103 protein-coding genes, 1 other RNA gene and 3 pseudogenes (2 of these 107 running past the window's edge) are annotated in these 115,343 nt (G+C 54.9%); 65 read left to right on the top strand and 42 right to left on the bottom strand.

Translation table 11 applies throughout. The annotated features are described in order from the left end of the window. Positions 1–8, top strand: partial view of a DNA endonuclease SmrA gene (smrA, locus tag SERS4_RS0119710; protein WP_017893753.1) — the end only. It extends 565 nt beyond the left edge of the window; 8 of the gene's 573 nt are visible here — the last part of the coding sequence; its start codon lies beyond the left edge, outside the window; the stop codon is at positions 6–8. A gap of 50 nt (positions 9–58) precedes the next feature. On the opposite strand, the gene SERS4_RS0119705 is transcribed toward smrA, so the two are convergent. Then, on the bottom strand, positions 59–472 hold the full coding sequence (locus tag SERS4_RS0119705; RefSeq protein WP_012146412.1) for a DoxX family protein: 414 nt from the start codon (positions 470–472) through the stop codon (positions 59–61). A 117-nt stretch (positions 473–589) separates the two neighbouring features. Here SERS4_RS0119705 and SERS4_RS0119700 point away from each other — a divergent pair, with 117 nt between their 5' ends. Next, a complete protein-coding gene (locus tag SERS4_RS0119700) occupies positions 590–868 on the top strand; it encodes a GNAT family N-acetyltransferase (RefSeq protein WP_012146411.1) in 279 nt (92 codons plus the stop codon). Positions 869–947: 79 nt separating this feature from the next. Here the strand turns inward: SERS4_RS0119700 and SERS4_RS0119695 are convergent, their stop codons facing one another. Further along, positions 948–1,682 (bottom strand): bifunctional 2-polyprenyl-6-hydroxyphenol methylase/3-demethylubiquinol 3-O-methyltransferase UbiG, encoded by a 735-nt coding sequence (locus SERS4_RS0119695; RefSeq protein ID WP_017893752.1) that lies wholly within the window; start codon positions 1,680–1,682, stop codon positions 948–950. A 162-nt stretch (positions 1,683–1,844) separates the two neighbouring features. Between SERS4_RS0119695 and SERS4_RS0119690 the strand changes: the two genes are divergently transcribed. Then, positions 1,845–2,297: a GNAT family N-acetyltransferase gene (locus tag SERS4_RS0119690; RefSeq protein WP_017893751.1), complete on the top strand. Its 453-nt coding sequence runs from the start codon at positions 1,845–1,847 to the stop codon at positions 2,295–2,297. A 39-nt stretch (positions 2,298–2,336) separates the two neighbouring features. Here SERS4_RS0119690 and SERS4_RS0119685 read toward each other — a convergent pair whose 3' ends face one another. From SERS4_RS0119685 to SERS4_RS0119655, 7 genes are all read right to left on the bottom strand, one after another. After that, complete coding sequence (locus SERS4_RS0119685) at positions 2,337–3,617, bottom strand: DUF3300 domain-containing protein (RefSeq protein ID WP_017893750.1); 1,281 nt, start codon at positions 3,615–3,617, stop codon at positions 2,337–2,339. Positions 3,618–3,784: 167 nt separating this feature from the next. Continuing rightward, entirely contained in the window at positions 3,785–4,537 is a 753-nt protein-coding gene (locus SERS4_RS0119680; RefSeq protein WP_012146407.1) for a MipA/OmpV family protein, read from the bottom strand. 51 nt (positions 4,538–4,588) lie between these two features. After that, on the bottom strand, positions 4,589–7,690 hold the full coding sequence (locus SERS4_RS0119675) for an efflux RND transporter permease subunit (protein WP_017893749.1): 3,102 nt from the start codon (positions 7,688–7,690) through the stop codon (positions 4,589–4,591). 13 nt (positions 7,691–7,703) lie between these two features. Continuing rightward, positions 7,704–8,882 carry an efflux RND transporter periplasmic adaptor subunit gene (locus tag SERS4_RS0119670; protein ID WP_371257927.1) on the bottom strand — a complete coding sequence of 393 codons (1,179 nt, stop codon included), beginning with the start codon at positions 8,880–8,882 and terminating at the stop codon, positions 7,704–7,706. 232 nt (positions 8,883–9,114) lie between these two features. After that, on the bottom strand, positions 9,115–9,795 hold the full coding sequence (locus SERS4_RS0119665) for a helix-turn-helix domain-containing protein (protein WP_012146404.1): 681 nt from the start codon (positions 9,793–9,795) through the stop codon (positions 9,115–9,117). Positions 9,796–9,955: 160 nt separating this feature from the next. After that, a complete protein-coding gene (locus tag SERS4_RS0119660; RefSeq protein WP_026142502.1) occupies positions 9,956–10,336 on the bottom strand; it encodes a Spy/CpxP family protein refolding chaperone in 381 nt (126 codons plus the stop codon). 201 nt (positions 10,337–10,537) lie between these two features. Then, positions 10,538–11,473 (bottom strand): LysR family transcriptional regulator, encoded by a 936-nt coding sequence (locus SERS4_RS0119655; protein WP_026142501.1) that lies wholly within the window; start codon positions 11,471–11,473, stop codon positions 10,538–10,540. Between the two features lie 137 nt (positions 11,474–11,610). Here SERS4_RS0119655 and SERS4_RS0119650 point away from each other — a divergent pair, with 137 nt between their 5' ends. From SERS4_RS0119650 to SERS4_RS0119640, 3 genes are read left to right on the top strand one after another with little or no spacing between them, the layout of a single operon-like run. After that, positions 11,611–12,264, top strand: coding sequence for a DUF3313 domain-containing protein (locus SERS4_RS0119650; RefSeq protein ID WP_017893746.1), 654 nt, complete (start codon positions 11,611–11,613; stop codon positions 12,262–12,264). Between the two features lie 39 nt (positions 12,265–12,303). Next, positions 12,304–12,651: a DUF3302 domain-containing protein gene (locus SERS4_RS0119645; protein ID WP_012146400.1), complete on the top strand. Its 348-nt coding sequence runs from the start codon at positions 12,304–12,306 to the stop codon at positions 12,649–12,651. Between the two features lie 9 nt (positions 12,652–12,660). After that, the gene (locus SERS4_RS0119640; protein ID WP_017893745.1) at positions 12,661–13,797 is read left to right on the top strand and encodes an HlyD family secretion protein; all 1,137 of its coding nucleotides are present in this window, start codon (positions 12,661–12,663) and stop codon (positions 13,795–13,797) included. A gap of 150 nt (positions 13,798–13,947) precedes the next feature. On the opposite strand, the gene SERS4_RS0119635 is transcribed toward SERS4_RS0119640, so the two are convergent. The 9 genes from SERS4_RS0119635 to SERS4_RS27090 all read right to left on the bottom strand — a co-directional run bounded on the left by SERS4_RS0119635 (position 13,948) and on the right by SERS4_RS27090 (position 22,900). After that, positions 13,948–14,571 (bottom strand): helix-turn-helix transcriptional regulator, encoded by a 624-nt coding sequence (locus SERS4_RS0119635; RefSeq protein ID WP_017893744.1) that lies wholly within the window; start codon positions 14,569–14,571, stop codon positions 13,948–13,950. 127 nt (positions 14,572–14,698) lie between these two features. Next, entirely contained in the window at positions 14,699–15,028 is a 330-nt protein-coding gene (locus tag SERS4_RS0119630; RefSeq protein ID WP_017893743.1) for an addiction module antidote protein, read from the bottom strand. Between the two features lie 104 nt (positions 15,029–15,132). Further along, positions 15,133–15,666 carry a fimbrial protein gene (locus SERS4_RS0119625; protein ID WP_017893742.1) on the bottom strand — a complete coding sequence of 178 codons (534 nt, stop codon included), beginning with the start codon at positions 15,664–15,666 and terminating at the stop codon, positions 15,133–15,135. Positions 15,667–15,721: 55 nt separating this feature from the next. Further along, positions 15,722–16,741 (bottom strand): fimbrial protein, encoded by a 1,020-nt coding sequence (locus tag SERS4_RS0119620; protein ID WP_172641818.1) that lies wholly within the window; start codon positions 16,739–16,741, stop codon positions 15,722–15,724. 17 nt (positions 16,742–16,758) lie between these two features. Next, the gene (locus tag SERS4_RS25845; protein WP_071593058.1) at positions 16,759–19,401 is read right to left on the bottom strand and encodes a fimbria/pilus outer membrane usher protein; all 2,643 of its coding nucleotides are present in this window, start codon (positions 19,399–19,401) and stop codon (positions 16,759–16,761) included. 115 nt (positions 19,402–19,516) lie between these two features. Next, a complete protein-coding gene (locus tag SERS4_RS0119610) occupies positions 19,517–20,215 on the bottom strand; it encodes a molecular chaperone (RefSeq protein WP_017893739.1) in 699 nt (232 codons plus the stop codon). Positions 20,216–20,392: 177 nt separating this feature from the next. Further along, on the bottom strand, positions 20,393–20,914 hold the full coding sequence (locus SERS4_RS0119605; protein WP_026142497.1) for a fimbrial protein: 522 nt from the start codon (positions 20,912–20,914) through the stop codon (positions 20,393–20,395). 426 nt (positions 20,915–21,340) lie between these two features. Next, the gene (locus tag SERS4_RS0119600) at positions 21,341–21,934 is read right to left on the bottom strand and encodes a tyrosine-type DNA invertase (RefSeq protein ID WP_026142496.1); all 594 of its coding nucleotides are present in this window, start codon (positions 21,932–21,934) and stop codon (positions 21,341–21,343) included. Positions 21,935–22,513: 579 nt separating this feature from the next. Next, positions 22,514–22,900, bottom strand: a complete 387-nt coding sequence (locus SERS4_RS27090; protein ID WP_156816660.1) for a hypothetical protein — start codon at positions 22,898–22,900, stop codon at positions 22,514–22,516. A gap of 963 nt (positions 22,901–23,863) precedes the next feature. On the opposite strand from SERS4_RS27090, the gene SERS4_RS25975 reads away from it, so the two are divergent. Beyond that, positions 23,864–24,529 (top strand): winged helix-turn-helix transcriptional regulator, encoded by a 666-nt coding sequence (locus SERS4_RS25975; protein ID WP_017893735.1) that lies wholly within the window; start codon positions 23,864–23,866, stop codon positions 24,527–24,529. Positions 24,530–25,064: 535 nt separating this feature from the next. Here the strand turns inward: SERS4_RS25975 and SERS4_RS0119590 are convergent. The 4 genes and pseudogenes from SERS4_RS0119590 to smpB all read right to left on the bottom strand — a co-directional run. After that, positions 25,065–25,587, bottom strand: a pseudogene (locus SERS4_RS0119590) (primase-like DNA-binding domain-containing protein); the annotation flags it as partial. A gap of 1 nt (position 25,588) precedes the next feature. After that, a pseudogene (locus SERS4_RS0119585) lies at positions 25,589–25,774 on the bottom strand (integrase arm-type DNA-binding domain-containing protein); the annotation flags it as partial. A 192-nt stretch (positions 25,775–25,966) separates the two neighbouring features. Further along, positions 25,967–26,347: a transfer-messenger RNA gene (gene ssrA / locus SERS4_RS26555) on the bottom strand. Between the two features lie 49 nt (positions 26,348–26,396). Then, complete coding sequence (gene smpB / locus SERS4_RS0119580) at positions 26,397–26,879, bottom strand: SsrA-binding protein SmpB (RefSeq protein WP_012146396.1); 483 nt, start codon at positions 26,877–26,879, stop codon at positions 26,397–26,399. A 161-nt stretch (positions 26,880–27,040) separates the two neighbouring features. Between smpB and SERS4_RS0119575 the strand changes: the two genes are divergently transcribed. Beyond that, the gene (locus SERS4_RS0119575; RefSeq protein ID WP_012146395.1) at positions 27,041–27,475 is read left to right on the top strand and encodes a type II toxin-antitoxin system RatA family toxin; all 435 of its coding nucleotides are present in this window, start codon (positions 27,041–27,043) and stop codon (positions 27,473–27,475) included. After that, the gene (locus SERS4_RS0119570; RefSeq protein WP_017893733.1) at positions 27,468–27,752 is read left to right on the top strand and encodes an RnfH family protein; all 285 of its coding nucleotides are present in this window, start codon (positions 27,468–27,470) and stop codon (positions 27,750–27,752) included. The genes SERS4_RS0119575 and SERS4_RS0119570 overlap by 8 nt, the downstream gene beginning before the upstream one ends. 114 nt (positions 27,753–27,866) lie before the next feature. Here the strand turns inward: SERS4_RS0119570 and bamE are convergent, their stop codons facing one another. The 3 genes from bamE to nadK form a co-directional block, all read right to left on the bottom strand. After that, on the bottom strand, positions 27,867–28,205 hold the full coding sequence (gene bamE, locus SERS4_RS0119565; protein WP_012146393.1) for an outer membrane protein assembly factor BamE: 339 nt from the start codon (positions 28,203–28,205) through the stop codon (positions 27,867–27,869). A 113-nt stretch (positions 28,206–28,318) separates the two neighbouring features. Then, the gene (gene recN / locus SERS4_RS0119560; protein ID WP_017893732.1) at positions 28,319–29,980 is read right to left on the bottom strand and encodes a DNA repair protein RecN; all 1,662 of its coding nucleotides are present in this window, start codon (positions 29,978–29,980) and stop codon (positions 28,319–28,321) included. A gap of 86 nt (positions 29,981–30,066) precedes the next feature. Next, a complete protein-coding gene (gene nadK / locus SERS4_RS0119555; protein WP_012146391.1) occupies positions 30,067–30,945 on the bottom strand; it encodes an NAD(+) kinase in 879 nt (292 codons plus the stop codon). A 124-nt stretch (positions 30,946–31,069) separates the two neighbouring features. Between nadK and grpE the strand changes: the two genes are divergently transcribed. Next, complete coding sequence (gene grpE, locus SERS4_RS0119550) at positions 31,070–31,642, top strand: nucleotide exchange factor GrpE (RefSeq protein WP_017893731.1); 573 nt, start codon at positions 31,070–31,072, stop codon at positions 31,640–31,642. Between the two features lie 50 nt (positions 31,643–31,692). On the opposite strand, the gene ung is transcribed toward grpE, so the two are convergent. Further along, complete coding sequence (gene ung, locus SERS4_RS0119545) at positions 31,693–32,376, bottom strand: uracil-DNA glycosylase (protein WP_012146389.1); 684 nt, start codon at positions 32,374–32,376, stop codon at positions 31,693–31,695. Positions 32,377–32,720: 344 nt separating this feature from the next. Between ung and grcA the strand changes: the two genes are divergently transcribed. The 3 genes from grcA (at position 32,721) to SERS4_RS0119530 (ending at position 35,001) form a co-directional block, all read left to right on the top strand. Beyond that, entirely contained in the window at positions 32,721–33,104 is a 384-nt protein-coding gene (gene grcA, locus SERS4_RS0119540) for an autonomous glycyl radical cofactor GrcA (RefSeq protein ID WP_012146388.1), read from the top strand. Between the two features lie 186 nt (positions 33,105–33,290). Then, positions 33,291–34,253 (top strand): DUF2974 domain-containing protein, encoded by a 963-nt coding sequence (locus SERS4_RS0119535; protein ID WP_017893730.1) that lies wholly within the window; start codon positions 33,291–33,293, stop codon positions 34,251–34,253. Further along, positions 34,246–35,001, top strand: coding sequence for an ankyrin repeat domain-containing protein (locus tag SERS4_RS0119530; protein ID WP_017893729.1), 756 nt, complete (start codon positions 34,246–34,248; stop codon positions 34,999–35,001). Before SERS4_RS0119535 ends, SERS4_RS0119530 begins: the two co-directional genes overlap by 8 nt. A gap of 60 nt (positions 35,002–35,061) precedes the next feature. Here the strand turns inward: SERS4_RS0119530 and srmB are convergent, their stop codons facing one another. Next, on the bottom strand, positions 35,062–36,387 hold the full coding sequence (srmB, locus tag SERS4_RS0119525) for an ATP-dependent RNA helicase SrmB (RefSeq protein ID WP_012146385.1): 1,326 nt from the start codon (positions 36,385–36,387) through the stop codon (positions 35,062–35,064). Positions 36,388–36,486: 99 nt separating this feature from the next. Between srmB and SERS4_RS0119520 the strand changes: the two genes are divergently transcribed. After that, a complete protein-coding gene (locus tag SERS4_RS0119520; RefSeq protein WP_017893728.1) occupies positions 36,487–37,269 on the top strand; it encodes a tRNA1(Val) (adenine(37)-N6)-methyltransferase in 783 nt (260 codons plus the stop codon). A 40-nt stretch (positions 37,270–37,309) separates the two neighbouring features. Here the strand turns inward: SERS4_RS0119520 and nadB are convergent, their stop codons facing one another. Next, on the bottom strand, positions 37,310–38,911 hold the full coding sequence (nadB, locus tag SERS4_RS0119515; RefSeq protein WP_017893727.1) for an L-aspartate oxidase: 1,602 nt from the start codon (positions 38,909–38,911) through the stop codon (positions 37,310–37,312). A gap of 212 nt (positions 38,912–39,123) precedes the next feature. Between nadB and rpoE the strand changes: the two genes are divergently transcribed. Genes rpoE through rseC form a run of 4 tightly spaced genes read left to right on the top strand, consistent with a single transcriptional unit; the run spans position 39,124 to position 41,815 of the window. After that, complete coding sequence (rpoE, locus tag SERS4_RS0119510) at positions 39,124–39,699, top strand: RNA polymerase sigma factor RpoE (protein ID WP_012146382.1); 576 nt, start codon at positions 39,124–39,126, stop codon at positions 39,697–39,699. Between the two features lie 30 nt (positions 39,700–39,729). After that, positions 39,730–40,383, top strand: coding sequence for an anti-sigma-E factor RseA (gene rseA, locus SERS4_RS0119505; RefSeq protein WP_012146381.1), 654 nt, complete (start codon positions 39,730–39,732; stop codon positions 40,381–40,383). Continuing rightward, a complete protein-coding gene (gene rseB / locus SERS4_RS0119500; protein WP_017893725.1) occupies positions 40,383–41,342 on the top strand; it encodes a sigma-E factor regulatory protein RseB in 960 nt (319 codons plus the stop codon). Before rseA ends, rseB begins: the two co-directional genes overlap by 1 nt. Beyond that, the gene (gene rseC, locus SERS4_RS0119495; RefSeq protein ID WP_017893724.1) at positions 41,339–41,815 is read left to right on the top strand and encodes a SoxR-reducing system protein RseC; all 477 of its coding nucleotides are present in this window, start codon (positions 41,339–41,341) and stop codon (positions 41,813–41,815) included. Before rseB ends, rseC begins: the two co-directional genes overlap by 4 nt. Here rseC and SERS4_RS0119490 read toward each other — a convergent pair. Beyond that, on the bottom strand, positions 41,812–42,651 hold the full coding sequence (locus SERS4_RS0119490) for a hypothetical protein (protein WP_017893723.1): 840 nt from the start codon (positions 42,649–42,651) through the stop codon (positions 41,812–41,814). The genes rseC and SERS4_RS0119490 overlap by 4 nt on opposite strands. Before the next feature lie 542 nt (positions 42,652–43,193). Between SERS4_RS0119490 and lepA the strand changes: the two genes are divergently transcribed. The 7 genes from lepA (at position 43,194) to acpS (ending at position 49,697) form a co-directional block, all read left to right on the top strand. Next, complete coding sequence (lepA, locus tag SERS4_RS0119485) at positions 43,194–44,990, top strand: translation elongation factor 4 (protein ID WP_012146377.1); 1,797 nt, start codon at positions 43,194–43,196, stop codon at positions 44,988–44,990. A gap of 36 nt (positions 44,991–45,026) precedes the next feature. After that, complete coding sequence (gene lepB, locus SERS4_RS0119480) at positions 45,027–46,004, top strand: signal peptidase I (RefSeq protein WP_017893722.1); 978 nt, start codon at positions 45,027–45,029, stop codon at positions 46,002–46,004. 182 nt (positions 46,005–46,186) lie between these two features. Beyond that, positions 46,187–46,867, top strand: coding sequence for a ribonuclease III (rnc, locus tag SERS4_RS0119475; protein ID WP_012146375.1), 681 nt, complete (start codon positions 46,187–46,189; stop codon positions 46,865–46,867). Next, the gene (gene era, locus SERS4_RS0119470; RefSeq protein ID WP_012146374.1) at positions 46,864–47,772 is read left to right on the top strand and encodes a GTPase Era; all 909 of its coding nucleotides are present in this window, start codon (positions 46,864–46,866) and stop codon (positions 47,770–47,772) included. Before rnc ends, era begins: the two co-directional genes overlap by 4 nt. A gap of 8 nt (positions 47,773–47,780) precedes the next feature. Next, positions 47,781–48,512: a DNA repair protein RecO gene (recO, locus tag SERS4_RS0119465; RefSeq protein WP_017893720.1), complete on the top strand. Its 732-nt coding sequence runs from the start codon at positions 47,781–47,783 to the stop codon at positions 48,510–48,512. Between the two features lie 73 nt (positions 48,513–48,585). Further along, positions 48,586–49,317 carry a pyridoxine 5'-phosphate synthase gene (gene pdxJ / locus SERS4_RS0119460; RefSeq protein ID WP_017893719.1) on the top strand — a complete coding sequence of 244 codons (732 nt, stop codon included), beginning with the start codon at positions 48,586–48,588 and terminating at the stop codon, positions 49,315–49,317. Continuing rightward, positions 49,317–49,697 (top strand): holo-ACP synthase, encoded by a 381-nt coding sequence (acpS, locus tag SERS4_RS0119455; RefSeq protein ID WP_017893718.1) that lies wholly within the window; start codon positions 49,317–49,319, stop codon positions 49,695–49,697. The genes pdxJ and acpS overlap by 1 nt, the downstream gene beginning before the upstream one ends. A gap of 215 nt (positions 49,698–49,912) precedes the next feature. Here the strand turns inward: acpS and SERS4_RS0119450 are convergent, their stop codons facing one another. The 3 genes from SERS4_RS0119450 to SERS4_RS0119440 all read right to left on the bottom strand — a co-directional run bounded on the left by SERS4_RS0119450 (position 49,913) and on the right by SERS4_RS0119440 (position 52,801). Continuing rightward, positions 49,913–50,173: a YfhL family 4Fe-4S dicluster ferredoxin gene (locus SERS4_RS0119450; RefSeq protein ID WP_012146370.1), complete on the bottom strand. Its 261-nt coding sequence runs from the start codon at positions 50,171–50,173 to the stop codon at positions 49,913–49,915. Positions 50,174–50,281: 108 nt separating this feature from the next. Next, positions 50,282–51,265, bottom strand: a complete 984-nt coding sequence (locus SERS4_RS27360; RefSeq protein WP_253275394.1) for a phosphoethanolamine transferase — start codon at positions 51,263–51,265, stop codon at positions 50,282–50,284. A gap of 687 nt (positions 51,266–51,952) precedes the next feature. Further along, positions 51,953–52,801, bottom strand: coding sequence for a MurR/RpiR family transcriptional regulator (locus SERS4_RS0119440; RefSeq protein ID WP_012146368.1), 849 nt, complete (start codon positions 52,799–52,801; stop codon positions 51,953–51,955). Positions 52,802–52,975: 174 nt separating this feature from the next. Here SERS4_RS0119440 and murQ point away from each other — a divergent pair, with 174 nt between their 5' ends. The 3 genes from murQ to yfhb are packed head-to-tail and all read left to right on the top strand — an operon-like array spanning position 52,976 to position 55,916. Continuing rightward, entirely contained in the window at positions 52,976–53,869 is an 894-nt protein-coding gene (gene murQ / locus SERS4_RS0119435; protein ID WP_017893715.1) for an N-acetylmuramic acid 6-phosphate etherase, read from the top strand. A gap of 19 nt (positions 53,870–53,888) precedes the next feature. Beyond that, positions 53,889–55,256, top strand: coding sequence for a PTS transporter subunit EIIC (locus tag SERS4_RS0119430; RefSeq protein ID WP_017893714.1), 1,368 nt, complete (start codon positions 53,889–53,891; stop codon positions 55,254–55,256). 3 nt (positions 55,257–55,259) lie between these two features. Next, complete coding sequence (yfhb, locus tag SERS4_RS0119425; protein WP_012146365.1) at positions 55,260–55,916, top strand: phosphatidylglycerophosphatase C; 657 nt, start codon at positions 55,260–55,262, stop codon at positions 55,914–55,916. A gap of 187 nt (positions 55,917–56,103) precedes the next feature. Here yfhb and yiaY read toward each other — a convergent pair whose 3' ends face one another. Continuing rightward, positions 56,104–57,255, bottom strand: a complete 1,152-nt coding sequence (gene yiaY, locus SERS4_RS0119420; protein WP_017893713.1) for an L-threonine dehydrogenase — start codon at positions 57,253–57,255, stop codon at positions 56,104–56,106. A 147-nt stretch (positions 57,256–57,402) separates the two neighbouring features. Further along, the gene (locus SERS4_RS0119415; RefSeq protein ID WP_017893712.1) at positions 57,403–58,455 is read right to left on the bottom strand and encodes a DUF2157 domain-containing protein; all 1,053 of its coding nucleotides are present in this window, start codon (positions 58,453–58,455) and stop codon (positions 57,403–57,405) included. Positions 58,456–58,638: 183 nt separating this feature from the next. Here SERS4_RS0119415 and tadA point away from each other — a divergent pair, with 183 nt between their 5' ends. Further along, the gene (gene tadA, locus SERS4_RS0119410) at positions 58,639–59,151 is read left to right on the top strand and encodes a tRNA adenosine(34) deaminase TadA (RefSeq protein ID WP_012146362.1); all 513 of its coding nucleotides are present in this window, start codon (positions 58,639–58,641) and stop codon (positions 59,149–59,151) included. On the opposite strand, the gene mltF is transcribed toward tadA, so the two are convergent. Continuing rightward, positions 59,152–60,612 (bottom strand): membrane-bound lytic murein transglycosylase MltF, encoded by a 1,461-nt coding sequence (gene mltF, locus SERS4_RS0119405; RefSeq protein ID WP_026142494.1) that lies wholly within the window; start codon positions 60,610–60,612, stop codon positions 59,152–59,154. Positions 60,613–60,891: 279 nt separating this feature from the next. On the opposite strand from mltF, the gene purL reads away from it, so the two are divergent. From purL to SERS4_RS0119325, 15 genes are all read left to right on the top strand, one after another. Continuing rightward, complete coding sequence (gene purL / locus SERS4_RS0119400; protein WP_017893710.1) at positions 60,892–64,782, top strand: phosphoribosylformylglycinamidine synthase; 3,891 nt, start codon at positions 60,892–60,894, stop codon at positions 64,780–64,782. A gap of 799 nt (positions 64,783–65,581) precedes the next feature. Beyond that, positions 65,582–67,018, top strand: coding sequence for a HAMP domain-containing sensor histidine kinase (locus tag SERS4_RS0119390; RefSeq protein ID WP_017893709.1), 1,437 nt, complete (start codon positions 65,582–65,584; stop codon positions 67,016–67,018). Positions 67,019–67,020: 2 nt separating this feature from the next. Continuing rightward, positions 67,021–67,893, top strand: a complete 873-nt coding sequence (qseG, locus tag SERS4_RS25835) for a two-component system QseEF-associated lipoprotein QseG (RefSeq protein ID WP_012146358.1) — start codon at positions 67,021–67,023, stop codon at positions 67,891–67,893. Further along, a complete protein-coding gene (glrR, locus tag SERS4_RS0119380) occupies positions 67,890–69,227 on the top strand; it encodes a two-component system response regulator GlrR (protein ID WP_012146357.1) in 1,338 nt (445 codons plus the stop codon). The genes qseG and glrR overlap by 4 nt, the downstream gene beginning before the upstream one ends. Positions 69,228–69,356: 129 nt before the next feature. After that, entirely contained in the window at positions 69,357–70,979 is a 1,623-nt protein-coding gene (locus tag SERS4_RS0119375) for an NAD+ synthase (RefSeq protein WP_012146356.1), read from the top strand. Positions 70,980–70,989: 10 nt separating this feature from the next. Beyond that, a complete protein-coding gene (gene glnB, locus SERS4_RS0119370; RefSeq protein ID WP_004847623.1) occupies positions 70,990–71,328 on the top strand; it encodes a nitrogen regulatory protein P-II in 339 nt (112 codons plus the stop codon). 221 nt (positions 71,329–71,549) lie between these two features. Further along, positions 71,550–72,473 (top strand): LysR substrate-binding domain-containing protein, encoded by a 924-nt coding sequence (locus SERS4_RS0119365; protein WP_012146355.1) that lies wholly within the window; start codon positions 71,550–71,552, stop codon positions 72,471–72,473. A gap of 115 nt (positions 72,474–72,588) precedes the next feature. Beyond that, the gene (locus SERS4_RS0119360; RefSeq protein ID WP_012146354.1) at positions 72,589–74,052 is read left to right on the top strand and encodes a gamma-aminobutyraldehyde dehydrogenase; all 1,464 of its coding nucleotides are present in this window, start codon (positions 72,589–72,591) and stop codon (positions 74,050–74,052) included. 275 nt (positions 74,053–74,327) lie between these two features. Next, the gene (ydcS, locus tag SERS4_RS0119355) at positions 74,328–75,482 is read left to right on the top strand and encodes a putative ABC transporter substrate-binding protein YdcS (protein ID WP_017893707.1); all 1,155 of its coding nucleotides are present in this window, start codon (positions 74,328–74,330) and stop codon (positions 75,480–75,482) included. Positions 75,483–75,536: 54 nt separating this feature from the next. Beyond that, complete coding sequence (locus tag SERS4_RS0119350; protein WP_012146352.1) at positions 75,537–76,565, top strand: ABC transporter ATP-binding protein; 1,029 nt, start codon at positions 75,537–75,539, stop codon at positions 76,563–76,565. A 7-nt stretch (positions 76,566–76,572) separates the two neighbouring features. Beyond that, a complete protein-coding gene (locus SERS4_RS0119345; protein ID WP_369804750.1) occupies positions 76,573–77,511 on the top strand; it encodes an ABC transporter permease in 939 nt (312 codons plus the stop codon). Next, a complete protein-coding gene (locus tag SERS4_RS0119340; protein WP_012146350.1) occupies positions 77,501–78,307 on the top strand; it encodes an ABC transporter permease in 807 nt (268 codons plus the stop codon). The genes SERS4_RS0119345 and SERS4_RS0119340 overlap by 11 nt, the downstream gene beginning before the upstream one ends. 51 nt (positions 78,308–78,358) lie before the next feature. Beyond that, positions 78,359–79,783 (top strand): aminobutyraldehyde dehydrogenase, encoded by a 1,425-nt coding sequence (gene patD, locus SERS4_RS0119335; RefSeq protein ID WP_017893706.1) that lies wholly within the window; start codon positions 78,359–78,361, stop codon positions 79,781–79,783. A gap of 222 nt (positions 79,784–80,005) precedes the next feature. After that, a complete protein-coding gene (locus tag SERS4_RS0119330) occupies positions 80,006–81,916 on the top strand; it encodes an FAD/NAD(P)-binding protein (protein ID WP_017893705.1) in 1,911 nt (636 codons plus the stop codon). Next, the gene (locus SERS4_RS0119325; RefSeq protein WP_017893704.1) at positions 81,913–83,100 is read left to right on the top strand and encodes a cytochrome c; all 1,188 of its coding nucleotides are present in this window, start codon (positions 81,913–81,915) and stop codon (positions 83,098–83,100) included. The genes SERS4_RS0119330 and SERS4_RS0119325 overlap by 4 nt, the downstream gene beginning before the upstream one ends. A 36-nt stretch (positions 83,101–83,136) precedes the next feature. Here the strand turns inward: SERS4_RS0119325 and hmpA are convergent, their stop codons facing one another. Next, on the bottom strand, positions 83,137–84,327 hold the full coding sequence (hmpA, locus tag SERS4_RS0119320; RefSeq protein ID WP_017893703.1) for an NO-inducible flavohemoprotein: 1,191 nt from the start codon (positions 84,325–84,327) through the stop codon (positions 83,137–83,139). Between the two features lie 372 nt (positions 84,328–84,699). On the opposite strand from hmpA, the gene glyA reads away from it, so the two are divergent. The 5 genes and pseudogenes from glyA to SERS4_RS0119295 all read left to right on the top strand — a co-directional run bounded on the left by glyA (position 84,700) and on the right by SERS4_RS0119295 (position 89,972). Next, a complete protein-coding gene (gene glyA, locus SERS4_RS0119315; protein WP_012146345.1) occupies positions 84,700–85,953 on the top strand; it encodes a serine hydroxymethyltransferase in 1,254 nt (417 codons plus the stop codon). Positions 85,954–86,233: 280 nt separating this feature from the next. Further along, a pseudogene (locus SERS4_RS25830) lies at positions 86,234–87,417 on the top strand (NupC/NupG family nucleoside CNT transporter). Between the two features lie 75 nt (positions 87,418–87,492). Next, the gene (locus SERS4_RS0119305; protein WP_017893701.1) at positions 87,493–88,236 is read left to right on the top strand and encodes a glutamine amidotransferase; all 744 of its coding nucleotides are present in this window, start codon (positions 87,493–87,495) and stop codon (positions 88,234–88,236) included. Position 88,237: 1 nt separating this feature from the next. Next, positions 88,238–88,666, top strand: a complete 429-nt coding sequence (gene cdd, locus SERS4_RS0119300; protein ID WP_017893700.1) for a cytidine deaminase — start codon at positions 88,238–88,240, stop codon at positions 88,664–88,666. A gap of 154 nt (positions 88,667–88,820) precedes the next feature. After that, on the top strand, positions 88,821–89,972 hold the full coding sequence (locus tag SERS4_RS0119295) for a 3-phenylpropionate MFS transporter (RefSeq protein WP_017893699.1): 1,152 nt from the start codon (positions 88,821–88,823) through the stop codon (positions 89,970–89,972). Here SERS4_RS0119295 and csiE read toward each other — a convergent pair. Next, positions 89,969–91,234: a stationary phase inducible protein CsiE gene (csiE, locus tag SERS4_RS0119290; RefSeq protein WP_017893698.1), complete on the bottom strand. Its 1,266-nt coding sequence runs from the start codon at positions 91,232–91,234 to the stop codon at positions 89,969–89,971. The genes SERS4_RS0119295 and csiE overlap by 4 nt on opposite strands. A gap of 177 nt (positions 91,235–91,411) precedes the next feature. On the opposite strand from csiE, the gene SERS4_RS0119285 reads away from it, so the two are divergent. Further along, positions 91,412–92,047 (top strand): DUF1007 family protein, encoded by a 636-nt coding sequence (locus tag SERS4_RS0119285; RefSeq protein WP_232020733.1) that lies wholly within the window; start codon positions 91,412–91,414, stop codon positions 92,045–92,047. Further along, positions 92,038–93,060 (top strand): nickel/cobalt transporter, encoded by a 1,023-nt coding sequence (locus SERS4_RS0119280; RefSeq protein ID WP_017893696.1) that lies wholly within the window; start codon positions 92,038–92,040, stop codon positions 93,058–93,060. The genes SERS4_RS0119285 and SERS4_RS0119280 overlap by 10 nt, the downstream gene beginning before the upstream one ends. A 64-nt stretch (positions 93,061–93,124) precedes the next feature. Here SERS4_RS0119280 and suhB read toward each other — a convergent pair whose 3' ends face one another. After that, on the bottom strand, positions 93,125–93,928 hold the full coding sequence (suhB, locus tag SERS4_RS0119275) for an inositol-1-monophosphatase (protein ID WP_012146337.1): 804 nt from the start codon (positions 93,926–93,928) through the stop codon (positions 93,125–93,127). A gap of 119 nt (positions 93,929–94,047) precedes the next feature. On the opposite strand from suhB, the gene trmJ reads away from it, so the two are divergent. The 11 genes from trmJ (at position 94,048) to sseB (ending at position 103,124) form a co-directional block, all read left to right on the top strand. Further along, positions 94,048–94,782, top strand: coding sequence for a tRNA (cytosine(32)/uridine(32)-2'-O)-methyltransferase TrmJ (gene trmJ, locus SERS4_RS0119270; protein ID WP_012146336.1), 735 nt, complete (start codon positions 94,048–94,050; stop codon positions 94,780–94,782). A 194-nt stretch (positions 94,783–94,976) separates the two neighbouring features. Then, positions 94,977–95,471, top strand: coding sequence for a Fe-S cluster assembly transcriptional regulator IscR (gene iscR, locus SERS4_RS0119265; RefSeq protein WP_012146335.1), 495 nt, complete (start codon positions 94,977–94,979; stop codon positions 95,469–95,471). Between the two features lie 54 nt (positions 95,472–95,525). After that, positions 95,526–96,740: an IscS subfamily cysteine desulfurase gene (locus tag SERS4_RS0119260; RefSeq protein ID WP_012146334.1), complete on the top strand. Its 1,215-nt coding sequence runs from the start codon at positions 95,526–95,528 to the stop codon at positions 96,738–96,740. 24 nt (positions 96,741–96,764) lie between these two features. Continuing rightward, positions 96,765–97,151, top strand: coding sequence for a Fe-S cluster assembly scaffold IscU (iscU, locus tag SERS4_RS0119255; protein ID WP_012146333.1), 387 nt, complete (start codon positions 96,765–96,767; stop codon positions 97,149–97,151). Positions 97,152–97,206: 55 nt separating this feature from the next. Then, positions 97,207–97,530, top strand: a complete 324-nt coding sequence (iscA, locus tag SERS4_RS0119250) for an iron-sulfur cluster assembly protein IscA (protein ID WP_012146332.1) — start codon at positions 97,207–97,209, stop codon at positions 97,528–97,530. Positions 97,531–97,593: 63 nt separating this feature from the next. Next, positions 97,594–98,115: a co-chaperone HscB gene (gene hscB / locus SERS4_RS0119245; RefSeq protein ID WP_012146331.1), complete on the top strand. Its 522-nt coding sequence runs from the start codon at positions 97,594–97,596 to the stop codon at positions 98,113–98,115. A gap of 27 nt (positions 98,116–98,142) precedes the next feature. Continuing rightward, on the top strand, positions 98,143–99,993 hold the full coding sequence (hscA, locus tag SERS4_RS0119240) for a Fe-S protein assembly chaperone HscA (protein WP_012146330.1): 1,851 nt from the start codon (positions 98,143–98,145) through the stop codon (positions 99,991–99,993). A 2-nt stretch (positions 99,994–99,995) separates the two neighbouring features. Further along, complete coding sequence (gene fdx, locus SERS4_RS0119235; RefSeq protein WP_017893695.1) at positions 99,996–100,331, top strand: ISC system 2Fe-2S type ferredoxin; 336 nt, start codon at positions 99,996–99,998, stop codon at positions 100,329–100,331. 13 nt (positions 100,332–100,344) lie between these two features. Next, entirely contained in the window at positions 100,345–100,545 is a 201-nt protein-coding gene (gene iscX, locus SERS4_RS0119230; protein WP_012146329.1) for a Fe-S cluster assembly protein IscX, read from the top strand. Positions 100,546–100,783: 238 nt separating this feature from the next. Continuing rightward, positions 100,784–102,079 (top strand): aminopeptidase PepB, encoded by a 1,296-nt coding sequence (gene pepB / locus SERS4_RS0119225; RefSeq protein WP_017893694.1) that lies wholly within the window; start codon positions 100,784–100,786, stop codon positions 102,077–102,079. A 214-nt stretch (positions 102,080–102,293) separates the two neighbouring features. Next, positions 102,294–103,124, top strand: coding sequence for an enhanced serine sensitivity protein SseB (sseB, locus tag SERS4_RS0119220; RefSeq protein ID WP_017893693.1), 831 nt, complete (start codon positions 102,294–102,296; stop codon positions 103,122–103,124). Positions 103,125–103,266: 142 nt separating this feature from the next. Here sseB and SERS4_RS27465 read toward each other — a convergent pair whose 3' ends face one another. From SERS4_RS27465 to SERS4_RS0119205, 4 genes are all read right to left on the bottom strand, one after another. Then, positions 103,267–103,350, bottom strand: coding sequence for a Hok/Gef family protein (locus tag SERS4_RS27465; RefSeq protein WP_156816689.1), 84 nt, complete (start codon positions 103,348–103,350; stop codon positions 103,267–103,269). 477 nt (positions 103,351–103,827) lie between these two features. Then, on the bottom strand, positions 103,828–105,006 hold the full coding sequence (locus tag SERS4_RS0119215; protein ID WP_017893692.1) for a MalY/PatB family protein: 1,179 nt from the start codon (positions 105,004–105,006) through the stop codon (positions 103,828–103,830). A gap of 1 nt (position 105,007) precedes the next feature. After that, complete coding sequence (gene nhaC, locus SERS4_RS0119210) at positions 105,008–106,447, bottom strand: Na+/H+ antiporter NhaC (RefSeq protein WP_017893691.1); 1,440 nt, start codon at positions 106,445–106,447, stop codon at positions 105,008–105,010. Positions 106,448–106,570: 123 nt separating this feature from the next. After that, positions 106,571–107,608 (bottom strand): LacI family DNA-binding transcriptional regulator, encoded by a 1,038-nt coding sequence (locus SERS4_RS0119205; protein ID WP_017893690.1) that lies wholly within the window; start codon positions 107,606–107,608, stop codon positions 106,571–106,573. Between the two features lie 151 nt (positions 107,609–107,759). On the opposite strand from SERS4_RS0119205, the gene SERS4_RS0119200 reads away from it, so the two are divergent. The 3 genes from SERS4_RS0119200 to ndk all read left to right on the top strand — a co-directional run. Beyond that, positions 107,760–112,751 (top strand): alpha-2-macroglobulin, encoded by a 4,992-nt coding sequence (locus tag SERS4_RS0119200; protein WP_017893689.1) that lies wholly within the window; start codon positions 107,760–107,762, stop codon positions 112,749–112,751. A 61-nt stretch (positions 112,752–112,812) separates the two neighbouring features. After that, complete coding sequence (pbpC, locus tag SERS4_RS0119195; RefSeq protein ID WP_017893688.1) at positions 112,813–115,137, top strand: peptidoglycan glycosyltransferase PbpC; 2,325 nt, start codon at positions 112,813–112,815, stop codon at positions 115,135–115,137. A 181-nt stretch (positions 115,138–115,318) separates the two neighbouring features. Next, positions 115,319–115,343, top strand: the beginning of a protein-coding gene (gene ndk / locus SERS4_RS0119190) for a nucleoside-diphosphate kinase (RefSeq protein WP_012146321.1). The gene runs 401 nt beyond the window's last position; the window shows 25 of its 426 coding nt (coding positions 1–25); the start codon lies at positions 115,319–115,321; its stop codon lies beyond the right edge, outside the window.

The following is a 115,343-nucleotide window of genomic DNA, read 5'->3' as shown; positions in this document are numbered from 1 at the left end:
GCCGTTAGGGGATTGTGGAACAGCAGCAGCCGGCAGCGTTGCCGCCGGCTGGAATAGGCTATTTATTAAAGAATTTATGGTCCAGCGAATAACGCCCGGCACCGGTGACCGCCAGCAACAGCAGCCCGCCGATAATGCTGATATTTTTAAAGAAGTTTATTTCGTTGCCCATCATTTCCATGCCGGTCATTTTCCAGAACGGGTGACCGATAAAAGCGGTGCCCAGGACATAGACGGCAAAAATAACCGCAATAGGCCGGGTAAATAATCCGAGAATAAGCGCGATGCCAAAAAAGAACTCAACCACCACGGCGATAATCGCCGCCAAATAGGGCATTGGCGTGCCATAACCTTCCATTGCGCTAACGGTTGCACCAAAACCGATCAATTTCATCCAACCAAAAATGATAAACAGGATCATCAATAAGATTCGGGATAGCAGAATAACGCCGTCTTTTGAGCCTTCACCCATTTTGAACTCCTCAGCCACTGTCAAAATTATGTTGTGTTACTGATTAAATAGTAGACTAATATCAGGTTTGTTCTAGCGTTCACCCACAGTTATGCACTTTTAAAATGGGATAAATTTATGGATCTTGAAATTCTGGCAGACGAGAAACGTTTTTATATAAACGATCGGCAGGGAAAAATGATCGCCGAGATATCCTTTGTGCCGAGCGGAGACAAATTAACCATTATCGATCACACCTGGGTGGATGAGGTATTGAAAGGTCAGGGCGTCGGTAAAAAACTGGTGGCGCTGGTGGTGGCGAAAATGCGGGCGGAAAACCGTAAAATTATTCCGCTGTGCCCGTTCGCCAAACATGAGTTTGACACCACGCCGGAATATCAGGATATCCGTGCCTGAAGGCTGAGTCATAGGTGACTTTGGGGGAGGCAGCCTCCCCAATATTGGATATGTTAAGGATTTACTGTGGCAGGAATAACTACGCGGGTTTATGGGCGGCCAGAATAAAAATCATCGGGCGTTCTTTCTCTTCGTCCAGCGCGGGGTTTTCTGCGATTTGCTGTGCCGAAGGGCCCCATTCATTGAGATAACTCACGACGAAACCTTGCTGCACCAGCAGATTAAGGTAACTGCCGAGCATGCGATGCTGCTTGATCACTCCTTCCGCCAACCAGTTTGAAATACGTTGCCCCTCCTGCTGATAACCGTTGACCGGCCAGGATTTTTTCCCGTTTTCGTCAACCAACCAGCCCTGCTGTTTTGGGGCGGTGTAAATCGGGTGTTCGGCGGTGAAAATAAACTGCCCGCCCGGCACCAGCGCCTGATAAACCGTGGCGAACAGCCGTGCCAGATCTTTGATGTAGTGCAGCGTTAGTGAGCTGTAAGCCAGATCAAAAGACAGCGATGGCAGTTGAAGCTGTTCCAGATCCTGTTGGCGGTATTCAATACCGCTATCCTCTGTCATCGTCCGTGCCTTATCGAGCATTTTCTCCGACAGATCTAAGCCCAAAACGCTGGCGGCGCCCTGTTCACGTGCGCTGCGGCAGAACCAGCCATAACCACAGCCAAGATCGACCACTTTTTTACCCTGCAAGTCCGGCAGGATGCTACGGATGCTTTGCCATTCCGGTGCGCCATCCAGCCCGTGCACCGAGCGGCTGAGCTGGGCATAACCGTCGAAAAACGCCTGATTGTCATAAATATTCTGTGTCATAACGACTCCTGTTGGGGATAAACCGCTGCCGGATATTTGGGCAGTGCTACCATAGTATCCGCACATCCAACTGATTCCCATAATAAAGGTAGTGATAACCCGTGTAGGCTGTCGCATAATCGTCGACCGGAAAAAGCATGAAAACTAACCTCAGGAACGGATATGAAGATGATTTCGGTGCGTCAGTTACCCGAGTTTAAATCTCAGGCGATTCGCTACTTCCAACAACATTGGGCCACGGAAGAGACCCTGATAATGTATGAGGATGCCATCACCCGATGCATTGGCGCGGTCAATCCGTTGCCGCAGTGGTATTTGTTAATGGATAACGAACAAATTCTGGGCTGTGCTGGGCTGATCACCAATGACTTTATTAGCCGTGGTGAACTTTATCCCTGGCTGTGTGCGCTGTATGTGGAGCCGCAGCACCGCGGGCGCGGTTATGGCTCACAACTGATTAATCATGTGGCGGAGGAGACGCGCAAGTTCGGCTTCCCGCAGTTGCATTTGTGCACCGATCTGGAAGGCTACTACGAGAAACAGGGGTTTGCCTTCAATGGGCTGGGCTATCACCCCTGGGGTGAGGCTTCGCGAGTGTATACGCGGACATTGTGAAAAGCCCGACATCTGCTGTGGGCTGTTGTCTGAGTGCGATCACAGCCGGCGGCGATGATTATTCCCGCCGAAGAGATGTCCATCCCCCCACGAGTGGTTCAGCGCGGTGGAAAATGCCGGGTGGGATGCACCATCGCCGAAGGGACGCACATCCCGCTCACGTTGGAACTGGGGCTGATGCACGGAGGACAAGCGCACCGGTCCGGGGGCCAGATGACGTTCGGATTGCAATCCGCTGCTGCGCTGGGGCAGGGCATGCTCGACATGACGTTCCGGCTGGCGTGTCGTGGTACGGACTGGGCCTGCGTAACGCTCGGCATTGCGATGCGGGTCGAAGGTCGGTGAACGGAGACCCTGATGCTCCAGGGGCGTGGCATGCCGTGGGGTAAAGTTACTGCGCGCCGGTGAGAAATGCGGTTCGCTGAAGGGCGCGCGTGGCCCATATCCGTTGTGATGCCAACCGTTATTGCTGATAAAGGTCCGGTTGTTATATACCACTACCGGGCTGCCGCCCCAGTGCACACCCCAGTTATTATCGAACATCGATCCGACCATGACCCCGGCGGTAAAGCTGATCAACCCGGTAGCCACCATGTCACTGGTACTGTAAGCCGGTGGTGGCGCATAGCCCGGATAGTAGGCCACTGGCGGATTGCCATAAACGGCGGTGCCGTAGCTGGGCACATACACCACGCTTGGCTGGGCCGGTTTGATGACGATGGTCTGGGTCGGTGCAGCCGTGGTCTTATTGGCCGCAGTCGCGGGCGTGCCTGCCGCGTTATTAGCGGTAACGATAACTTGCTGTTGTGCGTTGCTTTTCAACGCACCACTGTTGCTGGCGCGTTGACGCAGTAGCTGAACCGCGTTCATCACGTCGCTCGGATCCTGGCTATAAGCGCTGCCCAGTGCCTGAGTCCAACCCGGATTCTGTGCCATTTGCTGCAGCACGTCGGGGAAGGTCACCATGGCTTTTACCGCCGGCGCCCAGGGCTGCGCGTTAACTGCCTGCGTCAGTGCGCTGCCGGTCAGGCTTTTGTTTTGCAGCAGCCAGGCATTGGCGGCGGTAACCTGATCGGGCGTGGTGCTCGCTGCCAGGACCTGTGCCAGCAAATTATCCGGGAACAGGGCGATCGGACCGAGCAGTGAGTACAACTGCTGAGTGCTTGCGGCACTTTGTGGTTGGCCGCCATTTTGCACCAGTGGTACCGGCGCGGTGGCAGATGACGAAGACGGCGGTGCAGGGCGGTCTTGCGCTCGGTCGCAACCACTCAGCGCCAGCAGCGCCATCAGAACCCAGGGTAATTTTTTCATGTTGAACATGCGATGTTCCTCTTGTTGAGCCGAGGATCTCTTGAGCCATTCAGGGGGAAGCGCCGACCTGGCTGCGGCGTTTAACGCCATTCCCCGCTCAGTTTCTCGGATGCCCCAGAATCCCATGTTCACTCATTGGGCGATATTTAAACCGGGTCCGGAATCGGACCGCCGGGTCAGAAGCGGTAGGTCACGCCGGTCCATAGCATGCCGCTGCCGCTTTTATCCACCATCGGGCTGTCGGTGATGCTGTTCGCCAGGTGGGTATAGCGCCCGGTGATAAAGGTCGTCCATTGCGGGGTGAGCTGGTAGCTGGCTGACAGTTCCAGATAGGGCGACCAGGACGAGCCGGCCTTATAAGCAGATAGTCCGCTGCGCGCCGACTCATCGGAAGAAACGCCATAGTAGTAATCATTGGTTTTGCCGTTGCTGTAGGTGACGCCAACGCCGGGCCGAAGTTGCCAATCACCGCGTTCGATCGGGTACAGATAGGCGACGTCGCCGGTAAAGCCGTTGCTGTTGTTCAGCATATCGGTCGCCAGCTCGGTACGGAGGGTGCCCCAACTGGCCTGGTGGCGATAGCCGATACCGCCCATCATGGTGGCGTGGCGGTTGTTCAACTGTTTCATGGCGTCGTTGTCGCTGTCGGAGGCCTTGAAATGCAACGGAGAATAGTAGGCATTCAGGCTGAGCTGATTCTGCTGGTCCTTCCACAGATAGGCTCCGGCGCTAAGCCCCTGCACGAAGAAACGGTCACTGTCATAACCGATCACCGGCAGTGGCATTACCCGGTCCTGTTCCCCCTGATAGGGGCTGGGGCTGACCAGCACCGACGCACCCAGTGTCCACGGGCTTTGCGCCCAGGCGGGGTGGCTTAAGCAACCCGCGCTCAGCAGGATCCAGGTTAATTTTTGTTTTTTAATCATCATTAGACCTTTTAAAAAAGTGCGGGCCAATGCGGCCCGCCAGGGTTAATCGGTTTATTTACGGCCGAAGCGACGTTGGACGACAACGAAGAATACCGGGACCAGGAATATCGCCAACAGGGTGGCGCTGATCATGCCGAACATGACGCCGGTGCCGACTGCGTTCTGCGCGCCGGAACCGGCACCGCTGCTGAGAACCAGCGGCAGCACGCCAAGAATAAAGGCCAGCGAGGTCATCAGAATCGGACGCAGACGCATGCGGGTGGCTTCAAGGGTGGCGGCAATCAGCGGTTTGCCCTCTTTCTCCATCAGATCCTTGGCGAATTCGACGATAAGAATGGCGTTTTTGGCTGACAGGCCAATGGTGGTCAGCAGGCCGACCTGGAAGTAAACGTCGTTATTGAGGCCGCGTAAGGTGGCCCCCAACAGCGCACCGACCACGCCGAGCGGCACCACCAGCATTACGGCAAACGGGATGGACCAGCTCTCATACAGCGCCGCCAGGCACAGGAACACCACCACCAGCGAGATGGCGTACAGCGCGGGAGCCTGGTTGCCGGAAAGTCGTTCCTGATAAGACATGCCGGTCCAGTCATAGCCGATGCCCTTCGGCAGTTTGGCCGCCAGTTTTTCCATCAGCATCATCGCCTGGCCTGAACTGCGCCCCGGGGCCGGTTCACCCAGAATTTCCATCGAAGGCAGACCGTTGTAACGCTCCAGGCGTGGTGAACCGTATTCCCAGTGCGCGCTGGCAAAGGCGGAGAACGGTACCATCTGGCCGCGGTTACCCTTCACGTACCATTGGTTGAGATCGTCCGGCAGCATGCGGTACGGCGCATCGGCCTGCACATAGACCTTTTTCACCCGACCGCGATCGATAAAGTCATTAACGTAGGTGCCGCCCCAGGCGGTAGACAGCGTCTGGTTGATGTCGTCAACCGAAACCCCCAGCGCCTCGGCCTTGGCCTGATCGACATCAACCTTGAACTGCGGCGTGTCCTCCAGGCCATTCGGACGAATTTTGGTTGCCACGTTAGGGTATTTGGCGGCCATAAACAGCAACTGGTTACGTGCCTTGGTTAACGCGGCATGGCCGAGACCACCGTTGTCGATCAGCTCGAAGTCAAAGCCGGTAGCGGTGCCGAGATCGGTAATCGCCGGCAGGTTAAAGGCAAAGGCGATACCTTGTTTGATCGTGTGGGCAAAGGCCATATTGGCGCGCTTGATGATCGCCTCAACCTTGTTTTTCTCCCCTGGACGTTGGCTCCAGTCCTTCAGGCTGACAAACGCCAACCCGTTATTCTGGCCATTGCCGTTAAAGCCGAACCCGGCAACGGTGAAGACCGAATTGACGTTAGCCTTCTCCTTGTTCAGGTAGTAGTGGGTTACCTGGCCCAATACGGCCTCGGTGCGTTGCTGGGTGGCGCCGGCCGGCAGTTGGATCATGTTCATGAATACCCCCTGATCCTCGTCGGGCAGGAAGGCGGTGGGCAAGCGGATGAACAGCAGCGCCATACCAATCACAATCAGAAGGTAGATCAGCAGCATACGACCGGTATGGTTGAGGATATTGCCGATGCTGCCCTGATAATGTTGGGTGCTGCGGTCGAACAGGCGGTTAAACCAGGCGAAGAAGCCGGTTTTGGGCGCATGCACGCCGGGTTTCAACAGCGTGACGCACAGTGCCGGCGTCAGGATCATCGCCACCAGTACCGACAGCACCATGGCGGAAACGATGGTGACTGAAAACTGGCGATAGATGGCGCCGGTTGAGCCACCGAAGAACGCCATGGGAATAAATACCGCCGACAGCACCATGGCGATGCCCACCAGTGCGCCCTGGATCTGCGCCATCGATTTGCGTGTGGCCTCTTTGGGCGGTAATCCTTCCTCCGTCATGACCCGTTCGACGTTCTCTACCACCACGATGGCATCATCCACCAACAGGCCTATCGCCAGCACCATACCGAACATTGTCAGGGTGTTTATCGAGAAGCCGAAGGCCGCCAGAATGGCAAAGGTTCCCAGCAACACCACCGGCACCGCAATGGTCGGGATCAGCGTGGCACGGAGATTTTGCAGGAACAGAGACATCACCAGGAACACCAGGATGATGGCTTCGATCAGCGTTTTCACCACTTCACCGATCGAGATTTTAACGAATGGCGTGGTGTCATACGGATATACCACGTGCATCCCGGCCGGGAAATAAGGTTCCAGACGACCAATTTCAGCCTTCACCGCGTTGGCGGTATCCAGCGCGTTGGCGCCGGTGGCTAATTTAATCCCCAGCCCGGCGGCCGGTTTGCCGTTGTATTCGGCGCTGGTGGTGTAGTTTTCGCTGCCCAGCGCAATGCGCGCAACGTCACGTAGATGCACCTGAGAACCATCCTGATTGACACGCAGCAGGATATTACCGAACTGCTGCGGCGAACTGAGGCGGGTTTGGGCAATGATCGATGCGTTGAGCTGCTGCCCCGGTACCGCCGGCAAGGCGCCGAGCTGGCCACCGGCAATCTGGTTATTCTGCGCCTTGATGGCACGCACCACGTCTTCGCTGGTCAGTTGGTAATTATCCAGCTTGTTGGGATCCAGCCAGATGCGCATGGCGTATTGCGCGCCGAATAACTGTACCTGACCGACGCCGCTGGTACGGCTGATCGGGTCTTTGATATTGGCGACCGCATAGTCCGCCAGATCGGCCTGCGTCATGGCACTGCTGTCGGAAGTGAAGGCGGCCACCATCAGGAAACTGCTGGAGGCCTTCTGCACGTTAATCCCCTGATCCTGCACGGTCTGCGGCAGCAGCGGCATCGCCAGTTGCAGCTTGTTTTGCACCTGTACCTGAGCAATGTCCGGATCGGTGCCGGTGGCAAAGGTCAGGGTGACCGTGGCGTTACCGGCGGCGTCACTGTTGGACGACATGTACATCAGGCCGTCCAGGCCATTCATATTCTGCTCAATCACCTGGGTGACCGTATCCTGCACCGTCTTGGCGTCGGCCCCCGGATAGGTGGCGCTGATACTGACCGCCGGCGGCGCGATGGTCGGATACTGCGCGATCGGCAGCTTCATGATGGACAGGGCACCGGCCATCATGACGATGATGGCGATGACCCAGGCAAATATCGGGCGGTTGATAAAGAAATTAGACATGCCTTGGCGCCCCTTAACCGTGATACACGTCAGACAAGGCCTGAGCGGTGTCCGGCGTCTCTTCCGTTGCCCGTACCTGCATGCCCGGCTTCAGGCGCATCAGGCCGCTGACGATCACTTTGTCGCCGGCCTGCAACCCCGACGTCACCAACCATTTGTCGCCAATCGCCTGGCTGGCGATCACCTGACGTAACTGTGCTTTATTGTGGGCGTCGACAATCAGCGCCGTGGCTTCGCCGCGCGGGTTGCGAGTGATACCTTGCTGCGGTACCAATAGCGCGTTTTTCTGTTGACCCTGGTCAATTTCGGCGCGGACATACATGCCGGGCAGCAGGCTGTGCTGCGGATTAGGGATGATCGCGCGCAGGGTAATGGAACCGGTGCTTTGGTCAACGGTGACGTCGGAGAATTCCAGGGTGCCGGTAGGCTGATAGCGCTGGCCGTTATTTAGGATCAGGCTGACCGGCACTTTGCCGCCGTTGTGGGTAATGGTACCGGAGGCGATAGCCTGTTTGAGCTTGAGGAAATCGTCGCTGGACTGGGTGACGTCGACATACATCGGATCCAATTGTTGTACCGTCGCCAGCGCGCTGTTCTGGCTGGAGGTCACCAGCGCACCTTCGGTGACGCTGGATTTGCCGATGCGCCCGGAGATTGGCGCAATAACCTTGGTGTACTGCAGGTTGATGCGTGCGCTTTCCAGTGCAGCGCGGGCGGCGATTACATCGGCATCGGCCTGTCTGGCTTGAGCCACGCTGGTGTCGAACTCCTGCGGACTGACGTAGTTTTTGGCCCGCAGCGGTTGTTCACGCTTTACGGTCAGATGCGCTATTTCGCTGCTGGCCTGGGCCTTTTTCAGATCGCCCAGCGCGCTGTCGCAGGCGGCCTGATAGCTGGCCGGGTCGATCTGATACAGCGATTGGCCGGCCTGTACGTCACTGCCTTCGACAAACTGGCGCTTGAGGATAATACCGCTGACCTGAGGCCGGACTTCCGCCGTGCGGTAAGCATTGGTGCGACCCGGCAGTTCTGTTTTTATTGCCAGTGGCTGAGAGCGCAAGGTGACTACACCGACCGGATGCGGCGGAAGCTGTGCAGATTTGGGATTTTGATCCTTGCAGCCGGTAAGCAACAGACCGCCGCACAGCAGCAGACTGCCGGTTAAGCATAATGCGTATTTGTTCATGGTTATCCCGTTGGCCAGAAGGTATAGCAACGCGCTCTGGCGGCTGATTAAATACAGAAAGAGATTGATTGCGGTGTATTTTACGGAATAATCAGAAAGGAAAGAGTCCGAATTCGGACCGGATAATGATGGGCATAGGATTTTATTACTCTATTATTGCCACTGTGTGTAAGCAATAAGAAAGCTAGAAAGACAATATCAGTAGTGTCCGTTGCCGCTGGCATCCCCAGCGGCTTTTTTAATAACGCTGAGGCAAATTAAACACCTGAGTAAGGTGGCCTTTCTCCATGGCAATATAACCGCCAGTCTTCAAGTCACTCAAACATTTTAATATGGTGCTGCGAGCCAGTGTGGTGCGTTCCTGAATATACCTCAATGCCGAATAGTCGAGCCGTGTGCTTTCTGGTGCATTGATCAATTCCAATAGCTTGCCGCGGATGGCGTCATAAGCATGGTTATTCAGCAAGTGCAGGTCACGCAGGCTGGCGAAATGCAGTTGATAAGCCAAAATGCGCGAAACGTCGGCCCATAACATGGGGTGCTGGTCGAGTTTTTGCAGCACCTTGCTGCCTGCCACCACATGGATCTCACAGTCTTTTTCCAGATGCAGATAGGTTTGTCCCACCGGGTGCAGCAACTCCGCCAGGCCGATGATATGTGGCGCGTAGATGGTGGTCATCAGCAGGTCGTCCGACTGACGATGCAGATTAACCGCACCCTGCAACAGCAGGAATACCTGAGGGTTTTTACCACTGAACTGGCGTGAGCGTCTGGCGGTCACTTCGACGGCCTCGGGTTTCAGCTCCGCCATCAGACGAGCAATGATGTCGCTTGGCTTATGCGGAATGATTTTTTGCAGCGCATCGTTGAAGTGGTCGTTGCCTGGAGCACTCCCGGCTGCATGCGGCTTGTCTGTCACCTTGATTCCCCGTTAATCAGCACGTTAGCTTGTAGTTTATGCGTGTTGTACCGGCTGAGTATAGGGGAGGCTGCTTAATTCGGGGAATTAAACGTTTTTTGCCCTGGGCGTAACCCACTGCCGGGGGAATGACTGGCAGTGGGTATAGCTGGGAATGGGGTTACTTGATCATTTTTTGCAGTTTGGTTTTCTGCTCTGGCGTCAGGGTTTGCATTACGTCAAACAAGTAGCGGTAACGGATATATTCCGCCTGTTGTTGATAAATGCCCATTTCGGCAATGCGTTTTTTTACCGTTGGCTCGTCCCACTGAGAGGAGCCAAGCACTTTCAGAATGGCGCCGTTGTCGACCTTATCCGTTTTGATGCTGTCGAGCTGCAGTTGCGCCTTATCGCGAATAACATGTATTTCCTGACGCTGTGTTTGGCTCAGATCCAATACACCGGCCAGACGACTGGCGCTTTGCAAGCCTTCGGCGGCAAAAACAGAACCGGCGGAAAATAAACACATGCCGGCGATCAGCATTTTTATTCTTCTTTTCATTATCTACTCCTTATATTTGTCTCATGGCGATATTACGCATTAATTTAAATTCAGTGCGGTTGCGAATGTTTCAAGATATATTAAAATTGAAGGTTTTTATTTTATTTCATAAGGTTGTGCCCAGAGTCCGAAATTGGACTCTGGGTTTATTTAAATAATATGCCGGGAGTGGTAGCCGTATGCGTTAATGGTTGCTGGTGGTTAGACCAATCGATGTTCGTGCAGCTTAATGGTATTCATGATGCTGTCCATCATCACCTGCACCCGGTGGGGTAACACGCCACGTTGGCGGTAAATAAGATACGCCTGCATATCGATGCAGCGTTCGCGCTCAATGCAGGGCAGCAGTGAACCGGACTCCAGCGCCGAGGCCACCGAGTAGTAAGGGGCATAAACAATGCCCAGCCCCTGCTTGGCTAACTCAATCGCCGGCAGAATATTGTCGCAGATGCTGGTGCCGTTGACCGCTACATCGACCAACTGCCCCAGCGAGTTGTAACAGCTCCAGGTATTACGGCTGCCGCCCAATACCCGCAGGGTGATGCAGCGATGCTGCGTCAATTCAGTCGGCTCCACGAGCGGAGAGTTGGCGATATAATCCGGCGATGCAAACAGCCCCACCCGGAAGCGGGTCAGTGGTCGGGCGATCAGGCTTTCATTCTGTGGCTGGAAGAAACTGATCAGCAGATCGCTGTCACTGTCGAAAACCGCGCCATATTTTTTCTCACGTTCATCCGGATTGCGGGTCACCAGGTCGACGATCAGTTCGGGTGACTCGCGCAGCAACGGCGGCAGTAGATAACGGGTCAGGAATGAATGGATGCCGATCGGTGCGCCAAGCGTCACCATGCCGTTCAGGCTTTGTTTATAGGTGCCGGACATATCGAGCAGGTCGTTATGCTCATCCAATAGCTGAGCGGCGCGGCGTAAAAACTGTTCACCAAACTCGGTCAAAGACAGCGTTCGTGGGCTGCGTAGAAATATCTCAAGGCCAAGTCGCCGTTCCAGCGCCGTCAGGGTGCGCGACACATTGGATTGCGGCATATCCAGCAGCTGTGCCGCCTTGCTGACGCTGGCGGTTTCGGCGATGGTGCGAACGATCCTGAGTTCGTCGATCCTGAAGTCTTTTGCTTTCACGCGGTGAGCCATTCTGAGTTTGTATATCAAAAATGATATACATTTTTGCCGTTATTGTCATATGACTTATCACTGACCGGCGGGTATTCTTTTGGTCAATTATTTGCTATGCATTAAAATTGACATGGAAGATTATAATGAAAAAAACCTGCGCGATAATTTTACCCGTGGCGTTAACATTGACCGCCTGCTCATCATCGGTCACTGAAAAAGAGAAATTCTCGACGTTTCTGCCTAATTATAATGATATTACCAAGAGCCAATCGGCCTCCGGCAAGGACGTATTATATTGGAAGGATAAGAACGTTGATTTTTCCAAATATAAATATCTGGTTTACCAGCCGATGATCTATTTCCCACGGCCAAAGCCTAGCGAGATGGTGAGCCAGCAGGCGCTTGATAATATTCTCAGTTACACCAACAGGCAGTTCAAGCAAGCTATGGGGTCGCATTTTACCCTGGAGGATGTTCCGCGTGAAAACACGCTGATTTTCCGTGGAGCTATCACGGCGATCGACACGCAGAAGAAGGGGCTACAGGTGTATGAGGTACTGCCGATTACGCTGCTGGTTGCCGCAACGCAAAGCGTAACCGGCCACCGCACCATGGAAAGCGCCGTTTATATGGAAGGTGAATTTATCGACGCTTCAACCAACCAGCCGGTAATCAAAGTGGTGAGGAAGGCGTCCGGAGAGAATCTGAATAATGAAAAGTCGCAGTTAAAAGTGGCCGATGTGAAAAATGCCATAGATACCATTGCCAATGATATTAAAGAATATAAGACGTCATAGACGTCGGTAATTAGTTTGCCTTATTAACCAGGGTTTCGCATGTTTCTAGATTACTTCGCTTTAGGCGTATTGATCGCCGTGTTTTTAATTCTGTTTTACGGCGTGATCATTATCCACGATATTCCTTATCTGCTGGCCAAGAAACGCCAGCACCCGCATCAGGATGCTATCCATGTGGCAGGCTGGGTTAGCCTGTTTACTTTGCATGCCATTTGGCCACTGTTATGGATTTGGGCGACCTTATACCGGCCGGAACGGGGCTGGGGAATGAGCGACAAAGCTGATCAACCTGATCTGCTGCAGGCACGAATTAATCGGCTCGAAAGTGAATTGCAGCGTATGCAGACGCAGGTTGCCGCTCAAAGCTCGTCGTCCAATAAAGGTTAAGCAAACAGTATGGATCTCTTAATTATTCTCAGCTACGTTGCGCTGAGCTACGGCGTATTCAAACTGTTCCGTATTCCGGTCAATAAATGGACGGTGCCGACGGCGGTGCTTGGCGGTATTTTCATTGTGGGTGCCTTAATCCTGGGCATGAATTACAACCATCCTTATACCTACCGGGCGCAGAAGATCGCGATATCCGTGCCGATCGTCCCGCAGGTCTCGGGGATGATTGTTGAAGTTACCGATAAAACCAACGTGTTACTGCGCAAAGGGGAAGTTCTGTTTCGCCTTGATGATACCCGCTACCGCGCCCGACTCAACAAACTGCAGGCGGAGCTTGCCGGTGCGCAGGCGGATGTACGTGGGCGCCAGGCGACATTGAATGAGTCTGCCGCGAATGTTCAGCGGGTAAATGCCGAGTATGAGCGAGCACGCAAGGATTATCAGCGCTATGCCAAAGGCGCGACCATGGCGGTCAACCCTTTTTCTGAGCAAGACATCAGCCATGCGCAGCAACAATACCAGGCGCAATCCGCCGCGCTGCAGGTCGCCAGGGCCCAGCATCAGCAGGCGAAGGAACAGCTTTCGGGCCACTACAATGGTGAAGATGCCCATATCGCCAGCCTGAAATCACAAATTGCAGAGGCCACCTATAACCTGGAACAAACCACTATTCGCGCACCCAGCGACGGTTATGTTACCCAGGTATTGGCCAGACCGGGCACCACCGCGGTGCGTTTGCCTTTCAAGCCGGTGATGATTTTTATTCCGCAGCAAAAACGGCAGGTGGTAGCGGTATTCCGACAAAACTCGATCCTGCGTTTAACCGAGGGCGATAAAGCCGAGGTGGTATTTAACGGCTTGCCGGGCAAAGTCTATGGTGGCTCGGTGACGCGGGTGTTGCCGGTGGTACCGGATGGCAGCTACCAGGCTAGCGGGGCATTGCAGGGGTTAAATGTCGGCGCCCAACAGGAAGGGGTTTACGTGATGATTGATCTGGCCCCCAGCAAGGAACTCGACAAACTGCCCGATGGCGTGACGGCGCAGACTGCAGTGTATACCGAGCACTTTGAGCATCTTTCCATTATGCGTAAAGTCCTGTTGCGCATGACCAGCTGGATGCACTACCTGTATTTGGATCACTAGTGGCAAGAGGTTTGTGCCGTTGATTCTAAAGCCCGTAATTTAGGTTACGGGTTTTAGAGGAACATTTCTGACAGGCGGTCGAAGGTAGAGTAGGGAAACTGCTCAGTAAAAGTATGTTCATCAGTATGATGGGTGGCAAGCAGTGGGTTATCACTCATTTTTAATTTTCTTTTCTTGACTGATACCGGATAAACCGCCTTGCAGCATCCAATGGAAGAGTTCACAAGTACGTCTGAAGTTTAATTTTTTCATTGCCGCTCGTTTATGAGCGCTTATGGTTTTTACATTGATCCCCATGCTAATTGCTGCGCCAGTAGGTGTCTTGCCTTGCTTCAGATGAAATAAAACTTCATGTTCTCGTGAGGTGAGGGGTTCATAAATAAAATATTCAGAGGCCGGTAATATCTTTTTTGATGATGACTCTTGTGAAGATAAGGCGTCTTCAATTCGCTGTAATACATGATTAACCGATTGGTTTCGGTATAATATGTTTGATTCATTTATACCTTGGTATAAATGTTTTAAATGAACGTATTTTTTATCCGTAATAACGAAGTAAAACGGGTTTGATTCGTTAGCCTTGGTGGAAGCAGCGATGAATGTCCCACAGCATATCGCCTGGAAAATAACATCAGCAGCTATAGTACTATAGCCCGCGGGGAGCATCTCGGCATTAATGTTTTTATTTTTTAAATGTAGGGACAGTGCCATAAATAACCCGGCAGTATAAAACTTATCATTGTCAATGATGGCGATGCTCAATATCTTATTCATGAGTGTATTATCTTTCGTGCGGAATAAACTCAGCTCTATCAGCAAAGATAGGGCGCTGCCAACCAAAACATGGAGTTATTCAGGCGTCTTGAAATAGAGCCTTATTTTCTATGTAATGCATCTACACTTACCCATGTAACAGCATCAAATCGTCCACTTCGGTTACCGATGTGAATTTCATTCCGGAGGCGTGAATAACCCGCGATATCGTCTTCAGTTTTGGGTTTCCTTTGGGGGACAATGCACGATATAGCGTTTCTCTCGAAATACGTGCTTTGTCAGCGATTACCGTTACCCCCCCATTGGCTTCAACAATGTGACTCAGTGCGATGAGGAAGGCTTCTTCTCCTCCGTCGTCATCAAGTTCTTCTAAAGCGGTATTTAAATAGGCGAGAGCAAAGGCCTGATCTTTACGAATTAGCTCGATAATGCTGGAATAATGATCTCGATATTTCATATTTATCTCCTCTGGTCATTTCGAATCAGAGAAATGACCAGATAATACCTTCGCTGAAAATCACATGTTGAACGCCAGGCTTTTCGTCCTGGCGGTTCATGTTATCAAGGATAATTAAGGGTAAATTGTGCCGTCCCGTTGGCCACACCCGGCGTTATTTCTGACCGTGGCACGGTAGACTGATAACGTGCAACAAACGTCAGGGTATTGCTCCCTGCCACCAGGTTTTGTGTGGCTGAAGGTGTGCCAAGGTTGATTTTAGTATTAAGGCCGTCTGCAATATAGATAGCCACACCGCTGGCCGTTCCTGCACCCGAGTCAATCGCCAGTAGCGTGTTATCCTTGCTGTCTGCCGTTCCGGTAAATGTCACCGTGGCCTGAGCGCTGGCAGAGCATTGAACACCCAGCGTAAATGACTTCGGCGAAGATAAAGCGCCGACCTTGTCTAAACTCGTGTTGCTCACGGTCCCTAACGCCACCGTTTGTGATGCTGTCGGAGTCTCAATTGAGCAGGCACTGGTTCTGATTGTCCCATGGAAATTAACGGGCACATCTGCTGCAAAGGACATGAAGCAGATCGCCAGACCCAGAACGATTATTGCGAAGTAGAGTAAGATATTCACTTTAGTATCATGCATTATAAAATCCTCGATGAAGAGGTCACACCTCAACAAACCTGTTTTAGTGTCGCGACTATTCAATATTGGTAATAATCGTGGCTGTTGATTTAAATTCACCGGCCGCAGGCTCTTTACCGGTGGTGTTGACCGGATACGATTTAAACGACGTCGAGCCTTTCTGTGTGGCGTGATCCAGCACTGCGGATAACTTGCCACTGTTCGGGGTCAGAACAGCACCGCTCATATCTTCAAGGCGAACACCCACATCCGGGTTATTTGTTGCCAGCGCATTGCTGTCATCCGGTGAGGCCTGCCCTTTAAAGGTGAAACTGAGTTTGACACCTTGTGCCATATTGGTACAAACATAGGCCAGCTGTTCCACTTTCGCGGCGTACCCCGTCGGCCCGGCGCCTTTGGTTTTTAAGGCATTGCTCAGGATGTTACCAAACTCAATATTGATCACCTGGCCATCGTTAATCCTGCAGGATTGCGGCACGGTAATGGTGCCGGAAATATTGACAATGGCCAGAGGCGTTGCAGGATAACTCCCTGATGTTTTGCTGCCAAAAATACGCATCACCGTGGTTGAAGGGATCACAGATTGGCCGACAAACGCTTTTTTAAAATACAAATTCACATGACCATAACCACCGGTCTCAAATGTTTGGGCGCCGCAACCTGATGAATAGGCATTATTTACATCGTTAAATGGTACCGATACCCATCGTTGTGCATAGCCACTGATCCAAACATCGGTGCCCACCGCCAGATATTCATTCACTGAATAATAAGTATCAGCCCCATTTTTATAAGCAACGTCAGATAAAGGCACGTCAGTCTTGTAATAGGTAACACCCGAGGAAGTACAGTCACAAGACCCTATATAATCACTAGGCAACGACCAGTAATAGGCATTCTTGATAACACGACCCGCGACGTTTTGACTCGGGTCGGTTAAGTTGTACGTGAACGGGGCCGTAAATACGTGTGTTCCATTGTTAGCCGTACACCATCCCGTCCCCGCCCAGGCCCCTGAGTGCCAGAGCAGGAGCAGTATGGCACCCAGACCTAATTTCATTATTTTCTTAAACATGTTTAGTCTCATCGTCTTTACCCGCAGTTAACCACTGTTTTTTGCACACCCACGGCTTTGCCCTTCTCGCCTGCCGCTGCCGGCAGCGTAAAGTTCCCATGGCATTGCTGCGTGCCGCCGCTGCCCCATTTCGCCACCAGGCTGCCGCTTTGTGGCAAACCGCTCAGGTAGGCCTGGCCCTCCTCACCGACGATAGCCGCGTTGCCGTCGTCACCGGCCAGGGCGACGGTGGCCCCAAACGGCACGGCCTGGCCACCGTGCATCAGGGTGAGCAACACCCGTGCACCCACATGGGTTTTGTAATCGGCCAGCACAACCGCCCCCGCCGTCGGGACCACCGACGTCACGTTTTCGTTCAGGTCGATATTATCCCCGAGTAAACCCGGGTCCAGGCCGATACGGGCACGTCGGTATGGACTCAGGTAAGGGACGATGGCGTAACCCCGCCAGTCGGTGTAAACCCCGGCGCCGTTTTGTACCTTGACGCCATTCGCTTCCGGTGCACGTACCAGCGCCACCGCATTCATGTCGCCATTCATCGGCTGGCCAAGGGTCACACCGTACGGGTGCGCAATGACTGAACCCTGCAGCCCGTAGTTCAGCTGATGTGCATCTTTGCTGTAGTTGTAGCCTGCATTTGCTTCGCCGTAGGTCCCGCGGTAGTCGGCGCTGGCAAGCCCACTGTAACCCTCGCCATGATTGCCGTAGCCCTGTGCAACGCTGTAGGACAGATTGTTGTCATCAAGCAGGGTTCCGTTCAGACCCACCTGGTTGCGCACCTGGCCGTGCAAATCACTGGTGGTGCTGTTGTTCAGGTACGCGTTGGGCAGCCAGTTCGACAGCGGCACGCTGATGCTCAGCGCCAGCTGCTGGTTATTACCCGCAATCGGGTAGGCATTTTCGCTGTAGGTATACATCAGCGTCCAACTGACGCTGTTCCAGGAATTGCTGTAACCCGCACTGAGGCTGCGTTCATATCCGCCATCATTCCAGTAATCCTGCTGATAGCCGGAGAACGACAGCGAGCCCCATTCGCCCCCCATCAGGTTCTGGGTCAGGTCGATTTGCAGTCGGCTGCGTTTGTTACCCAGGGTATTGAAGAAATACCCATCATCGTGCGCCCGATTATCCATCGCTTCGCTAAAGGCGTAGAACCCCGTGGTCGAATAGCGATAGCCCGCCAGCGTCACCGTTGAGTCGGTGGCGGCAATGTTTTTCGAATACTGGAAGCGATAAGACTGCCCTTGCTTGTTGTCCGCGGAGTCGAGCGTGGTGTAGGCCTGGGTCGCATCCAGGGAGATAGAGCCCAATTCGCCTAACCCAAACCCCATCCCCAGGGCCAACGCGTTGTAGTTGTTCGACGTCTGGAAGCCACCGTATGCCGTCACCGCATGCGGCAATCCATACAGCACGGTGCCTTGGCCCAGAATGGGCTCTTCGTCATAGTCGTTTGGCGCCCGATATTTCCCGACCGTAAAGGCATATTTCAGACGCCCTTCACGCTGCATCATGGGCACGTTGGAAAAGGGCTGAATATAGCTGCGCTGAGATCCGTTGGCTTCGGTGATGGTGACCAGCAAGTCGCCGCTCGATGAGGTCGGATAGAGGTCATTGATCGTGAACGCCCCTGGCGGCACATAAGTCTGGTAAATCACCGAGCCGTTTTGCTTCACGGTGACTTTGGCATTGCTGTTGGCAATCCCGCGTACGGTAGGGGCAAAGCCGCGTAAGCTGTCCGGCAGCATGTTGTCATCGGAGGCTATCTGGGCGCCACGGAACTGTACACTGTCAAACACGTCCGACGGCGTATAGCTGTCGCCTGCGGTAAATTGTCCTTTTATCGCGGCGATTTGGTGCTGCGCATAGGTGTTAATCGAGTCCCAATGGCTCTGCCTGTTGCGGCTGCTATCGTTCGGACTCGTGGTATTGACAGGGCCCTGATTGTAGCCAGTGCGACTGTTATCCGTGCGTTGCGTGGTGTTGTTGTAGTTCCAGGTGCTGTAGTTGCGCAAACGCCAGCCGCCCAGGTTGATACCACTGCGTAGATTAAGAAAATAGCTGTCGTTGCGGCTGTCGTTGCTATCCTGCCAGCCGTTTGAACCGGTAAAGCTGTAGTCCATCAGCAGGGCGGGCACGCCTTCATCCCAGAATTTTGGATCCACTGCACCTTGTGCCGACACATTCATATTGTCCTGTGGCACGGTGACATTCAGTGACTGTCGGGAAAAGTCGAATCGGGTTGTTGCTGATGGAATATAGCGCTGTAAATTTTTCAGCACGGTGTCTTTCGGGATGCCGATCAGCGTCTTTAGCGACGCGACCTTAACGCCCCACTGTGACAGCAATGCTGGCGTCAGCTCGGGATAGAGTTTGCCATCGGTCCCGGTGATGAAGTTTACGTCCAGGGTATCCTGCTGTTCTCCGTTCATGTACACGTCGACATGATAGCGCCCCGGTGCCTGCCCACCGGTTTCGGAGAATTGTGACAGATCCACCGGGGTCTTCGACGGGTTGTCGATTTCAAGGGCGTTGGGGTTGAAGCTGTCGGCAGCCCATACGGGCATCTGTACGGTATAAATCAGTGCTATCAGAACAGCCAGTTTTGCTGGTCTGAATGTCAGAGTCCTTGCCAGAACCTGCTGCCTGTACGCATTTGTCATTATTATCGGCATATGTTCACCTTTTAAAATCATCTTTGCTCAATGCCCACTCCCTTCATACAGGGCAAGAAAGAGTTGCGTGTTGCATCAATCACGCTTGCCTTGCGGCATGGGCTCAGTTCAGCGGGGACGTTATCGTCTTGCTGTTGCCCCCAAAATCATTGATGACCTGCCAGCTCACCACCTGTCCGGACGCCGCTGATGGCATCGGATAGGCAACGCTGCTCTTCGGCGGCACCATCACGTTGGTGGTAATCACGGGCGCGTTGCCCACTTTCAGTGAGAAGAACGAGAGGTAAAACGGTGACGGATTACTGACCTGCAACTGATTACCCTGGCGGTGGAAGCTCACTGCCTGGTAGCTTTCTTCTGGGGTGGTCTTCAGGTTTGCAGGCCGATAGAACAGCTTGATGCGTGTTTTTACGGAGATCTGCAGCACGTTTTTGTCGGTTCTGGATGTCGATGGGATCGACTTGACGTTCATCCAAAACACCGATTCGCGGTCTTCCGGCAGAGTGCCGCCGGCGCGGATGATGCGCAGCAGGTTTTCGTTGCCGGGATCGAGACGAAACAGAGGGGGGGTGACGACAAAAGGCGGCTTGGGGTTTTCCGTATGGTCGCCAAGCGGGCCGTCAGCATCTGCCCAGGACTGAATCAGATAGGGGATTTTGTCCGGGTTGCTGATCGACAGAGAGGTTTCGCGCTTGTCAGCATTGTAGACCACGCGAGTACCGCCCACGACGATACCCGCATGCGCTACGCCCGCCCAAATGCTTATTGCCAGAAAGATGCCTGTGCTCAATCTGCTTTTCATGTGTTGGGTAACCTGTGATTAAAAAGAATTGCCTGAATCACCGAATAACAACGGCTTATCTACAACGGATACCAGGAACTCATCGCTATGGGCGATGCTTCTTCCGTTCTGTTATCTGTTGCGCGTCGATAAAACCGATGACATGCGTCATCGGTTTTTTACGTAAGGCTTTGCGTTTTACTGGTAGTTGATAGTGAACTGAGAGGTCCCATTTGCAGTACCGGCACCGACGGCAGCAGCAGTGGCTACATAACGACCCACGAACGTCAGATCTGCAGTATGATCAGCCGCAATGGGGTAGGTAGGGGAAGCAGTGTGCAGCGGGATTGGCACACCGTTGTTGTCGGCAATTTCGATGCCAACAGCGGTCGCTGTCTGAGCTGAATCCAGTTTCAGCAGGTTGGTGTTGGCAGAATCGGAAACACCGTCAAATTTCACAGTAACGGAAGTGAGACTGGTCGGGCATGTCGTCAGTCTGATCTTGAACTTGGTCGGTGATGCTTTGTCACCAGCTGCGGCAAAAGCTTTGGTAGAGACATCGCCTAACACAACGGTCTGGTCTTTAGACGCTGTATCAACGGTACAGGCATCAGCAATGATGTTACCGGTAAATTTCACCGTGCCATCGGCTGCGTGTGCCATGTTTGCCCCTGCCATAACCGAGCCTGTCATCATCAATACCAAAAGAGACTTTTTCATTAAATTTAATCCCAATAAATGTTTCATAATCGTCGGGCTTAGCAAATTGCCGTTTAAAAACAATCAGTTAAATCGGCTTTTTGACGTAAGCTGAGTACAGTTCGGTCAGTGAAAAAACCACACACTTTGGACCAAATTGTAATTATTGGTATTAAATTCTGTAAAATGTATATTTTGTGGTTATTTGTTCTTTGTTGGTTGTTTTCTTTGGAGTAAAAAAACGCCCTGGTTAGGGCGTTAATACTCTTGGTCGGAGGAGGAATAAAAGCCTGAAGGCATGCAAATGGCAGGAAAAACATCATGAGATATCAATAATGAGTAAGGTTAATTTCGTGAAAAGTTATTCTATTACAATGTCATAGCAAATAAGTCCAAAAATGGACAAAGACAGTAATTGACACGCTTTAAATTAATCTTAAATATATATTACAGTTTGGTCCAAAGTGTATTGTTATTGTCATTTTCTTTTTGCCAAACGCCCTTAAATCGCTCTGCATTACTGGCAGTGTAAAGAACAGTGTGGCGAATGTTTCGATGTCCCAAATAATCCTGAATCAATCGTGTATCTGTTCCCAAATCCGCCATTCTATAGCCGCAGGAATGCCTGAGCATATGAGGGTGTACGGGGACGGAAATATTAGATAATTCCCCATAACGTTTTAATAGAAGATAAAATTGCTGCCGGGATAATGGCCCGCCTTTTTGCGACAAAAATAACCAGTCGCTATCGGCATCACGCCATTTAGCGCGTTCGGTTATCCAATTCTTGAGTAAATCGTTTTCCCGGATTATTAGTGGGTGTATAGTCGATAGGCCATTTTTTAAACGCCGGACATTGATGATACCATCAATAAGATCTATATCTTGTAATGTGATACGGCAGAGCTCACTGGCACGAAAGCCGTGGACATAACACATGTATATCAAACAACAGTCTCGAGCAGCATGCCGCGTTTCACTTGCTTTTTTGAGTATTAGCTCAATTTCATTTTTGGTTAAGTATTTTCTATTTTTTTCCATTACTGTCTCCGACAAAATTTGCGCACTCTGTATAGTTGATACGGTATGAAAAAGCAATTTAATTAATAAATTATACTGTTGCTCTTTCATATATTATGCAGTTAAGGTTTTTATGGTGTGTGCTGATATCGATGTTCCATGGTTACCTTTACGTGCGGGAAACAAGCCTAATTTAGATATAGCTATCCATCATCTCTTTTCAGTTTCCTGGAAAAAATCTACATGCCTGGTGTAAGCTGCTATTACCTGGGAGAGTGTGTTTTTTTCTGCCTGCTTCTTACAGGGCAGAGAATAGCAGGTGAATTACCCCTCTCACACATGGCTCCGCCAACGCTGGCAGGTATTGCAGATCTTTTTTATTCGTAGGGAATCGTTTTTTCTATGCCAAAATTAATATCGATATCGCGTTGGTCTCTTAAAGTGTTTTTTTCCCTATTTTTATAAAAATACCATTTATTTTTCACGTCATATTCTGATTGTGTTTAGCTTCTGCGAAGTAGTTTTATAGGGAGCCTTTCTCAATTGAGACGTGGAAACCATGTCGAGGCAGCAAAGAGTTTTTGAAAGAGATTAAACGCCTTACAATATGTCATTAATTTTAGATGGCGTTGTCGAAGGGGCAGATGGCATAGCCAGCAATTGCAGATCGCTCTCTGCAACAATCGCATAGTTACTGTTACTGAACATCCTTACCCTCCATTTTAATGCTACATGGATCGGCTTTGGCACGACCCTCAACCGTTTTAGATTGTGTGTCTCGATATTGTGAATTTGAGCTGTTTGGGTAGATGTTGGAGATCTAGCCCTATGTCCAGAAAAACCAAGAGTGTCACCATTTACATTGCCTGGAGTTGCTAAAGTGGCCATTTTTCTCCCAAATGACATCGGTTCGATACTGGTTAATAATTTGGTTAAATATGTATTATTGAACATAAATTTTGCATTTCTCGTATCGATATTTGGCATGGCTAGTATCAACTCACGTTTATCTCAAACATACGAAAAGGTGAGGTGATGTTTTTACAATATAAAATAATCTGCCTGCTAAGCAATAATCTAAATGTAATATTTCAATATTATATTTTTTGAGTCAAATAAATTGACAATCCATTTTTAGACAATGTTGTAAGCTGTTGAAATTTAAGTAATATTCAACGATTATTATTTCACGTACATTACAGTAGAAAGTATAACGGTATAAAAACAGCTCTCCGATTATGTATTACAAGGCTGTTACATCGTTTTAATGCTCTGCCCACATAGCGTGACCCAATGCACAGAAACAAAAGAAACGAGTAGCTAGTGTGCACCAGTTAAGTGATACAATCATAATAATAAATTTCAAATTTCAACAGGTGCTTAACAAATCAGTTTTGAACATATGGGTTACAATTCGTAACCTATTTAGGCGCTGATTTATAAAAAAGTTGCATAGCAACGATATCAAAGCAATTAACGGATAATCGTTTAGGCCTATTGCATACATCGGTAAGTGAGGACGATAATTGATATATAATTAATACTATTTTAGTCATATGCACTGCATGAGTAGTCAAATTCTTCATCATGCCCATTCATAATCACATTTTATGGGGGGGGGCTGTAGAACTGCTCTATAGCAATAGTAGTGCTTTCGACTGGGTGTAAAATAACGCCATCTCTACTGCTTCATTGAGGATGGAACATTACCCGGAAATTATAATAAAACATTGTAAAATTAGTGTGTTATAAAATACTTATGAGGAGTTTTTAAATAACATGAGCACAGTTACTTTCCATTTATTACTTTAGTTTATTGAACTCGAAAATCACAGTGATTTACTCAGGTATTTAAAGGGCAGGAATGATTTTCGATTCATATGGATAGTTAATGTTATCTCTTCAGTTGATAGTAAATAGCATACAAGAATATCTTTAAGGATCAATGAGATGTCAGTAAAATACGCCTTTCAATCAGACAATATATTCGCATTAGCAGCAAAACCGGAAGGGATCTTCAAACATCTATGCAAGATGCTTGCTAAAGGAGGTACCCCTTTTTATCTTGATAAGGGGGAGAAACTGCCAAAAAATCGAACTCAACTATCTGATGTGAAATGTGTTTTTTTTATTGAAAATGGTGATTTTACGCTGACAAGACGTGAGGACATGTTGCTATTTGCAACAGATACCGCGCCATTCATTTTTGGTTTAACCGAGTTGTTTCATTACCCGAGTTATTTTGAACTCATCGCAGATAGCCCTTGCAGCGGTAATCTTGTATTGGTTGAAACGCTGCATGAAAAGATATCCATGGCGGGACTATGGCCTGAAGTTGCTCAGGTTATGACCTATTTTGTACAGCAACTTACCTTGCGCGATCGTCAGCTCGTCGCTGTTGATTCCTATACGATGGTGAGACATAAGCTGGCAGAATTGATGTCATTGCCGGAAGAAGCGAGACAATCGATCAATGTGCAGCAGTTTATTCATCAAAGGACGGGTTTGTCACGAAGTGGGGTTTTAAAGATTTTGGCTGAATTACAACTTGGAGAGTATATAAATATTCATAAAGGTCGCTTAATTAGTATTCGAACATTGCCTGTCAATTACTGATACAGGCGCACTCCGTATGTCATCTCACCGTTCGAAAGACGTGGGGGAGAAGGTCCAGGATTTCCCCCATCAGTCAGGCATCGCTTCGTGTGGAATGACCACCCCACGATACTGAGTTACGGTGCTTGCGGATAACGAACTGCTCACGGGATTAGATGCATCCGACCCTGTAAATAATACTGTGTAACTGCCATCGTATTAGGAGTCAGTCCAGTTATCGTACCTCAGCAGGCATGCCATTTTTTCTGAAAAACGGTTAAGTATTAACTTAATTAAAAATTAAACACCCTCACTCTCTTTACTGTTCACGTCGCGTCGTTTGCCGTATGTGAATTAAAGAGACAAAAAACCGGCCTGGGCCGGTTTGGGGTACTGCTTTTATAATGTCAGCCACGGTATGGCCTGTATAATGCCCTGGTGTTGCCGTGTGTATCTTGTCCACTGCCACTATAGGCAACCTCAGCAACGGACGTCCAATGGGTTCGGCAGATCAATAACTGCCGATTGATCGGCCACACCGAGCGTCAACGACATATCATGCAATATCACACTTGGGCAACCAGTCAGCCTCACAATCCTCACTCAACGTCAGGTTGGTTTGCATACCCTGATTGGTTCTGCGTTTAAGCAACGTCAGCTCATGCTCCCTGAGCGTTTGTGGCACGGCTAACCCGAATGAGGTCAGGTTCATGGTATTTTGATGCCCACGCGCCTCCATAAATGACAAGTAAGCGTGATAGAGGTAACGGCGTGGATTGGCCGGTCTGATATTGCCGTTCCCCCATTAACATGCCCACCGGGGTACTCAGGGTCGTCAGGTAACCGCAGAAGTCCATTAACGGGTCTGATTGCGGCTTAATGGCTAATGCTTCCTCCGAACTCTGTTGCGCCTGCAGCAACTCACGGGCATCGTTCGGGTTGGCAAAGTGTTGCATCAAGTGTTGGACAATGACTGCCAACTCCCCACTGATTTTATCCAACCGCTGCGGGTCACGTTCCTTCGCCGGTATCGCTTCGGGAAAGGTGATAATCACCCGACGACGCGAGACACCGCCGTTAAGCGCCGAGGCTAACCATAGTCCGTGAACGGGTGCCGGGGCGGAGGTAGCGGAAACGCCACAGTTTCTTGCCGGTGGTTTTGACTAACAGGAACAGGCCGTCACCGTCGTGTAGGGTGAGGTCTTTCTCCAGGGCTTTGGCTTTTTGTACTTCGGTATGTGTGAGGGGGCGTGTAGTCCGCGCCATGTAAGGGTTCTTCCATAATTGGTATACGTTTATGGCATACATTTTAACGTATACCTAAACGTATACCAATAAATCCCGGATTTAGCTGGATGTTCTCGGACTACTACAGACACAAAAAAGCCCGCAAACCTAGGTGGGATGCGGGCTTTCCGTACTTCTCCGGACTTATCTGGTAATACCCGGATCATCATTTGGTGGAGCTGGGGGGATTTGAACCCCCGTCCGGAATTACTACACCGTCGGCACTACATGCTTAGTCCAATCTTCACATTCGCCGGTCAGCTGCGGATGGACACGCCACTAACAAACTAGCCTGATTGGGTTTAACGCTTCAGCCCCAGGCAGGACATCCACGCGATCTCTTTTGGGTTTGACCTCTCTTGATCCCCGTCCTAAGAGCGGAGGCTAGGGAGAGAGGGAATCTTCAGTTTCTTAGGCTGATTAAGCTGCTAAAGCAGCAGATTCGAATTGCGAGTCGTTTGCAATTATTTTTTTTGCGGCTTTTAACGAGGCAAACCGCCCCTCGGCATGCTCCTAAGGCCTCACAATCCCGTCGAATCCAGAATCAGCCCCAAGTTACGTCGCGCAGTATAACAGAAGTTTTACCCGTTAAGCCAGAGGCTTATCGGTTGGCGTGCTTCATGATACGGGATTTCGCCGTCTGCCATTCACGATCTTTGATGTCATCGCGCTTATCGTGTTCTTTCTTACCTTTAGCTACGCCGATTTTGATCTTGGCCCAGGCATTTTTCCAATACATGGACAAGGCAACCACGGTGTAACCGTCACGGTTTACACGGCCGAGCAGTGAGTCCAGCTCACGCTTTTTCAGCAGGAGTTTACGGGTACGTGTCGGATCGCAGACCACATGAGAAGAAGCTACGTTGAGCGGTGAGACAGTGGCGCCAAACAGGTAGGCTTCACCATCGCGAAAAGTCACGTAGCTGTCACTGATGTTGGCTTTGCCGGCACGCAGCGATTTGACTTCCCACCCTTGCAGGGACAGGCCCGCTTCGAATTCTTCCTCAATGGCGTATTCGAAACGCGCACGCTTGTTTTGCGCAATGGTGGCAGAGCCGGGTTTGTGTGCTTTTTTCTTTGTCATAGTGTGTTCATTATACTGGATGCGTCAGCGAAAGAAATCCTTTCCCGCTCAGCACCTGCGCAATTTTTCGCATTTCTGGCCTCTGTGTTGCATAGCAGATTTTTTGTTTGCCGATAGATAAATGGTATGATTTGTATGTTTTGTGTCTCACAGGAAATGATATGCCCCAGATCAGTCGATCTGCGTTAGTGCCATTCAGCGCCGAGCAGATGTATCAGTTGGTTAACGATGTTCATTCTTATCCTGATTTTCTGCCGGGTTGTACCGGTAGCCGGGTGATTAACGCGTCCAACAATGAAATGACCGCTGCAGTAGATGTTGCCAAAGCCGGTATCAGCAAAACTTTTACCACGCGCAACACGCTGTTGGATAACCAAAGCATCAATATGCAACTGGTTGATGGTCCGTTCCGCTCCTTGATGGGAGGTTGGCACTTTACGCCGCTCAGCCCGGAAGCCTGCAAGGTTGAGCTGCACCTTGACTTTGAATTTACCAACAAACTGATCGAGTTGGCGTTCGGCAAGGTGTTTAAAGAGCTGGCGGGTAACATGGTGCAGGCATTCACCCAGCGGGCAAAAGAGGTTTACAGTGTCTGAGATACGGGTCGAGGTGGTTTACGCCTTGCCGGAGCGTCAGTATCTGCGCAATGTCACACTGGTGGAGGGCAGCAGCGTTGAGCAGGCGATTGTCGCCTCCGGCCTGCTGGAACTGCGTGGTGATATTGACCTGCAAAGTAACAAGGTGGGCATCTATAGCCGACCGGCCAAGTTGGGTGATGTGCTCAGCGATGGTGACCGGGTAGAAATTTATCGCCCATTGATTGCCGACCCCAAAGAGCTGCGCCGTCAACGGGCAGAGAAGGCAAAAAAATAAGGCGCTGATAGCGCCTTATTTTTTATCAGAATTTTATCTTCCGAGTTGCAGCCTGGTACTGTCATGAAGAACTTGACGCGTCCCTCACGGGCCGGACGATAGTTCCTGCGCGGATTACTTGGTTAGCGCCGGCTTGTTCTGAATATCGGTCAAGACACCCGCGCTGTTAAAGGTCAGCGTCAGGGTTTGCTGGGTGATATTTTCATGACCAGGTTGCTGACGGAACACATAGAACCACGTCTGAGTACCGAACGGGTCCTGCAGCATTGGGGTGCCCAATGTATAAGCGACCTGTTGCTGGGTCATACCTTTTTGAATTTTAGCTACGTCGGTTGACGTCAGGTAGTTCCCTTGGTTGATGTCAGGCCGGTAAACCACCTTCTCAAAAGTAGAACAGCCTGCAGTCAGCATCACAAGAACCACAGCGGCGGCAGTCAGCGTTTTACAGCGCATAGTAATCACATTCCTTTAGGGCATAGGATGCCGATGATAATAGACCTTGCAGCAGTTGGAAACCTTTACAGGGCCCCAATATGACCTCAGGAAAGTAAAAAAGTTGAGCTTTTCTATGCGGCAAGCAGTTCTTTCGCGTTTGCCAGGGTATTTCGGGTGACCTCACTGCCGCCCAAAAGGCGCGCCAATTCTTGCAAACGAGCGCGTTTATCCAGTGGTGACATCTGTGTTTCGGTTTCCGTGCCGTCGGTCTGTTTGCTGACGAACAGATGCTGATGACCACAACCGGCTACCTGCGGCAAGTGAGTAACGCACATAACCTGGGTCGATTCCCCCAACTGGCGCAGCAGGCGACCGACAATGGCGGCGGTTGGGCCGCTGATACCTACGTCCACTTCGTCGAAAATCAGCGCCGGTGTTTCCATCTTGCGGGCGGTAATCACCTGGATTGCCAGCGCGATGCGCGACAGTTCGCCGCCAGAGGCCACTTTCGCCAGCGCCTGCAGTGGTTGGCCCGGGTTGGTGGAAACGCAGAACTCGGTGCGGGTAGCGCCTTCAGCACTCAAATATTGCGGCTCGAAGCGCACGTCGATATTAAATTTACCGTGCGGCATGGAGAGTGCCTGCATGCTGTCGGTAATCAACGTGGTCAGCTCAGCGGCATAATGCTGACGCTTCTGATGCAGTTGCTCTGCCAACAACAGAGCTTGCTGATGATGCAACGTGACCGCCTCGGCCAGATGTTCGTGGTCGTTTTCTTGCTGTGACAGCAGCTGTTGCTCATCCAGCATTTGCTGGTGCAATTGCGGCAGCTCTTCTGGCGCGACGTGATGTTTACGCGCCAGGTTTATTTGCCGCGACAGGCGCTGTTCCAGTTCTTGCAGGCGGTTTGGATCCAGATCCATACGATCGGCGTAGTGACGCAGTTCATCGCTGGCTTCACTGATTTGGATTGACGCCTCTTCCAGCATATCCAGCAGGCCACTGAGTTTTTCATCCATGCCGACCAACTCAAGCAGCAGGTGTTTGGCGGTATAGAGCTGGCTCAGCATATTATTTTCTTCGCTATCGGCCAGTAATTGCAGGGTTTGCTGGCTGATGGTCAGCAACTGGCCGCTGTTGGCCAGGCGTTTGAATTCGGTATCGATTTGTTCAAACTCACCGGCCTGCGGCGCAAACTCGTTCAGCTCTTTCAATTGGTATTGCAGCAGTTGTTTGCGTGCGTCGCGCTCGATGGACTGTTGCTGATGATGAGCCAGTTCGCGGCAGCTTTGGTGCCAGCGCTGGTAAGCTTGCTGCATTTGCGTCAGCAGGGCGGGTTCATCGGCGTAGGCGTCGAGCAGTTGTTTTTGGTGCTCAGGCTTGAGTAACAACTGGTGGGCATGCTGGCCATGGATCTGAATCAGGCGCTGGCCGAGTTCGCGCAGTTGCGAAAGCGGGACGGCGGTGCCATTGATAAAGCCACGGGAACGGCCATCTGCGTTGATCACCCGGCGCAGCAGGCACTCATTGCTGTCGTCCAACTGGTTCTGCTCGAGCCATTGTCGTGCAGAAGGGGTGTCCGCCAGTGAGAAACGGGCGCAGATATCGGCACGGGCGGCTCCCAATCGGACGACGTTACCGTCGGCGCGATTACCGAGGCACAGCCCCAGCGCGTCGATGGCAATCGATTTGCCGGCGCCGGTTTCACCGGTAATCGCCGTCATACCCGGTTGAAAATCAATTTCCAACTCACGAACGATAGCAAAATTGCTGATGGTCAATTGCGCCAGCATGGGAACCTTCCTGTGTATAAACACATAACTGTAGTTTCATACAGTATAGACTGGTTTTATATACAGTAAAGAGGCTGGCGCAGTTTTTAGAATAATTTTTTTGACCAACCCAGCTTGGTGCTTAACGTATTGAAATAGCTGTAGTCCTTTGGATGAATAAGATTCAAATGGAAATCACTACGGCGTATCAATACCTCTTCACCTTCCTGGATAGGCAACGCGATTTGGCTGTCGCAGCTAATCTCCAGATCGCTACCAATCTGCGAAAACTTCAGCCGGATAGTGCTGTTGCCGTTGATCACCAACGGGCGGGCTGAAAGGGTGTGCGGGAACATCGGCACCAGCGCGATGGCTTCCAGCGACGGCGTCAGGATCGGCCCGCCGGCAGAGAGCGAATAGGCGGTCGAACCGGTTGGGGTGGCGATGATCAGGCCGTCAGAGCGCTGTGAGAAGGCGAAGCGATCGTCGATATACACTTCGAACTCAATCATGTGCGCCACTTTACCGGGGTGCAACACCACTTCGTTGATAGCGGTGCTGATGCGGCACTGCTGGTTTTCCTTGTGGACGATGGTTTCCAGCAGGAAGCGCTGTTCATCGATATATTCGCCTTCCAGCACGTCGGCCAATTGCTGCAATGCGTTGTCGGGATCAAGATCGGTCAGGAAACCGAGATTTCCGCGGTTAACACCGATCACTTTAATATCGTAACGTGCCAGCACGCGCGCTGCGCCCAGCATATTACCGTCGCCGCCGACCACCACGGCCAAATCGGCCTTTTGGCCAATCTCTGCCAGGCTGCCGGTGACGGCGTCTTTCAGCCCCAAATCCTGGGCTATCTGCCGTTCAACCATCACCGAATAGCCTCGGGCGACCAGCCAGTGAAATAACATCTCATGCGTTGCCAGCGCCGAAGGGTGACGCGGGTGGCCAACAATGCCAATACAGGCGAATTTTTTATTCATTGTTGTGATTTTCCTCACCGGGACCAGTTTATGCCCCACATTGTGACCGGTTGACTTGAAACCCCGGTTTTGATCCCCATAATAAGCCAAGTTGCGAGATTAATGCTAAAACGCGGAGATATTCATGAGTAGTAAAGAACAGAAGACGCCAAACGAGCAAGTCTCGGAAGAAATGGAACAGCAGGAAGTCTTGCCGGAAGCGGCTGAGGGCGTCGATCTGCGGGATGAGCGCATTGCTGAGCTGGAAGCTCAACTGGCCGAAGCCCAGCAGCATGAACGCGACAGCCTGCTGCGTGCCAAAGCGGAAATGGAAAATGTCCGCCGCCGCACCGAGCTGGATATTGAAAAAGCGCACAAGTTTGCCCTGGAGAAATTCTCCGGTGACCTGCTGCCGGTGTTGGATAACCTGGAGCGTGCGTTGGATCTGGCGGATAAAAACAATCCGGAGCTGACGGCGATGATCGAAGGTATCGAGCTGACGCTGAAGTCCCTGCAGGACGTAGTGCGTAAGTACGGTATCGAAATCGTTGGCGACACTAACGTGCCGTTCAACCCGGAAGTACACCAGGCAATGAGCCTGATGGAATCGGCCGATCACCAGCCAAATCACGTAATGATGGTGATGCAAAAAGGCTATACGCTGAATGGCCGCCTGCTGCGCCCGGCGATGGTCGCGGTTTCCAAAGCCAAGGCTTAAGCGAATTAAGTAAAGAAAAGGCACCTTAGGGTGCCTTTTTTACGTCTGAATCAGCTCTGCGGCAGTTGCGGCAGCCAGTCGATAGGTTGCAACCCCTGTTGCACCAGCAGCTGGTTGGCCTGCGAGAAGTGGCGGCAGCCGAGGAAACCCCGGTGGGCGGAAAGCGGTGAAGGGTGCGGCGCTTTCAGCACGTGGTGGCGGTTGCTGTCGATAAAATTGCCTTTCTTCTGGGCGTGAGCGCCCCACAGCAGAAACACCACACCTTCGCGGTTTTCATTCAGCGCGGCGATCACCTTATCGGTAAAGGTTTCCCAGCCCAGTTTGGCGTGTGAATGCGCCTGGCCACCTTCCACCGTCAACACCGTGTTCAGCAGCAGCACGCCTTGTTCCGCCCAACTTTGCAGGCATCCGTGGCTAGGGCGTTCAAAACCCGGGATATCCGTCGCCAGCTCTTTATACATATTCACCAGCGAAGGGGGAGCAGGCACGCCGGGCAGCACCGAGAAAGACAGGCCGTGGGCCTGATTCGGGCCGTGGTACGGATCCTGACCGAGGATCACCACCTTCACGTCTGCCAGTTCGGTATAGCGAAAGGCGTTGAACACGTCTTTTTGCGGTGGGTAAATGGTCTTACCGGCCTGACGTTCAGCGGCAACAAAGGCAAGCGTTTCATGAAAATAGGGCTGCTCTTTCTCCTTGCCGATGACATCATGCCAGGTGAGGGAGGTGGACATAAACGCTCTCCTTTGTTTTCGTTAACAATTCACTGGGCATAGCTTACCGTTTAGCTTCACTCAGTGAAACCCGCTTTTATCCTGGCGTCTTTTCGTTTTATGCAAATATTGTTGAAAATTTACAAAAATAATTGCGAGGTGTCTTGCGGGGAAAATTGACATAAAACATAAACTTGCCCCCTTGTGCTGTGCGGGTACCCCGTAAAAATTGACTTTAATCAAAGAATTGCCCCGGCCAGACTGGTATACAGAACAACAAGACAACAATGGTTTTACCAAATGGCCGAAACCAACATTGGGTTTTTTCGAAGTAGAATTTTTCGCCCTTGTACGGAGGCAACAACATGATTACTGGTATTCAAATCACTAAAGCGAACGACCAGGCGCTGGTGAACTCTTTCTGGCTGCTGGACGATGAAAAATCCGAAGCTCGCTGCGTTTGCGCGAAAGCCAACTACGCGGAAGATCAGGTCGTTCCGGTCAGCGAACTGGGCCAGATCGAGTACCGTGAAGTGCCGCTGGAAATGCAATCTACCGTGCGCGTTGAAGGGGGGCAGCACCTGAACGTGAACGTACTGCGCCGCGAAACGCTGGAAGATGCGGTTAAGCATCCGGAAAAATACCCGCAATTAACCATTCGCGTGTCCGGTTATGCGGTGCGTTTTAACTCGCTGACGCCAGAACAGCAACGCGATGTGATTACACGTACTTTTACAGAAAGCCTGTAATTGTCTGCGTGATTAATAAGGGAGCTTCGGCTCCCTTTTTCATTGCTGTACCCGCCAGAAAGTGAATCCTGATCACATTCCTTGCAAAGATAATCACTCGCATTACAGAACTGCTCCGACCTGCCGATAGCTACAGCAGCACTCATTTGGGTGCGGCATAGATAAGTCTATCGACAAGGAGTCGGCATGAGTATGTCTTTGAGTTTTACCTCTGCGGTCAGCCCTGCGGCCATTCAACCCCCGGTGGCCCGTGCGGTACCGCAACCCCTGAATTCGCCACAGCCGATTGAGCCCCCAGCGGCTAAAGCCCCTGCGGCCACGCTTTCCCCAAACAGTCTGAATGCCCAGAATCTGCTTAATACGCTGGTGAGCGATATTTCGGCCGCTGCGCCGGTGGCTGCCAGTCAGGGCGTGACGCGTGGGCAACAGTCACAGCAAGGGGACTATACGCTGGCGTTACTGGCCAAGGACGTTTACAACACCGCCAGTCAGGGCGTTGGCGGTTTCACCCGTTTGAACGACAGTGCCTTGCTCGGCGCAGGCATTGACCCCGCCAGCCTGCATGACTCGGCATCGGGTTTCCAGGCCGGGATCTACAGCGATAATCAGCAGTATGTCTTGGCCTTTGCCGGCACCAATGATATGCGTGACTGGTTGAGCAATGTGCGTCAGGCGACCGGCTATGATGATGTGCAGTACAATCAGGCAGTCGCGGTTGCCAAAAGCGCCAAAGCGGCGTTTGGCGAGGCATTGGTGATTGCCGGTCATTCGCTTGGCGGTGGCCTGGCTGCAACGGCGGCACTGGCGACTGGCACGGTGGCGGTGACTTTTAACGCCGCAGGCGTTTCCGATTGCACGCTGAACCGCATGGGGATCGATCCGGCAGCGGCGAAACAAGATGCGCAAGCGGGGGGGATCCGCCGTTACAGCGAACAATACGACATGCTGACCGGCACTCAGGAATCCACTTCGCTGATCCCGGACGCTATCGGGCATAAAATCACGTTAGCCAATAACGATACTCTGAGTGGCATTGACGACTGGCGGCCGAGCAAACATGTGGATCGCAGCCTGACCGCGCACGGAATCGATAAGGTCATCAGTTCGATGGCGGAGCAAAAGCCATGGGAGATCAAGGCCAATGCCTGACAGGCGGCGCGTGCGGCAGACGTTGATTATCGCCATGCTGGCGTTGGTTGCGATCTCCGGTTTGCTGATTATGGCTAAGGAGCAACAGATGAATCAGGATATCTCTCCGTTCAACGGACGTGGCAATGCAGCGCTGGCTCAGGCGGTAGCGCGCGGTGATGTACAGGGTATTGCCGAACAGGCCACACAGGGGCGTCTGAGCGAGCAGGGTGAGCGTCAGGTCACTTTGCCGCAGTGGGCAATATTGGCGCAGCAACCGCAAAGTCTGGCCTTACTGCTGGAGCTGGGAGCTGATGCTTCCACTCCGGGTCTGGATGGCAACAGCGCGCTGCATACCGCGGCGGCGGTGCAGGACCCGCAGTATTTGCGGCTGTTGCTGGAGCAGGGGGGAGCGGTTAATCCACGTAATGCGGTAACCGGCGCCACCCCCTTGGCGACTGCCGTGTTGGCCGGGCGGGAAGAGCAACTGCGGTTGCTGTTGGTCTCTGGGGCGGATGTCACGCTGAGCGATCGGCTGGGCGATACGCCTTTGCACGTAGCGGCTAAAACCAACGCGCCGCAGTTGGCGCTGATGCTGTTGCAGGCGGGGGCAGATGCCAAGGCCCGCAATCAGCAGGGGATGGCCTTTCAGTTCTATTTCTCACAAACGCCAACGTCGTTGCAGAGTGAAGAAATGCGCGAGGGTTATCGTCAACTGAATGCCTGGCTGAAAGCCCATCAGCAGGCAACGCATTACGCGCAGCAGTAAGCAGGCATAAAAAAACCGCCTTCAGGTTAATGGAGGCGGTTTTTATTCACTACGGCAGCATTACTTCGCGCCGTTGCTCTCAGGTTTGGCCTTCGGCTGGCGACGTTTGCCCACGTTTTTCGCATCGCGATGACGCACTTTCACCTTGGCTTTTTCTTTGTTCTTTTCTTTATCGGCTGCGCGTTTGGCAATCACCTTCTTGGAAGGCTTGCCGTTGCTTTTTTCGCTCGGTACTTTGGTTGACGGACGCAGCTCTTCGATCACCCGCGCTTTCAGCGGCTCGTTCAGGTAACGGCCCACTTTGCCCAATAGCAGGTGGTCGTGTGCCTCAACCAGCGAGATCGCGGTGCCTTTACGCCCGGCACGACCGGTACGGCCGATGCGGTGCAGGTAGGTGTCCGCCGTGCGCGGCATGTCGAAGTTGAATACGTGGGTGATATCCAGGATATCCAGACCACGGGCAGCAACGTCGGTGGCGACCAGCACGTTGACACGGCCGTCCATCATGCGTTTTACCGCTTCGTTACGCTTGGCCTGCACCATTTCTCCTTCGAGGTAACAGGTATTGATGCCAGCCTCGCGCAGCCAGGCTGCCAGCTCATGCACGCGCTCACGCTTACGCACGAAGATTACGGATTTCTGCACGTCCGGTTGTTTCAGCAAATGCACCAACAGGGCGGTTTTATGCACCACGTCATCGGCGCGGTAGTACCACTGCAGGATCTTTTTGCGCTCACGGCGTGACGGGTCAGCTTCGACTTCTACCGGCTCTTTCAGAATGCGTTCGGCGAATTCGCGGATGGCATCGCCTTCCAGCGTCGCGGAGAACAGCAGGGTCTGGTTACGCCAGCGGGTTTCGGCGGAAATAGTTTCGATGTCCTGCGCGAAGCCCATGTCCAGCATGCGGTCGGCTTCATCAAGGATCAGCGTTTCTACCGCGCGGCAGTCGAAGTTTTCTTCTTTAATGTACTGCAGCAGACGACCGGTAGTGGCAACGACCACGTCCTGGTTTTCGCTGAAGACTTCCGCGTGGTTCATATAGGCGACGCCACCGGTGATGGTAGCGATATCCAGCGAAGTATGAGCAGCCAGTTCACGTGCCTGATCGGCTACCTGCATCGCCAGCTCGCGTGTCGGGGTCAGGATCAGTACGCGCGGTGGGCCGGACTTCTTGCGTGGGAAGTCGAGCAGATGTTGCAATACCGGCAGCAAAAATGCAGCGGTCTTGCCGGTGCCGGTCGGCGCCGAACCCAATACGTCGCGCCCATCCATCGCAGGCGGGATCGCCTCGGCTTGAATGGCGGTTGGGCGTTCGTAGCCTTTATCACGCAGGGCGTTTATCAGGCGTTCATCGAGTTCGAGCTCGGAAAAATTGGTTACTGTCATGGTCTACCTCTACTTGGGGCGCCGATTATAGACGGGTTGGCCGCGTTCTTCACCTATTTAAGCGGAAAGCATCTCTTTTCCCAAAAATCAGATTGCCTTATGCTACGCCAGTTTTGTATTCAGGTGGTTATTGTGAGCACTCAATCGAAAGCGAATTTTACTCCGCGTCGCGGCGGTTTTACCTTTAAGCAATTTTTTGTTGCTCACGATCGCTGTGCAATGAAAGTGGGTACCGACGGCGTGCTGCTCGGTGCATGGGCTCCCCTGGCACAGGCACAACGGGTGCTGGATATCGGCAGCGGTAGCGGATTGATCGCGCTGATGCTGGCGCAGCGTACCGCCGAGAACGTGCAGATTGACGCTGTAGAGCTCGATGAAGCCGCCGCTGCACAGGCGCATGACAATGTGCTGGAATCCCCTTGGTCGCTGCGCATTCAGGTGCATGCGCAGGATATTCACCATTTTGCCCAACATCATGCCGGTCAATATGACCTAATCGTCAGCAACCCGCCGTATTTCGAGCCTGCGGTCGCCTGTCGCGACCAGGCGCGCCATAACGCACGTTACACCGAAACCCTGACCCACGATGCCCTGCTGGTCAGTGCGGAACAGCTAATCGCACCGCAGGGAACCTTTTGCGTAGTGCTGCCGCATGACATTGGTGAAGCTTTCGAAACTAATGCACATCGCCGTGGCTGGCATACTGCGCAGCGGCTGAATGTCAGCGATCGCGCGGATACGCCGATGCACCGGGTATTGTTAGCCCTGACGCGTCAGCCTGCGGAAGAGGCAACCGAGCAGAAGCTGGCGATTAAGTTGGCCGATGGCAGTTACACCGATGATTTTCGCCGTCTGATTACCGATTTCTATTTGTTTTACTGAGATGAAAAGGGCGCCATGGTCAGGCGCCCAGGCGGCATCATTAGGGCTGCAGAATGGTCGGCAGCGCTTGCGGCAGCAGATCCGGATAGTCCAGCGTATAGTGCAACCCACGGCTTTCCTTGCGTTCCATGGCGCTGCGGACGATCAGCTCCGCCACCTGCACCAGATTGCGCAGTTCCAGCAGGTTGTTGGAGATGCGGAAGTTGGCGTAGTACTCGTCAATTTCTGCCTGCAAGGTATTGATGCGGCGCAATGCGCGCTCCAGCCGTTTGGTGGTGCGCACTATCCCTACGTAGTCCCACATAAACAATCGCAACTCATGCCAGTTATGTTGGATCACCACGCGTTCGTCGGCGTCGTCAACCCGGCTTTCATCCCACTGCGGCAGCTGTTTCGCCAGCTTGATAAACGGCAGACGCATCATGATGTCTTCCGCCGCTGACCAACCGTAGACCAGACATTCAAGCAGTGAGTTGGACGCCATGCGGTTAGCGCCGTGCAGGCCGGTATAGCTGACCTCGCCAATGGCATACAGCCCGTCAAGGTCGGTACGGCCATGCTGATCGACCATCACGCCGCCGCAGGTATAGTGCGCGGCAGGGACGATAGGGATCGGCTGGCTGGTCAGGTCAAAGCCCAACGTCAGCAGTTTTTCATGGATCATCGGGAAATGCTGGGTAATGAATTCAGCTGGTTTATGGCTGATGTCCAGATACATGCAGTCCGCACCCAGACGCTTCATTTCGTGGTCGATGGCTCGCGCAACGACGTCCCGTGGTGCCAGTTCGCCGCGAGGGTCAAAATCGGGCATAAAGCGGCTGCCATCCGGGCGCTTCAGATAGGCACCTTCACCGCGCAACGCTTCGGTCAGCAGGAAGTTACGCGCCTGCGGATGGAACAGACAGGTCGGGTGGAACTGATTGAATTCAAGGTTGGCGACCCGGCAACCTGCGCGCCAGGCCATGGCGATCCCGTCGCCGGATGAGATATCCGGGTTGGTGGTGTATTGATAAACCTTGGCTGCACCGCCGGTAGCCAATACCACTGTTTTGGCGCGGTAGGTTTCTACCTGCTCCAGCTCGCGGTTCCACACATAGGCGCCGACCACCCGACGAGTGCCCGGCAGGCCGATTTTGTTCGAGGTGATCAGATCGACCGCATTACGGCGTTCCATCACGCAAATATTCGGGTGGTTGCTTGCTTTCCCCACCAGGGTAGTCTCTACTTCTTTACCTGTAGCATCAGCGGCATGCAGGATACGGCGGTGGCTGTGCCCCCCTTCCCGCGTCAGGTGGTAATGTGCTTCGCCCTGAGCGTTGACCTCGGTGTCGAACAATACCCCCTGATCGATCAACCACTGCACGCAGTGGCGCGCATTGCCGGCGATAAACTCAACGGCGTCTTTGTCACACAGGCCGGCTCCGGCAATCAAAGTGTCATCTACGTGTGAGGCAATGCTGTCCGTTTCATCGAAAACCGCGGCGATCCCGCCTTGGGCATAAAATGTGGCGCCTTCGTTGAGCGGCCCTTTGCTGAGTACGGTAACCTTGCAATGCTGCGCCAGGCGCAGCGCCAGTGACAGGCCGGCAGCACCACTACCGACGATCAGTACATCGCTAACATGTTCAGATGATGGTTGCATAGCGTATGATGTGTGCAGAAGAAGAGTGAAATTCATGTTAGCCTAATTGTCCGGGCAAAAGCCACGGATGGGTGACATCAACATAAAAACAATGGCAATACGGAACTTCGCGTTCTGTATGAACTCCAAGCGAGTGCTTGCTCAGGAAAATAATGTATGGCTGGCAGTACAATTTTACGCGTGGAGACGGATTTGGGGAGAGTTTACCTCGGATGAGCGAGCAGTTAACGGATCAAGTTCTGGTTGAGCGGGTCCAAAAGGGCGATCAGAAATCGTTTAACTTACTGGTAATTCGTTACCAGCATAAAGTGGCGAGTCTCGTTTCCCGGTATGTACCGCAGGGCGATGTGCCGGATGTGGTACAGGAGTCGTTTATTAAAGCCTATCGCGCACTGGAATCGTTCCGTGGGGATAGCGCTTTCTATACCTGGTTGTATCGAATTGCTGTGAATACGGCAAAAAATTATTTGGTGGCTCAGGGCCGTCGTCCGCCATCCAGCGATGTGGATGCCAACGATGCCGAAAATTACGAAAGTGCGGGTGCACTGAAAGAAATTTCGAACCCTGAGAACTTAATGTTGTCAGAAGAGCTGAGACAGATAGTTTTCCGTACCATTGAGTCTCTCCCTGAGGATCTTCGCATGGCGATTACCCTGCGGGAGTTGGATGGTCTAAGCTACGAAGAGATAGCAGCCATCATGGATTGCCCGGTAGGAACCGTACGCTCGCGTATTTTCCGCGCCAGGGAGGCTATCGATAATAAAGTTCAACCGCTGATTCAACGTTAGCAATGGCGGACACAGGAAGGGTACTTAGGCATGCAGAAAGAAAAGCTTTCCGCTCTGATGGATGGGGAATCGCTCGACAGCGAGCTGCTGAGTTCGTTGTCTAAAGACAGGGCGCTTCAACAAAGCTGGCAGAGCTATCACCTGATACGTGACACACTACGGGGTGATATCGGACAAGTCATGCATCTCGATATCGCAGATCGTGTTGCTGCTGCACTTGAGAAAGAACCTGCACGTCTGGTTCCTTCTGCAGTTCCAGAATCTCAGCCGCAACCTCACACCTGGCAGAAAATGCCGTTCTGGCACAAAGTCCGCCCTTGGGCCAGCCAGATCACACAGATTGGTATGGCGGCCTGCGTGTCGCTGGCGGTGATTGTAGGCGTTCAGCAATACAATCAACCGGCTGCACAATCTGGCGCCGCTGAATCACCGGCGTTTAATACCCTGCCAATCATGGGGCAGGCGTCACCGGTCAGCCTCGGCGTGCCGGCAGACAGTTTCTCCACCGGCAGCGGTCAACAGCAGCAGGTGCAGGAACAACGCAAACGCATTAACGCTATGCTGCAAGATTATGAGTTGCAACGTCGTTTGCATTCTGATCAACTGCAGCTTGAGCAAAGCACCCCACAACAGGCTGCCGTTCAGGTTCCCGGAACTCAGTCTTTAGGAATGCAACAGCAGTAATGAAGCAAATTTGGTTCTCCGTCTGTCTATTGACGGGCAGCCTGCTCTACTCAAACATCGCCCCGGCGCAGCCCTCTGCGTCCGGGGCGTTGTTACAACAGATGAGCAGTGCCAGCCGTTCGCTCAATTATGAACTCGCCTATATCAGCATCAGCAAGCAGGGGATCGAATCGCTGCGCTATCGTCATGCGGTGATTGACCAGCAACCGCTCGGCCAATTACTGCATATGGACGGCCCGCGCCGTGAAGTGCTGCAGCGTGGCGGCGGAATTAGCTATTTCGAACCCGGCCTGGAGCCCTTTACGCTGTCCGGCGATCACATCGTCGATGCGTTGCCGGCCATTGTTTATGCTGATTTTGACCGTCTGGCGAAATATTACGATTTCATCTCCGTCGGCAGCACCCGAATTTCCGATCGTCCATGCGAAGTGATCCGCGTGGTCGCTCGCGATGGTTCACGCTATAGCTACATTGTCTGGATGGATGAAGCCACCAAGCTGCCGCTGCGGGTGGATTTGATCGACCGTGATGGCGAAACGCTTGAGCAATACCGGGTGATTTCTTTTGTCGTCGGGTCGCAGGTACAAGGCGCGATGCAGGGGCTGATCAAGGCTAATCTGCCTCCCTTGCTGTCGCTTCCGGCGGTAGATAAAATCAAGTTGAGCTGGAGTACGGGCTGGTTACCGGCTGGGGTCGATGAAGTCGCACGTAATCGCCGCAAGTTGCCGAATGTGACCGAACCTGTTGAGTCGCGGCTCTACAGCGACGGCTTGTTCAGTTTCTCGGTCAACGTCAGCCCGGCGGGCAGCGGTGCCGGCCAGCAATATTATCGCCAGGGGCGTCGTACTATCCAAACCGAAGTGCGTAACGGCAATGAGATCACTATCGTGGGCGAACTGCCGCCGGCAACGGCCAAGCGTATCGCTGACAGCATTTCCTTCAAGGTGTCACCACAATGATGAAAGAGTGGGCCACGGTCGTTTCGTGGCAACAGGGCGTGGCGCTGCTGCGCTGTGAGCCGAAAGCCGGATGTGGCAGTTGTACTGCCCGTTCTGGCTGTGGCGCGCGGGCGTTGAATGAACTGGTGCCGGAAACCGAACACCAGTTGCAGGTACATATCGCGCAGCCGCTTGAGCCGGGCCAGCGGGTTGAGGTGGGTATTGCGGAAGGCAGCCTGCTGCGCTCAGCAATGCTGGTTTATCTGACGCCGCTACTGGGCATGATGCTGGGGGGGAGCCTGTTGCAATATTGGTTGGGTAGCGATGCTTCTGCCGCGCTTGGCGCATTGCTCGGCGGTGGCGCGGCCTTTATGCTGGCGCGCAGTCTGGCACACCGCCTCGGTGAACAGGCAAATTACCAACCCATTGTTCTGCAAATTGGTTTACCGCCTGGGGCCATGCGCCTGCAAACGGAAAACCAGCCTCTGCGTTAAAACTGCTGCCGCGTCATCGCCGGGTTATGGTAGGCGGTGATGCGGGCGTAGATCATATGCTCCAGCAGCGCGATAAACAGATCGGCGCTGAGCAGCGAAAAATAGCCGATAGTAAATAACGCATTGCCCTGATTATCCAGCAGGCGAATGGTGCCGCGCTGCGGATTATTTTCCAGTTCGCGGATCTGCTCAATCGGGATAGACCCCTGAGCTGTGATCAGTGCCGTTGAACTCAGGCTCAACGTTTGGGCCGATTGTCCTTTCCGATGGCCAGGCAGCAATTGGGTCAGCCAGCGAGCGCCACAACTGAGATAGCGAAACGACAGCACTTCCCCCTGATACAATGCATTCAAGGCCTGTGGTCCACGCTGTTGGATCTGCTGAGCGATAATGGTATCGGCCAGCCGCAAGGAGTGGGAAACATTGCTGAACACCGGACACCAGGGTTGATCAGACGACGCCCGAAATGCCATCACATCCAAGACTCCCCCAAATAAACGACCGCCGCGAAAACGATAAATATCACCAATTTTTTCAAAGGGGATAAATCGTTCTTTATGACTATGTGGGTTAATCACCCGAACACCCTGTTCGTACAGGCGATAGGTCAATGCTGGCCGCAGGTAATGGCGCAGTGCCAGCAGGATACAGCCGAGTAAAATAGTCGCTGCGCCGGTTTGCAGTAAGGTCAGTACCTCATTTTCATCCATGTTGCTCAGCAGCGGCAGCAACAGCAGTGCCGCACCGAGAGTTAACAGCAGCGCTGCCGCTGCGAGAATGCCCCAATTGACCTTTGAAAAATCGTGCCGGCTCAGCATTTGCCCTTTATCGATCATTATGCACCTTCCAATCAACACGCAGAGATATGCTGGTGAACCCCGGTGGGCATGCCGATGTAGTGCCCTGAATTATGTTTTATCGCGGTGTTCACCCTCATTTCTATAGGAGCAGCCGGCGAGCGTACATCGGGTTTTTCCTAAAGCCCGGGGGGCAAAGTGCAATTCTAAGATGTTGATCCAAATATTATTTTATTCAGAATTAGGAGAGGGTTTATTGCGTTATTGGCGGATATGTATTAACGGATGATCTCGTCAACGGCTGGCGAGGCAATATGGGAGGGCAAGATTGTTATAACTTACCCTGTCGACCGCGTCGGGCTTTGTTAACATCCGCTTTCATAACCCGGAGCGCTCTGTAACATTAAAGTGTACATAATAGAATGCCTTCACTGCACCGATCGCTAGGTTTTCAGTGTTGTGGCATGTAGAATGCAGCGATTCAGGCGCAAGACGGCCGAACCCATTCACTGTCGCTTTAGGTCCATGCGGGTTTCTATAGGCGAGTAATTCAGAAATACCAAGGCAGAAAAACTTTTATAATGAAGCATATACGAAATTTCTCCATTATTGCCCACATTGACCACGGTAAGTCGACGCTGTCCGACCGTATTATCCAAATTTGCGGTGGCTTGACCGAACGTGAAATGGCCGCGCAGGTGCTCGATTCTATGGATCTTGAGCGCGAGCGTGGCATTACCATCAAAGCGCAGAGCGTGACGCTGGATTATAAGGCGCAAGACGGCCAAACCTACCAGCTCAACTTTATCGACACCCCTGGACACGTTGACTTCTCCTACGAGGTTTCCCGTTCACTGGCCGCCTGTGAAGGCGCACTGCTGGTGGTCGATGCCGGGCAGGGCGTAGAGGCCCAGACGCTGGCCAACTGCTACACCGCGCTGGATATGAATCTGGAAGTGGTACCGGTACTGAACAAAATTGACTTGCCGGCAGCCGATCCCGATCGCGCCGCGCAGGAAATTGAAGACATCGTTGGTATTGACGCTACCGATGCGGTGCGTTGCTCGGCCAAAACCGGCGTTGGCGTACCAGAAGTGCTGGAACGCCTGGTGCGTGATATTCCGGGGCCGGCAGGCGATCCGGAAGCGCCACTGCAGGCACTGATCATTGACTCCTGGTTCGATAACTACCTGGGCGTAGTTTCCCTGGTGCGCGTCAAGAACGGTACCATGCGCAAGGGCGACAAGATCAAGGTCATGAGCACCGGCCAAACCTATAATGCCGATCGTCTGGGCATCTTCACCCCGAAACGTGTCGATCGCGACGTGTTGAACTGTGGTGAAGTGGGCTGGTTGGTCTGTGCAATCAAAGACATCCTTGGCGCACCGGTGGGCGATACCCTGACACTGGCTCGCCAACCGGCGGACAAAGCCTTGCCGGGCTTCAAAAAAGTGAAGCCGCAGGTTTACGCGGGCCTGTTCCCAATCAGCTCCGACGACTATGAATCCTTCCGCGACGCGCTGGGCAAGCTGAGCCTGAACGACGCCTCGCTGTTCTACGAGCCAGAGAGCTCCACCGCGCTGGGCTTCGGCTTCCGCTGTGGCTTCCTCGGCCTGTTGCACATGGAGATCATTCAGGAACGTCTGGAGCGTGAATACGATCTGGAGCTGATCACCACCGCGCCAACGGTAGTGTATGAAGTGGAAACCACCAGCAAAGAGACTATCTACGTTGATAGCCCATCCAAGCTGCCGCCACTCAATAACATCGAAGAGCTGCGTGAACCGATCGCCGAATGTCACATGCTGATGCCGCAGGAATTCCTGGGTAACGTGATCACGTTGTGTATCGAGAAACGCGGTGTGCAGACCAACATGGTTTACCACGGTAACCAGGTTGCGCTGACTTACGAAATTCCAATGGCGGAAGTGGTACTCGACTTCTTCGACCGTCTGAAATCTACCTCGCGCGGTTATGCGTCGCTGGATTACAACTTCAAACGCTTCCAGACCTCTGACATGGTGCGCGTCGACGTGTTGATCAACAACGAGCGCGTGGATGCGCTGGCGCTGATCACTCACCGTGACAATTCGCAGTACCGTGGCCGTGAGCTGGTAGAGAAGATGAAAGAGCTGATCCCACGCCAGCAGTTCGATATTGCCATCCAGGCCGCTATCGGTACTCATATCATCGCGCGTGCGACGGTGAAACAGCTGCGTAAAAACGTTTTGGCTAAATGCTACGGCGGTGACGTCAGCCGTAAGAAGAAGCTGCTGCAGAAGCAGAAAGACGGTAAGAAACGCATGAAGCAGGTGGGTAACGTCGAGTTGCCACAAGAAGCGTTCCTGGCCATTCTGCACGTTGGCAAGGACAAGTAAGTAACAGCGATAAAGTCGCGAAACTAGGGAGTTTGCATGGCGAATATGTTTGCCCTGATCCTGGCACTGGCTACATTGGTTACCGGGATCATCTGGGCCTTTGAGCGCTTCAGATGGGCGCCGGCCCGCCGAGCGAAGATTGCGGCGGTGAATGCACAGACTGCGGGCACCGTAGATGATAAAACGCTGGCGAAAGTGGCGAAACAACCGGGTTGGATTGAAACCGGCGCGTCGGTTTTCCCGGTATTGCTGCTGGTCTTTGTGGTGCGTTCGTTTATTTACGAACCTTTCCAGATCCCGTCCGGTTCCATGATGCCGACGCTGTTGATTGGCGATTTTATTCTGGTGGAGAAATATGCCTACGGCATTAAAGATCCTATTACCCAGACCACGCTAATTGAAACCGGTCATCCGAAACGCGGTGATATTGCGGTATTTAAATATCCGCTGGATCCGAAACTCGATTATATCAAGCGCGTAATTGGCCTGCCTGGCGACCGCGTGAGTTACGATCCGATCAATAAGCGTGTGACCGTTCAGCCTTCGTGTAATAGCGGCCAGTCATGCGATACCGCATTGGCAGTGACTTATAACGACGCACAGCCAAGTGATTTTGTGCAGTTGTTCAGCCGCAGCGGCATGGGTGAGGCCAGCAATGGTTTCTACCAGATCCCGCTGAGTGAAAACGTGCCGCAGGGCGGTATCCGCCTGCGTGAACGCCAGGAAACGCTGGGTAATGTTTCTCACCATATTCTGACCGTGCCGGGCACGCAGGATCAGGTGGGCGCTTACTATCAGCAGCCGGGTAAACAGCTGGCGGAGTGGGTTGTGCCGGCGGGTCATTACTTCATGATGGGTGATAACCGCGACAACAGCGCCGACAGCCGCTATTGGGGCTTCGTACCAGAGAAAAATCTGGTAGGCAAGGCCACGGCTATCTGGATGAGTTTTGAAAAGCAGGAAGGCGAATGGCCTACCGGCGTAAGATTTAGCCGCATCGGTGGAATTCATTAATCCGGCGTCTATTAACGCAGCATTATATTTCCACTCGTTGTAGAATACCGGCTCGAGCGATAAAAAGTTGGCTCCCTGTTGGGGGCCACTGCAAACGAAACAGCTTTGGATTGGCTTTCGGCAAAGCAGGCCTGTTCCGTATGCTGCAAGTTTTTGACGCATTCTTGATCTATTGGTAACTCATGAACCCCATCGTAATAAATAGGCTACAGCGGAAGCTGGGCTACACTTTTCAACAGCAGGAGCTCTTGCTGCAAGCGTTAACTCACCGTAGCGCCAGCAGTAAACACAATGAACGTCTTGAGTTTCTGGGTGACTCCATTCTCAGTTTTGTCATCGCCAATGCGCTGTTCCAGCGTTTTCCTCGCGTAGACGAGGGCGATATGAGCCGTATGCGCGCCACGCTGGTGCGCGGTAATACGCTGGCAGAGATGGGGCGTGAGTTTGATCTGGGCGAATGTCTGCGTCTTGGTCCGGGTGAGTTGAAAAGTGGTGGATTCCGCCGCGAATCAATCCTGGCGGATACGGTGGAAGCCTTGATTGGCGGCGTTTTCCTGGATAGCGACATCCAAACTGTTGAACGACTGATTTTGGACTGGTATCGCAGCCGGTTGGACGAAATCAGCCCCGGTGATAAGCAGAAAGACCCAAAAACCCGTTTGCAGGAGTTTTTGCAGGGTCGTCATCTGCCGTTACCTTCTTATCTGGTGGTGCAGGTTCGCGGTGAGGCGCACGATCAGGAATTTACTATCCACTGTCAGGTGAGTGGTTTGAGCGAACCCGTCGTGGGAACCGGCTCAAGCCGCCGTAAAGCCGAACAAGCGGCAGCGGAACAAGCGTTAATAAAGCTGGAGCTTGAATGAGCGAAGAGAAACAATACTGTGGTTTTATTGCGATAGTCGGTCGCCCCAACGTGGGCAAGTCCACGTTGCTGAACCAACTGCTGGGGCAAAAAGTCTCCATCACCTCGCGTAAACCACAGACGACCCGTCACCGCATTATGGGTATCGATACCGATGGCGCCTATCAGGCCATCTACGTCGACACCCCGGGTCTGCATATCGAAGAAAAGCGCGCCATCAACCGTTTGATGAACCGTGCGGCCAGCAGCTCAATCGGCGACGTCGAGCTGGTGATCTTCGTTGTGGAAGGCACTAACTGGACCGCCGATGATGAAATGGTGGTCAACAAGCTGCGTAGCCTGAAATGTCCAGTGCTGCTGGCGATCAACAAGGTCGACAACGTTACCGACAAATCCAAGCTGTTGCCGCACATTGCGTTCCTCAGCCAGCAGATGAACTTCCTCGACGTAGTGCCGATTTCTGCTGAAAAAGGCATGAATGTGGACACTATCGCGGCTATCGCGCGCAAGGTATTGCCGGAGGCGGAACACCACTTCCCGGACGATTACATCACCGACCGTTCCCAGCGCTTTATGGCGTCGGAAATTATCCGTGAAAAGCTGATGCGTTTCCTGGGTGAAGAACTGCCTTACTCGGTGACGGTTGAGATCGAACAATTTGTGCCGAACGAGCGCGGTGGTTACAACGTGCACGGGTTGATTCTGGTTGAGCGCGAAGGCCAGAAAAAAATGGTCATCGGCAACAAGGGCGCCAAGATCAAAACCATCGGTATCGAAGCCCGTCAGGATATGGAACAGATGTTTGAAACCAAAGTGCATCTGGAACTGTGGGTGAAAGTGAAATCGGGCTGGGCGGACGACGAACGTGCGTTGCGTAGCCTGGGTTATACCGACGACCTGAAATAAACTATCCAATGGACGGCTGGGAACGCGCTTTCGTCCTGCATGGACGACCGTACAGTGAAACCAGCCTGATGCTGGATATGTTTACCGAAGGTCATGGGCGGGTGCGTTTGCTGGCAAAAGGCGCGCGCAGCCGCCGTTCCAATTTAAAGGGTTGTCTGCAACCCTTTACTCCTCTGCTGGTACGCTGGGGCGGTCGTGGCGAAGTCAAAACGCTGCGTAGCGCCGAAGCGGTCTCTCTCGGTTTACCCCTTAGCGGCATGATGCTCTACAGCGGCCTATACGTGAATGAATTGCTGTCACGGGTGCTGGAGCAGGAAGCAAACTACTCGGTATTATTCTTCGATTATCTGCAATGTTTGCAGGCGCTGGCGGCGGAAGACGTTTCGCCGGAGCAGGCATTACGTCAGTTCGAATTGGCCTTGCTCAATCACCTGGGCTACGGCCTGGACTTCCTGCACTGCGCCGGTAGTGGCCAGCCGGTGGACGACGGCATGACCTATCGCTACCGCGAGGAAAAAGGCTTTATCGCCAGCCTGGTGGTGGACCATTACAGCTTTACCGGCCGTGAGCTTCGTGCGTTGGCAGAGCGCCAGTTCCCGGATGTGCAAACCTTGCGTGCCGCCAAACGTTTCACCCGCATGGCGCTCAAACCTTATTTGGGGGGCAAACCACTGAAGAGCCGCGAGCTGTTTCGTCAGTTTGTCCGTAAACAGCCGGATCCGCCGGTCGACGACGCCTGACCTTTTCCCCTTTTGCAGCACTGTCCCCGCGTGTAAACTACGGCCACTGAAAATCGTTTTTTAGAGGGTTGTCATGGCTGATTTGCTGCTGGGCGTCAATATCGATCACATCGCCACGTTACGTAACGCGCGCGGAACCCAATACCCGGATCCGGTTCAGGCGGCATTTATTGCCGAGCAGGCAGGGGCCGACGGGATCACCGTACACCTGCGTGAAGACCGCCGTCATATCACCGATCGCGACGTTCGCATTTTGCGTCAGACCATCCAGACGCGCATGAACCTGGAAATGGCCGTGACCGATGAAATGCTGGATATCGCCATTGAGTTGAAGCCGCACTTTTGTTGCCTGGTACCGGAAAAGCGTGAAGAAGTGACCACCGAAGGTGGGCTGGACGTCGCCGGGCAGCAAGACAAGATGGCCGTTGCGGTTGAGCGTTTGGCAAAGGCCGGCATTCTGGTTTCGCTGTTTATCGATCCGGATCATCGACAGATCGATGCGGCGGTTGCGGTGGGCGCTCCTTACATTGAAATTCATACCGGCGCCTATGCCGAAGCCGAAGGTGAGCTGGCGGTGAAAGCCGAGCTGCACCGCATTGCCGTTGCCGCTACCTACGCCGCAGAGAAAGGCCTGAAGGTCAACGCCGGCCACGGCCTGACTTACCATAACGTTCAGCCAATTGCTGCTCTGCCGGAAATGCATGAGCTGAATATCGGCCATGCAATCATCGGCCAGGCAGTGATGTGTGGATTGCCGGCAGCGGTGACAGATATGAAGTTACTGATGCGCGAAGCGCGTCGCTAATGGCGGTGCTGGGGCTGGGTACCGACATTGTCGAAATGGCGCGCATTGAAGCCGTCGTTGAGCGCAGTGGCGATCGTCTCGCGCGCCGCGTGCTGAGCGAGGCTGAATGGGAATTGTACCAGCAACATCAGCAGCCGGTACGCTTTCTGGCCAAACGTTTTGCGGTGAAAGAAGCCGTCGCCAAGGCGTTTGGCACCGGTATTCGCAATGGGCTGGCGTTTAATCAGTTTGAAGTTTTCAACGACGGTCTCGGCAAGCCGAATATTCGCCTGCATGCTCGCGCCGCCGAGCTGGCACAGGAAATGGGGGTCACCTCGATCCATGTTTCGCTGGCGGATGAACGCCGCTATGCCTGCGCCACGGTGATTATCGAAGGGTAATGGTTTTATCCGGCGATAAAACGAAAGGACGCTATTCGCGCCCTTCAGACTACTGACAAAGCCCGTTATTAGGGAGAGCGTACCGAAGGGGTCGTAGCGGCTTGCCCGCCGGAGCGCCCCTCGGTGCGCTAGGCCCGGGTATCTCGGATTCAAAGACAACTTTGTCATCAAACCCAAGGGCGCCTGTAGGCGCCCTTGTTGATCTGACTGCGTGGTCAGAGTCGGTCGGCGTGGTGCAGCACCACAAATTTGTCCCACAGCTGTTCGTTGGTTTCGTTGTGCTGCGGATCAACCACAATAGTGTTATCGATAGGGCACACCTGCTGGCAGGTGGGAACATCGTAATGGCCGACGCATTCGGTGCAGCGATCGGTATCAATCTGGTAGATATCCTCGCCCATCGAAATGGCCTGATTAGGGCATTCGGGTTCGCACATATCGCAGTTGATGCATTTCTTGGTAATCAGTAGTGCCATGTCAGTTATCTTTTAATCGGTGCACACGAACAGGCGCGCAATCTATCATAAAACCCATTTTTCCGGGTATTTTTTCACCTGTAGCAGCAGATGCACTTAACCGGGCCGTCATAGTAACTCCGGCGGGTCGTTGGCCAACTGATCAAAATCAACCATTTCCTGACCATTGAATACGTGCCTCTTGCCTTGCGCCGTTACCGCCGCAGGCAACTGTGGCTGGGTGAGGGTAATCCCAGCCTGTTGGGCAAACAGACTGAGAAAGTCAAAGGCACTGTGCGGATTCTCAATAAGTGTCCGCTGTCGGTCGGAATCAGAAAGCACCAGCAGTGGCACCTCATAATTCTGCCGATTATTGCCGCCATGGCGTAGATAAAGTTTGCCGTCAATATCTCTGTGAGAAAGTCCGTGGTCAGAGAAATAGAATAATTTAAACGGGGAGTGTGTCGCCTGCAGCATCTGATAAGCATGCTCGATGAAACGATCCGTCTTGCGGTAGGTTGACAGATAACAAGCGAGCTCAGCGTTATCGCTGGTGAAAACCGGCGGTTCACCGCCGAGGCGTTCGCAAAAGTCCGAGTGAGATCCCATAATATGCAGAACATACAGGTTCCCCACGCCATTATGGGCCAGTGCCGTTTGCAACAGCGGCAGCAGTTCATCGTCATCGGTATTGCGTGATTGGTAATCTCCTTTTTTCAGGAACTGATGCTCATCACTGAACATGGCTATTTTGGAGATCGGCGTATCAAATTGGCCAATCAACCCTTGGTTGGAAAACCAATAGGTATGCAGTCCTGCGGCTTTTGCCAGGGTGATAATATTATCCGCAATATGATGTGTTTTTCCGTCGCTCAATGCCAAGGTTCTTGGCAGAGATTCGAAGGTGTTCGGCGCAGTAGAAATATAATTACTGTAAAAGGTTCCGTTCACGTGATCCAGAAAAGGGGTCGTTGGCGTCGGATAACCAAATAATGACATATAGTCCCTGCGCATGCTTTCGCCAACCACAATGACATAGTTAGCCTTATTACTATTAGCGCCATTAAGGAGCCAGCTGGGTTGGGAATGCGTACCGGCTTCAATTTCGGCCATTTGTTGGTTGTAGCTCTGGTATGAAGAAATTAGCGAGGAAAAAAATCCACCAAATGAAGATTCCCTACTCCCCCACTGAGTATTCTGGCGAACAGCAAAACGATAAAAATTACCCAAAATGGCAATGTTTTTCTAACCGGGAGTGGCTGCTGCCAGCTATAGCGAGCAAGAATAAACAACGTGAGCAGTGTGGCGCAGGGTAACAGATAGCAGCCGGCAGGTATGGCGTACAGAAACTCGATGGCTTCCGCACGGTTGGTTTGAAACAGGGCCGACACCACGGAAACGGAAGGTGGACCGTAGATCACCCCTACAGGGGCATAGATGGCACAGAATATAATGTAGGGGATAACCAGAAAGTACCGAGTGAGGGGATTGCAGATAATAATAACAGGCTAAGGGAAATAAACAGGATATCAACCCCTTTGGTGCCGCCATAACCCATCGCTTTTATTAATATCAACGAAACGACAACGAAGAGCAAAAAATTGCGGACCACGGGGGATGTTGCGAGTATGTGGGTTTTATTTGAAATTGCTGTATGTGTTTTCATTAAACTCGATTATCAATATATTGCTGTCCATGCCTGATTAAATTCTGGGCGGAATTTAAACAATAAACGCCACGCACTCTATTTTTAGATGAGTTTTTTATATTCTGGTATTTGTGGCATGGGCATTATACGACTCAGACGAGTTTTTTCACTAACTGTTCGCTGTGTTTTATTCTATCGCGGGCATGATCAAGATCGTGCTGGATTAAGGCCATAAACAGCAGGTCGGTGAGGGCATATTGAGCGGTGCTGGAAGAGATGGCAGCGCTGCGGGTGTTGGGTTCTTCAGCAATTGTATACAAACAGTGGTCGGCGCGTTGCTGCAGGCCGTTCGGTGAGAAACTGGTCAGCGCCAGCACTTTAGCACCGGCCAGGCGGGCCTCTTCCGCCGCCAGATTGATTTCCCGTCGTTCGCCGCTGAACGAAATGGCTAACAGCAAATCCCGCTTGTCCAGCGCCTGAACCGTTGCCAACTGGACGTGCATATCCTGCTCGGCCACTGCCATCACGCCAATTTTAAGCAACTTATAGGAGAAGTCTTTGGCGACAAGGCCGGAAGCGCCAATCCCCAACAAAATAACCCTTCGCGCCTGACGCAACATTTCCAGTGCCTGATGCAGGCGTTCCTCACTATTAATGTCCAGCGTGGCGCGCAACGCTGCCTGCTTTTCTACCAACAGTTTTTCACCAACGGTTTTCAAGGCATCACTGCTGAGGATCTGGTTATGTACTGTAACTACGGGGGCTGTCTGCGGTTGGGCCAGGGTCTCGCTTAGCGCCAGTTTTAGTGCCGGGAAGCCTTTGTAGCCCATCTTCTGAGCAAACTTCACCACGCTCGACTGACTGATGCCAGCCAGTTGGGCCAGCTTTTGTGAACTGAGATGGCGAGCCTGCTCGGCGTTATGCAGCAGAAAGTCCGCCAGCTTGCGATCATTTTGAGCCAGCGTTGGATACATCTGGCGAATACGAAGAAGGGTACTCATTGATATTGATATATCCCTGGAAACCAGACGCTATTCTGCCACGGTGATGGCGAAAACGCGCAGTGAAAATTTTTTGTGAGCCAGTCTCTAAAATAGCAAAAAGCGCTCGCTTTGTTGAATAAAATATTCAAATAATGATTTCAGTTTGTGAATTAAAAATTCAAAGGTGAAAAAATGAACTTGGGCGCATTAGTCTCTGAAACCCGTAATCCGGCCACCATGGGGCTCGACGAGATGTCGACGCTGGAGATGGTGAGCTGTTTTAACCAGGAAGACCGCAAGGTACCGGAGGCGATTGAAAAAGTATTGCCGGCCATCGCACAAGCGGTGGATCTGGCGGCCGCGGCGTTGAAGGCCGGTGGGCGGTTGATTTATCTGGGGGCCGGCACCAGCGGCCGCCTTGGGGTGTTGGATGCTTCCGAATGTCCGCCGACCTTCGGCGTGCCGCATGGCATGGTGATCGGGCTGATTGCCGGTGGCCCGGGCGCGCTGCTCAAAGCGGTGGAAGGTGCGGAGGATGATGCGGCGCTGGGCGAGGCTGACCTCGTCGCGCTGAATTTGACCGCTACCGATATGGTGGTTGGGCTGGCAGCATCCGGGCGGACACCTTATGTGATTGGTGCACTGCGCTATGCACGCCAATTGGGCTGTCCGACGGCGGCGATTTCCTGTAACCCGGATTCGCCAATCGCCCATGAGGCGCAGGTGGCGATTTCACCGGTGGTGGGGCCGGAAGCCCTGACCGGTTCGACGCGTTTGAAGTCTGGCACTGCGCAGAAACTGGTGCTGAACATGCTGTCGACCGGGGCGATGGTCAAACTGGGTAAAGTCTATGAAAACCTGATGGTAGACGTGAAGGCCACCAACGTAAAACTGGTGGATCGCGCCTGCCGCATCGTGGTGGAAGCCACCGGTGCCGAGCGCAGTCAGGCCGAAGCGGCGCTGAAGCAGACCGGTTTTGAAGTCAAACCGGCAATCCTGATGATCCTGGCCGGTATCGACGCACAAGAGGCGCAGCAGCGCTTACAACAGCATGACGGCTATTTGCGCGCGGCATTGACGCGCTAAACCACACCTGGGGCGGGCGATGGACAAGACAACGGCACTGGCGACACAGATTCTGGCGGGCATTGGCGGTGAGGGGAATATCCTCCGGCTGGAGAACTGCATGACACGAGTACGTGTCGAGGTTAACGATGAGCAACGCCTTGACCTGGCGGCGCTCAAGCAGTTACCGGGTGTTAAGGGCTATATCAAACAGGGCGAACAGCACCAGTTTATTGTTGGGCCAGGTGCCGCTGCCAAGGTGGTCGATGCCATGCGTTCACTGCTCACCGGTGCACCGGTTGCCGTGGCCAGCGGAGATGACGTCGCCCGTAACAAGGCACAAGCCAAGCAAAAGTATGCTGCGCCAATGAGCGGCGCGCTGAAAAAGTTGGCCGATGTCTTTATTCCGTTGATCCCGGCGTTCATCGCCTCCGGTCTGATTACCGGCATCATCAACCTGCTGAAACGGCCGGATATTGCCGGCGAACTGGCGCTAAATTACCCTAACGTGCTGGGACTGCTGGCAATTTTTGGCAGCGCCGTGTTCGCCATCATGAATATTCTGGTCGGGGTTAACGCCGCCAGGGTGTTTGGCGGTTCTCAGGCTATGGGCGGCGTGATGGCCGGTATTCTCTCCAGCCCGGCGTTGGCGCAGATCACTTTGTTCGGTGAGGCGTTGCAGCCTGGTCGTGGCGGGGTGATTGCAGTGCTGCTGGTGGTGGCGTTGATGTGCTGGGTTGAAAAGCGGCTGCGTAATTGGCTGCCGGAGTCGATCGAGCTGATCCTCAATCCGCTGATCACCACGCTGGTGACCGCATCGTTGGCGATTGTGATCCTGCAGCCGCTGGGCGGCTATATTTCGGATGCCATCGCCCACGGCGCTAACCTGGCGATCGACAAAGGGGGCCTGCTGGTGGGAGCAGTGCTGTCCGGGCTGTTCCTGCCGTTGGTGTTGTCCGGTTTGCATCAGGGGCTGGTGCCGATCCACGTCGAGCTGGTGCAGGCACATGGTTCCAACCCATTGCTGCCGATTTTGGCGATGGCGGGTGTTGGTCAGGTCGGGGCTGCGCTGGCCGTATTAATGAAAACCCGTAATGCACGGCTGAAAAAGGTGATCAAGGGAGCGTTGCCGGTCGGTATTCTCGGTATTGGCGAGCCCTTGATTTTCGGGGTGACCTTGCCGCTGGGGAGGCCCTTTGTCGCCGCGTGTCTCGGCGGTGCCGTGGGCGGGGCGCTGATCAGCTACTGGAAGGTGGCGACGGTGATCACCTTCGGTATCTCGGGTTTACCTTTGGCGTTAACCATTGTCTCGGGTAAGGTGATGTTGTATCTGACGGGTCTGGTGATTACCATTGCCGCTGGATTTATTTTCACCTGGATAATGGGATTCAACGATCCTGAGGAGTAGCGCTTGAGCGAGAAACAGAGCCAACAGGCCGCGGAAGGCCGCCGTGTGGTGTTCTTTGATCTGGACGGCACGCTGCATCAGGAAGACATGTTTGGTAGTTTCTTGCGTTTCTTGTTGCGCCATCTGCCATTGAATCTGTTGCTGGTGGTACCGTTGTTGCCGGTTGTCGGGCTGACGCTGTTGGTGATGGGCCGCGCTGCCCGCTGGCCGATGAGCGTGCTGCTGTGGTCGATTACCTTTGGTCGCTCGGAGGCCCGCTTAAAGGCGCTGGAACAGCGTTTTGTCAGTTATTTCCGCGATAAGGTGACCGCTTTCCCGGTGGTGCAAATGCGTTTGCGCCAGTACCTCGAAGCGCATGATGCGCAGGTATGGCTGATCACCGGTTCGCCGGAGCGTCTGGTGGAGCAGGTATATCAGGACTCTGCTTTTCTGCCGCAGGTCCATCTGGTGGGCAGCCGTATTTTACGGCGTTACGGTGGTTGGGTGCTGTCTCTGCGTTGCCTGGGGGTACAGAAGGTGACTCAGTTGGAACAGCGTCTCGGCGCGCCGCTCAAGCTGTATAGCGGCTACAGTGACAGCAAGCAGGATAATCCTTTGCTGTATTTCTGCGAGCACCGCTGGCGGGTCAGTAAGCTGGGTGAGCTGCAGCAGTTGGAATAACTAAAGGGCGGATATCCGTCCTTGGTTTAATCATAAAGCTGTTGGTTAGACTGAGATACCCGGGCCTAGCGCACCGAGGGGCGCTCCGGCAGCTAAAGCTGCTATGACCCCTTCGGCACGCTCTCCCTAATAACTGGCTTTAACGAAGTATAAGGGCGGATATCCGCCCTTTACTGTTTTTAATGGATTACATTGCCGCGCGGAAGATGGCGACAATCTGCTCGTGGGTGGCTTGTATCGGGTTGGTGAAACCGCAGGCATCTTTCAGCGCGTTGGTCGCCAGCGTATCGAAATCCTGTTCTTTCACTTTTAAATCGAGCAGCCCAGCCGGGATGCCGACGTCTTTTGCCAGCAAACGAATGGCGGCGATACAGGCAGCGGCACCCTGTGGGTCGTTAAGATGCTTCACATCCAGCCCCATGGCGACGGCGATGTCTTTCAACCGTGGCGCGCAAACCCGGGCGTTGAACTCCTGCACGTGCGGCAGCAGCACCGCGTTACACACCCCATGCGGCAGATCGTAGAAACCGCCAAGCTGGTGCGCCATGGCGTGCACATAACCGAGAGAAGCGTTGTTGAAGGCCATTCCGGCCAGGAACTGGGCGTAAGCCATGTTTTCACGTGCCTGCATATTGCTGCCGTCGGCGACCGCGTCGCGCAGCGATTCGGCAATCATGGTGACGGCTTTCAGCGCACAGGCATCGGTAATCGGGTTGGCGGCGCTGGAAACGTAAGCCTCAATCGCGTGGGTTAATGCATCCATCCCGGTGGCGGCGGTCAGGCCTTTCGGCATTCCGGCCATCAGGTGCGGGTCGTTGACCGACAGGATTGGGGTGACGTGTTTATCGACAATCGCCATTTTGATGTGGCGTGCTTCATCGGTGATGATGCAAAAACGGGTCATTTCAGACGCGGTGCCAGCAGTGGTGTTGATGGCAATCATCGGCAACTGCGGTTTGGCGGAGCGATCGACACCTTCATAATCCTTGATCTCTCCGCCATTGGTCGCGACCAGCGCGATGCCTTTGGCACAGTCGTGTGGCGAGCCGCCGCCAAGAGAAACCACGCAATCACAGCGGTGTTCTTGCAGCAGCGCCAGGCCCTGTTTCACGTTAAGGGTAGTTGGGTTAGGGTGAGTACCGTCATAAACGCAGCTTTCAATCTGTTGCGCGACGAGTAACTGTTGTACCTGGGCGACCACGCCGATGTTATTCAACACTTTGTCGGTCACGATCAATGCGTGGCGCAATCCCTGTTGTTTCATGGTCTTTGCCGCTTCGTCCAGACAGCCGGAACCAATCATATTGACGGAAGGGATAAAGAAAGTTGAGGCAGCCATAAGTCACTCCTTGATAAAAGCTTTATTGCTTGCCTCAAACATTACTACGCTAATTATTAAGCGTTTATGATCTATCGCAATTTCGCGGTATACCCGTTGTCTTTTAAACCACCCTGTTGTTAGCTGCGCTGCAGACGTGGCCGGATGTTAATCATCGGTCAGGTCGTGCGGTTTGCGGCCCAGTTGCCATATTTTTTCAGCGTAGTGGCCTAACGCCCACAGACTCAGGCCGAGCAGCACAAAGAAAATCGCCTTTGGCATCGCGCCCCAGAAAAACTCGAAAAAGCGGGTATAGAGGTTAATGCCAAGGAAAGTCAGGCCGAACCCGCGCAGCATGCCGTCGTCACGTTTTAGCCCCAGCCAAATGCAGCCGACGGCGACCAGGCCGAACAACAGGCTCCAGTGCAACAGTTCTATTTGACGAGCGTTGTACCAACTGTCGAGGTCACCATAGTTGCCAAAGATTGACAGCAGCCACAGGGCAATAAACAGATACAACAAGCCCATCGCCAGGGAAACTCGTTCCAGCCCGCGACTGGCGAGCAGCGGTCGTAACAGCAAAGCCGCGGCGATCAGTACTATCCCGAAGGCAATAAAGCGCATCGGGAAACTCATGCCCAGCCAATAAGCTCCCCAGCCGGACATATAACCGGTTTCGGCACCGAAGGCGTTGCCGAGTGACAGCAGGGCAAACCACCACACCAGCCCGGAGCGGCTGAACCAGCCGATCACGCCATACAATAGGGCGGCGAATATCAGCAGCAGTGAAACCCGGCCGCTGCCGTTATCCAGCCAGACGCCCATCTGCCACAGGGCACAGGCGGTAAACAGCACGGCAACGAATAGCGCCGCCTCATTACCGTAGCGTTTTTCCGGATGGCGACGACGACGGCGTAGCGCCCAGATATAGCAAAGTGCGGCTACTACGGCAGCGATAGTCATGCGCACCGGGGCATCGAAGCGGAACAGTTCGCTCAAGCGGTAAAGCAGCTCGCTGTCGGCGAACAGGCTGCTGATGGCTATCACCAGCGAAGCCAGCGCCGCGAGAAATGCATAACGCGCCAGTCGTCGCCAGTCGAAGGGCTGCACTTCTACATGCTGCAGCAGCTGTTGCTGTTGTTGCGGGGTCAGCGCGCCTTCACCCACCCAACCGTCCAGTGCTTTTCGCACCACGGCGGCATTTTTTTTGCTGAATTTCATGTTTCCTGTCCCTGAAAAACACCGTTATTCAATCAGTATATACCCGTTGTATTTCAAGCTGCAGAGTTCAACTTTGCTCCCACCTGTAGGGGGCGAATATATTCGCCCCGGCTAACACGGGCGCAGCATGCAGTGCCCCTACTGTGTATAATGCCCGCCGCAAAGTGCACGAGGAATTATGCAATGACTGAATATAACGATGAGTACTGGATGCGTCAGGCATTGCGGTTGGCCCTGCGTGCGCAGGAAGAGGGCGAGGTGCCGGTAGGGGCATTGCTGGTGCTGGATAATCAGGTGATAGGCGAAGGCTGGAACCGACCGATTGGCCGCCACGATCCGACGGCGCATGCGGAAATCATGGCGTTACGGCAGGGCGGGGCAGTGCTACAAAACTACCGTCTGCTGAATGCTACCCTGTACGTGACCCTGGAACCCTGCGTGATGTGTGCAGGCGCTATGGTGCACAGCCGTATTCGTCGGTTGGTGTACGGCGCGGCCGATGTTAAAACCGGTGCGGCAGGGTCGCTGGTGGATATTTTGCGCCACCCCGGCATGAATCATCAGGTGGAGATCCTGTCCGGCGTGCTGGCCGAGGAGTGCGCCGCTACGCTGAGCAACTTTTTCCGCATGCGTCGTGAGCAGCAAAAGGCGTTGAAACAAGCGCAGCGTACCGATGTAGATAACAAGCCGGAATAATCAGAAATTCAGTGCCAGTTCCGGCGTAACGGCCGGATAACCTTTCCCCAGGTCAGCCTGTTCGGCCGCTTCCTGTGCCGCCTTTCTCTCTTTTTCCTGCAAATAACCCACCAGACTGACCTGATAGCGGCGAATGTTTTCCACGTAGTTATAGGCTTCGCGCCCACGCGCATAGCCGTAGGTTAATTGCGGGTAGTAGCGTTTCTGGCTGAGCATCGGCAGACGCTGTTTGACGTCGACCCAGCTGTCCGGATTGCCTTTTTGCATTTTGGTCAGTTTGCGGGCATCGAGCATATGGCCCCAGCCCATGTTATAGGCTGCCAGTGAGAACCAGATACGTTCATCTTCCGGCACGCTGTCGGGCACCTTGGCCATTAGCCTTTGCAGGTAGAGGGCACCGCCCTGAATACTTTCCTCGGGATCGAGACGATCGTTAACCCCCAGACCGTCGGCGGTGGCTCGTGTCAGCATCATCAGGCCACGCACGCCGGTCGGTGAGGTTGCCTGCGGGTTCCAGTGCGATTCCTGATAGGCAATGGCCGCCAGCAGTTTCCAGTCGATCTCGCTGGCGTACTTTTCAAACAGTGAGCGGAAGGTCGGCAGCACCGAATCGATGGCGGACAGGAAGGTTTTGGTATCGACGTAATCGAAACTGCCTACGTGGCCGAGGTACTTCTCTTCCAGCCGCGCCAGCGTGCCGTCATCCACCATCTGGCTGTAGAAGTCCAGCATTGCCGCATACAGGCTGTCATCGGTGCCGCGTTTCAGATACCAGGTGACCGGTTCTTCATCGGTGACGTCGAACGCCACTGCCAATTGCGGGTGGATGCGTTGCAACAGCGCGATGGTAACGGAATCGCCGAGGGTGTAATCCAGCTTGCCGTCGGCCACCTGCTCGAGCAGCTCTTTGGAGGTGAGATCGCTGGAGGCTTCCCAACTGAGATCCGGGAATTTACTTTGCTTGAGCTGTTTCAGGGTGCTGACGTGTGCCGAGCCGGAGGCCACCGCCAGTTTGCCTTTAATATCAGCAAAGGTTTTCGGCCGCGCCGTACCCAGGCGATAAACCAACTGTTGGGAAACGGAATAATAAGCCGGGCCGGTGCGCGCGCGGCTGAGGCGATCCTGATTGTAGATCAGGCCGGCGGCCAACAGGTCGGCATCGTCATCGTCCAAATCGTCAAACAGGTCATTAATGTTCTTGTGCGGGATCACTACCAGTTTCACGCCCAGGTAGTTGGCGAAGCGTTTTGCCAGCTCGTAGTCGAGACCACTCGGCCCCTGCTTGGTGGTGAAATAGGTCAACGGCGAGTTTAGCGTACTGATACGCAACTCTCCGCGCGATTTGATCTCTTCGAGTTGCCCGCCCTGACCGCCGCGCCAGGTAATATTGGGCCACAGGGCGAGCGCCAGAAGCAAGGTAACAACACCGATTAGAATGTAGTTTATTTTAAGGCGTTTCAAATAGTTATCCAGTGGTGGCACACATGCACTGCCGACGGCTGACCAGTCTTTTCTTATGGTTAAATCAACAGTGCCGGGGCATTTTGCGCAACAAAACGCCAGCGTGCAACTTTATTGACACGTTATGACAATTCGAGGGGGCGGAGAGCTTTTATCAATAATAGCAACGCAAACGGTTTCGTCGGCGGCGTAGATTCTCTATAATGGCGCGCGTTTTCCCCCTGTTGCGCCCAATGAAGTGCTGAAGTCAGTTGCTTCGAAGACGAGAGAACTTTGATTATGGAAATACTGCGTGGTTCGCCCGCTTTGTCGGCTTTTCGTGTTACCAAACTGCTGTCCCGCTGCCAGGACGCTCAACTTCCGGTCAGTGATATCTACGCCGAGTACGTCCACTTTGCTGATGTTAGCGCACCGTTAAATACCGAAGAGCACGCCAAGCTCGCGCGCCTGCTCAAGTACGGCCCCTCTCTCGCCGAACATGCCCCTGAAGGCCGCCTGCTGTTGGTGACGCCGCGTCCGGGTACCCTTTCTCCGTGGTCTTCCAAAGCCAGCGATATTGCCCATAACTGCGGTTTGAAGCAGGTGCTGCGGCTGGAGCGCGGTCTGGCGTTCTACGTCAAGGCAGAGGCGCTGACCGAAGCCCAATGGCAGCAGCTTGCCACCTTGTTGCACGACCGCATGATGGAAACCGTCTTCAGCAGTCTGCAACAGGCGGAGCAACTGTTCGCTCAGCATCAGCCGGCACCTTACCAGAGGGTCGATATGCTGGGGGAAGGGCGCAGCGCGCTGGAGCAGGCTAACCTCAAGCTGGGCCTGGCACTGGCCGAAGACGAAATCGACTATCTGCTGAATGCCTTTACCGGTCTGGGGCGCAACCCGACGGATATCGAACTCTACATGTTCGCGCAGGCCAACTCCGAGCACTGCCGCCATAAAATTTTCAATGCCGATTGGATCATCGACGGCGAACAGCAACCGAAGTCGCTGTTCAAAATGATCAAAAATACCTTCGAACAGACGCCGGATTACGTGTTGTCGGCATATAAAGACAACGCGGCCGTGATGGAAGGCTCGCAGGTCGGTCGGTTCTTCGCCGCACCGGAAAGCGGCCAGTATGACTACCATCAGGAAGCCGCTCATATCCTGATGAAGGTGGAAACTCATAACCACCCAACGGCGATCTCCCCATGGCCGGGTGCGGCTACCGGCTCCGGCGGTGAGATCCGTGACGAAGGCGCGACTGGTCGCGGTGCCAAACCCAAGGCCGGTCTGGTGGGCTTCTCGGTTTCCAACCTGCGTATTCCCGGTTTTGAACAGCCATGGGAGCAGGATTTCGGCAAGCCAGACCGCATTGTGACGGCACTGGACATCATGACCGACGGCCCATTGGGCGGTGCGGCGTTCAATAACGAATTCGGCCGTCCAGCGCTGGTGGGGTATTTCCGTACCTATGAAGAGCAGGTCAACAGCCATAACGGCGTCGAGCTGCGTGGCTACCACAAGCCGATCATGCTGGCGGGCGGTATCGGTAACATCCGTGCCGACCACGTACAAAAAGCTGAAATCACCGTCGGTGCCAAACTGGTGGTGCTCGGTGGCCCGGCAATGAATATCGGCCTGGGCGGCGGCGCGGCATCATCCATGGCCTCCGGCCAGTCTGATGCCGATCTGGATTTCGCTTCGGTACAGCGCGACAACCCGGAAATGGAACGCCGTTGCCAGGAAGTGATCGACCGCTGCTGGCAGTTGGGCGAACAAAACCCGATTCTGTTTATCCACGATGTCGGCGCCGGTGGCTTGTCCAACGCCATGCCTGAACTGGTCAGCGACGGTGGCCGCGGTGGTCGTTTCGAACTGCGCGATATTCTGAACGATGAGCCGGGCATGAGTCCGCTGGAAGTCTGGTGTAATGAATCGCAGGAACGCTATGTGATGGCGATTGCACCGGCGCAGATGGCGCAGTTTGATGAGATTTGCCGCCGTGAGCGTGCGCCTTATGCGGTGATCGGTGAAGCCACCGAAGAACAGCATCTGACACTGAACGACAGCCATTTCGACAACCAGCCGATCGACATGCCGCTGGACGTGCTGTTGGGCAAAACGCCGAAGATGACGCGTGACGTGACTCGTCTGCAGGCCAAAGGCCAGCCGCTGCAGCGTGACGAGATCACCCTGAATGATGCGGTCAACCGCGTACTGCATCTGCCGGCGGTTGCAGAGAAAACCTTCCTGATCACCATTGGCGACCGTACCGTGACCGGTATGGTGGCACGCGATCAGATGGTCGGCCCGTGGCAGATCCCGGTGGCCGACTGTGCGGTTACCACCGCCAGCCTGGACAGCTATTACGGTGAAGCGATGTCGATCGGCGAACGTGCGCCGGTAGCCCTGCTGGACTTCGCTGCCTCTGGCCGCCTGGCGGTCGGGGAAGCGCTGACCAACCTGGCCGCGACCGAAATCGGTTCGCTCAAGCGCGTGAAGCTTTCCGCTAACTGGATGGCGGCAGCCGGTCACCCGGGTGAAGACGCCGGTCTGTATGAAGCGGTGAAAGCGGTGGGCGAAGAACTTTGTCCGGCGCTGGGGATCACTATTCCAGTGGGCAAAGACTCGATGTCGATGAAAACCCGCTGGCAGGAAGGCAACGAACAGCGCGAAATGACCTCGCCGCTGTCACTGGTGATCACCGGTTTTGCTCGTGTAGAAGATGTCCGCCACACCGTGACGCCACAACTGCGTACCGATAAGGGCGACAGCGCACTGCTGCTGATCGACCTGGGTAACGGCCATAACGCGCTGGGTGCCACTGCGTTGGCGCAGGTTTATCGTCAACTGGGCGACAAACCGGCCGACGTGCGCAACGTTGAGCAGTTGGCGGGCTTCTTTAACGCCATGCAGCAGTTGGTGGCCGATCGCGCGCTGCTGGCTTACCATGACCGTTCCGACGGCGGCCTGCTGGTCACGTTGGCGGAAATGGCGTTTGCCGGCCACTGCGGCGTGCAGGTGGATATCAAAGCGCTGGGCGACGATGCGCTGGCTGCGCTGTTCAACGAAGAGTTGGGCGCAGTGATCCAGGTTACGGCTGACCAGCTTGCAGCGGTACAGCAGGTATTTGCTCAGCACGGCCTGACGGACAATGTTCATCACATCGGCAGCGTGCAGACTGGCGATCGCTTTGTGATCACACAGGGCGATAAAGCGGTATACAGCGAAAGCCGCGCCACGCTGCGCACCTGGTGGGCGGAAACCACCTGGCAGATGCAACGCCTGCGTGATAACCCGGAATGTGCCGATCAGGAACACCAGGCCAAGCAGGATGAGCGCGATCCTGGTCTGAACGTCAAACTGAGCTTTGCTCCGGAAGAAGACATTGCTGCGCCGTACATCGCCAAGGGCGCACGTCCTAAAGTGGCGGTACTGCGTGAGCAGGGGGTTAACTCTCACGTTGAGATGGCGGCAGCATTCCATCGCGCCGGTTTTGATGCGGTAGACGTGCATATGAGCGATTTGCTGGAAGGCCGTCGCGACCTGCAGGACTTCCATACGCTGGTGGCCTGCGGCGGCTTCTCGTACGGTGACGTACTGGGCGCCGGTGAAGGCTGGGCGAAGTCGATTCTGTTCAACGATCGCGTCCGTGACGAGTTCGAATCCTTCTTCCACCGTCCGCAGACCCTGGCGTTGGGCGTGTGTAACGGTTGCCAGATGATGTCGAACCTGCGCGACCTGATCCCAGGGGCTGAACATTGGCCGCGTTTCGTACGCAATTTGTCAGACCGTTTTGAAGCGCGTTTCAGCCTGGTGGAAGTGGCGGCCAGCCCGTCGCTGTTCATGCAGGGTATGGCGGGTTCACGCATGCCGATCGCCGTCTCGCACGGTGAAGGGTACGTCGAGGTGCGCGATGCTGCACATCTGGCGGCTCTGGAGCACCATAACCTGGTGGCGTTGCGCTTTGTCGATAATGCCGGTCAGGTTACGGAAACCTACCCAGCCAACCCGAACGGTTCACCGAACGGGATCACCGCAGTGACCAGCAGCAATGGCCGCGCGACGGTGATGATGCCGCATCCGGAGCGGGTATTCCGCACCGTCAGCAACTCGTGGCATCCGGAAGAGTGGGGCGAAGACAGCCCGTGGATGCGTATGTTCCGCAACGCCCGTAAGCAACTGGGTTAAGCGAGCATTTAGCGGTAGCCTGAGGGGCGCAAGAGATTGCGCCCCTTTTTATTTTTTTGCTCGCTGGCAGTTGTCGGCATTTTGCGACAGGGGCTATTTTAACTGTCTCTAAAAAGAGACACTTAACTCATTGATTTATAATGGTGTAAAATTAATTGGCTTAAGTTGTCGGTTTTTGGCGACAGGGTGACGTTTTTTTCTTCGCCGGATACGCGGTTAATTTGTGTATTTTGACAGTGAATAAATATTTTATTAATAAATATCAATTAGTTAAAAATAACTTGAAAAGTTGGCACGCTAAGTGCATTATTCTGCCCAGTTGCTCATTCAACTATTTATGACGGCCCCGTATTTAGACGGAATTGTTGCCTCATAAGCCTCCGAATGATGCCAAAGAAATGGTGCCTATCGTCCAACCAAACCGATAACAGACGCGCAAGCGCTTTATCAAGCATCGGGCGACACGTGGAGTGAGGCACCGCCTGTATCCAACTGTGATGAGTGTTCATCAATCCCGGATACGTACGGATGCTATTCGTCCTGTTCGATGCCAGCCATGTGCTACATCACCCTGGGGACGAGATTCAAGGGCATCCACACATTCTTGCGATGGGGCAGCTCTGCCCCAGCGTCAAACCTCAACGTTATGCCTACCTCTATCTTCATCCGTTATCGATAGTTTCAAACACAAACTCCTACTTATGGCTCGCTGACCTGTATTTTCCTGACGCTCCGCTGAACGCCGGGCTTTCCTCTCATCGGCGACTCGGTTAGCATCGGAGCAACTAGAGACAGTGAGATGATTTCATTGAAAAGATGGCGTTTATTTCCCCGATCGCTGCGCCAACTGGTGCTGATGGCGTTCCTGCTGGTGCTGCTGCCACTGCTGGTGCTGGCCTATCAGGCTTACCAGAGCCTGGATCACCTCAGCGCGCAGGCGGCAGACATCAACCGCACCACGCTGGTGGATGCGCGACGCAGTGAGGCAATGACCAGCGTGGCGCTGGAAATGGAACGCAGTTACCGCCAGTATTGCGTACTGGTCGATCCCACTCTGGCGCGGTTGTACCAAAACCAGCGCAAACAGTATTCACAGATGCTCGATGCCCACGCGCCGATCCTGCCGGATGAACGCTATTATCAAACCTTGCGCGATCTGCTGACCCAGCTTGCGGCGATTAAATGCCAAAGCAGCGGCCCGGACGCACAGGCTTCGATGTTGCTGGAGTCATTCTCGCGTTCCAATGCCGAAATGGTGCAGGCCACGCGTGCCGTGGTGTTCTCTCGCGGCCAGCAGTTACAGCAGGCGATTGCCGAGCGCGGTCAGTTCTTCGGCTGGCAGGCATTGATGCTGTTTCTGGTCAGCGTAATGCTGGTGGTGTTATTCACCCGGATGATTATCGGTCCGGTAAAAGCGGTAGAGCGAATGATCAACCGCCTGGGGGAAGGTCGGGCGTTGGGCAGTACCGACTCTTTCAAAGGGCCGCGTGAACTGCGTTCTCTGGCTCAGCGCATTATTTGGCTGAGTGAACGCCTGGCGTGGCTGGAGTCGCAGCGCCATGAGTTCCTGCGCCATATTTCGCACGAGTTGAAGACGCCGTTGGCCAGCATGCGCGAGGGTACCGAATTGCTGGCGGACGAAGTGGCCGGTCCGCTGACCTCCGATCAGAAAGAGGTGGTAACCATTCTCGACGGCAGCAGCCGTCACCTGCAGCAACTGATTGAACAACTGCTGGATTACAACCGCAAACTGGCCGATGGCCCGGCAGAGCATGAGAATGTCGAGCTGAAAGAGATGGTCGAAATGGTGGTGGCGGCACACAGTTTGCCGGCCCGGGCAAAATTGATCCGCACCGAGATCCAATTGGATGCGGAAATATGCTGGGCAGAGCCTACGCTATTAATGCGCGTGCTGGATAATCTCTACTCCAATGCGGTGCACTACGGCAAGGAATCCGGTAACATTTGGATCCGCAGCCGTCAGGTTGGGCAACGGGTGCAGATTGATGTCGCCAACAGCGGCACGCCGATCCCCGAAGCCGAGAGAACCATGATTTTTGAGCCTTTTTTCCAGGGTAGTCACCAGCGAAAAGGGGCGGTAAAAGGAAGCGGTCTGGGGCTGAGCATTGCGCAGGATTGTATCCGCCGCATGCGTGGCGAACTGCAGTTGGTTGAAGTCGCCGGCACCGACGTCTGCTTCCGTATTGAATTGCCATTAACCGCCGAGAATGAATAATAATGTACACATGGTCTAAACGCCTTCGTCTCTCGCAGACCGAACGTTCACCGCGTGCCACACAGGGCACGCCGCTCGGCAAGCGTCGATTTTCCTTTTTAGGCAGCGTTCTTTTTATGCCGTTTCTGTTGGCGGGTTGCGTCGATCGTGCGGTTAGCGGTGGCCTGAATCAGCCGCAGCAGGAAGCGATCCCGGACACCAAAGTGGTGGATTATCGCATCGCAGCCTGCGACAGCCTGTGGCCGCTCGACGAAAAAGACGCGTTGAATAACTCACTTTACTGGCTGCGAGCCATGGACTGTGCCGATCGTATCGGTTCAACCCAGGCGCGTGCGCTGGCGAAAACCCTGCCTGGCAACAGCTGGGACGGTATTTTCAAGCAAAGTATCCTGTTGGCCAGTGCCGAGCCGACCTCGGGCGAACGTCGCCAGATGATCGACCGTCTGAACAGTTACCGCATGGAGTTCCCAAGCTCACTGCGCCCGCTGTTGCAGCTGTGGCGTCAACAGCAGGTACTGCAGATCACCCTGTTTGATGAAAAGGCGCGCTATCAGCACCTGCAGGAAAGCTCCGACAGCCAGATAGATACGCTGCGTCAGAGCCAGATACGTTTACAGGCGCAGCTGCAGGATACCTCGCGCAAGCTGGAAAACCTGACCGATATCGAACGCCAGCTCTCTTCGCGCAAGCAGATGCAGAGTGACATCCCGGACAACAGCGGAACGCAGCAAAAAACTGACGCCACGGGCAAGAAAGTTGCGCCCGCCAAGGCAGCAGAATCGGATGCTGAACCTGAGAAGGGTACCGCTTTGCCGGTGGAGCCGGAAGATACCTACGCGCCGCCCCCCGCTAACAAGGAGTCTCACGCGCAATGACCGCACGCAAACCGGCCAATTTGTTATTGGTTGACGACGATCCCAGCCTGCTTAAGCTGCTGGGGATGCGCCTGACCAGCGAAGGTTTTCATGTCACCACCGCCGAAAGCGGCCAGGAAGCGCTGCGCCTGTTAGGGCGTGAGAAGATTGATCTGGTGATCAGCGATCTGCGGATGGATGAAATGGACGGCATGGCACTGTTTGCCGAAATCCAAAAGCATCAGCCTGGCATGCCGGTGATCATTCTTACCGCCCATGGTTCAATCCCGGACGCGGTGGCGGCTACCCAGCAAGGGGTGTTCAGCTTCCTGACCAAACCGGTGGATCGTGATGCGCTGTATAAAGCCATCGACGATGCCCTATCGCTGTCACTGCCGGCCGGTGATGACAGTTGGCGTGAAGACATCGTCACCCGCAGCCCGATTATGCTGCGCCTGCTGGAGCAGGCAAAAATGGTGGCGCAGTCGGACGTCAGCGTATTGATTAACGGCCACAGCGGCACCGGTAAAGAGGTGCTGGCACAGGCGATCCACGGTGCCAGTCCTCGCGGTAAAAAGGCCTTTATCGCCATTAACTGCGGTGCGTTGCCGGAGCAACTGCTGGAGTCCGAGCTGTTTGGCCATGCCAAAGGGGCCTTTACCGGCGCGGTCAGCAGCCGCGAAGGGCTGTTCCAGGCGGCAGCCGGCGGCACGCTGTTCCTCGACGAGATCGGCGATATGCCGCTTTCGCTGCAGGTTAAGCTGTTGCGCGTATTGCAGGAGCGCAAGGTGCGCCCGCTGGGCAGCAACCGCGATCTGGACATTGACGTTCGCATCATTTCCGCCACTCACCGCGATCTGCAAAAGGCGATGGCGAAAAACGAATTCCGCGAGGATTTGTACTACCGGCTGAACGTGGTGAACCTGAAGATCCCGGCGTTGAATGAGCGTGCCGAGGATATCCCGCTGCTGGCCAATCATCTGCTGCGCGAATCGGCCAAGCGCCATAAACCCTTCGTTCGCAGCTTCTCAACGGACGCTATGAAACGCTTGATGACCGCCACCTGGCCGGGCAACGTGCGCCAACTGGTGAACGTCATCGAGCAGTGTGTGGCCCTGACCTCTGCGCCGGTGATCAGCGAAGCGCTGGTTGAGCAGGCGTTGGAAGGGGAAAATACCGCCTTGCCGACCTTTGTCGAGGCCCGCAATCAGTTTGAATTGCACTATCTGCGCAAGCTGTTGCAGATCACCAAGGGTAACGTGACCCAGGCCGCGCGCATGGCAGGCCGCAACCGTACCGAGTTTTATAAATTGCTGTCGCGTCATGAACTGGACGCCAACGATTTTAAAGAATGATTTTTTCCGCCGCAGCCTGCGCACGCAGGTTCTCAACAAACGCGGCGGAATGATTTACACTCCGTTCTCTTGTTTGTGGCGTGGCCCAACACAGAGCACCATGGAACGTATTAAGCGGGATCCTAAACAATGAGCAGATCACTTTCCATCGCACTGGCCCAGCTGAATCTGCTGGTCGGTGACATTGAAGGCAACACCGAACGCATGTTGCAAACCGTGCAAGAGCAGCAGAAGGCGGGAGCCGATCTGGTCATGTTCACCGAGTTGGCGCTCTCCGGCTATCCGCCGGAAGACCTGCTGTACCGCAACGATTTTTACCAGCGCTGTGACGCGCAGCTGCAGCGTCTGCAGCAGGCATCTGCCGAGGTCGCCATTCTGGTTGGCCATCCGTGGCGTGAAGGCGACAAGCTGTATAATGCGCTGTCGCTGTTTTCTGAAGGGCAGTTGCTGGCGCGTTACTTCAAGCAGCAGTTGCCGAACTACGGCGTTTTCGATGAGAAACGCTACTTCCAGGCCGGTAGTGAAACCTGCGTGGTTGAGCTGAAAGGCTATCAATTGGGCCTGCTGATTTGCGAAGATTTGTGGTTCCCAGGGCCGGTCGATGCCGCCAAGGCGGCCGGTGCCGAAATGATTTTGTCGATCAACGCCTCGCCGTACAACCGCGAAAAACCGTATATCCGCAAGACGTTAATGGCCGGCCATTGCCAACGTACCCATCTGCCGCTGGTGTATCTGAACCAGATTGGCGGGCAGGATGAACTGATTTTCGACGGTTGTTCGAAGGTGTTCGATGCGGCCGGCAATATGACCCATCGCCTGACCGCATTTGCCGAGCAGGTGACCCTGCTTGAGCTCAATGAGCTGGAGGTGGTGCCAATGACCGCTCCGGCCGCCGAGCTGCCGCAGTTGGCGCAGGTGTACGAAGCCCTGGTGCTGGCGGTGCGCGATTACGTCACTAAAAACGGCTTTAAGGGCGCGGTACTGGGGTTGTCTGGCGGTATCGATTCGGCGCTGACGCTGGCGATTGCCGTCGATGCCTTGGGCAAAGATAAAGTGCAGGCGCTGATGATGCCGTTCCGCTACACCGCGGATATCAGTATCGCTGACGCCAAAGAAGAAGCTGAAATCCTCGGCATTGAATTCGACATCGTCTCTATTGAACCTATGTTCGACGCCTTTATGGGCCAGCTGACGCCAATGTTTGCCGGTACCGAACGCGACACCACCGAAGAAAACCTGCAGGCACGCTGCCGCGGCGTGGTGTTGATGGCGCTGTCCAACAAGCGCCGCAGCATCGTGTTGACCACCGGCAACAAAAGCGAGATGGCCGTAGGTTACGCCACGCTGTATGGTGATATGGCGGGTGGCTTCGACGTGCTGAAAGACGTACCGAAAACGCTGGTGTTCAAGCTGTCCGAATACCGTAACACCGTCTCATACGTGATCCCGCAGCGGGTTATCGATCGTCCACCGTCCGCAGAGCTGGCGCCGGATCAGCTCGATCAGGACAGCCTGCCGCCGTACGACATTCTGGATGCAATTCTGGAAGGTTACGTCGAACGCGATAAGTCGGTTGCCGATCTGGTGGCCGAAGGCTTCGACGAGGCGATCGTGCGCAAGGTTATCCGCCTGGTGGATATCAACGAATACAAACGGCGTCAGGCCGCCGTCGGGCCGCGCATCACCGCCCGCAATTTCGGCAAAGACCGCCGCTACCCAATCACATCCGGCTTTGGCCGCAAAAATTGGTAAAGGAAACAAGATGAAAAAGATCGACGCTATTATCAAGCCGTTCAAACTGGATGATGTCCGTGAAGCGCTGGCTGAGGTTGGCATTACCGGGATGACCGTCACCGAAGTGAAAGGCTTCGGCCGCCAGAAGGGCCACACCGAGCTGTACCGTGGCGCGGAGTATATGGTCGATTTTCTGCCGAAGGTGAAAATTGAGATCGTGGTGGCCGACGATATCGTCGATACCTGCGTCGAGACCATCATGCAGACCGCGCAAACCGGCAAAATCGGCGATGGCAAAATCTTTGTCTTCGACGTGGCACGCGTAGTGCGTATCCGTACCGGCGAGCAGGACGAAGAAGCGATTTAATGTGACGTTTCTGGTCTGAAACCCCTGAGGGCGCAGCATGCTGCGCCCTTGTCATATCTGCAGTCTGTTATCTCCTCCCACCGATTGATTCCTCCTTCTCTGTCATTGTTGCCGTTAGCATTCTAAAAAAGCGAAGGCTGTCGCGTTTTTAATAGTTTTCCCGATCGCTTTACGCGCGGCATCTACACTCAATCCAACTGTTTTGATTGAGGTTGTGACCTATGATGACGCTACGCCAAATTCGCCACTTCATTGCCGTAGCGGAAACCGGATCGATCTCCGCCGCCGCCCAGGCGGTGTTCGTTTCCCAATCCTCGCTGACGCTGGCCATCCAGCAACTGGAGACCGACATTGGCGTGCGGCTGTTTGATCGCCACGCAAAGGGCATGAACCTGACGCATCAGGGCCATCAGTTTCTGCGCCAGTCTTACCTGATCCTCGCCACGGTGGATAACGCCAAGCGCAGCCTGCAACTGGGTACCGAAAGCCTGACCGGCAAGCTGACCATTGGCGTGACCAGCCTGGTGGCCGGATACTTTTTGGTCGAACTGCTCAAGCGGTTTAAATCGGCCTATCCCAATGTCACCATTCAGATGATCGAAGACGAACGTCCTTATATTGAGCACCTGCTGGTGAGCGGGGAGATCGATATCGGCGTACTGATACTGTCGAATATTGAGGATCGTGATGCGTTACAGACCGAAGTGCTGATGCACTCGCCTTATCGTCTGTGGTTACCGCCGCTGCATCCGTTGCTGGATCATGAAAGTATCGGGTTGGCGGATGTGGCGAAGCTGCCGCTGATCCAGCTGAATGCCGACGAAATGGACGTGCATGCGCGGCGCATCTGGGCGCGTGCCGGAGTGAAACCGGAGATCGCCATGAAAACCGGTTCGACGGAGGCGGTGCGCAGCCTGGTAGCGGCGGGCATGGGTGTTTCAATCCTGCCGGACATGGCCTATCGCGCCTGGTCGCTGGAGGGCAACATGATTGAAGCCCGCAAGCTGGTGGATCTGCTGGAGCCGCTCGACATCGGCCTGGCCTGGCGACGCGGCAGTGCGCGGCCGGAACTGGTCACGCCTTTCCTCACCATTGCCCGTGAGAATGGCAATATGCACGCTGCCGGGCTGAAGCATTCGATTTAATCGAACGCGGCGTTCAGTATTTAGAATTTGTTGGCTGCCTGATGCTCGCTTAGTCTGATTGAAACTAACTTATTCACATTTGGTTAACGTTTTGGTCACTTAGGGGCAATACACCATGGCAGATGTGCACCTCCTTTCAGGTTTATCCTGTCAGCAATTCATTAACGGTCAGTCGGTCGAAGGCGAAGGCCAGCAGGAGTGCATCGTTAATCCGGCCAATGGCGAAACGCTGGTTTCCATCACCGAAGCCTCATCGGCGCAGGTCGGCAGTGCGGTTAAGGCGGCGCAGCAGGCTTTCGGCCACTGGTCGCGCACCACACCGGCCTACCGTGCTTCCATTCTGCTACGTATTGCCGACGCCATCGAACGGCAGGCCCCGCGCCTGGCTGGTCTGGAGGCGCTTAACTGCGGAAAACCACTGCATCAGGCGCTCAATGACGATCTGCCGGCCGCCGTCGACGTGTTTCGTTTCTTTGCCGGCGCGGTGCGCACCCAGCAGGGGCAACTGGCCGGTGAATATATTGAAGGGCACACCTCGATGATCCGCCGTGACCCCGTAGGTGTGGTGGCCTCGATTGCGCCATGGAACTACCCGTTGATGATGGCGGCGTGGAAGATCGCGCCGGCGCTGGCGGCGGGCAACACCGTAGTATTCAAACCTTCCGAACACACCCCGCTGACCATTCTTGCGCTGGTGCCTGCACTGCAGGACATCCTGCCGCCGGGCGTGCTGAATATCATCTATGGTGGTGGCGAAGGGGTCGGTAGCCATCTGGTCGGGCATCCGCAGGTGCGTTTGGTCTCGGTGACCGGCGATATTGTCACCGGGCAAAAAATTCTGCAGGCTGCGGCGAAAAGCGTTAAACGCACGCATCTCGAACTGGGCGGCAAGGCCCCGGTGATTGTCTGTGACGACGCCGACCTGGATGAAGTGGTCAACAGCATTCGCACCTACGGCTACTACAACGCTGGGCAAGACTGCACCGCCGCCTGCCGCATCTACGCGCAGGCGGGGATCTATCCGAAGCTGGTGGAAGCGCTGGGCGAGGCGGTTGCCAGCCTGCGTTTTGCCCGCAAGCGCGATGAAGATAACGAAATCGGCCCGCTGATCAGCAGCCGCCAGCGCGATCGCGTGGCCAGCTTTGTCGAGCGGGCGCTCAGCCAGCCGCATATTGAATTGATCACCGGCGCCGCCGCGCACTCCGGTCCGGGTTTCTATTACCAACCCACGCTGCTGGCCGGCTGCCTGCAAAGCGACGAAATCGTCCAGCGCGAGGTGTTCGGCCCGGTGGTGAGCGTCACCCGCTTCGAACATCTGGAGCAGGCGGTCAACTGGGCCAACGATTCCGAATACGGCCTGGCCTCGTCGGTCTGGACGCAGAATATCGATCGGGCGCTGCATATCGCCGCACATCTGCAATACGGCAGCACCTGGATCAACACCCATTTCACCCTGGCGAGTGAGATGCCACACGGCGGTCTGAAACGCTCCGGCTACGGCAAAGATCTTTCCAGTGATTCACTGCAGGACTACAGCGTAGTCAGGCATGTAATGGCGAAGTTTAAAGCCAGCTTCTAGTGGCAGCATACCCGTCGCCTTTCAAGCTGCAGCGTTGTTACCTGCACTCGGTTATTCGGCCCATCGTGGGCCGAACCCCTGGCGGGGCCGCGGCTAGCCGCGTTCAAATCTGTTCCCGACAGATTTGTCACCCCAGTTACTTACTCAAGTAAGCGCCTGGGGATGAGTGAGCTGGTCGCCTAGCTGCAACTTGAAATTCATAGGGTAAATAAAATTATACGACAGCGGCAGCCGTTCCCTGCCGCACATAGATACGCAACACAGGGGTTATTACGATGGGAAAAACTACCGCAGTCACCACCACAGTTTCCGCACTCTGTTTCACCGTGCTTTGCGGCCTGGCCCAGGCGGCAGACTTGCCGCAGGCGCTGGGTAAAGGCGAAGGGCGCCTGGATATCATCGCCTGGCCGGGCTATATCGAACGTGGCCAGTCCGATAAAAACTATGACTGGGTCAGCCAGTTTGAAAAGCAAACCAGCTGCGCGGTGAATGTGAAAACCGCCGCCACCTCCGATGAAATGGTCAGCCTGATGGCCAAGGGCGGCTATGACCTGGTCACCGCTTCCGGCGACGCCTCGCTGCGATTGATCTTCGGTAAACGGGTGCAGCCAATCAACACTGCGCTGATCCCCAACTGGAAAAACATAGATCCGCGCCTGCTGAACGGTGCCTGGTACACCGTTGACGGCAAAACCTACGGCACGCCTTATCAGTGGGGGCCAAACCTGCTGATGTACAACACCAAAACCTTCCCAACGCCGCCAGACAGCTGGGCGGTAGTGTTCCAGCAACAGAACCTGCCGGACGGCAAGACCAATCAGGGCCGGGTGCAGGCCTACGACGGGCCGATTTACATCGCCGATGCGGCGCTGTTCCTGAAGGCCACGCAACCGCAGCTTGGCATCAGCGATCCGTACCAACTGAATGAAGAGCAGTATCAGGTCGCCTTGAAGCTATTGCGCACCCAGCATGCCTTGATCCACCGCTACTGGCATGACACTTCGGTGCAGATGAGCGATTTCAAAAACGAAGGCGTGGTGGCCTCCAGCGCCTGGCCCTATCAGGCCAATGCTCTGAAAGGAGAAGGCCAGCCGATTGGCACCGTGTTCCCGAAAGAGGGGGTTACCGGTTGGGCGGACACCACCATGCTGCACAGCGATGCCAAGCATCCGAACTGTGCTTACCTGTGGATGAACTGGTCGCTGGAGCCGAAAGTGCAGGGCGACGTTGCCGCCTGGTTTGGTTCGGTACCGGCATCACCGGCGGGCTGCAAGGCCAGCACGCTACTGGGCGACAAAGGTTGTGAAACCAACGGCTTCAACCAGTTCGACAAGATTGCCTTCTGGAAAACACCGCAGGCACAGGGCGGCAAATTCGTGCCATACAGCCGCTGGACTCAGGACTATATCGCCATCATGGGCGGTCGCTAACCCGCGGGGGCGTAGCCTGCTACGCCCGATTAATGCCTTTCAGGAGCGCAGATCATGACCATTGCCGTGCAATTTATCGATGTTTCGCGGAGCTTCGGCGAGGTTCGCGCCGTGGATCGGGTTTCTATCGAGATACAAGACGGGGAATTCTTCTCCATGCTCGGGCCTTCCGGCTCGGGCAAAACCACCTGCCTGCGACTGATCGCCGGCTTTGAACAACTCAGCGCCGGCTCGATCCGCATTCACGGGCAGGAAGCGGCCAACCTGCCGCCGTACCAGCGCGACGTGAATACCGTATTCCAGGATTACGCCCTGTTCCCGCACATGTCGGTACTGGAAAACGTCGCCTATGGATTGATGGTGAAGGGCGTCGCCAAACGTGAACGGCTGGCCCGGGCACAGGAGGCGCTGGACAGCGTGGCGCTGGGTTTCGTGGCCGAGCGTAAGCCGGCTCATCTTTCCGGTGGCCAGCGTCAACGGGTCGCACTGGCCCGCGCGTTGGTGAACCGACCGCGGGTGCTGTTGCTGGATGAGCCGCTGGGCGCGCTGGATCTCAAGCTGCGTGAACAGATGCAGGGCGAGTTGAAAAAGCTGCAGCGGCAACTGGGGATCACCTTTATTTTCGTCACCCATGATCAGAGCGAAGCGCTGTCGATGTCTGACCGGGTGGCGGTGTTCAACAATGGGCGGATCGAGCAGGTGGATGCGCCGCGTGAGCTGTACATGCGGCCGAAGACACCGTTTGTTGCCGAGTTTGTCGGCACCTCTAACGTGGTGCGCAGCGAACTGGCTCAGCGTTTACTCGGCCAGACCGCCACTTTCTCGATCCGCCCCGAGCATATTCGCTTAATGGATCAGGCCGGTGCCGCGCAGGGTGAAATCCAGGTGCAGGGATTGCTGCAAGAGATCCATTATCAGGGGGCGGCTACGCGCTATGAAATTGCGTTGAGCAGCGGTGAGAAACTGCTGGTCAGCGAGGCGAATCCTCAGTGGCATGCCGCCGGGCAGCAGCATCTGATCGGTCAGCCGGTCACCGCCTGCTGGTCACGTGAGGCGATGGTGCCACTGCTGGAGGAGAGGTGAGATGGAGATGAGCATCGACTATCCCGCGCCGCGCCGCGGTACTCTGCGCGCCCTGTCGACCTTTCTCTATCGCCGGCCGACGCTGTACCTGTTGCTGTTATTGGTTCCACCGCTGTTGTGGTTCGGCGCGGTGTACCTTGGCTCATTACTGACGCTGCTGTGGCAGGGATTTTATACCTTCGACGACTTCACCATGACGGTGACGCCGGATCTGACCTTCGATAACCTGCGGGCGCTGTTCAACCCGGCCAACTACGACATTATTCTGCGCACATTGACCATGGCGGTGCTGGTGTCGCTGGCCAGTGCGGTATTGGCGTTCCCGATTGCCTACTACATGGCGCGTTACACCAGTGGCCGCGTCAAAGCGTTCTTTTATATCGCGGTGATGATGCCGATGTGGGCCAGCTATATCGTCAAGGCCTACGCCTGGACGCTGCTGCTGGCAAAGGATGGTGTGGCGCAGTGGTTCCTGCAACATCTGGGGCTGGAGCCGGTGTTGGCGGCAATCCTCACCGTGCCGGGCGTTGGAGGCAATACCCTGTCGACCTCGGGGCTGGGGCGTTTTCTGGTGTTTGTTTATATCTGGCTGCCGTTCATGATCCTGCCGATCCAGGCGGCGCTGGAACGCCTGCCGCCTTCGTTGCTGCATGCCTCGGCGGATTTGGGCGCGCGTCCGTCGCAGACTTTCCGTTACGTGATCCTGCCGCTGGCGGTGCCAGGCATTGCCGCCGGGTCGATCTTCACCTTCTCGCTGACGCTGGGGGACTTTATTGTGCCGCAGCTGGTGGGGCCGCCGGGCTATTTCATCGGCAGCATGGTGTACGCCCAGCAAGGGGCGATCGGCAATATGCCAATGGCAGCGGCCTTTACCCTGGTGCCGATTGTGTTGATCGCGATTTATCTTTCCATTGTGAAACGTCTGGGGGCCTTCGATGCACTCTGAGCGCGCACCATTAGGGCTGAAACTGGCCGCCTGGGGCGGTCTGATCTTCCTGCATTTCCCGCTGGCGATTATCGCCATCTACGCCTTCAACACCGAGGACGCGGCGTTCAGCTTCCCGCCGAAGGGCTTTACGCTGCATTGGTTTAGCGTCGCTGCCGGTCGGCAGGACATTATCGATGCGATGCTGCTTTCCGCGCAGATTGCTGCGCTGGCGACGGCGGTGGCGCTGGTGCTGGGCACCCTGGCGGCGGCGGCGCTGTACCGGCGTGATTTCTTCGGTAAGGACAGTATTTCACTGTTGCTGCTGTTACCGATCGCGCTGCCGGGCATTGTTACCGGCCTGGCGCTGCTGGCGGCATTCAAGGCGCTGAATATCGAGCCGGGAGTACTGACCATCGTGATCGGTCATGCCACCTTCTGCGTAGTGATCGTGTTCAACAATGTCATCGCTCGTTTCCGCCGGACTTCCCATAGCCTGATCGAGGCTTCCATGGATCTCGGTGCCGACGGTTGGCAAACCTTCCGCTACGTGATGTTGCCCAACCTGGGTTCAGCATTGCTGGCCGGTGGCATGCTGGCGTTCGCACTGTCGTTTGATGAAATCATTGTCACCACCTTTACCGCCGGGCATGAGCGCACGCTGCCGCTGTGGCTGCTCAATCAGCTCGGTCGTCCGCGCGATGTGCCGATCACCAACGTGGTGGCGCTGTCGGTGATGTTGCTGACCATGATCCCGATTTTGGGGGCCTATTACCTGACCAAGGGCGGCGAAAGCGTCGCCGGCAGCGGCAAATAAATAGCCTCTTGACCCTAATGCGTACCAGACATCTTATAAAAGGATAATCCTATGCAAAGCCAACTGTTGATTAACGGCCGACTGGTTACCGGCCAGGGCGCGTTGTTGCCGGTGTATAACCCGGCAACCGGAGAGGTAGTGGTACAGGTGGCTGAAGCCAGCGCAGAGCAGGTCGATCAGGCGGTGCTGGCGGCCGACGCCGCCTTTGAACACTGGGGGCAGACCACGCCGAAGGAGCGGGCTGAACATCTGCTGAAGCTGGCGGATTTGATCGACAACCATGCGGAAACCTTCGCTCGCCTGGAATCGATTAACTGCGGTAAACCTTATCACTGCGTGCTGAATGATGAACTGCCGGGTGTGGCCGACGTCTTTCGCTTTTTCGCCGGGGCCAGCCGTTGTTTGAGCGGGCTGGCGGCCGGTGAATATCTGGCTGGACATACCTCGATGATCCGCCGTGATCCCCTGGGCGTCGTCGCCTCGATCGCCCCCTGGAATTACCCGCTGATGATGGCGGCGTGGAAGTTGGCTCCGGCCCTGGCGGCGGGCAATTGCGTAGTGCTTAAGCCGTCGGAACAAACACCGCTGACCACCTTCAAGCTGGCTGAACTGGCCGCCGGACTGTTCCCGCCGGGCGTGCTCAACGTCCTGTTTGGTCGTGGCGCCAGCGTCGGTGACAGACTGACCGGCCATAGCAAAGTGCGCATGGTATCCCTGACCGGCTCAATCGCCACCGGCGAACATATCATTGGCCATACCGCATCCGGCATTAAACGCACCCATATGGAGCTGGGGGGCAAGGCGCCGGTGCTGGTGTTTGACGACGCCGACCTGCAACAGGTGGTGGAAGGGATCCGTAGCTTTGGCTTCTACAACGCCGGTCAGGACTGCACCGCCGCCTGTCGCATTTACGCGCAGAAAGGCATCTATCCACAGTTGGTGAAGGCGTTGGGCGAGGCTATCGGCAGCCTGAAGATCGGCCCGCCGATCGATGCCAGCAGCGAACTGGGCCCGTTGATTACCGCTCAGCATCTGGAGCGGGTGGTGGGTTTTGTCGAGCGAGCCAAGGCGTTGCCGCATGTACAGGTGGTGACCGGTGGTGAGCGGGTTAACGGCCCTGGGTACTATTTCCAGCCGACGCTGTTGGCCGGTGCTCGTCAGGAGGATGAAATCGTGCAGCGTGAAGTGTTTGGGCCGGTGGTGACCGTTACACCGTTCGACGATGAGGCGCAGGTGCTGGCCTGGGCCAACGAGTCTGACTACGGGCTGGCGTCGTCGCTGTGGACCCGCGACGTGGGCCGGGCACACCGCCTGAGCGCCCGTTTGCAATACGGCTGCACCTGGGTGAATACCCATTTCATGCTGGTGAGCGAGATGCCGCACGGTGGCCAAAAGTTGTCCGGCTACGGCAAGGATATGTCGATGTATGGCCTGGAAGATTACACCGCTATTCGCCACGTGATGTTTAAACATTGATTCATCAGGTTTTATCTGCAAAATAACGCGGCTTACAGACCGGCTCCGGCCGGTCTGATGATAATAAAAACGCAAAGCAGACTGCTGACAAAGCCCGTTATTAGGGAGAGCGTGCCGATGGGGTCGTAGCGGCTTGTCCGCCGGAGCGCCCCTCGGTGCGCTAGGCCCGGGTATCTCGGGTTTAAAGACCACTTTGTCATCAAACTCAAAAGGGAGCCAATTATGAGCATCACCAGACGCGATTTTCTTAATGGGGTGGCGATCACTATCGCCGCCGGGTTAACGCCGATGCAGATCCTGCGTGCATCGCCGCAAACCGCCAATCAAACCCTCTATTATCCGCCGACGCTGACCGGATTGCGGGGCAACCATTCCGGTTCGTTTGAGCATGCTCACCAACTGGGGCGTGACGGCAAGGCCTTCGATTTTGCCACTGTGCCCGCTACCGAGGAGTTCGATCTGGTGGTGGTCGGCGCCGGGATCAGCGGACTGGCCGCCGCCTGTTTCTGGCAGCAAATGAAAGGTCAGCAGCAGCGTATCTTGCTGATCGACAACCATGATGATTTCGGCGGCCACGCCAAGCGCAATGAATTCAGCAGCGAAAATGGCACCATTCTCGGCTACGGCGGCAGCGAGTCGCTGCAGTCGCCGCGATCCAACTTCAGTCCGGTAGCTATGGGGCTGCTGCAAAAGCTGGGCGTCAGCATCGACAACCTGGAAAAGGCTTTCGATAAAACCTTCTACCCGGATCTTAACCTGAGCCGTGGCGTCTATTTCGATCGCAAAAACTTCGGCGTCGACAAAGTAGTGAACGGGGATCCTGGCCGTATGGTGGCGGATGATATTCCCCATGACCGCCTTAATGGCCGTTCCTACGAAGCTTTTATCGGTGATTTCCCGCTGCCGGAAAGCGATCGCCAGGCGCTGATTGCACTGCATACGGTGGATAAGGATTACCTGCCGGAAATGAGTCAGGAGCAGAAAAGTGAATGGCTCGACAAGCACAGTTATACCGAATTCCTGCGTGACAAGGTTGGCCTGAGCGAAATGGCGATCCGCTATTTCCAACAAACCACCAGTGACTTCCAGGCGGTGGGCATCGACGCCACTTCGTGCAGCGATGCGCGTATTTGCGATCTGCCTGGCCTGAACGGCATGAACCTGCCGCCGCTGGATGAAGAGTCACAGGCGGATCTCGACGATCCTTACGTGTTCCACTTCCCGGACGGCAACGCCACGCTGACACGCTTAATGGTGCGCCATCTGATCCCGGCGGTCTCACCGGGCGGTAAGGACATGAATGACATAGTGCTGGCGAAGTTCGACTACAGCCGGCTTGACCGGGCGGAGTCACCGGTAAAACTGCGCTTGAACAGCACCGGGCTGCACGCGGCTAACGTTGGCGACAAGGTCGAAGTGACCTACATGACCGGCGAGAAAATGACCAAGGTGCGCGCCGGGCAGGTAGTGATGGCCGGCTACAACATGATGATCCCTTATCTGGTGCCGGAAATGTCGCCGGAGCAGCAACAGGCGCTGAAGCAGAACGTCAAGTCGCCGCTGGTGTACAGCAAAGTGGTGATCCGTAACTGGCAGTCGTTTATTAAACTGGGCGTGCATGAGGTTTACTCGCCAACGGCGCCTTATTGCCGTGTGAAGCTGGATTATCCGGTGAGCATGGGCGGCTACCAGCATCCACGCGATCCGAACCAGCCGATTGGCCTGCACATGGTGTATGTCCCGACGCTGGCGGGCAGCGGGTTAAGCCCACGCGAACAGTCGCGCAAGGGCCGTGCCTTGCTGTTGGGCACGCCGTTTGAAGTGCATGAGCAGATGATCCGTGAGCAGTTGCAGGGCATGCTCGGTTCCGCCGGTTTTGATCATCAGCGTGATATCGAGGCGATCACCGTTAACCGCTGGTCGCACGGCTATTCCTACTTCCTCAACGGGCTGTTTGACGATGAGGACGAGGCGAAGAAAATCATTGAGACGGCGCGTAAGCCGATCGGCAAAATTGTGATTGCCAACTCGGATTCAGACTGGAGCCCGTACGCCAACTCGGCGATCGATCAGGCGTGGCGTGCGGTTAATGAACTGGCCTTCGGCCAGGTTGCCGCCAAGGAGGGAGCATGAGCATGCGTTCACTGTACTTACTGACCTTACTGGCGGCGGGTGGCTCGGCACAGGCGATGTCGGCCGGGGAATATGTTGCCAGGGCTGGTGATTGCACCGCCTGCCATACCACACCGGGTGGGGCTTTGCTTGCCGGTGGTATGAAGTTTCCGACTCCGCTGGGCAATATTTACGCTACCAATATTACGCCAGACAAACAGCAGGGGATCGGCGCCTATTCCTTTGACGAGTTTGACCGTGCGATGCGTCAGGGGATTGCCAAAGATGGCCATCGACTGTATCCGGCGATGCCGTACACCTCTTACGCCAAAATGAACGCGGAAGATATGCGTGCGCTGTACGACTATCTGATGAAGGAAGTCCCGGCGCAGAACACCGCCAACCGCGCCAGTGATATCAGTTGGCCGTTGTCGATGCGTTGGCCGTTGGCAATATGGAACCAACTGTTCCATGAGGATACGCCTTATCAGCCGGACAGCAGCCAGAGCACCGAGTGGAACCGTGGCGCCTATTTGGTGCAAGGGGCTGGGCACTGCGGCAGTTGCCATACGCCGCGCGGTTGGGCGATGCAGGAGAAAGGGCTGGACAGCAAAGATCCGGTCTTCCTGAGCGGTGCCGAACTCGATGGCTGGTACGCTTCAGGAATACGCGGGCTGAAACAGGATGATGTGGTGGCCTTGCTGAAAAGCGGGCGCAGCCAACATGCGGCAGTCGCAGGGCCGATGAGTGAAGTGGTTAGCCACAGCACGCAATATCTGACCGACGGTGATTTGAACGCCATTGCTACTTACCTGCACAGTCTGGCGGCAGAGAAACCGCCGGCGGAGAAACCCGTAGCCATGGCGGTCGACAACTGGCAAGCGGGGCAACGCACCTATGCCATGTACTGTTCAACCTGCCATGGTAATAAGGGCGAGGGCAGCGACAATACCATTCCGGCATTGGCCGGTAACGCAACGGTCACGGAGGAGGATCCACTCACCGCGCTGCGCGTAGTGTTGGAAGGAGCACATACGCCGATCACTCAACATGCTACGGCGCTTGCCATGCCGGGTTACGCCTGGACATTGAACGACCAGCAGGCTGCCGATCTGATGAGTTATTTGCGGGGAAGTTGGGGCAACCAGGCGGCACCGGTCACGGCGCAGCAGGTAAAAGAGACACGCAAGCTGGCGGAGAAATAACGGTGGGGCACGGCAGCAGGCCGTGCCCCATTTCAATTACATGACCTTGTGCGGCCCGAAGCATTCGTAGTGGATGCGTTCGGCCTCTACGCCCATGTCCAGAAGTTGGCTGGCCACAGACTGCATAAACGGTAACGGCCCGCAGAAGTAGTAATGCATCTGCGGCGTGCTGAGCGTTTCACGCAGGGCACTGAGATTCATCAGGCCACGGCTCTGGTAGTCGCGGCCTTCCACATCATTGGCACCCGGTTGGTTGTACCACACGTGACGGCTCAGATTCGGCATGCGGCCGGCAATATCCGCCACTTCATCGGCAAAGGCGTGAACGCTGCCGTTTTCCGCCGCGTGCAGCCAGTGCACGTCCGCCGGGTGCTGGTTATCGTGCAGCGTATGGAGCATGCCGAGCATTGGTGTTTGGCCGACACCGGCGGAGATCAGTGCCACCGGGGTTTCCGGCTGCGCTTCCAGGAAGAAATCCCCGTGCGGCGGAGCGATATAAATGACGTCGCCTTCTTTGGCCTGCTGGTGCAGGAAGTTCGATACCTTGCCCTGATCCTCTCGTTTTACCGCAATGCGATAGTACTCGCCATTCGGTGAGGTGGTCAGTGAGTATTGGCGAATCTCCTGGTTTTCCATGCTGTCGTGCTTGATGTAGACCGCCAGGTATTGGCCCGGTTTGAAGTCGATCACCTTGCCACCGTCAACCGGCGCCAACACGAAGCTGCAAATCACCTCGCTCTGTGGCTGTTTTTTGACGATGCGGAAGGCTCGTCGATCGCGCCAGCCACCCTCGGCAGTTTCGCTGGCCTGATAAATCTGGCCTTCGCGCTGGATAAAGACATCCGCCAACACCCCGTAGGCTTTACCCCAGGCGTCTAGCACTTCCTGCCCCGGGCTGAACATTTCGTCCAGAGTTGCCAGCAGATGACCACCGACAATCTGATATTGATCCGGGCGAATATTCAGGCTGGTATGCTTCTGGGCAATGCGCTCCACCGCCGGCAGCAGCGCCGCCAGGTTTTCGATATTCGCGGCATAGGCGCAGATCGCGTCGAACAGCGCCTGACGCTGATCGCCATTGCGCTGGTTGTTCATGTTGAACACGTCCTTTAACTCGGGATTATGCTCGAACATGCGATCGTAGAAGTGGGCGGTCAGTTTTGGCCCGGTAGCGGCCAGCAGGGGAATGGTAGATTTTACGGTGGCGATGGTTTGGCTATCCAGCATGGTGGCGCTCCTTGGTCGGACATTATTGGAATATTCTAATGATGCATTTAAAATGCATCTTTACATTTGAACGCATCCTAACGGTTTCTGCCGTGGCTGTAAATACCCCTGTTTTTGTTGCGGAGTCGTCAGGCGACGATCTCGCTCACAGAACATGAAAAAACCGCATCCTCAGTATGAGTAAAAGTCGGTTGTCGAATGGGGTGTTTTATCGGATCAAAGCCTTGCTGCGCCTTATGCCAATCGTTTGCGTAAAAACCTCTGTCAAGACCTATCCTCGGTGGGGCGAAACAGTTTACACTGTGGCCCAGAACCCGAACGGGTAGTTATTTGGTGATTTTTTAGTTAGCTGATTTAGTCAGGAGAAGCCGGATGTTAAAGCGTGAAATGAACATTGCTGATTACGATGCCGAACTGTGGCGTGCAATGGAGCAAGAAGTTGTGCGTCAGGAAGAGCACATTGAGCTGATTGCGTCTGAGAACTACACCAGCCCGCGCGTAATGCAGGCCCAGGGCTCCCAGTTGACCAACAAATACGCTGAAGGTTATCCGGGCAAGCGTTATTACGGCGGCTGCGAATATGTGGATATCGTTGAGCAACTGGCCATCGATCGCGCAAAAGAGCTGTTCGGCGCAGATTACGCCAACGTCCAGCCACACTCTGGTTCCCAGGCGAACTTCGCTGTTTACACCGCGCTGCTGCAGCCGGGCGACACCATTCTGGGCATGAACCTGGCGCACGGCGGCCACCTGACCCACGGTTCACCGGTCAACCTGTCTGGTAAACTGTATAACGTGGTGCCTTACGGCATCGACGAAAAAGGTCAAATCGACTACGAAGATCTGGCCAAGCAGGCACAGACTCATAAACCAAAAATGATCATCGGCGGCTTCTCTGCCTTCTCCGGTATCGTTGATTGGGCAAAAATGCGCGAAATCGCCGACAGCATCGGCGCTTACCTGTTCGTTGACATGGCGCACGTGGCGGGTCTGATCGCCGCCGGCGTTTATCCGAACCCGGTCCCTCACGCACATATCGTGACCACCACCACCCACAAAACCTTGGCAGGTCCGCGCGGCGGCCTGATCCTGGCGAAAGGCGGTGATGAAGATCTGTATAAAAAGCTGAACTCCGCGGTGTTCCCAGGCGGCCAGGGCGGCCCGCTGATGCACGTGATCGCCGGTAAAGCGGTGGCGCTGAAAGAAGCCATGGAGCCTGAGTTCAAAATTTACCAGCAGCAAGTGGCCAAAAACGCCAAAGCCATGGTGGAAGTGGTGCTGGAGCGCGGCTACAAAGTGGTTTCCGGTGGCACTCATAACCACCTGTTCCTGCTGGATCTGGTTGATAAGAACCTGACCGGTAAAGAAGCTGACGCTGCCCTGGGCCGCGCCAACATCACCGTGAACAAAAACAGCGTGCCAAACGATCCCAAGAGCCCGTTCGTCACCTCCGGTGTGCGTATCGGTACTCCGGCAGTGACCCGTCGCGGCTTCAAAGAAGCTGACGTGCGTGAACTGGCCGGCTGGATCTGCGACGTGCTGGACAACATCAACGATGAAGCCACCATCGAACGCACCAAGAAGAAAGTACTGGATATCTGCGCCCGCCTGCCGGTTTACGCATAATTTCCATTGCTGTAAAAAACGCTGAGGCGTCAGGCCGGTCACTTGGGTGACCGGTTTTTTTTTACCTTTAGGCGACGGTTAGAGATTGAACGTCGTATATATATTTCCGTCATTAATATTAGTTATTGATATATATATCAACGATAGGGTGTGATATTTGTCGTCTTTTAATTAATTACCTTGTTTACAGACGGTGTTATGTGATTTAAGTCTATATGATTGTTATTTGCTCTCATGGTATATCTTGAAAAAGGACGGTTGTTATACTATGGAGTGTCGTATGACGCAGGTTATTCACTTTATCCTCTCGTGTCTGTTAGTGACGATAATGGCATTGATGGTCAGCCATGACCGAAAGTTAATTAAGATCCGCTATATTATTCAGCTGCTGGTGATTGAAGTATTACTTGCCTGGCTGTTCCTTCGTTCTGATATGGGTACCGGATTTACGGCACAGGTTTCTACGGTGTTTAACGGTTTGATGCTGTTTGCCGGTGAAGGCACTGACTTTTTATTCGGCGGAATGCGGGCGCAAGGACTGGCATTCTTCCTTCTCAATGTATTGTGTCCTATTATTTTTATTTCTGCATTGATCGGTATTATTCAGCACATCAATCTGTTGCCGATTATTATTCGGGGAGTGGGAACGGTGTTGTCCAAAGTCAATGGCATGGGCAAGTTGGAGTCTTTTAATGCCGTCAGCGCATTATTACTGGGGCAGTCAGAGAACTTTATCGTTTATAAAGACGTGCTGGGCAAGATGTCCGAAAATCGCATTTACACTATGGCAGCCACCGCGATGTCAACCGTGTCGGTTTTTATGGTCGGTGCCTATATCAATATGGTTGATGCCCGCTATGTCGTAGTGTCATTGATTCTGAATATGTTTAGCACATTTATCGTGCTGTCACTGATTAATCCGTATCGTGTCGATTTGGAAGAAGAGGTTGAGATGCAGGATCTGCATCGTGGACAAAGTTTATTTGAAATGTTGGGTGAATATATTCTTGCCGGCTTTAAGGTCGCAGTAATCATTGCCGCCATGCTGCTGGGCTTTATTGCCCTGATCGCCGCCATCAACGCGTTGTTTAGCAGCCTGTTTGGCATCAGTTTTCAAGGCTTGCTGGGCTATCTGCTTTATCCATTTGCCTGGGTGCTTGGCGTGCCGGCTCATGAGGCGCAGCAGGTTGGCAGCATCATGGCGACCAAGATTGTCGCCAACGAGTTTGTCGCCATGACTGAGTTGCAACAGATTAAAGCCGTGCTGTCGCCCGCGCCGAAGGGATCTTGTCGGTATTCCTGATTTCCTTTGCCAACTTCACCTCGGTGGGCATTGTGGCGGGTGCGATTAAAGCATTGAACGAGGAGCAGGGGAACGTGGTTTCCCGTTTCAGTATGAAACTGCTGTATGGCTCAACGCTGGTGAGTTTCTTATCGGCAGCGGTGGCCGGATTGGTTATTTAAACCCTCTGGCAGGCTAGATTAAGGAATATTTATCCCGGCGGTATTTAAAATAAACCGACATAAGGAGGTGTTGCAATGAAGATTTTGTTTATTGGTGAGTCATGGCATATTCACATGATCCACTCTAAAGGCTTTGACAGTTTTACCTCGAGTAAATATGAAGAGGGGGCAGAGTATCTGTTGTCCTGTCTGCGCAGCGCCGGTATTTCCATCGACTATATGCCGGCGCATACAGTACAAAATGCCTTCCCACAAACGTTAGACGAACTGCTGGTTTATGATGTCGTCGTGATTAGCGATATCGGCAGTAATACCTTCCTGTTGCAAAATAAAACCTTTTATAAAATGGAGATGATGACCAATGCTCTGTCACTGATAAAAGACTATGTCGCTATGGGGGGCGGCGCGTTAATGATAGGCGGTTATCTTTCCTTTACCGGCATAGAGGCAAAAGCAAATTATAAAAACACCATCTTTGCCGAAGTATTACCGGTTGAAATGTTAGACCACGACGACCGCGTTGAGTTACCGCAAGGCTGCAAGCCCCTCACGTTAAGCAAGACTCACGAGATTACCCGTCATTTAAATGAATGGCCGCCCTTACTGGGCTATAACAAATTTATTGCCAAACCCGGCAGCGAAACATTAGCCGAAATTAACGGCGATCCTCTGCTGGTGGTGGGTAATTATCAAGAAGGCCATGTTGCCTGTTTTGCCGCTGATTGCTCCCCACATTGGGGGGGGCCGCAATTTATGCAATGGGAAAATTATACCGCCTTCTGGTGCAATATATTGAATTCAATCAAAAGGAGAAATTAGAATGGAAGACAAAGCCAAGATTCAAGAAATGATTGCTGCCGCCTCCCGGGCCAGAGAGTTTTCCTATGCCCCTTATTCCAACTTTACCGTGGGGGCGGCATTAATCACCAAGAGCGGTAAGGTGTTCACCGGCTGCAATGTCGAATCCGTCTCTTATTCGCCAACCACCTGCGCAGAACGCGTGGCGATCCTGAAAGCGGTCTCCGAAGGCGAACGCAGTTTTGAGATGATCGTGGTGATCGGCGGCCCCAGAGTGGGTGAAAGCAAGGCTAAAGGTTATTCCGGGCCTTGCGGCGTGTGCCGCCAAATGATTTATGAATTCGGCAAGGATATCCAAATCATTATCGCTAACAGCCTGGATGAGTACTATGTGCACGATATTTCTGAGCTTTTCCCACTTGGGTTCGGCCCGGATCATTTGTTGGGCTAAATAGCAGTCTCTCCATAATCAGGGTAGCGGCAAGCTGCGCCCTGATTATGGGAATAAAATGTGAACTCCCTAGCACTCTACTCCCTCGACTGTGAATGAACATTGCTAGCCAGTGTGAGCTCTGTCAAAGTATCGCCCTCACACCGGAGGGATCATGGTTCTGCAATCTACGCGTTGGCTAGCTCTCAGTTACTTCACCTACTTTTTTTCTTACGGCATCTTCTTACCCTTTTGGGGCGTTTGGTTAAAAGGTGAGGGCATACCGCCTGAAACCATCGGTATTCTGCTTGGCGCCGGTCTGGTTGCGCGCTTCCTCGGTAGTTTGTTGATTGCTCCCCGGGTGAAAGATCCCGCCCATCTGGTGACGGCATTGCGCCTGCTGGCATTGCTGACGCTGGCTTTTGCCATTGGGTTCTGTTTCGGCAACGGCTGGGGCTGGCTGATGCTGGTGATCGCCGGCTTTAACCTGTTCTTTTCGCCGCTGGTCCCGCTCACCGATGCACTGGCCGGCACCTGGCAAAAGCAAATCACCATGGATTACGGCCGGGTCAGGCTATGGGGCTCGCTGGCGTTTGTGATTGGTTCGGCGCTGACCGGGCAGATGGTTTCCGTCTGGGGCCATAGCGCCATTCTCTACAGCCTGATAATCAGCATACTGGCGATGCTGTTGGGCATGATGTTGAAACCGAGCGTGATGCCGCAGGGGGAAGCGCGTACCCACAGCGAAACCGAGCGTTCTCTGTGGGAGATGCTTAAGGAAGGGCCTGTCTGGCGCTTCCTGTTGTGCGTAACGCTGTTGCAGGGGGCACATGCCGGTTATTACAGTTTCGGTTCTATCTATTGGCAGGAGGCGGGCTATTCGGCTTCGACCATTGGCTACTTGTGGTCGCTGGGTGTGGTGGCCGAAGTGATTATTTTTGCCAGCAGCAATTTCCTGTTCCGCCGCTGGAATGCGCGCAATCTGCTGCTGCTCTCTGCCTGCTGCGGGATTCTGCGCTGGAGCCTGATGGCCAGTAGCACCGAGTTGGGGTGGCTGCTGGTGATCCAAATTCTGCACTGTGGCACCTTTACCGTTTGCCATCTGGCAGCGATGCGTTTCATCGCCGCGCGCAAGGGGCCGGAAGTGATCCGGCTGCAGGCGGTTTATTCGGCGCTGGCGATGGGCGGCGGTATTGCGATTATGACGGTGATCGCCGGTTTCCTGTTCGAGCATCTGCAGGGCGGGGTGTTCTGGGTGATGGCGGCAGTGGTGCTGCCGGCGTTGTTTATCCGCCCACCGGCCGTTGCGGTCAGCAGCAGCCGTTAAGAGGTTTCCAGCAGCGCACGGATGAATTTGCGCTGCTGGCGCGCTAATGGCAATTCGGTATAAATCAGCGGCGGCTGCGGCGCACTGTGCTCCGTGGCATAGGGGGTGATCACCAGGGTGACGCCCTGCGGCGCGCCAGAATGCAGATAGTCGCGCAGTGGCAAATACTTGATATTCAGTGGCAGCAGCGTTAATTCGCGGATCTGATATTCCACTTCATCTTCCAACTGCGGGTTGTCCAGCGTCAGCAATAACACCTGTTTTTCCTGCAACGCATTGCCCTGCATCAACCAGGCACCGAAACTGATGGCGACCAGCCCGGCTTCTTCGCTGGAAAAATGAATACCGTATTCCTGTTCCAGCGGGGCCAGTGCCTCCTGGGCGGTACGCATCAGGCGCGGATACTTGCGTTCAACTTCCTCCAGCAGTGTGTTATCGATACCAATCTCAAAGCGACAGCGTTCTACCGCAGGGGCCAGATGGGCGAACAGCTGGCTGATCAAATCCTCTTTACTGCTAAAAGTCATGCCGGAAATCTGTTGGAAGCGCTCGACCATATTTTCAATCGCTGCCATTAATCGCAGATCTTCCGTTGAGTCATTGCTGTGGTAGCTGTGATTTTTCAGCATGGTAAACATCAGCACCAGAAAATCGTTTTCGCTGGTTTCGGGTGGCAGGGCAAATAACTGATTCAATGATTGATGCAGCAAGAGGGTCGCCTGATGTTCCGGCTTCTGATGCAGCCAGTCGCGTTGTGCGGGGCTGAACGTCGGGTGCCGCCGGCGCTGGTTCTCCCATGCGCAGTAGCGCAGGTAGTGTTGCAGAAACTGACGATCGCGTCGATCAAAGCTGCGGTTGACCAGCGCTTCATACTCGCTGATGCACTGTTCCAACTGCGGTGTCAGATCGGTGCTTTGCCCCAGAGCTTGCTGTAACCAACGGGAAAAATGTTGATCGATAAATTCCGGGCTACAGCGCAGGGCTCTGCGCAGCCAGTGGAGCAGGCAGAGGCGTTGGTTGAGTGCGCTGCCCCTGATCCGGTAACCCTCGTCGGGGTTACCGTCGATCTCCAGATGGTGGAAACGCTGGATTTCACTGGCAACCTCGGCTATATCTTGCCGGGTAATCGGGGGGGAAACGCCATTAATTTGGCTGATAGTCTCCAGTTGTACTGCGGGCACCGGCGCATACAACATCAATAACAGATGGCAGCGTCGTTGTTGACCGGAGAGCTCAGGCACGGGGGCAGTGTCCAGGCTCATATCACCTTCGGGCAGGTAACGTTTAAATTATGAATAAGCATAGCAAAAGGTGATGCGCGGCGCGGCAACGGCACCCGGTTTTACTTCGGCTTACAACTTTCGTCACAAATATTGGGCGGGATCGCGGCGGTTGAAGAACGGTTTATGTTACTTTATAACAATAATGAGTATCTTTTGATGATGAAGTTACGCTTTGTTTTGGCCGGTTTTCTAATGCTATTGAGCGCCGGCGCTGTGGCTCACCCGCACAGCTTTATTGATATGAACACCACCTTTGTGGCGAAGGATCAACAGCTGGTTGGCTTGAAAATGGTTTGGGTTATGGATGAAATCACCTCGGCAGATCTGCTGTACGATGCACAAAATGCCAAAAAAGACTCGGAAATATGGAAAAAGCTGGCGGCGGAAGTGATGGCCAATGTTCTGGGGCAACACTATTTTACGGATGTCTATCGCGACGGCAAGCCGGTGAAATACCTGAATCTGCCAACGGAATACCACCTGTCACGCCAGGGGCACCAGGCGGTACTGGAGTTTGTACTGCCGCTGGCCGAACCGCAGCCGCTGGCGGGTAAGCCGTTTGAGATCTCCACCTACGATCCCACTTATTTTGTCGATATGACTTATAAAGATAAAACGGCACTGCATCTGCCGCCGGAGATGGCTTCGCAGTGCAAATTCAAACTGATGACGCCCAAACCGGACTCCTCTTTACAGGCTTACGCATTGTCCCTCGATAAAAACGATTCACCCGGCGAAGATATGGCGCTGGGGCAACAGTTCGCCCAGCGGGTTAGCCTGCAATGTCAATAAATCTCAGCCAGCACCGGGCGCGTAAGCGACACTGGGCTTTCAGCCTGTGGCCGCTGCTGCTGTTTGCCGTGTTGCTGATGCTGGGCGCGCAGTTGGCGTGGCACTATTGGCCGCAATTACTGATGCAAAGCGTGGTGTGGCAGAAAGGGCTGCACCTGCAATTGGCGGGTCTGTTGCAGCAGGTAAAAGCGGCACCGCAACAGGCCGGACTGGCGCTGATGTTGTTCAGCCTGAGTTATGGCGTGCTGCACGCCCTTGGCCCCGGCCACGGTAAAGTGGTGATTGCCACCTATCTGGCTACCCATCCGACGCGGTTGAAAAGCAGCCTGAAACTGACCTTTGCCGCGTCGTTGGTGCAGGGACTGGTGGCGATCGCGCTGGTGACGTTGATGCTGGTGGTACTGCAACTGTCGTCCCGGCAACTGCACCAGAGCAGTTTCTGGCTCGAGAAAGGCAGTTTTATTCTGGTGATGCTGCTCGGGGTGTTGCTGAGCTGGCGAGCGCTGAAGCGTTTGTATTATGCGGTGAAAGCCATGCGTCCGTCGCCAGCGCTGCGAATCAACAGCCTGCAACCGCTGCCGGCGGACCACGTTCACAGCGAGCATTGCGGCTGCGGTCACCGCCATATGCCGAGCGACAGCGAACTGCAGGCGGGTAGCGACTGGCGTACGCAGACCGCCATCGTGTTGGCGATGGGAATGCGGCCGTGCTCGGGCGCAATACTGGTGTTGCTGTTTTCCAAGGTGATTGGCGTGTTTGTCTGGGGCGTTTTCTCGGCGTTGGCCATGGCGCTGGGCACCTCACTGACTATCTCATTATTGGCCTTGTTGGTGCATTACAGTCGCCGATTGGCGGTACGTCTCAGCCAATCGCGTGCCCCTGCGGCCTGGAGTGCGGTGGCCTGGGGTTCGCTGGCGCTGGCCGGTGGCCTGATTTTGCTGTTCGCCGGGCTGTTGCTGTATCTCACTGCCCAGTCGGAGTTTATCGGCGGCATCCGGCCTTTCTCCCGCTGACAGGTATAAAAAAAGCGCTGCAATAAATTGCAGCGCTTTTTCTTTATTCATTCACTTCGCGATATTAACGCTTCAGCGCTTCGCTCAGTTCTTCACGCATGGTGGAAAGCATGGCTTTCACTACGCGCGGGTTGCCGGCTACCACGTTGCCGGAGCTGAAGTGGTTATGGCCGCCAACAAAGTCGGTCACCAGGCCGCCGGATTCACGTACCAGCAGTTCACCTGCGGCGAAATCCCATGGCTTCAGGCCAATTTCGAAGAAACCGTCAACGCGACCGGCGGCCACATAGGCCAGATCCAGCGCGGCAGAACCGGTACGACGGAAGTCGGCACACTGAGTGAACAGTTTGCCAACCACATTAATGTATGGCGTTGCGTGCTGCTTAACCTTGAACGGGAAGCCGGTCGCCAGGATGGTGCCATCGAGATCTTTGGCATTGGTGCCGCGCAGACGGTAACCGTTGAGCTGTGCGCCCTGACCGCGGGTGGCGGTGAACAGTTCGTTACGCATTGGATCGTAAACCACAGCCACTTCAGTACGGCCTTTAATGCGTACGGCGATGGAAACTGAGAAGTGTGGGAAACGTTTGATGAAGTTTGATGTGCCATCCAGTGGATCGATCACCCATTGTACGTCTTTATCTTCGCCGACCAATTCGCCGCGTTCTTCGGTAACAATAGTATGTTGCGGATAGGACTTGCGAATGACGTCGATGATCAGATGCTCTGCATCGCGATCGACGTTAGTGACAAAGTCATTGGTCCCTTTCTGGCTCGCTTCTACAGCGTCCGGGGTTTCGTAGTTTTTGGCAATCAGGTTACCGGCCTTACGCGCAGCGCGCACGGCGATCGTCAGCATCGGATGCATGGGTATCTTCCAACTAGGATGTTAAAGAACAGGAAACGGCGCGAAGTATAGCAGGTGTTCGGCAAAATGCCTACGGCTGTGTTAAGCTGCTGTGATTTTCCGCTACGCTCAGAGTTTGTATGCTGCATAACATCCGCATTGTTCTGGTAGAAACCTCTCATACCGGTAACATGGGCTCGACCGCCAGAGCCATGAAAACCATGGGATTAACCAACCTTTATTTGGTTAATCCGCTGATAAAACCTGATTCTCAGGCGATCGCCCTGGCCGCTGGTGCCAGCGACGTGATCGGCAACGCCACTATTGTTGACACTCTGGATGACGCCATTGCCGGCTGCAGTCTGGTCGTGGGCACCAGTGCGCGTTCGCGCACCTTGCCGTGGCCGATGCTGGAACCGCGCGAATGCGGCATCCGCGCCGTGCACGAAGGTGAACATGCGCCGGTAGCGCTGGTGTTCGGCCGTGAACGTGTCGGCCTGACCAATGATGAGCTGCAAAAGTGCCATTATCATGTCGCCATCCCTGCCAACCCGGATTACAGCTCGTTGAATCTGGCGATGGCGGTGCAAATTCTGGCCTATGAAGTGCGTGTGGCTTACCTCGATCGTCAACAGGCAGGCGCGCCACAACTGGAAGAAACGCCGTATCCGTTGGTCGATGACCTGGAACGCTTCTATCAGCATCTGGAACAAACGCTGCAGCATAGTGGCTTTATCCGTCCCTCTCATCCGGGGCAGGTCATGAGCCGTTTGCGTCGTTTATTCACCCGTGCGCGGCCGGAAGCTCAAGAGCTGAATATCCTGCGCGGTATGCTGACGTCGATCGAGAAACAGGACAAACATCAAGGTAATTAATTTGATGTGAAATGACGGCTTGCGGTAATAGTATTAGTTATCTAACGGTTATAATGTGTATTTTATATGCATATTATCTGGCTTAGTCCAAAACGTGCTAATACTTGAGTAAATTACTAGGTTAAATAGTTGACTGATTTACTCAGGAATGTCAGACTTTCGGCCATGTTTGACCAACAGGTAACCACTTAGCTATGAGACTGACATCCAAAGGCCGTTATGCCGTAACCGCTATGCTTGACGTGGCATTGCACTCCCAGGAAGGGCCCGTTCCTCTGGCGGATATTTCTGAGCGCCAGGGTATCTCGCTCTCTTATCTGGAACAATTATTCTCCCGTCTGCGCAAGAATGGCCTGGTGGCCAGCGTACGTGGACCGGGCGGTGGTTATCTGCTGGGCAAAGACGCGAGTGAGATTGCCGTAGGTGCAGTCATCACTGCTGTCGATGAATCGGTAGACGCAACCCGTTGCCAGGGTAAAGAAGGCTGTCAGGGTGGCGATCGCTGCCTGACCCATACCCTGTGGCGCGATCTGAGCGAGCGCATCAGCGGGTTCCTGAACAACATTACGCTGGCTGAACTGGTGAACAACCAGGACGTGCTGGTGGTGGCGGACCGTCAAAACAACGATACCCGTCGCACGGCCAACGGTCGTCCGCAAGAAACTATCAACGTTAATCTGCGCGCATAAGCAGCTGGCGATATTTTTTTAGTTTTTGGAAGTGATGTACGGAGCACAAGAGCAATGAAATTACCGATTTATCTGGATTACTCAGCAACGACGCCGGTTGATCCGCGCGTTGCTGAGAAAATGATGCAATTTTTGACTCTGGACGGGACTTTTGGTAACCCGGCTTCCCGTTCCCACCGTTTCGGTTGGCAGGCGGAAGAGGCGGTAGATATCGCCCGTAACCAAATTGCTGAACTGGTTGGCGCTGACCCGCGCGAAATCGTGTTCACTTCCGGAGCCACCGAGTCCGACAACCTGGCGATCAAAGGCGCTGCCAATTTCTATCAAAAGAAAGGCAAGCACATTATCACCAGCAAAACCGAACACAAAGCCGTGCTGGACACCTGTCGCCAGCTCGAGCGTGAAGGCTTTGAAGTGACCTATCTGGCACCTCAGAGCAACGGTATTATCAGCCTGCAGGCCCTCGAAGCCGCGATGCGTGAGGACACCATTCTGGTTTCTATCATGCACGTGAACAACGAAATCGGCGTGGTGCAGGATATCGAAGCTATCGGCGAAATGTGTCGTGCGCGCGGTATCATTTATCACGTTGATGCTACCCAGAGCGTGGGCAAATTGCCTATCGACCTGAGCAAGCTGAAAGTTGATCTGATGTCTTTCTCCGGCCACAAAATTTATGGCCCGAAAGGCATTGGTGCACTGTACGTGCGTCGTAAGCCACGTATCCGTATCGAAGCCCAGATCCACGGCGGTGGTCATGAGCGCGGTATGCGTTCCGGTACCCTGCCAGTACACCAGATCGCCGGTATGGGCGAAGCCTACCGTATCGCCAAAGAAGAAATGGCGTCGGAAATGGCACGTCTGCGCACGCTGCGCGATCGTCTGTGGAACGGCGTGAAAGATATGGAAGAAGTGTATCTGAACGGCTCTCTGGAGAACGGGGTGCCTAACATCCTGAACGTCAGCTTCAACTATGTTGAAGGCGAGTCGCTGATCATGGCGCTGAAAGACCTGGCCGTATCCTCGGGTTCTGCCTGTACCTCCGCCAGCCTTGAGCCATCTTACGTGCTGCGCGCGTTGGGCATGACTGACGAATTGGCGCATAGCTCGATCCGTTTCTCTCTGGGGCGTTTCACCACAGAAGAAGAGATCGATTACACCATTCAACTGGTGCGTAAATCCATCGGCCGTCTGCGTGACCTGTCTCCACTGTGGGACATGTTCAAGCAGGGCGTGGATATCAACAGCATCGAATGGGCACATCATTAATTCTCAGGATTCAGGAGCAAGGTCATGGCTTACAGCGAAAAAGTAATCGATCACTATGAAAACCCGCGTAACGTGGGTTCTTTCGACAACGAAGATCCTAGCGTTGGCAGCGGCATGGTGGGTGCACCGGCCTGTGGCGACGTGATGAAGTTGCAGATCAAAGTCAACAATGAAGGTATCATTGAAGACGCCCGTTTCAAGACTTACGGCTGCGGTTCCGCCATCGCCTCCAGCTCGCTGGTGACCGAATGGATGAAAGGCAAGTCTCTTGATCAGGCCGAAGCGATCAAAAACACCCAGATCGCCGAAGAACTGGAATTACCGCCGGTAAAAATTCACTGCTCAATCCTGGCCGAAGACGCCATTAAAGCAGCGATTGCCGACTACAAGAGCAAACACAGCGCCAAGTAATTATTTCTGAGTCATTTAGCCCGGCCTTGGTTGGGCTTTGAAGTGTGAGGTTGTGATGTCAATTACCATGAGCGACAGCGCTGCACAGCGCGTTCAGGCATTTATGAATAACCGTGGCAAAGGCCTTGGCCTGCGTCTGGGGGTGAGAACCTCTGGCTGCTCCGGGATGGCGTATGTGCTGGAATTTGTTGACGATATGAACGATGACGACATCGTTTTTGAAAACAAAGGCGTTAAGGTGATCATTGACGGCAAGAGCCTGGTCTACCTTGACGGCACCGAGCTTGATTTCGTTAAGGAAGGCCTGAACGAAGGCTTCAAGTTCAACAACCCCAATGTCTCAAGCGAGTGTGGCTGCGGCGAAAGTTTCAACGTCTGACAGTCCATCGTGCTCCCCCGCCAGGTGCGGGGGAACTTCATCCGATAACGCCCAGAGCACGCTATGGATTACTTTACTTTATTCGGGCTGCCAGTTCGCTATCCCGTGGACGGCAGCCTGCTTGCCTCTCGCTATCAGGATCTGCAGCGCCAATTCCATCCCGATCGTTTTGCAAGTCAGCCAGAACGCGAACGCCTGATGGCGTTGCAACAGGCAGCGACTATCAATGAAGCCTACCAAACGCTGAAGCACCCATTAAAACGCGCGGAGTATATGCTATCTTTGCACGGCTTTGATTTGGGCAACGAGCAGCACACTATGCGTGATACCGCGTTCCTGATGGAACAGTTGGAACTGCGCGAGGAGCTCGACGCCATTGAGCGCAAAGCAGATGCACAAACCCAGTTGGCCAGCTTTGGCGCGCGGGTGAACGAGACGGTCAAACAACGCAGCGCTCTGATGATTCAGCAACTCGATAGCCAGCAGTGGATGGATGCCGCTGACACCGTGCGTAAGCTGCGTTTTTTGGACAAACTCCAGCAACAGGTTGAACAACTCGAAGAAAAACTGCTGGGTTTTGAGTAACACATTTTTGCTTGTGGAAGCTTCAATATGGCCTTATTACAAATTAGTGAGCCCGGCCTCAGCGCTGCGCCGCACCAGCGCCGTCTGGCTGCCGGTATTGATTTAGGCACCACCAACTCTCTGGTCGCCACGGTGCGCAGTGGGCAGGCGGAAACGCTGGCCGACGCCGAGGGCCGCGATTTACTGCCCTCGGTAGTGCATTACCAGGCTGACACTCTGCGTGTTGGTTGGGATGCGCGCCAACAGGCAGCGCAGGATCCTGCCAATACCATCAGCTCAGTCAAACGTATGATGGGCCGCTCATTGGCCGACGTACTGGCGCGTTACCCGAACCTGCCGTATCAGTTTCAGGCCAGCGACAACGGCTTGCCGATGATGCTGACCGCTGCCGGTGCGGTTAACCCGGTAGGGGTTTCTGCCGATATCCTCAGAGCTCTTGCCGAGCGTGCAAAAACCGCGCTGGAAGGGGATCTGGACGGCGTGGTGATCACCGTTCCTGCTTATTTTGATGATGCACAGCGCCAGGGCACCAAAGATGCTGCGCGTCTGGCCGGGCTGCACGTGCTGCGTCTGCTGAACGAACCGACGGCGGCGGCGATTGCCTATGGCCTGGATTCCGGGCAGGAAGGCATTATCGCGGTGTACGATCTGGGCGGCGGTACCTTTGATATTTCCATTCTGCGGCTGAGCCGTGGGGTGTTTGAAGTGTTGGCTACCGGCGGGGATTCCGCGCTGGGGGGCGACGACTTTGACCATCTGCTGGCTGACTGGCTGCGTGAACAGGCCGGTGTGGCTGACCGTAGCGATCACGGTGTACAGCGCCAACTGCTGGATGCGGCCATCGCGGCCAAAGTTGCACTGAGCGATGCCGACAGTACTGTCGTTGAGATTGCCGGCTGGCAGGGCGAAGTGACCCGAGCACAGTTTGATGCGCTGATCGCCACTCTGGTGAAACGTACCCTGATGGCCTGCCGCCGTGCGCTGAAAGACGCGGGCGTGAGTGCCGAAGAAGTGCTGGAAGTGGTCATGGTTGGCGGATCCACCCGCGTGCCTCTGGTGCGTGAGCAGGTGGGCACGTTCTTCGGCCGCACGCCGTTAACTTCGATCGATCCGGATAAAGTCGTCGCTATTGGTGCGGCGATCCAGGCGGACATTTTAGTGGGTAACAAGCCTGACAGCGACATGCTGCTGCTGGATGTAATCCCACTTTCGCTAGGTCTGGAAACCATGGGCGGTCTGGTAGAAAAAGTGATCCCGCGTAACACCACCATTCCGGTGGCGCGTGCGCAGGAGTTCACCACTTTTAAAGACGGCCAAAGCGCGATGATGATCCATGTGCTGCAGGGCGAGCGCGAATTGGTGCAGGATTGCCGCTCGCTGGCGCGCTTCTCGCTGCGTGGCTTACCGCCTCTGCCTGCCGGCGGCGCCCATATTCGCGTTACCTTCCAGGTGGATGCTGATGGCCTGTTAAGCGTCACCGCGATGGAGAAATCCACCGGCGTTGAGGCTTCAATTCAGGTTAAACCGTCGTATGGTCTGTCCGACGCCGAAATTGCCGGCATGATCAAAGATTCGATGGCCAATGCGCAGAGCGATGTCGGCGCGCGCATGCTGGCGGAACAGCGGGTTGAGGCGTCACGGGTGCTGGAAAGCCTGCAGGGCGCACTGGCCAGCGACGCCGCATTGCTGAGCGAAGCAGAAAGCACGGCGATCCCCGCGGCGGTAGAAGCTTTGCAACAGGCGACGCAGGGCACCGATCCTGCCGCTATTGAAGCCGCAATTAAAACATTAGATGCACAAACGCAAGACTTTGCCGCGCGCCGCATGGATGCTTCCATTCGCCGTGCGCTGGCTGGCCATTCTGTGGATGAGGTTTAATCATGCCTAAAATTGTTTTCCTGCCCCATCAAGATTTATGCCCGGAGGGGGCAGTACTGGAAGCCGAACAAGGGGAGTCAATCCTCAACGTTGCGCTGCGCAACGGTATCGAGATTGAGCATGCCTGTGAGAAATCCTGTGCCTGCACCACCTGTCACTGCATCGTGCGCGAAGGTTTCGACTCTCTTGAAGAGAGCACTGAACTGGAAGACGACATGCTGGACAAGGCCTGGGGTCTGGAGCCGGAAAGCCGTCTGAGCTGTCAGGCACTGGTGGCCGACGAAGATTTGGTGGTTGAAATGCCGCGTTATACCGTTAACCACGCGCGTGAAGGGTGAGAGGACAGTAGAAATGGGACTGAAGTGGACCGACAGCCGTGAAATCGGCGAAGCCCTGTACGACCAATACCCGGATACCGATCCGAAAACCGTACGCTTTACCGACATGCATCAGTGGATTTGCGATCTGGAAGATTTTGACGACGATCCACAGGCTTCCAACGAAAAAATACTGGAAGCTGTTCTGCTGGTCTGGTTAGATGAAGCGGAGTAAATAGCGTAACGGGCTGCCATAGGCGGCCCGTTTATTTTGTATCCGACATACCCGTCGCCTTTCAAGCTGCAGCGTTGTTGCCTGCACTCACTCCCCCCAGTTACTTACTCAAGTAAGCGCCTGGGGATGAGCGAGCTGGCCGCCTAGCTGCAACTTGAAACTCATAGGGTATACAATAAAAATCCCCAATAGATTTTGCGCGTGGCGTGAAAATGAAGGGGAAATCCGGAGTAAGGCTATGACAACTGAATTTATGCTGGTAACGCTGTCGAACCAATCTGCTGACGCTCGCTGGGGCGAGAAAGCGCTACTGAGCACCGGTGCAGAAGGGATGACCATCCACCTGACCGGCAAAGATAAACTGGGCAGCATTCAACGTGCGGCCCGTAAGATTGACGGCCAGGGCATCAAGAATGTCAAACTGGCCGGTGACGGCTGGGATCTGGAAAACAGCTGGGCATTCTGGCAGGGCTTCCGTGGGCCGAAAGGCAAACGCAGTGTCGAATGGGCACCATTGCCGGCAGCGGAAAGCAAAGAGCTGGAACAGCGCCTGAAGATTGTTGACTGGGTGCGTGACACCATCAACATGTCGGCGGAAGAGCTGGGGCCAGAACAGTTGGCTACCCGCGCGGTTGATCTGATGTGTGACATCGGTTGTGAAGCCGTCAGCTATCGTATTACCAAGGGTGAAGATCTGCGTGAGCAAAACTACGCCGGTATTCACACCGTGGGCCGTGGGTCAGATCGTTCACCGGTGCTGTTGGCACTGGATTTCAACCCGACCGGTAACCCGGAAGCGCCGGTGTTTGCCTGCCTGGTGGGCAAAGGCATCACCTTTGACACCGGTGGCTACAGCCTGAAACAAAGCGCCTTTATGGACTCCATGAAGGCGGATATGGGCGGTGCAGCCACCATTACCGGCGCACTGGCGCTGGCAGCGGCTCGCGGTCTGAAACAGCGTGTGAAACTTTACCTGTGCTGTGCCGACAACATGGTCAGCGGCAATGCTTTCAAATTGGGTGACATCATCCGTTACCGCAACGGCAAAAGCGTTGAGGTGATGAATACCGATGCGGAAGGGCGTCTGGTGCTGGCCGATGGCCTGATCGATGCGTCCGCGCAGAACCCTCAGTTGATCATCGACTGCGCCACTCTGACCGGTGCGGCGAAAACGGCGGTGGGTAACGACTACCATGCGCTGTTCAGCTTCGATGACGCCCTGGCGCAAGAGCTGCTGGCCAGTGCGGCGGCGGAGCAAGAGGCATTCTGGCGTCTGCCGCTGGCTGAATTCCACCGCAGCCAACTGCCGTCCAACTTTGCCGAACTGAACAACGTAGCCGGTCCAGCCTACACGGCGGGTGCCAGTACTGCGGCTGCTTTCCTGTCGCATTTTGTGACTAACTACCAGCAGGGCTGGCTGCACATCGACTGTTCCGCTACTTACCGCAAAGGTGCAGTAGATCAATGGTCCGCTGGCGCAACCGGTCTGGGTGTACGTGCCCTGGCCAACCTGCTGCTGAGCAAAGCCAAATAATTGAATGCCCACCCCGGTGGGCGTTATACCCGTCATCTTTCAAGTTGCAGCGTTGTTACCTGCACTCGCTCACCCCAGTTACTTACTAAAGTAAGCGCCTGGGGATGAGCGAGCTGGGCGCCTAGCTGCAAAATGAAAGCTATAGGGTATAGAATGTCGTTTATCCTCGGGGCCCAGCATGCTGGGCCTCGTTATTTGATTGCTGGAGTTTGCCATGAGTTCTCACCATCACGAAGCCGCCACAGGCGAAAACGAACTTGAACGCCTGTTGAAACTGGCGGTGACGGAGCCGGCCCATCGTCCGGCATTCTTTCGTGAACTGCTTGAGGCTACGGTGTTGATCCTCGGTGACAGCGAACAGGTGCAACTCGGTGGAGACATCACGCTCAATGCTGACACACCGGTGAATATCCAGCATTGGGAAAAGCAGGACGGCGGCAGTATCATCCCGTTTTTCACCTCGGTGGAAGCGCTGCAAAAGGCCGTTGAGGATGAACAGCCCTTCATCGCCATGCCGGCACGGGTCTTATTCGAGATTACGCAGGGTGCGGACCTGTTCCTCAACCCGAAGGCCGAGTACGGCAAGGAATTTTATCCTGAAGAGGTGGCAATGCTGCTGGCCACCGGCGGCGTAAACAAACCGGCAGAACGCTATATCGACAAGGATACCCAGATCCTGTTGGGGCAGCCGGAAGAATATCCGTCGGCAATGGTCGATGCCTTGACCACATTGTTCAGCCAGCGCAAGCCGGTACGCCGCGCGTTTCTGGCACTGATGCACGATCAGGCGGTCGACGAAAAACCTAATCTGTTGATCGGGCTGGAAGTCGATGGCGAACAAGGTGATATCGAGGCGCTGATCAATGAAGCGGGCAGCGTGGCCAGCGAAACCGCACCTAACGACGAACCGGTGGATTTTTGCCTGGTATCGGAAAAGGAACGTGGCGTCAGCCATTACCTGATCACCCATACCCAACCCTTCTACCAGCGTCGCTGGGGCAGCTGGTTACGCAACATCATCCCTTCTACCGATAAAACCCAGTAGCCCTGTTTTTGCTGTTGTAAGTTGTATCAGGGTAAAAGAGAGCGGCCAACCTCGAAAGGCTGGCCGCGTACAACAATGGGCGCCGGAAAACCACTGCGTCACACCATAACAGGCGGGGCGAACCCCGCCTACAGGTTGCCATTTAACGTTTAACGTTACAGGACAACACTGCCGCTACCTCCGTATTTCCCTGTTTGTATGTAAGCTCGCAAACTGAGCCACGTATTTACCCGTCGCCTTTCAAGTTGCAGCGTTGTTACCTGCACTCGCTCACCCCAGTTACTTACTAAAGTAAGCGCCTGGGGATGAGCGAGCTGGGCGCCTAGCTGCAACTTGAAACTCATAGGGTATAGGTTGGGTGAATACCAGAAACGTTACGCATCCTACTGTAAATCCTGGTAAAAACAGTTTTCGCGACATGTCAGCCCTCCGTTGCATTTCTGCGGTTAAGAGGCTACCATGCTGGTGTTGATGCAGTATGGTGAAGCCTCATTCTGATTAAGAGTCAGTTTGGGGCTTTCTTCTTTCTGCTTCCCACCCAGGGCCTGAAGCAGAAAGCTTCAAGCGCCCGTCCGCAGTCTAACAGAAGCTTTAATTTCAAAGCTATACCGTCAGGTCGCGGTAAATTCGTTCAACCATTCGCGCCAGATATTGGTCGTAAAAAGACCCCGTTTGGGGCCTTTCATACGTCGGTGATTGTGGTTCAGGGTTTTAACCGGGCGAGCCCCGCGATGGCCTGTTCAAGATATTGGCGAGGACAGCCGAGATTGATGCGAATAAAGCCTTTTCCCTGCTCGCCAAAGCTGATGCCCATCGAAGCGGCAATCTTTGACTGGTGGATCAACGCCTGCTGTAGGGCGTGATCATCCTGGCCTAAGGCGCGACAATCCAGCCAGGCAAGGTAGGTTCCTTCGGCTGGGGTCATTTTGCACCAGGGTGCGGCACAGGCTAATGCCTGCTCAAACCAACGCCGGTTGTCGGCCAGATAACCTTGTAAATCATCAAGCCAGGCTTCCCCCTGTTGATAAGCTGCTGTTGCGGCAGTCATCGAGAGTGCATTAAAGACATCCAACCCATGAGCATTAAGGCGTTCGATAAACGCATTGCGGGTGCGAACATTGGGGATCAGGAAATTTGAGATCCTCAGCGACGACAGGCCAAAGCTCTTGCTGGCAGAGGTCGCCGAAATCAGCTGGTCGTGCCAGGCTTCATCCAGATGCAGCACCGAGGTAAAGGTTTCGCCGGGCAGCGTCAGGTCGGCCCAGATTTCATCGGAAATCACCGTCACGTCATGACGACTGCATAGCGTCATCAACTGCGTCAGTTCGCTGCGGGTCCAGCATCGCCCGGTGGGGTTATGTGGGTTACACAACAGCAATAATGGCGGTTTCCGCTGTTCAAAACAGGCTTCCAGATGCTCGAAGTCGAATTGATAACCCTGCGCGCTTTCCTTCAGCGGATTTTCGAGGACTTCTCGGCCGTTCATGGTGATGATCTTGGCGAAAGATCCATAGTATGGCCCCTGGATCACCACCGGATCGCCAGGCTGGCTAAGCAACTGGATCAGGAGCGCCAATCCGGGCACCACCCCCTCAACGGAGGTGAACCATTCGCGCTGCAAAGGCAGATTGTGCCGTCTTGAGAACCAATTGATCACCGCCTGGTAATATGAGTCATCGCGTTCGCTATAGCCAAATATGCCGTGATCCACCCGCTGATGCAGCGCCTGCCGGACTTCCTCTGGACACTGGAAGTCAAAATCAGAGACCCACATTGGCAAAAGGTCGGTCTCATCGAGTTGCAGATAGCGGTCGATAAAGTCCCATTTCACCGAGCCGGTGTTGTGGCGGTTGACTATCTGATTAAAATCGCTCTGTTTCACGTCAGGCTTCCTTACGCTGTAAATCGTTTTGTGGCTGTATTTTGGCAATCCCGAACCCGGTAAAGCCATAAATCAGGGCAAATACCACGGCGGCGTAGCATTGGATGGCCCACGGCAGTAAATCCAGCGTGCTGACACCCAGGGTGGTTGCCATATAGATGCCCGCGGACGTCCACGGGATTAAAGGTTCGATGACGGTGCCCGCATCTTCTACGGTCCGCGACAGGTTTTTATTGTCTAACCCCATGCGGCGATAGGCACCCTTGAACAGCTCGGCGGGAATAAGCAATGCCAGCTTGCCGTCGCTGGTGGCACCGGTCACCAGGATGGTGGTCGCGACCGTTGCGGCGATCAACTGGCCGGTGGTATGGACCACTTTCAGCAGTCGGTTGATGATAACGGTCAGCGCGCCGGTCAGCGTTAAGGCACCGGCAAAGGAAAACGCACAGAACACCAGCAGGATGGTGCTCATCATCGAGAACATGCCGCCGCGGTTGAGCAGGCGCGGAACATCTAGGGCGATGCCGGTAATGCTGTGCCCCTGAGCCGTAAACATTGAAAGATTAAAACCGTCCATCAATGCATTTAAGCCTTGCTGCAGGTTAAACCCCTGGAGCAATACGCCAATGAATATGGCGAGGGTACAGGCCGCCAGCATGACGGGGATCACCGGCCGTTTGGTCACGGCACCCCACAGCACCAACACCGGCGGCAGGATCAGCAGCAAGTTAAAGTGATACAAACCCTCCAGCGCGGTCACGATCTCGGTGACTTTTTCCGGCGTGGCTACGCTGCCGACGGCGCTGGTGTGCCCGGCAATCAGATACACCACCGCGGCTAAAACAAAGCTCGGTATTGTGGTGTACATCAGGTGCTGGATATGGCTGTAAAGATCGGTATCCGCGACGATGGCCGCGAAATTGGTGGAGTCGGACAGCGGGGAGATCTTATCGCCAAAGTAGGCGCCGGAAACCACGGCACCGGCGGCGGCGGCCAGGGGAACATCCAGTCCGGCGGCAACGCCCATCAGTGCGACACCCACGGTGCCTGCCGCGCCCCAGGAGGTGCCGGTACAAACGGAGATCACGCTGGTAATAAAGAATGCGGCGATCAGGATATATTGCGGGCTAATCAGTTTTAAGCCCCAGTACACCATGTAAGGAATGGTGCCGCTGAACATCCAGGTGCCGATCAACCCGCCGACGCAGATCAGTATCATGATCACTGGCATGGCCTTGGCCAGTTTGGCGACGATGGACTCGATAATGTCGTTCCAGCGGTAACCTTGCCACCAGGCCAGTGCGGCGGCAATGGTGGCCGAAACCAGCAGCAACGGCTCGATCCGCAGCCCAAGCTGGCCGTAGCCGACGATGAGCAGCAATAGCATCGCCACAATGGGCAGCATCGCCAGTCCCAGGTTGAGTTTCTTTTTGTTATTCATTAACAACTCCGGTTAAGGATGAGGGTGTGACGCCAGCCTAATGAATTCGTTTTGATTGGGATGTGAGCCTGGGCAACTGTCCATGTAATCGGTTTCATGAGTAGGCGTTGTGTGCGTTGCCTCTCATTTTTCAGGCTTGTTTTCTTGATTTGAGGTGTTTTTCTCGAGGGGGGTGACCGAGTCTCGCAGGATCAATTCAGCGGAAAACATATTATTCTGCGGTGCCACAGTGGCAGCAGAGTTCAACTGCAGCGCCAAATTAGCCGCACGTCGCGCCATTTTCTCAATCGGATAATGCATGGTGGTCAATGACGGGTGAAGATATTTTGCCAGGGTCACGTCATCAAAGCCGACAATCGAGATCGCCTCCGGCAGTTTTATCTGCCGCTGGCGAAAGGTTCGCATCATACCGGCGGCCATCACGTCATTGAACGTCAGTGCGGCGGTAAAAGGGTGATCGCTTGCCAGGATCCTTTCTGCCGCTAATTCGCCCCCTTGCTCATTGAAGGGAACGCTGATGATCCAGCTACCCGGCACCGAGATCCCGGCATCATTCATGGCACTGCGATAGCCTTCCAGACGCTGTTTTCTGTCATCGATGGGTAAGTCCGTCGTGATACAGGCGATATTGCGGTGCCCGTGCCGAATCAGCATCTGGGTGGCGGCCTGAGAGGCGCTGACGTTGTCCAGCCAGATGCAGCGGTTGGCGATGGCAGGCAAATAGCGATTGATCACCACCATCGCCGGGGTGTGGGCGGCATAGCGTAAAACGTCGGCATCGCTCATCCGGGTCACGTGGGCCACGATGGCTTCACAGCCCTGATTGATCAGAAAATCGAGACCGTTCTTCTCCAGTTCGGCCTGATGGCCGCCGCTGCAGACCATTAATTTTACGCCGTCTTTGCGCGTGACATCTTCGACTCCCCGTGCCAGACGCGAGAAAAAAGGGTCGTCGAGATTACCGGTCAACAGCCCCAGCATATTGCCGCTTCTTTTCGCCAGGGCCAGCGCGGCAGCATTGCGGTGATAGTTAAACTCGCGCATGGCTTTTTCAACCCGTTCGCGGGTGACCGGCTCCACATAGGCGGTGCTGTTGATCACCCGGCTGACGGTGGCCGTCGACACACCTGCCCGTCGGGCAACATCTTTCATTGTGGCCATATCATTTCCTGCTTCAGGCTTGGGTGGCCCCTTTCTGTTGAAGGGAAAAAATTGAGCTGGGTCTGATGCTAACAGCGCTGCTATTATTCATCCATATTCGGATCTTGCGCCGACGAGTGTCGTTGCGTAAAGGCTGCCAGGGAGTTAAACGATGAAACCATACCGTTCAGGGGCATTTGCATCAGGCAAGAAGCTTTGTCAGGGGATCGCATTGGCGGGAGGCCTGCTGCTGCTGGCCGCCTGTGATGACGGCGGAAAAAAACCAACCGCAGCGCAGGCTGATGCCCAGGCCAGCAGTGTCACGCAGGCCAAACGGCCGGATGCCGCCGCGTTGGCGGCATTGGCGAAACGCGACGCCGGTAAGCCGCTGACGCTGCTTGATGCCTCCGAACTGCAACTCGACGGCGCCAGTGCCATGGTGCTGACGTTTTCTTTGCCGCTGGATCCGAGTCAGGATTTCGCTGCGCGAGCGCATCTGGTCGACAGCGTTAGCGGTAAAATCGACGGTGCCTGGGAGCTGTCAGATAACCGGATGGAACTGCGGCTGCGCCATCTGCAGCCCAACCGCAAGCTGGTGCTGACCCTCGAGAGCGCTCTGAAAGCGGTCAACGGTGCCGAACTGGGCAAACAGCAAGAACAGACTATTACCACCCGCGACATCAAACCGAGCGTCGGCTTTGCCGGCAAAGGCTCGCTGTTGCCGACCAAGCTGGCGCAGGGGCTGCCGGTGATGGCGTTAAACGTCGATAACGTTGACGTTAACTTCTTCCGGGTGAAGGCCGATGCCTTACCTGCGTTCCTGGCAAACTGGGAATATCGCAATTCGCTCTCCAGTTGGGAGTCGGAAGAACTGCTGAAAATGGCCGATCTGGTCTACAGCGGCCGCTTCGATCTCAACCCGCAGCGCAACACCCGCGAACGCCTGCTATTGCCGTTGAGTAGCATCGAGGCCTTGCAACAGCCGGGTGTCTACCTGGCGGTGATGCAGCAGGCCGGGCATTACGGATATACCAACCCGGCGACCCTGTTTACCCTCAGTGATATCGGCGTTTCGCTGCACAGTTATCACGACCGTCTGGACGTGTTTACCCAGGCTCTGGATGGCGGCGCGGCATTGGGCGCGGTTGAACTGCGCCTGCTGGATGAAAAAGGTCAAACGCTGACCCAGGGCACCACCGATAAGCAAGGGCACGCCCAGTTGGCGAAAAGCGCCAAGGCGCGGTTGTTGCTGGCGACGCAACAGGGCCAGACCAGCATGATCGATCTGTCGACGCCTGCGCTGGATTTGGCTGAGTTCGATATTGCCGGGCCGGAAGGCTACAGCAAGCAATTCTTCGCCTTCGGCCCGCGTGATCTTTACCGTCCCGGCGAAACGCTAATCGTTAACGGGCTGCTGCGTGACGCCGACGGCAAACCACTGCCGGCCCAGCCGGTGAAGGTGGATATCGTCAAACCGGACGATCAGGTGGCGCGTAGCTTTGTCTGGCAGCCGCAGGATGGCTTGTATCAATATCAGTACCCAATCCCTGAAGGCGGGCCGACCGGCAACTGGTCGCTGCGTTTCAATCTGGGCGATAACCAGCCGCGGCTTTACAGCTTCAAGGTCGAGGATTTCCTGCCGGAACGCATGGCGTTAGACATTACCGCCGAGAAAACCCCGCTGCGCCCTGACGCACAGTTAGTGTTCGACGTCAGCGGCCGTTATCTCTATGGTGCCCCGGCCTCGGGTAACCGCCTGCAGGGGCAGGTGTTCCTGCGGCCGCAGCGTGAGGCGGTCAGCAGCCTGCCGGGCTATGAGTTTGGTTCGGTCACGGAAGAAAGCCTGTCGCGCAATATGGATGAATTCGACCAGGCGCTGGATAACGCCGGCAAGGCGCAGGTGGCGGTGGACAGCAGTTGGGCAGAGGTAAAATCGCCGTTGAAAGCCATCTTGCAGGCCAGCCTGCTGGAGTCCGGTGGTCGCCCGGTAACGCGCCGCGCCGAACAGGCGATCTGGCCTGCCGATGCGCTGCCCGGCATTCGACCTTTGTTCAACAAACAACAGATTTATGATTATCGTAGCAACAGCTACCAGGCCCAGCCGGTGGTGGATGAAAACACCCAGGCCGGGTTTGATATTGTCTACGCCAATGCCGCTGGTGAAAAACTGGCCGTCAGCGGGCTGAAGGCTCGCCTGGTGCGTGAGCGTCGCGACTACTACTGGCAGTGGTCAGAAGGCGAAGGCTGGCAGTCGTTGTACGATAAGAAGGATCTACCGCTGGCGGAACAGTCTATCGATATCGCCGCCAACGGCAGCACCAAGGTCAGTTTCCCGGTGGAGTGGGGCGCATATCGTATTGAGGTCGTGGATCCGCAGAGCAATCTGATCAGCAGCCTGCGTTTCTGGGCCGGTTACAGCTGGCAGGACAACACTAATGGCAGTGGGGCTGTACGTCCGGACCAGGTGAAGCTGAAGCTGGACAAACCGGCCTACCAACCGGGCGAGAAAGTGAAGCTGCATATCGAAGCGCCGGCCGCCGGCAAGGGCTACCTGCTGGTGGAATCCAGCGATGGTCCGCTATGGTGGCAGGAACTGGATGTGCCGGCCAAGGGCGTTGATGTTGAAGTGCCTATCAATCAGGAGTGGAAACGCCACGATCTGTACCTCAGCGCATTGGTGATCCGCCCGGGTGACAAGCAACAGCAGTCGACGCCGAAACGGGCGGTGGGGCTGTTGCATCTGCCGCTGGTGGATGAAGGACGCAAACTGGCACTGCAGCTGGACGCGCCGCAGCGTATGCGGCCGAACCAAATGCTGACGGTGAAGGTGAAGGCCGCCCACAGCAGCGGTAAACCGCCACAGCAAATCAACGTGCTGCTTTCCGCGGTGGACAGCGGCATCCTCAACATTACCAATTATGCGACGCCGGATCCGTATCAGGCCTTCTTTGGCCGTAAGCGCTACAGCGCCGATCAGTACGATGTTTATGGTCAATTGATTGAAGGCAAAGGGCGTTTGGCAAACCTGCGCTACGGCGGCGACGGTGATGACGAAGATGCGTTGTCGCGCGGCGGTAAAAAGCCGATCACCGCGGTTACCATTGTTGCCCAGCAGGCGCAGCCGGTTAAGCTGGATGCCAACGGCGAAGGCGAAATTCAGATTGCCATTCCTGACTTCAACGGTGAATTACGACTGATGGCGCAGGCGTGGAGCGATGAAGACTTCGGCAAGGCGGAAGGCAAGACCGTGGTTGCCGCACCGGTGGTGGCAGAGCTGGCGACGCCACGCTTCCTGGCCGGGGGCGACAGCACCCAATTGGCGCTGGATGTCAGTAACCTGTCGGGCCAGCCGCAGACATTAACCGTGAAACTGGCTTCTAGCGGATTGGTAGCGCTGCAGGGGGCTGCCGAACAGCAGGTCAGCCTGGCCAACGGCGAACGCACTACGCTGCAGATCCCGGTGCAGGCGCTGGCGGGCTTTGGTCAGGGCGAGGTCGCGCTGACCCTCAGCGGTCTGGTGCTGCCGGGGGAAACGCTCAAGGACTATCAGCACAGTTGGAAGATTGGCGTAAGGCCGGCTTATCCAGCGCAAACCCGCCAGTTCGCCAGCGTGATCCACGCCGGTGAAAGCTGGAGTCTGCCGGCAGATGCCGCCGCCGGGCTGGTTCAGGCGACGACCGAAGGGCAACTGCTGTTGACCAGCCGTCCGCCAATCAACCTGGCGCGTTACATCAGCGAGCTGTACGCCTATCCCTACGGCTGCCTGGAGCAGACGACCAGCGGGCTTTATCCGTCGTTGTATACCAACCGGGCGCAGCTCAGTGCGCTCGGGATTAAATCCGGCAGCGATGAAAGCCGCCGCAACAGTATCGACGTTGGCATCGAGCATCTGCTCAGCATGCAGCGCTATAACGGCGGTTTTGGTCTGTGGAGTCGCGACAGCCAGGAAGAGTTCTGGCTGACGGCCTACGCTACCGACTTCCTGTTCCGTGCCAGTGAACAGAACTACAGCGTCCCGACCGATGCGCTAACGGCGGCCAATAACCGTCTGCAGCGCTATTTACAGGACCGCAGTCAGATTGACGTTGCCTCCACCCAGTATCCGGACCACACCCGTTTTGCGGTGCAGGCTTATGCCGGCTTGGTATTGGCGCGTCAGCAACAGGCACCGCTCGGGGCATTGCGACAGCTGTTTGAGCGCCGTGCCGATGCTCGTTCGGGCCTGCCGCTGGTGCAACTTGGCGTGGCGCTGAAGCTGATGGGCGATATGCCGCGTGCCAATCAGGCTATTGAACAAGGGCTGGCAACGCAGCGCAATGCCAAGGATTACTGGTTGGAAGATTACGGCAGTCCACTGCGTGATGACGCGATGATCCTGGCGCTTCTGACCGAAAATAACCTGCTGCCGGCCGAGCGCGACCAGCGCTTGCTGACGCTGTCTGAGCGTCTCAACGGCGAACGTTATCTGTCTACGCAGGAGAGCAATGCCCTGTTCCTGGCGGCGCGCAATCTGATTGGCAGTGCTGAAACGCCATGGCAGGCACAAACGGCGCAGGGCAAAACCCTGTCCGGCAGCCAGGCGCTGACGCAAAATCTGTCCGCTGAGCAGTTGGCGAACGGGTTGCAGCTCACCAATACCGGCAGCGGTACGCTGTACAGCCGGGTCGATTTGGTCGGTTATCCGCAGCAGGCGCCGCAGCCGCAGAGCAACGTGTTGAATATTCGCCGCGAATTCCTGGGGTTGGACGGCAAACCCGTGGATCTGACCCAACTGAAAAGCGGCCAGCTGATCCTGGTGCACCTGGACGTCTGGGCCGATAATCAGGTGCCGGACGCGCTGGTGGTGGATCTGCTGCCGGCCGGGCTGGAGCTGGAGAACCAAAATCTGGGGGACAGCAGCGCCAGCCTGGGCGAAAGCGCCAGCAGCGTGACCGAACTGCTGCAGGATATGCAGCAGGCCGATATCAAACATCAGGAGTTCCGTGACGATCGCTATGTGGCGGCGGTGAATATCGACGGCTACCGTCATACCACGCTGCTGTATCTGGCTCGGGCCGTGACGCCGGGCGCTTATCTGGTTCCGGCACCGCAGGTTGAGTCGATGTATGTGCCTGCCTGGCGTGCGCTGGGCGCGACACCACAGCGGCTTGAAATTGCCAAATGATCCTCTTTGCCCCGCCCCGGTGATTTAGCCGGTGGCGGGGCAAAGGGGTGATACCTTCCTGATGAATCGACTTCTTACTCATTTACGTCGCCGGGCAGCCATCTGGCTGCTGGCTATTTTGCTGCCGCCCGTTTTGCTGTGGTTGGCGGACCGGCTGTGGCCGTTGCCGCTGAAAGATGCCGAGATGGCACGAGTGGTGGTGGCGGAAGACGGTACCCCGCTGTGGCGCTATGCGGACAGTGACGGCGTATGGCGCTATCCGGTCAGTCTGCAGCAGGTCTCACCCTATTATTTGCAGGCGCTGCTGACCTATGAAGACCGTTGGTTTTATCGGCACCCCGGCATCAATCCATTGTCGCTGGCCCGTGCCGCCTGGCAGGACCTGCGCAACGGGCAGATCGTTTCCGGCGGCAGCACGCTGTCGATGCAGGTAGCGCGCCTGATTGATCCCCATCCACGCACTCTGGCCGGCAAGTTACGCCAGGTGTGGCGTACCGCCCAGTTGGAATGGCATCTGTCGAAGGATCAAATCCTTGAAATCTACCTTAACCGGGCACCTTACGGCGGCACGCTACAGGGGATTGGCGCGGCCAGCTGGACTTATTTGGGCAAACCGCCTTCGGCGCTGACGCGTGGTGAGGCGGCGTTGCTGGCAGTGTTGCCGCAGGCTCCCAGCCGTTTGCGGCCGGACCGCTACCCGGAACGGGCGCAGGCTGCGCGTGACAAGGTGCTGGAACGCCTGGCGTATTATCAGGTTTGGCCGGCACCACAGGTGGCCGAAATCCGGCAGGAAGCGTTGTGGCTGGCCCCGCGCCAGGTACCGCAGTTGGCCCCGTTACTGGCAAGGCGCATGACACAGGGCAATCGTAGCCAGGTGGTGACCACCACGCTGGACGCTACCTTGCAGCGGCGGCTGGAAGAACTGGCTCGCGGCTGGAAGAGTCAACTGCCGGAAAAAACCTCGGTTGGCGTATTGGTGGTTGATCACACCAATATGAAAGTACGTGCCTACCTGGGCTCGCTGGATTTGAACGATAACAGCCGTTTTGGCCATGTCGACATGGTGGCTGCCTGGCGTTCGCCGGGCTCGACGTTAAAACCCTTTTTGTATGGTTTGGCGCTGGACGACGGCCTGATCCACGCCGAATCGCTGTTGCAGGACGTACCGCGCCGTTTTGGGGATTATCGGCCCGGTAATTTTGATACCGGTTTCCACGGCCCGGTCAGCGCCAGTGAAGCGTTGTCGCGTTCACTCAACCTGCCGGCGGTCCAGTTGCTGGAAGCCTACGGGCCGAAGCGCTTTGCCGCCAATCTCCGTAACGTGGGGGTTGAACTGCGGCTGCCGGCACACGCCGAACCCAGCCTGGCGCTGATCCTGGGCGGGGCCGGTGCCCGGCTGGATCAATTGGTGGCCGGATTCAGCGCGCTGGCTCGTCAGGGCCGGGTGGCACCGCTGCGCTTTACGCCTCAGCAAGGGATTTACGATCGCCAGTTCATGTCGCCGGGCGCCGCCTGGATTGTACGGCGAATATTGGCGGGAGAGGCACGTCCATTGCCGGATGATGCATTGCCTGCCAGTGTGCCACTGGCGTGGAAGACCGGCACCAGTTACGGCTACCGCGACGCCTGGGCCATCGGCGTTAATGCGCGCTATACGATAGGCATTTGGGTGGGGCGACCGGACGGTACTCCGGTGGCCGGGCAGTTCGGTTTTGCTACCGCGGTGCCGCTGCTTAACCAGGTCAATAACCTGTTGCTGACCTCTTTACGCCAGCGTGGGGAAGGCATTCCGGCCGATCCGCGCCCCGCCAGCGTCAGCCGTGCGGTGATTTGCTGGCCGGGCGGGCAGCCACTGCCCGCGGGGGACAGCAATTGCCGCCAAAGACGTCTGAGCTGGACTCTCGACGGGACTATTCCGCCGACGCTGCCCGCACCGGGTCAGGAAAGCGTGCTGGGCAGCCAGCCGCTGATGTGGTTGAACGCGCGTGGATTGCGGGTTGCAGCGGATTGCCCGGGGGCGACGCCGCGTCGGCTGGCGCTATGGCCTACGCCGCTGGAGCCCTGGTTGCCTCCGGCGGAGCGCCGTGCACAGCGCTTGCCGGCTATTGATCCGCAGTGCCCGCCGTTGCAGCAGCAAGAAGCACCGCCATTGTTAATGCTGGGCGTGCGTGACGGCGCGATACTGCGTCGCCTGCCGGGCAATAATACGCTGGATTTGCGGGTCAGCGTCCAGGGCGGCGGCGGACAGCGCTGGTGGTTCCTCAACGGCCAGTTGGTGGGGGAAGGGGAGTCGCTGCTACAGACGCTGACACAACCTGGTCGCTATCAGCTCAGCGTGCTGGATGAGAGCGGTCAGGTGGCATTGCGCGAATTTAACCTCGATTAAGGTAAGTTTTCATAACCTGTGCTCTGGGCCGCAAAGTGAAGAATAAAGATAATGATTTTTTAATGAAATGTTGATTTTCCCGTAGGCAAGCGTTGGCAGCACACATATAATCTGCGCCACTTGAGAAGGCCGGCACCCTGTTTGCAGACCGGCCTGTTTTGGAAGTTATACAGAGGCCATCATGACCGTAGAACGTACCTTTTCCA

This window comes from Serratia sp. S4, assembly GCF_000347995.1.
Classification (GTDB): domain Bacteria; phylum Pseudomonadota; class Gammaproteobacteria; order Enterobacterales; family Enterobacteriaceae; genus Serratia; species Serratia quinivorans.
Note: the sequence above shows the minus strand (reverse complement) of the source record. Positions and strands in the feature narration are given on the sequence as shown.

What these genes read in the sequence shown, in the direction of transcription:
- SERS4_RS0119705 (WP_012146412.1), bottom strand. Translation starts at nt 472, where the DNA reads ATGGGTGAAGGCTCAAAAGACGGCGTTATTCTGCTATCCCGAATCTTA.
- SERS4_RS0119700 (WP_012146411.1), top strand. Translation starts at nt 590, where the DNA reads ATGGATCTTGAAATTCTGGCAGACGAGAAACGTTTTTATATAAACGAT.
- SERS4_RS0119695 (WP_017893752.1), bottom strand. Translation starts at nt 1,682, where the DNA reads ATGACACAGAATATTTATGACAATCAGGCGTTTTTCGACGGTTATGCC.
- SERS4_RS0119690 (WP_017893751.1), top strand. Translation starts at nt 1,845, where the DNA reads ATGAAGATGATTTCGGTGCGTCAGTTACCCGAGTTTAAATCTCAGGCG.
- SERS4_RS0119685 (WP_017893750.1), bottom strand. Translation starts at nt 3,617, where the DNA reads ATGTTCAACATGAAAAAATTACCCTGGGTTCTGATGGCGCTGCTGGCG.
- SERS4_RS0119680 (WP_012146407.1), bottom strand. Translation starts at nt 4,537, where the DNA reads ATGATGATTAAAAAACAAAAATTAACCTGGATCCTGCTGAGCGCGGGT.
- SERS4_RS0119675 (WP_017893749.1), bottom strand. Translation starts at nt 7,690, where the DNA reads ATGTCTAATTTCTTTATCAACCGCCCGATATTTGCCTGGGTCATCGCC.
- SERS4_RS0119660 (WP_026142502.1), bottom strand. Translation starts at nt 10,336, where the DNA reads ATGAAAAGAAGAATAAAAATGCTGATCGCCGGCATGTGTTTATTTTCC.
- SERS4_RS0119650 (WP_017893746.1), top strand. Translation starts at nt 11,611, where the DNA reads ATGAAAAAAACCTGCGCGATAATTTTACCCGTGGCGTTAACATTGACC.
- SERS4_RS0119645 (WP_012146400.1), top strand. Translation starts at nt 12,304, where the DNA reads ATGTTTCTAGATTACTTCGCTTTAGGCGTATTGATCGCCGTGTTTTTA.
- SERS4_RS0119640 (WP_017893745.1), top strand. Translation starts at nt 12,661, where the DNA reads ATGGATCTCTTAATTATTCTCAGCTACGTTGCGCTGAGCTACGGCGTA.
- SERS4_RS0119635 (WP_017893744.1), bottom strand. Translation starts at nt 14,571, where the DNA reads ATGAATAAGATATTGAGCATCGCCATCATTGACAATGATAAGTTTTAT.
- SERS4_RS0119630 (WP_017893743.1), bottom strand. Translation starts at nt 15,028, where the DNA reads ATGAAATATCGAGATCATTATTCCAGCATTATCGAGCTAATTCGTAAA.
- SERS4_RS0119625 (WP_017893742.1), bottom strand. Translation starts at nt 15,666, where the DNA reads ATGCATGATACTAAAGTGAATATCTTACTCTACTTCGCAATAATCGTT.
- SERS4_RS0119620 (WP_172641818.1), bottom strand. Translation starts at nt 16,741, where the DNA reads ATGTTTAAGAAAATAATGAAATTAGGTCTGGGTGCCATACTGCTCCTG.
- SERS4_RS25845 (WP_071593058.1), bottom strand. Translation starts at nt 19,401, where the DNA reads ATGACAAATGCGTACAGGCAGCAGGTTCTGGCAAGGACTCTGACATTC.
- SERS4_RS0119610 (WP_017893739.1), bottom strand. Translation starts at nt 20,215, where the DNA reads ATGAAAAGCAGATTGAGCACAGGCATCTTTCTGGCAATAAGCATTTGG.
- SERS4_RS0119605 (WP_026142497.1), bottom strand. Translation starts at nt 20,914, where the DNA reads ATGAAAAAGTCTCTTTTGGTATTGATGATGACAGGCTCGGTTATGGCA.
- SERS4_RS0119600 (WP_026142496.1), bottom strand. Translation starts at nt 21,934, where the DNA reads ATGGAAAAAAATAGAAAATACTTAACCAAAAATGAAATTGAGCTAATA.
- SERS4_RS27090 (WP_156816660.1), bottom strand. Translation starts at nt 22,900, where the DNA reads ATGCCAAATATCGATACGAGAAATGCAAAATTTATGTTCAATAATACA.
- SERS4_RS25975 (WP_017893735.1), top strand. Translation starts at nt 23,864, where the DNA reads ATGTCAGTAAAATACGCCTTTCAATCAGACAATATATTCGCATTAGCA.
- smpB (WP_012146396.1), bottom strand. Translation starts at nt 26,879, where the DNA reads ATGACAAAGAAAAAAGCACACAAACCCGGCTCTGCCACCATTGCGCAA.
- SERS4_RS0119575 (WP_012146395.1), top strand. Translation starts at nt 27,041, where the DNA reads ATGCCCCAGATCAGTCGATCTGCGTTAGTGCCATTCAGCGCCGAGCAG.
- bamE (WP_012146393.1), bottom strand. Translation starts at nt 28,205, where the DNA reads ATGCGCTGTAAAACGCTGACTGCCGCCGCTGTGGTTCTTGTGATGCTG.
- recN (WP_017893732.1), bottom strand. Translation starts at nt 29,980, where the DNA reads ATGCTGGCGCAATTGACCATCAGCAATTTTGCTATCGTTCGTGAGTTG.
- nadK (WP_012146391.1), bottom strand. Translation starts at nt 30,945, where the DNA reads ATGAATAAAAAATTCGCCTGTATTGGCATTGTTGGCCACCCGCGTCAC.
- grpE (WP_017893731.1), top strand. Translation starts at nt 31,070, where the DNA reads ATGAGTAGTAAAGAACAGAAGACGCCAAACGAGCAAGTCTCGGAAGAA.
- ung (WP_012146389.1), bottom strand. Translation starts at nt 32,376, where the DNA reads ATGTCCACCTCCCTCACCTGGCATGATGTCATCGGCAAGGAGAAAGAG.
- grcA (WP_012146388.1), top strand. Translation starts at nt 32,721, where the DNA reads ATGATTACTGGTATTCAAATCACTAAAGCGAACGACCAGGCGCTGGTG.
- SERS4_RS0119535 (WP_017893730.1), top strand. Translation starts at nt 33,291, where the DNA reads ATGAGTATGTCTTTGAGTTTTACCTCTGCGGTCAGCCCTGCGGCCATT.
- SERS4_RS0119530 (WP_017893729.1), top strand. Translation starts at nt 34,246, where the DNA reads ATGCCTGACAGGCGGCGCGTGCGGCAGACGTTGATTATCGCCATGCTG.
- srmB (WP_012146385.1), bottom strand. Translation starts at nt 36,387, where the DNA reads ATGACAGTAACCAATTTTTCCGAGCTCGAACTCGATGAACGCCTGATA.
- SERS4_RS0119520 (WP_017893728.1), top strand. Translation starts at nt 36,487, where the DNA reads ATGCTACGCCAGTTTTGTATTCAGGTGGTTATTGTGAGCACTCAATCG.
- nadB (WP_017893727.1), bottom strand. Translation starts at nt 38,911, where the DNA reads ATGCAACCATCATCTGAACATGTTAGCGATGTACTGATCGTCGGTAGT.
- rpoE (WP_012146382.1), top strand. Translation starts at nt 39,124, where the DNA reads ATGAGCGAGCAGTTAACGGATCAAGTTCTGGTTGAGCGGGTCCAAAAG.
- rseA (WP_012146381.1), top strand. Translation starts at nt 39,730, where the DNA reads ATGCAGAAAGAAAAGCTTTCCGCTCTGATGGATGGGGAATCGCTCGAC.
- rseB (WP_017893725.1), top strand. Translation starts at nt 40,383, where the DNA reads ATGAAGCAAATTTGGTTCTCCGTCTGTCTATTGACGGGCAGCCTGCTC.
- rseC (WP_017893724.1), top strand. Translation starts at nt 41,339, where the DNA reads ATGATGAAAGAGTGGGCCACGGTCGTTTCGTGGCAACAGGGCGTGGCG.
- SERS4_RS0119490 (WP_017893723.1), bottom strand. Translation starts at nt 42,651, where the DNA reads ATGATCGATAAAGGGCAAATGCTGAGCCGGCACGATTTTTCAAAGGTC.
- lepA (WP_012146377.1), top strand. Translation starts at nt 43,194, where the DNA reads ATGAAGCATATACGAAATTTCTCCATTATTGCCCACATTGACCACGGT.
- lepB (WP_017893722.1), top strand. Translation starts at nt 45,027, where the DNA reads ATGGCGAATATGTTTGCCCTGATCCTGGCACTGGCTACATTGGTTACC.
- rnc (WP_012146375.1), top strand. Translation starts at nt 46,187, where the DNA reads ATGAACCCCATCGTAATAAATAGGCTACAGCGGAAGCTGGGCTACACT.
- era (WP_012146374.1), top strand. Translation starts at nt 46,864, where the DNA reads ATGAGCGAAGAGAAACAATACTGTGGTTTTATTGCGATAGTCGGTCGC.
- recO (WP_017893720.1), top strand. Translation starts at nt 47,781, where the DNA reads ATGGACGGCTGGGAACGCGCTTTCGTCCTGCATGGACGACCGTACAGT.
- pdxJ (WP_017893719.1), top strand. Translation starts at nt 48,586, where the DNA reads ATGGCTGATTTGCTGCTGGGCGTCAATATCGATCACATCGCCACGTTA.
- acpS (WP_017893718.1), top strand. Translation starts at nt 49,317, where the DNA reads ATGGCGGTGCTGGGGCTGGGTACCGACATTGTCGAAATGGCGCGCATT.
- SERS4_RS0119450 (WP_012146370.1), bottom strand. Translation starts at nt 50,173, where the DNA reads ATGGCACTACTGATTACCAAGAAATGCATCAACTGCGATATGTGCGAA.
- SERS4_RS27360 (WP_253275394.1), bottom strand. Translation starts at nt 51,265, where the DNA reads ATGGCCGAAATTGAAGCCGGTACGCATTCCCAACCCAGCTGGCTCCTT.
- SERS4_RS0119440 (WP_012146368.1), bottom strand. Translation starts at nt 52,801, where the DNA reads ATGAGTACCCTTCTTCGTATTCGCCAGATGTATCCAACGCTGGCTCAA.
- murQ (WP_017893715.1), top strand. Translation starts at nt 52,976, where the DNA reads ATGAACTTGGGCGCATTAGTCTCTGAAACCCGTAATCCGGCCACCATG.
- SERS4_RS0119430 (WP_017893714.1), top strand. Translation starts at nt 53,889, where the DNA reads ATGGACAAGACAACGGCACTGGCGACACAGATTCTGGCGGGCATTGGC.
- yiaY (WP_017893713.1), bottom strand. Translation starts at nt 57,255, where the DNA reads ATGGCTGCCTCAACTTTCTTTATCCCTTCCGTCAATATGATTGGTTCC.
- SERS4_RS0119415 (WP_017893712.1), bottom strand. Translation starts at nt 58,455, where the DNA reads ATGAAATTCAGCAAAAAAAATGCCGCCGTGGTGCGAAAAGCACTGGAC.
- tadA (WP_012146362.1), top strand. Translation starts at nt 58,639, where the DNA reads ATGACTGAATATAACGATGAGTACTGGATGCGTCAGGCATTGCGGTTG.
- purL (WP_017893710.1), top strand. Translation starts at nt 60,892, where the DNA reads ATGGAAATACTGCGTGGTTCGCCCGCTTTGTCGGCTTTTCGTGTTACC.
- SERS4_RS0119390 (WP_017893709.1), top strand. Translation starts at nt 65,582, where the DNA reads ATGATTTCATTGAAAAGATGGCGTTTATTTCCCCGATCGCTGCGCCAA.
- qseG (WP_012146358.1), top strand. Translation starts at nt 67,021, where the DNA reads ATGTACACATGGTCTAAACGCCTTCGTCTCTCGCAGACCGAACGTTCA.
- glrR (WP_012146357.1), top strand. Translation starts at nt 67,890, where the DNA reads ATGACCGCACGCAAACCGGCCAATTTGTTATTGGTTGACGACGATCCC.
- SERS4_RS0119375 (WP_012146356.1), top strand. Translation starts at nt 69,357, where the DNA reads ATGAGCAGATCACTTTCCATCGCACTGGCCCAGCTGAATCTGCTGGTC.
- glnB (WP_004847623.1), top strand. Translation starts at nt 70,990, where the DNA reads ATGAAAAAGATCGACGCTATTATCAAGCCGTTCAAACTGGATGATGTC.
- SERS4_RS0119365 (WP_012146355.1), top strand. Translation starts at nt 71,550, where the DNA reads ATGATGACGCTACGCCAAATTCGCCACTTCATTGCCGTAGCGGAAACC.
- SERS4_RS0119360 (WP_012146354.1), top strand. Translation starts at nt 72,589, where the DNA reads ATGGCAGATGTGCACCTCCTTTCAGGTTTATCCTGTCAGCAATTCATT.
- ydcS (WP_017893707.1), top strand. Translation starts at nt 74,328, where the DNA reads ATGGGAAAAACTACCGCAGTCACCACCACAGTTTCCGCACTCTGTTTC.
- SERS4_RS0119350 (WP_012146352.1), top strand. Translation starts at nt 75,537, where the DNA reads ATGACCATTGCCGTGCAATTTATCGATGTTTCGCGGAGCTTCGGCGAG.
- SERS4_RS0119345 (WP_369804750.1), top strand. Translation starts at nt 76,573, where the DNA reads ATGAGCATCGACTATCCCGCGCCGCGCCGCGGTACTCTGCGCGCCCTG.
- SERS4_RS0119340 (WP_012146350.1), top strand. Translation starts at nt 77,501, where the DNA reads ATGCACTCTGAGCGCGCACCATTAGGGCTGAAACTGGCCGCCTGGGGC.
- patD (WP_017893706.1), top strand. Translation starts at nt 78,359, where the DNA reads ATGCAAAGCCAACTGTTGATTAACGGCCGACTGGTTACCGGCCAGGGC.
- SERS4_RS0119330 (WP_017893705.1), top strand. Translation starts at nt 80,006, where the DNA reads ATGAGCATCACCAGACGCGATTTTCTTAATGGGGTGGCGATCACTATC.
- SERS4_RS0119325 (WP_017893704.1), top strand. Translation starts at nt 81,913, where the DNA reads ATGAGCATGCGTTCACTGTACTTACTGACCTTACTGGCGGCGGGTGGC.
- hmpA (WP_017893703.1), bottom strand. Translation starts at nt 84,327, where the DNA reads ATGCTGGATAGCCAAACCATCGCCACCGTAAAATCTACCATTCCCCTG.
- glyA (WP_012146345.1), top strand. Translation starts at nt 84,700, where the DNA reads ATGTTAAAGCGTGAAATGAACATTGCTGATTACGATGCCGAACTGTGG.
- SERS4_RS0119305 (WP_017893701.1), top strand. Translation starts at nt 87,493, where the DNA reads ATGAAGATTTTGTTTATTGGTGAGTCATGGCATATTCACATGATCCAC.
- cdd (WP_017893700.1), top strand. Translation starts at nt 88,238, where the DNA reads ATGGAAGACAAAGCCAAGATTCAAGAAATGATTGCTGCCGCCTCCCGG.
- SERS4_RS0119295 (WP_017893699.1), top strand. Translation starts at nt 88,821, where the DNA reads ATGGTTCTGCAATCTACGCGTTGGCTAGCTCTCAGTTACTTCACCTAC.
- csiE (WP_017893698.1), bottom strand. Translation starts at nt 91,234, where the DNA reads ATGAGCCTGGACACTGCCCCCGTGCCTGAGCTCTCCGGTCAACAACGA.
- SERS4_RS0119285 (WP_232020733.1), top strand. Translation starts at nt 91,412, where the DNA reads ATGATGAAGTTACGCTTTGTTTTGGCCGGTTTTCTAATGCTATTGAGC.
- SERS4_RS0119280 (WP_017893696.1), top strand. Translation starts at nt 92,038, where the DNA reads ATGTCAATAAATCTCAGCCAGCACCGGGCGCGTAAGCGACACTGGGCT.
- suhB (WP_012146337.1), bottom strand. Translation starts at nt 93,928, where the DNA reads ATGCATCCGATGCTGACGATCGCCGTGCGCGCTGCGCGTAAGGCCGGT.
- trmJ (WP_012146336.1), top strand. Translation starts at nt 94,048, where the DNA reads ATGCTGCATAACATCCGCATTGTTCTGGTAGAAACCTCTCATACCGGT.
- iscR (WP_012146335.1), top strand. Translation starts at nt 94,977, where the DNA reads ATGAGACTGACATCCAAAGGCCGTTATGCCGTAACCGCTATGCTTGAC.
- SERS4_RS0119260 (WP_012146334.1), top strand. Translation starts at nt 95,526, where the DNA reads ATGAAATTACCGATTTATCTGGATTACTCAGCAACGACGCCGGTTGAT.
- iscU (WP_012146333.1), top strand. Translation starts at nt 96,765, where the DNA reads ATGGCTTACAGCGAAAAAGTAATCGATCACTATGAAAACCCGCGTAAC.
- iscA (WP_012146332.1), top strand. Translation starts at nt 97,207, where the DNA reads ATGTCAATTACCATGAGCGACAGCGCTGCACAGCGCGTTCAGGCATTT.
- hscB (WP_012146331.1), top strand. Translation starts at nt 97,594, where the DNA reads ATGGATTACTTTACTTTATTCGGGCTGCCAGTTCGCTATCCCGTGGAC.
- hscA (WP_012146330.1), top strand. Translation starts at nt 98,143, where the DNA reads ATGGCCTTATTACAAATTAGTGAGCCCGGCCTCAGCGCTGCGCCGCAC.
- fdx (WP_017893695.1), top strand. Translation starts at nt 99,996, where the DNA reads ATGCCTAAAATTGTTTTCCTGCCCCATCAAGATTTATGCCCGGAGGGG.
- iscX (WP_012146329.1), top strand. Translation starts at nt 100,345, where the DNA reads ATGGGACTGAAGTGGACCGACAGCCGTGAAATCGGCGAAGCCCTGTAC.
- pepB (WP_017893694.1), top strand. Translation starts at nt 100,784, where the DNA reads ATGACAACTGAATTTATGCTGGTAACGCTGTCGAACCAATCTGCTGAC.
- sseB (WP_017893693.1), top strand. Translation starts at nt 102,294, where the DNA reads ATGAGTTCTCACCATCACGAAGCCGCCACAGGCGAAAACGAACTTGAA.
- nhaC (WP_017893691.1), bottom strand. Translation starts at nt 106,447, where the DNA reads ATGAATAACAAAAAGAAACTCAACCTGGGACTGGCGATGCTGCCCATT.
- SERS4_RS0119205 (WP_017893690.1), bottom strand. Translation starts at nt 107,608, where the DNA reads ATGGCCACAATGAAAGATGTTGCCCGACGGGCAGGTGTGTCGACGGCC.
- SERS4_RS0119200 (WP_017893689.1), top strand. Translation starts at nt 107,760, where the DNA reads ATGAAACCATACCGTTCAGGGGCATTTGCATCAGGCAAGAAGCTTTGT.
- pbpC (WP_017893688.1), top strand. Translation starts at nt 112,813, where the DNA reads ATGAATCGACTTCTTACTCATTTACGTCGCCGGGCAGCCATCTGGCTG.